Here is a 114262-nt window from a genome sequence, read left to right on the forward strand (position 1 = left end):
TTTCTTCTTGTCTTTTTAGTTGCTCCCCAAATTGAGGCGACGGTAGGGCCGGTGTCTGGAAAATGAATCCAACAGGAGGAGGCTCGCCCGGTATATTCCATACCAATCGATATCCTGCACGGAAACGCGGCGCTGCATGCGCCGGTGACGACGGGTGAGCGGCGTGTGCTCACCGCCTAACCGGCATCTTCTTGAACTTCACGCTTTTGCCATCCGCCTGCCGCGTCGCGATGTAGCCGGCTTCCAGGCAGGCTTCGCGCTGCGGCATTCTCTCCTGCGGGCTCCGCAACGTCTCCCACCATGACGCGCGCTGCGCGGCACGCGGCAGCGCGGCGTCGATGATCTCCTCAATCTGTTCGAAACTCAGCACGAATTCGGTGCGCTTCTGCGCCTTCAGATAGTCCCGCAGCGGGTCGTAAACGTTCACGCGTGTCCTCTCGAGCGAATTGCACAAAACCGTCGACGCCGGCAACCGAATGTTAACTGTCTACCATATCGCCGTCGCCGCTTAAGACCGCAACAATTTATCCGGCGCATACCGGAAGGCTTGGAGCGGATGATGCTATTCGAGCGGCAAAGCGACTTAGCCAGAAAGGGTTGGTTCAGGAAAGACTCCGGCCGCCGCCCCTGGCGATTGTCGGTAAAGCTGTTGATCGCATCGTCGGTTGCGGCGGTGATCGGCTTCTCCGCGATCTGCACCAGCGTCATGTTTGACATGCGCCGCGGCGAGGAAGAGCTGGCGCGTCAAACGCTTGAAAATCTTGCCTCGAGCATCGACTCCGATATCAGCCGCAATATCGAACTCTACGATCTGTCGCTGCGTAGCGTCGCCACCAATCTGGTGATGCCGGAGATCGAAAAGGTCAGCAAGGAGATTCGCCATCTGATTCTGTTCGATCATGCCGCGACTGCCAGGCATTTCGGCGCGATCCAGGTGTTCGACGCGCAGGGCAAGCTGATCATCGACGCGGCAAGTCTCGATCCCGTGCCGGAGGATCGCAGCGATGAGGAATACTTCTTCGTCCATCGCGACAAGCCCGACATTGGCTTGTACATGAGCCGTCCGATGCTGCATCGCAGCGCCTATTCGATCGTGCTCAGCCGACGCGTTACCGACGCCGATGGTGGTTTTCTCGGTGTGGTCGCGGGCTCGATCCGATTCAGTTATTTCCACGATTTGTTCGGACGGCTGACCCTCGATCCCGCCGATACGATCACGGTATTGCGCCGTGACCGGACGATCATCATGCGCAAACCATTCGACCTCGACATCGTCGGCAAAAATCTGGCAGAGCGAAGAAACTGGAATCCGGGAAATCTGAAGCAAGGCGGGTCCTACGCCGGGGTCGGACCGGTGGACCCGACACCGCGGCTTTACGTTCGAAGCGCCAATACGAGCCTGTTCTTTGTCGTCGTCGGAAAACCGCTGGCGAGCATCCTGAGCCTTTGGCACCGGGAGGTGATCCGGATCGGAGCGGTCATGGTGGCCCTGATCCTGTTCGTGCTCGGCACCACATTGTTCCTCGCGCGCGAGATCGGCCGCCGCGCCGAGGCCGAGGAAAAGCTGGAAGAGCTGGCGACCACCGACGCGCTCACCGGCCTGAAGAACCGGCGCAAGTTCGATACAGAAATCGATGCCGAATGGCGACGGGCGGCGCGCAACAAGACCCCCATCGCGGTGCTGATGATCGATGCCGATCATTTCAAATCGTACAATGACACGTTCGGACATCAGGCCGGCGACCAGGTGCTGGTCGGCATTGCGATCTGCATCTCAGACTCGGTGCGGCGGGCCGGCGATTGTCCGGCGCGATACGGCGGCGAGGAGTTCGCAGTCCTTCTGCCTGGCCTCTCGGCGGCGGAAGCGCTCACCGTCGCCGAAACCATCCGCCTGAAAGTCGAACAATGGGCCGAAGATCCCGGCGTGACGACGGTGAGTATCGGCGTGGCGAGCATGACGCCCACGGCAGCGATCAATTGGTCCTATCTGATCGAAGCGGCCGATAAGGCGCTCTACGTGGCCAAGGCCAATGGCCGCAACCAGTCGGTGGTCGCCACCATCCCGCAGCTTGCGCTGGTGGCTTAGGGCACAGTCTCGTCATGCCCGCGAAGGCGGACATCCAGTACGCCGCGCCGCTTCGGATCAATCACTAATGCCGCGGAGTACTGGACCATCCGCTTTCGCGGATGATGACAGGGGAAGGCGCCCCTCATTTCTCCAGGTACTTCTTCATCTCCGCGCGCAGGCCATCGCGCAGCTCGGCGCGTGCCATGCCGTAGGCGATGTTGGCGCGCAGGAAGCCTGGCTTGGAGCCGCAATCATGGCGCTCGCCCTCGAACTCGACGCCGTAGAACTTTTGCGTCTTGGCGAGAGCTTTCATCGCATCGGTGAGCTGGATCTCGTTGCCTGCACCACGCTCCTGGGTTTCGAGGATCTTGAAGATTTCCGGCTGCAGGATGTAACGCCCGGTGATGGAGAGGTTTGACGGCGCGGTGCCCTTTGGCGGTTTTTCCACCATGCCGTCGACCTCGAACATGTTCTTGGCGAGGCGTTTGCCGACGCCGCAGATGCCGTATTGGTGCGTGAGATCGTCGGGCACCGCCTCCACCGCGAGCAGATTGGATTTAGCGCCGAGTTTGGCGGCGGCCTCGATCATCTGCTTCAGGCAACCGGGACTGTTTAGCACCAGTTCGTCCGGCAGCACCACGGCGAACGGCTCATCGCCGACGATGTCGCGCGCGCACCAGACTGCATGGCCGAGACCGAGCGGCGCCTGCTGGCGGGTAAAACTCATGGCGCCGGCCTCGGGCTGGTCGCGCGCCAGGATGTCCTGCTCGGCCTTCTTGCCGCGCTGAGCCAGCGTGGCATCGAGCTCGAACATCCGGTCGAAATGGTCCTCGATCACACCCTTGTTGCGCCCGGTGACGAAAACGAAATGCTCGATGCCGGCCTCCTTGGCCTCGTCGACCACATATTGAATCAGCGGCTTGTCGACGATAGTCAGCATTTCCTTCGGCATCGCCTTGGTGGCGGGCAGGACGCGGGTGCCGAGGCCGGCGACCGGGAAGACGGCTTTACGGATTTTCATGGGATGTCGGGCGCCTTGATATCGAGAAACTTGGAAATGCGGAAAGTCGCTTTGATTGCACGTTGATAGCCGGTTTGCACCCCTGAACAAAGGCGGATGTATGGTGGCCTTCCCGCCTCCCTTGCATCTCCCCTTGCGCTCGCCGGCTGCGACAACAAAATGGCCTCTGTTAAGCTATTGGAAACCGTGGCAGGGCCTTCTGGCACGGGGTTGTTACAACGGACGGCACGGCATGATGGAACGAACGATGAGCAATCGAATCGGCGCGGTCTTAATCGCGGCCGCGCTGTTATGTTCCTCTGGCCAATCGCATGCCCAATCCTCCGGCAACGGGATTTCGAACTTCCTCGGCAACATCTTCCAAGGCCAGCAGTCCAGCGAGCCGCCGCAAGCCGCGCCCGGCCCCAATGGCGGTCCGCCGCCCTGGAGCGGTGAGGACGGCGCCTCCGGCCATCCGCTGATGACCGCGTCCGCGATCCGGCAAGCGGCCGCCAATTTTCAAAACTGCGTCGCCTCGATGTGGCCGGATGCTGCGCGCCGCAATATCACCCAGCAAAATTTCGAGCGCTTCACCGCCGGCCTCGAGCCTGATTTGCGCATCATGGACCTGATGGACTCGCAGCCCGAATTCACCAAGGCGATCTGGGACTATCTCGACATCCTCGTGAACGACAACCGCCTTGCCAAGGGCCGCGAGATCCTCGCCCAATACAGGCCGCAATTCGACGCGGTGGAGAAAGCCTATGGCGTCGACCGCTACATCATCGCGTCGATCTGGGGCATCGAATCGAACTACTCGACGCAAGTGGGTGACCGCAACGTAGTGCGATCGACCGCGACACTGGCCTGCATCGGCCGCCGCCAAGCCTATTTCAGGGATGAATTCCTCACCGCGATCGAGATCCTCAACCGCGGCGATCTGCGACCCGAACAGATGCGCGGCTCCTGGGCCGGCGCGTTCGGACCGACGCAGTTCATGCCGACCGCCTTCAAGCGCTATGCCGTCGACGCCGACGGTGACGGCCGCCGCGACGTCGTCGACAACGTCGCCGATCTGATCGCCTCCACCGCCAATAACCTCAAGAAAGACGGCTGGCAGACCGGCCGGAGCTGGGGTTACGAGGTGGTGCTGCCGGAGGGTTTTAATTTCATGCTGGCGGACAGGTCCAAGGCGATGACGATTGCGCAGTGGCAGAGCCAAGGGCTGAAGCGGGCCGATGGCAAGCCTTTCCCCGATTCGACCGAGAAAGCCTATCTGCTGGCGCCGGCCGGCATGCAGGGGCCCGGCTTCCTGATGCTGCAGAATTTCCGGGTGATCATGAAGTACAATCCGGCCGAGGCCTATGCGCTGGCGATCGGCCACTTTGCCGACCGGCTGCGCGGCGGGCCGCCGTTCGTGCAACCCTGGCCGCGGCAGGAACGGGTGCTGTCGCGGGCGGAGCGACTGGAACTGCAGCAGCTGCTGGCGCAGCGCGGCTTCTACAAGGGCACGCCGGATGGCCAGTTCGGTGGCCATACCCGGGAGGCGCTCCGCAGCTTCCAGGCCTCGATCGGAGCGCCGGCGGACGGATTTGCCTCTTCCGACGTGCTGGATCGGCTGCGCGGCCGTTAAGACGTGCTTTCAGCGCTTAAAGTGCCCCTGAAAACCACGATTCGGCGGGAGCCTTGACGCTGGGCCTGGAACCCCGGTTTATGGGGTGTGAAATCTGCCCGCTTGCGGCCCGATTCCGCTGCTATATTTAACTGCTTCACGATCCATTTGCGACCGAGCCCGGATGCAAAAGCCAACGTCCTTCTTGCGCGTGTTTACCGAGACCGGGCCGCTGGTGGCGCTGGCGGTTGCGATCGCGCTTCTGATCGGGATCGTGGGACCCGCGTCGGCGCAGTTTTTCAACTTCGGCGGCTTCGGCGGCCCACCGCGGCAAGCGCCACAACGTGGCGGCGGCTGGTTCGGCGGCGATTTCTTTTCGCCATTCCAGCAGCAGGCGCCGCAGGCGCCGCGCCAGGATTTCTCCCGCGCGCCCGCGCCCGCCAAGCGCGATACGGTGCCGGAACGTAACGTGCTGGTGCTCGGCGACGCCATGGCCGACTGGCTCGCCTATGGCTTGGAAGACGCCTATTCCGAGCAGCCCGACATGGGCGTGATCCGCAAGCACAAGACCGTCTCCGGCCTGATCAAGTATCAGCCGCGCGGCGAGCCCGCCGATTGGGCTGCGGCCGCCAAGGGCATCCTCGCCACCGAAAAGCCCGATGCCATCGTCGTTATGCTCGGCCTCCACGACCGCCAGGCCATCCGCGAGGCGGTCACCGAGAAGAAGACCGACAAGAAGGAAGACAAGAAGGACGCGCGCGCCAAGACAGATAGCAAGCCGGCGGACGCAAAGAAGCCGGAAGGCTCGACTGACACGGCAAAGCGCGACGACAAGCCGGCCGATGCCGAATTGTCGCCTGACGATGCAGCCGATAACGACACACAAATCGCCGCACCCGCGCGATCAGGCGGCGGGCTTTACGAGTTCCGCGACGAGCGCTGGGTCGAACTCTACACCAAGAAGATCGAAGAGCTGATCGGCGTGCTGAAATCCAAGGGCGTCCCGGTGTTGTGGGTCGGCCTGCCAGCGATCCGCGGGCAAAGGGGAACGACCGACATGCTGTTCCTCGACGCGCTGTATCGCGACGGCGCCGGCAAGGCCGGCATCACCTATGTCGATATCTGGGATGGCTTTGTCGATGAAGCCGGCCGCTTCCTGCAGAAAGGTCCCGATTTCGAAGGCCAGATCCGCCAGCTCCGCACGGCCGATGGCGTCTTCTTCACCAAACCCGGCGCGCGCAAGCTTGCGCATTATGTCGAGCGCGAGGTGACGCGCTTGCTGGCCGCCCGCTCCGGGCCGATCGCCGTACCGATCGAACCGACAACGCCGGAGGCCAATGTAGCGCCCGGCCAGCCGGCGCCGCGTCCGCTGGCCGGACCGGTCATGCCGCTGGTGGCCTCGTCCGTCGGCACCGATCAGTTGCTGGGCGGTCCCGGCTCGCGTCCGGCAGCGGTCGATGCGCTCGCCGCGCGCACGCTGGTGAAGGGTGAAGCCCTGGCCGCGCCGGCCGGCCGCGCCGACGACTACGTATGGCCTCGTCGCGAAATCGGCCGCGAGCCGGCGAAGGGCGAAACGCCGGTAGCAGCAGCCACCTCGCCGGGCGGAACCGCGGCAGCCGCCCCCGCACAGAAGCAGCTCTTGCTTCCGCCGCCGCAGCAAACGTTGCAGCAACAGAAGAGACAGCCGCCGCCGATGCAGCTCCGCCCGGCGCAAAACAACGGGCCATCACTGCGTGACTTCTTCGGCGGCTTCGGTGCGGCACCACGACCACCCGCACCGCCCGCGGCTGCACCGCCGCGCGGACCCGTTGCTCCGGGCGCGCCACGCCCGCCGGGCAATGTCGGGCGCTCGGCAGAGGTGCCGCCGGGCAATTTCACGCGATAGGAGCTGTCAGTCCGGGGCGATGCGCCAGCATCGAACTACGACGTGCAATTGCAGATCGGAGAATATCCAGAAGTTTGGGATCGAGATGCGCCGCAGGCGCGGCGCGAGATTCCGGGTTCGCGCCGACGCGCGCCCTCAGATACGCAGTTGCGCACCAGAAATGACTGATACGGCTCAGCCGTGGTAGCGCCAGCGCGACGGCGGACGGCGCGGCGGGCGCGTCATCAACAGCGCCAGCGCAAAGCCAATGCCAGCTGCGACCAACAGCGCGCCGAGCGGATTTTCCTGCACGGTTTTCGCCACCGCCTGCTGGCCGGTGCGAACTGTCTGCCCGCTGCTCTCATAAGCATCCTTGGCATAGCTGACCGCGGAGTCGGTGGCGTCGCGGGCGGCATCCTTGGCCTGGCCGTAGAGATCTTGCACTGTGCCGGCCGCTTCGCGCACGCGACCCTCGGCCTGCGTCTTCGCATCGCCAGCCATGTCGCCGGCGGTGCTTTCGACCTTACCCGCAAAATCCTTCGCCGAGCCAGCAATCCGATCCTTATCCATCGCGGTCCCTCCTGTTTCAGAAGATTTAACCGACCAGACGCGCCCAGGTTCCTACCGCGCTCGAAACGCCCGTGCCGGGCTCACAGGATCAGCCCGCCATCGACCACGATGGTCTGGCCGATGATGTAGGATGATAGCGGCGAGGCCAGGAACAGCGCGGCACCAGCCATGTCGGCCGGCGTGCCGAGTCGCTTCAGCGGGATCCGCTCGAGCGCGCCTTCGAGCCGTTTCGGATTGGCTGTCGTCGCCTTGGTCATCTTGGTGTCGACCAGCCCGGGCGCGATGCCGTTGACGCGGATGCCGTCCCCGGCCCATGCCTCGCCGAGCGTACGCGTCAGCCCGACCGCGCCGGTCTTCGAGGCGTTGTAGGCCGGATTGCCCATCGTGGAGTGATAGGCGGCGGTCGAACTGACGATGATGAGCGAGCCTTTGCTGGCGCTCAGCATCGCATGAAACTTGGTTGCACAGGCCATCAGGCTCATCAGGTTGACTTCCACGACCTTGCGAAAGCCATCCATCTCGAATTCGCCGCGCCGATAGATTACCGCGCCTTGCGCCAGCACCAGCACGTCCAGCTTTGCGAACGATGGCTGGAAGGATTCGATGGCCTGCGCGTTGCTGACGTCGAGCTGGAAATAATCGAGTCCGTCAAGATGCGAGCCTTCGTCGGGCGAATAGTCGGCTGCGCTTTCGCGGGTGCCGCAGACCGCGACACGCGCGCCCTTGGCGCGGAAGGCCTGCGCGATGCCATTGCCGATCCCGCTGGAGCCGCCGACCACCAGCACCTGCCTACCGCTGAAATCCAGTTCGTTCATCGCTCGCCATCCTCCTTGGTGCTCTAGTTCAATCCTTCGTCGAGGAATTTGACCATCAGAACCTGATCGTAATATCGCCCGTCATACTTGAGGCCCTTCTTTTCATAGCCGTAGTCGACGAAACCCGCGGCGCTGTAAACCCGGCGCGCGCCCTCATTCTCACTCACCACGGTCAATTGAACCATCTCCACGCGTCCGCGCGCATGGTCGAGTACCGCCGCAACGAGCTTCTTCCCGAGCCCTATGTTTCTCGCGGTGTCTCGAACATACATGCCCCAGAGTGTCGCCCTATGCGCTTGCTTCGCACCTTCCTGCGCAGCATAGGCCGCGACGCCTCCGAGCGTCTCCTCGATGAATGCGCCGAAGATGGCGGTACGGCCAAGGATGGCTTCGAACCACGACAGCGGTAGCGCGCTTTCCTTCTCAAACGTGCTGCCGAAGGCTTCCGGATTTCGCTGGAGGCCTTCCAGCCGAATATCCCTGTACAGCGCAGCGTCCGAAGGCTCCAGGCGGCGGATCTGCAGGCCGCGAATATTCGTCACGTTTGCACCTCGCTCGGCTCGTTTGACCTGTCTGCGGATCGGTGCCAGCCTTGTCAATCCTGCAACGTGCCCAGCCTTCGTCGTCCGGATCCGTCATGTCAGATTTCAAGCAGCTCAGCCGTTCGGTCAAAGGTCTGACCGTTCTCGTCACCGGTGCTGCCAGCGGCATGGGGCGCGCCACCGCGCTCGTGTTCGCGGCCGAGGGCGCCAATGTGGCCGTCACCGATCTCAATGCCGAGGCGACGCAGGCCGTCGCCGGCGAGATTGCTGCAATCGGCGGTTCGGCCAAGGCATGGCCGCTCGACGTCGCCAAACCCGATGACATCATCAAGGTGGTCAACGACGTTGCCTCACATTTCGATGGACTCGACATCGTCATCAACAATGCCGGCATCTCCGTGCGCGTGGCGATCGACGAGGAAGGTTATGAAGCCGCCTGGGCCAGGGCAATGGATGTGATGCTGACCGCGCATCCACGTATTATCCGGGCCGCGTTGCCGCATTTGCGCCGATCGAAATGCCCGCGGATTGTCAACATCGCCTCCACCGAAGCGCTCGGCGCGACCGCGCTGCACAGTCCCTATTCGGCGGCGAAAGGCGGCGTCACCGGGTTGACGCGCTCGCTGGCCGTCGAACTCGGCCGCGAGGGCATCACCGTGAACTGCATCTGCCCGGGCCCGATCCGCACCGCGATCACCGAGCGGATTTCCGAAGAGCACAAGACGATCTATGCCAAGCGCCGCACCGCACTCGGCCGCTACGGCGAGCCTGAGGAAGTGGCGCACATGACGCTGAGCCTGTGCCTGCCGGCGGCTTCGTTCCTGACCGGCGCGGTGATCCCGGTTGACGGCGGGCTGATGGCGCGGAATGCGTAGCGGGCATGCGTCCGCAGCGTTGACTTGGATACATCAGGGAGTAATTTTTCTCACAAGAGAGCGGGGCACACCGCCCGCCGTTTTTGGGAGAGACGCCATGGCGATCGCGATCCGGCAGTTGCATCCGCATTTTGTCGGCGAAGTTTCCGGGCTTGATTTGCGCAAGCCGCTGACGAAGCAGGAAGCGATCGAGGTCGAGGCGGCGATGGACAAATACGCCGTGCTTGTCTTCCGCAACCAGGATATCACCGACGAGCAGCAATTGGCGTTTGCGCTGAATTTCGGCGAGCGCGAAGACGCTCGCGGCGGCAACATCGTCAAGCCTCAGGATTCGCGCCTGTCAACCGGCCTCAACGATGTCTCCAACCTCGGCAAGGACGGCAAGCCATTGCCGCGCGACAGCCGCGCGCATCTGTTCAACCTCGGCAATTGCCTGTGGCATTCCGACAGCTCGTTCCGCCCGATCCCGGCGAAGTTCTCGCTCTTGTCGGCGCGGGTGGTGAACCCGAAGGGCGGCAACACCGAATTCGCCGACATGCGCGCGGCCTATGACGCGCTCGATGACGAGACCAAGGCAGAGATCGAGGACCTGATCTGCGAACATTCGCTGATGTATTCGCGCGGCTCGCTCGGCTTCCTGCACTATACCGACGAAGAAAAGGAGATGTTCAAACCGGTGCTGCAGCGGCTGGTGCGGACCCATCCGGTGCATCGCCGCAAGTCGCTGTACCTGTCATCGCACGCGGGCGCGATTCTGGGCATGAGCATGCCCGAGGCGCGGTTATTGCTGCGCGACCTGACCGAGCACGCCACGCAGAAGGAATTCGTCTACATCCATAAATGGGCCGTGCATGACCTTGTGATGTGGGACAATCGCCAGACCATGCACCGGGTGCGGCGCTACGACCAGTCGCAGCCCCGCGACATGCGCCGTGCGACGGTGGCCGGCACCGAGCCGACGGTGCGGCAACAGGCGGCGGAGTAATCCTCCGCTGTTATCGCCAGCCAAGGCGGGCGATCCAGTAAACGCCGTTTTCTGAAATTGGGAAGGTTGGTGGTTACTGGATGCCCCGCCTTCGCGGGGCATGACGATCGGACCTACGCGTGGCCGGCCTCGTTCGACAGCATGCCGGGATCGATGCCGATCTTGCGCAATGCGCGCTGATATTTTTCGTCGACGTCGTCGCCGAAGATCAGATCAGGGTCGGCGTCGCAATGCAGCCAGCCATTGTGCTGGATCTCGTTCTCGAGTTGCCCGGGCGCCCAGCCGGCATAACCGAGCGCCAGGATCGCGTGCTTCGGCCCGGTGCCTTTGGCGATCGCCTTAAGGATGTCGACCGTCGCGGTCAGGCAGATGCCGTCGTCGATATTCAGCGTCGCGTCCTTGATGAAGAAATCGCTCGAGTGCAGCACGAAGCCGCGGCCGGTATCGACCGGACCGCCCTTCAGCACCTGCATGGTTTCGGCATTTTCCGGCAGCGTGATCTGGTCGGCCTTCTCGATGATGTCGAGTTGCACCAGCAGTCCTGGAAAGTCGATGCTGCCGGCCGGACGGTTGACGATGATGCCCATCGCTCCTTCCGACGAGTGCGCGCACATGTAGATAACGGAGCGCTCGAAGCGCGGATCGCCCATGACCGGCATGGCGATCAGCAGCCGGCCGTCCAGATAGCCCTCGCCGGACGAATGATCGCCAAAACCAGCGGTTTTGGGGCGGACAGGCTTCGATGTCTTGCCTTCAGGGCTCATCCGCAAAGGCCTTTCTCTTGCAGGTTCATATCCTGATATCGGGTGCGGTTTCTGTCAATCAAGCTTCCGGCATCATTCGGCTGCGATCACACGCAATTCAATGGTTTGCCTCGAAACTTGCCTGTAAAGACGTGCCATGAGCGTCCTAGTTCCCCTGCGCGCCGCACTCGGCGTCGCCGCCTTGTGTGTCGCGTGTGCGGCGTCGGAAGTTCGCGCCCAGGATGCCTCGCCGTGGCAACGCGACGCCCATTCCGCGGTCCGGTTGCTGGCGGGATCACGCAGCGGCGCGGTGCTGCTCGGCGGTGTAGCCATCCAGTTGCAGCCGGGGTGGAAGACCTATTGGCGGACGCCCGGGGATTCTGGCGTGCCGCCCCGTTTCGACTTCTCCAAATCCGACAATGTCGAAGCCGTGACGGTGCTGTGGCCGGCACCGATGAAATTCGACGACGGCGCGGGCGGCACCGCGCTGGGATACAAGCAACAGGTCGTGCTGCCGTTGCGGATCGTCGCCAAGAATGCCGACAAGCCGGTGACGCTGCGCACCCACATCAGCTACGCGGTCTGCGAGAAGATCTGCATTCCCGTCGAAGCCCATGCCGAGCTTGCCTTTGCCAGCGTAGCAAGCACCGAGGACGGCACGCTGTCCGATGCCCTCAATGCGGTGCCGAAGCCTGCCAATATCGGCGACCCCAATCCGCTGACCATCCGCGACGTCAGGCGCGAGGGAAAGAACGTGCTGGTCGACGTGACCGCGCCCGAGGCCAAGGAGGTCAGCCTGTTCGTCGAGGGACCGACGCCCGACTGGGCGCTGCCGGTTCCCAGGCTCGTGGAGCAAAGCCCGCCCGCCGTCAAACGCTTTGCCTTCGAACTCGACGGCCTGCCGCCCGGCGCCAGTCCGGAAGGCGCCGCACTCAAACTGACGCTGGTCGGCGGCGACCGGGCCTACGAGTTCAACGTCAGCTTGAATTGACGCGACCTGCTGTCCCTCTGAGTGCAGCGACGCTTTCTGGTCCGAGGAGAGCCGGCGCTTGGCAGCTCTCCTCTTCAGCAACGTGTACTCCTAGCGTTTCTGCCCGCTCATTTGCTGAGCGCGCATATAGCTCTTGCAAGCACTGCGCATGTCGCCCTTTGCCAAGGCGGCATTCGCCGCACCCATCTCTTTCATTATCGCGAATTTGCCGGGACTATCAGGCATAGCGTCGCTGGACGTCATGAGCTTGGCCAAGTTTTCGCTTGTGCAAGCCGTCTTCTGGGCAGAAGCTGGGCTGACTGCCAGTGCGGTGGTGATCGTGACAGCGGTGATAAGCAGTTTCATATTTTTCCTCCCCGGCCGCACAATGCGGCCGAAGCTCAAAATTACAAGAAGCCGGAAAGGTTCCCTAGAGCACCGCGAGCCCACAGGCGTAGGTCACCGGCTGAAAGCCGCACCGAGGCCGCACCCTTGCCTACGCGGGCTGGGCAGGTACGCGCCACGCGGAAGGTACTCAGCCGCTTCGCGCTGTTTCGCCAAACCAACGATACAAAGCAATAAGCTACGAAACCGGGGATAGCTGCACGGCTGGCGGTGCCGGACGGGTCGGTATGGGATCGGGTGTCATGATGAGATAGAGCGCGCCAGCCACCAGCATGATGGCAGCCATCGCCAATCCCAACATGGCCAGAACCAGATCGTTCGGGTCATCCATCTCGCGGCCCGGACACACGGGCTATTCGGGTGGGGCAGCCATCGCCTTTTACCCGCGCGAGCGCCTGCAATGAATAACGGCGGGTCCGAAGACCTTTGGCTATCCGCGACATGCGCCGTTGTGAACGGCGGGCGATGGCTCCGCGGCAACAAACGACGGCTCCGCCGTTTTGTTCCTTGGGTTGTTCGGCGCCGCGACCAAGGGGCGGCAACTCAGGCGCGAGCCATACAAGAGCGATCAGCGGGCCGGGCCGGCAAGACTCTACAGTTGCGCTTATCCATTCGGCATCGGCTTGGTATCGAACAAAAAATTCCGCTAGCCCCTTGAACCCGATTCTTTCGCCCCCTAGATCGCTCTCCGCGCCGGAGGCGCCTTCCCGCCGCGGACGGTGCGCTTCTGAATACGCAGCCTGACGGCGACACGTTCGTCAAACGAGGAAAGGATACATCGGCAAACCACGGGAGCTTGAGATGAGCACATCTGTTCAGCGAAGACCGCACAAGAGCGGGCGGCTTGTTCTGGACTGGCTCATGGTCGCAACGAGCTTCGCAACGATCGCCTGGATTAGTTTTCGAACGATAGGAGGATGATATGATCACTGATCACACCATTGTCTCCGCTCGGGCGGAGCAACCCAAAAAGACCGTTGAAGATCGCCGCCTCACCCGGCGATTGATCGCAGCTTCCATTGGCGCGGCATTGGCCATGCCGGCGCTGGCAGCCTGGGGAATGGACAGTCCGCATACCCACCAGCCTTCCGATCGGGGCGTGACTCCGATCACCTTGCCGCCAATTCCCTATATCGATTCCATACCCTGGATGAAGTGGGACGCGAACGTCAACGCGTTCAAGACCGACCTCCTGACATCGCCGACATTGCGGTGGGGGATCGGACCGACACCGGAGCCGCGGGATAACCAGAAACTGTCAGCTAATTGAACCAAATCTGCCCGGATGCGATTTGCGGTCGCTCGCGCAGATCGCATCCGTCCATCTGCAGCGGCTCGGTACTAGCTATCTCGGTAGGCCATTTGACTGCGAACTGCCCGCAGAACATCGTCAATCGGCCCTAAAGCCCCCTCATATCGCCCCCACACGAGCGACGTATTACGGCCCCACCCAACTGAATCTTAACGAATGGTTGATACATCCGACCATCGCCGCCGCCTCGCGGCACGTTTCGGGGATGTACCGTTGTGGCCGTGCTGGATACCCAATCCGCAACTGCTCCGCCTGCCGGCGTGAGCGCGCGCCTGCGTGCGCTGCTGGGCGGCTCGAGTGAAGCCTCCGTCACAAAGCGGCTGGCCGGCACGATCTTCGTCATCCGCGTCTTCAGCGCGGCGCTGGCCTACTTCTCGCAGATCCTGCTGGCGCGCTGGATGGGCGGCTCCGATTACGGCATCTATGTCTATGTCTGGACCTGGGTGCTGCTGCTCGGCAGCATGATGGATTTCGGCATCTCGGCATCCGCGCAGAAGATCATTCCGGAATACCGCACCCGCGGCGAACACGCGCTGCTGCGAGGTTTCCTTTCCGGCAGCCGATGGATGACGTTCGCAGTCTCCTCCATCGTCTCGCTGCTGCTGGCGGGCGCGGTGAAGGGATTGTCGCCGTGGATCGACGGCAACGCGATCGTTCCCCTCTATATTGGTTGCCTGACACTGCCGGCGTTCGTCGTCGCCAACACTCAGGACGGCATCGCCCGCTCGCATGACTGGATGCGGCTTGGCCTTGTGCCGCAGTTCATCGCGCGCCAGTCGCTGATCATTGGGCTGACCGCCGGCGCCTTCGTGCTCGGCTTCAATCTCGGCGCCACCGCCGCGATGTGGGCAAGCGCCGCGGCTGTATGGATCGCGATGATCGGCCAGATGATCGTGCTCAATCGCAAGCTCGGCGGCCATATCGAATCCGGCCCCAGGGCCTACGATTTCCGCGGCTGGCTCGCGGTCTCGCTGCCGATCCTGATGGTGGAGAGTTTTTATCTGCTGTTGTCCTACACCGACGTATTGGTACTGCAGCAATTCCGCTCCTCGGAAGAGGTTGGCGTCTACTTTGCCGTGGTGAAGACGCTGGCGCTGGTCTCCTTCATTCACTACGCGATGGCGGCCACAACGGCGCATCGCTTTGCCGAGTACAACGCGCAAGGCGACAAGGCGCGGCTGTCGGCCTATGTGGCGCACGCAATCCAGTGGACGTTCTGGCCGTCGCTGGCCGCGACCATTCTGCTGCTGGCGTTGGGCAAGCCGCTATTGTGGCTGTTCGGACCGCAATTCGTCGTCGGCTACGATATCATGTTCATTGCCGCGATCGGGCTTTTGGTGCGCGCGGCAATCGGCCCGGTCGAGCGGCTCCTGAACATGCTCGGCCATCAGCACATCTGCGCGCTGGCCTATGCGCTGGCCTTCCTCATGAACCTTGTGCTGTGCGTGATCCTGGTGCCGCGCTTCGGTGGCCACGGCGCGGCGGCGGCGACCTCGATCGCGCTGGCGTTCGAGACGGTGCTGCTGTTCTGGATCGTGCGCCGGCGGCTTGGCCTGCACGTCTTGGCGTTCGGCAAGCGCTGATGCCGGGCGCCCATCGACCCTGATGCGCGGACGCAGCCAGCCTGCTCATCTCTTCAAAGAACGATCTTCGGGGCGCGTTGGCGGCTGCTTCAGTGACCGCTACCGCCTTTCGGTGGCCTCGCTTCAGCCGCAGGACGTCGCTATCGCTGTGCACCGGCAAATTGGGGAAAATAACCACGGGGGTTCGATGCACGTATGAAATATTCTTATTTCGCCCGATCGCCCGCCATCGATAGGACGTTTATTCCTTGCCTTGATATATACTTGCACATGCGAAATGGAACTTGCCCCCGGAAATGATTGATCCACTTTACGTTGCCTCGGGCTTCGGCGTTGGCGTGCTGGTCGGGATGACGGGCGTCGGCGGCGGCTCGCTGATGACGCCGTTGCTGATCCTGCTATTTGGCGTCCACCCGTCGACTGCCGTCGGCACCGACCTTCTCTACGCCGCGGCGACCAAGACGGGCGGCAGCCTGGTGCATGGCTTTGCACGCAGCATTCACTGGCCGGCAGTGATATGTCTCGCCAGCGGCAGCATCCCGGCAAGCATCGTTACCTTGCTCTTGCTGTGGCAACTCGACCTCAACAGCGATTCCGGGCGCAGCCTGATCAATCTGGTGCTATGCTTTGCACTCCTCCTTACGGCGACGTCGTTGATCTTTCGCAAGGCGATCATGGAGCGCTATCGCCGGCGCATGGAGGGGTTCGATGCCGCGACCACCGACCGCGCGACTGTGATGGTCGGCGTGGCGCTCGGTGTGCTGGTCTCGATCTCATCCGTCGGCGCCGGCGCAGTCGGCGTCACCGCGCTCCTGCTGCTCTATCCGCGCCTGCCGATGGCGAGCATCGTCGGCTCCGACATCGCACATGCGGTGCCGCTGACGCTGGTAGCCGGCATCGGGCACTGGGCGCTGGGGTCGGTCGATTGGGCGCTGATGGGCGTGCTGTTGATCGGATCCTTGCCCGGCATCGTGATCGGCAGCTACTGCGCGGTTCGCGTGCCAGAGACGGTGCTGAGAGTGGTGCTGGCTTCAGTTCTGGTTCTGGTCGCCAGCAAGCTCGGCTTCAATGAGCTGCATTTTTCGCAGGAGAGTATCGCAGCCGTCACCGGGAGCACCGCCCATTAGAGCGTTTTCCAGCGAAGTGGACACCGGTTCGCGTCAAGAAAACGCGTCAAAGCAAAAGTCTAGAGCCCGGTTCTGATTCAATCAGAACCGGGCTCTAGGCGCGCTTCCCGGGCTGTTCGCAATTGCTATGCCGCGGTCCAACCGCCGTCGATCGACAAATTGGCGCCGGTGATCTGGGCAGCATCGTCGCTGCACAGGAACAGCGCCAGCGCCGCGACCTGCTCCGACGTCACGAACTCCTTGGTCGGCTGCGCCTGCAGCAGCACGTCGTTGATGACCTGCTCTTTGGTAAGGTTGCGCGCCTTCATGGTCTCGGGAATCTGCTTTTCCACCAGCGGCGTCCAGACATAACCGGGGCTGATGCAGTTGCAGGTGATCTTGAACGTCGCAAGCTCCAGCGCCACCGTCTTGGTGAGCCCGGCAATGCCGTGCTTGGCCGAGACATAGGCCGCCTTGAACGGCGACGCCACCAGCGAATGCGCGGAAGCCGTGTTGATGATACGGCCCCAGCCGCGCTTCTTCATGCCGGGAACTGCGGCACGGATGCCGTAAAATGCCGACGACAGGTTGATGGCGATAATGGCTTCCCACTTCTCGGGCGGAAACTCCTCGATCGGCGAGACGAACTGGATGCCGGCATTGTTGACGAGGATATCGACCGAACCAAACGTCTTCTCGCCAAGCGCAATCATTTCGGCAATCTCGGCGGGCTTGGTCATGTCGGCGGGCGAGTGCACCGCGCGGACCCTGAAGTCGGTTTCGATGCCGGAACGCTCGCGCTCGATATCGGCCGGCACGCCCATGCCGTTGAGCACAACGTTAGCGCCGGCGGCGGCAAAAGCGCGTGCGTAAGCCAATCCGATGCCGCTTGTCGAGCCGGTCACGACAGCGGTCTTGCCTTTTAACGTACCCATTCCATTCACTCCTGCTTGCCTGCGGCGGTCTTCCAAACATCCCTCGTCATATCGTAGGCCGTCATGGTCTGGCCGGATTGCGGACGCTCCAGCACATCCTTGTGACGCATCGACAGATGAACGTCGCGGACGCCTGCGTTCCAGTGTTCGACCATGGCGACGTGCGAAAAGTCGTAATCCTTGGATGAAGTTTCGTAGTTCTTGCTCTTGTAAATCAGATGCACGACGGTGACGGTGTTTTCCTTGGCCGCGTTGCAGAGAACTGCCACCGACGGATCGTTCTTGAGATCATCGGGCAATTTTCCAAGCAATTCGCGCAGCGCCTTCCGCGCATTGTGCACCTGCTTGTTCTTATCGGTAGCCATGCGGGTGCGGCTGGAATAGCGGATATCTTTTTCGCGCTCAGCAGCTTCCAGCAACGACGTCGGCAATTCGCCGCGCGCGCTGAACAGATCGACCTGGAAGATCAGGAGATCGCGGTTGGTTTCTGCGCCCAGCACGTAATCGAGCGGCGTGTTGGAAGCGATGCCGCCGTCCCAATAGTGCTCGCCGTCGATCTCGATGGAAGGAAAACCGGGCGGCAGCGCGCCGGAGGCCATGATGTGCTCCGGGCCCATCTTTTTGCCGAGCTTCCTGAGCTCGAAGTTGTCGAAATATTTCAGGTTGCCCGAAGTTACGCCGACCGCGCCGACGCTGAGCCGTGTCTTCAGATCGTTGATGCGGTCGAAGTCGACCAGCCGCTCCAGCGTTTTCTTCAGCGGCGCGGTGTCGTAATAGCTCTGCGATTGCGGGGTACCCGGCGGCCACAAAGGGGCAGGCGGAATGCGCGGTGTGAAGAAGCCCGGTACGCCGAAGGTCGCAATCAGCGCGGCGCTGGTCTCGTTGAACAGCGAGCGCGCGCGGTCGCCTGGCGCGACAGGCTTCCATGGCACCGGAGATGACACCATCTCCCAAAATTCTTTCAGCCGATCGACGCGCTTTTCGCCTTCGTTGCCGGCAATGATCGCGGCATTGACGGAGCCGATCGAAATGCCCGCGATCCATTCAGGTTCGAACCCCGAGCGGCACAGCGCCTGAAAGGCACCCGCTTGGTAGGAGCCGAGCGCGCCGCCGCCTTGCAGGACCAGCACACGCTGCGCCATCGCGGGCGTGGTTGCTGGCGCGGAATTGGAATAATCCATCGTGACCGTCAATCAGAGGGCGAATATGCCGGCACCGTGGCGGCACTTCGCAGCCGCGTCAATCGGCGAGATCAAAGCAAGGATCACGCCGAGTTTATCGCCTTGTGAAGTGCCACTCCGATATCAGGCGTCGGCGTCAGGTCGACGCCAGAATGAGCGTCCAGAACACCTTATATTTAGTGTTTGGAGCATAAACCGCCGCGATGCCCAATTTTGTGACACCGTTCTTGAGCATATTGGCCTTGTGCGGCGGCGAGTCGCGCCAGCCAGAAAAGGCTTCCGCCATCGTGTGATAGCCGGCCGAGATATTCTCGACCGCAAGCTTCGCCGGATAGCCTGAAGCCCCCAGCCGCTTCTCCAGCGGGCCCTTCACATTGTGATCCATCTTGTTGCGGGCCGCCATCGCCTGCGACTGCTGCTCGGCGAGCTTGATCAGCTCGGGATCGACTACGACGACGCCGAGGCCGTTGTTCTGGCGATATTGCGAGATCAGGATCGCCGCCGCCACAGGGTCGAGCGTGGCGCCGGGTTGGGCCATGTCGAGATACATGGCCGGCTGTTCCGGAATCTTGACGTCTGCCGAGCAGCCGGCAAGCAGCAATAGGCCGATAATGGCGGTGGTCGCCCGTTTCACTGAAAGAATCCCCCAAGAGTCCCTAAGCCTGGATGGCCGCTTGTTGCATACCAACAGTGGCTGAATGGTGAACGGGAAGCGATTAGGAGACAGACCGGCCGCGGAAATCGTGGTTCGTAGCCCGGATGGAGCGGAGCGCAATCCGGGAAGGTCCGTCCGCGTGGAAGGAGCCCCCGGGTTGCGCTGCGCTTCACCCGGGCTACACGAAATCACTCTTGGGCGGCAAAGATCCGGTAGCGGCGGGGTTGCAGGCTGATGATTTCGCCGGCCTGGAGTTCCCGGTCCCGGGGCGCGTCGATCTCGATCACGGTCTTGCCCTCGCCGCCCGTCAAGGCGATCTCCGCCCGCTGGATCGGGCCGAACGAGCGGACATGGCGCACCGCCCCCTCCAGCGAGCCGGTTCCGGCGGGGCCGATCTGCATGTCGTGGCGGCGGACGAACAGCTTTGAGGCGCCGGAGGCGGCACCATAGGCGGCGATATTGAGCGGCCGGCCGCCGAGCCGCACCGAGCCGCCCGAGACCTCCACCGGCAGCACGATCGACTCGCCGATGAAACCGTGGACGAAAGCCGTTGCGGGATTGTCATAGACATCGCCGGGCGTGCCGATCTGTTCGATGCGGCCCTTGTCCATCACCACCACGCGGTTGGCGACTTCCAGCGCCTCCTCCTGGTCATGGGTGACGAAGATCGAGGTGACGTGGATTTCGGAATGCAGCGAACGCAGCCATTGCCGCAGTTCTTTCCGCACCTTTGCATCGAGCGCGCCGAACGGTTCGTCGAGCAAGAGGATGCGCGGCTCGATCGCTAGCGCGCGGGCGAGCGCAATGCGCTGCCGTTGGCCGCCCGACAACTGGCTGGGATAGCGGTTCGCCAGCCAGTCGAGTTGCACCAGGTCGAGCAATTCCTTGACGCGGGCGCGGATCGTGGCCTCGTCCTTGCGGATGGCGCGCGGCTGCACGCGCAGACCAAAGGCGACGTTCTCGAACACGGTCATGTGGCGGAACAGCGCGTAATGCTGAAACACGAATCCGACATGGCGCTCGCTTGCGCCGTGACCGAGTGCATCCTCGCCATCGATCCTCACCTCGCCGGCGTCGGGCCAGTCTAGGCCTGCAATGATGCGCAACAGCGTCGTCTTGCCCGAACCGGACGGGCCGAGCAGCGCCAGCAATTCGCCCTTGCCGACTTTCAGATCGACATTGTCGAGGGCTGCGAATGCGCCGAACTTCTTGACGATATTTTTGACTTCAATGGTCACTTGAATCGTCCCTTGGGGTTTGTCCTTCGTCCAGGCGCTGTTCGAGAACCGTTTTCACGACCAGCGTGATCAGGGCCAGCATCGCCAGCAACGAGGCAATCGCAAACGAGGCTACGAATTGATACTCGTTGTAGAGGATCTCGACCAGTAGCGGCATGGTATTGGTCTCGCCGCGGATATGGCCCGACACCACCGATACCGCGCCGAACTCGCCCATGGCGCGCGCATTGCACAGCAGTACGCCATACAACAGGCCCCATTTGATATTGGGCAGAGTGACGCGGAAGAAGGTCTGCAGGCCTGACGCTCCCAGCGAGATCGCGGCTTCCTCCTCCTGCGTGCCCTGCTCCTGCATCAGCGGGATCAGCGAGCGGGCCACAAATGGAAATGTCACGAAGATTGTCGCGAGCGCAATGCCCGGCACGGCGAACAGAATATGGACGTTGTGCGCCTGCAGCCAGGTGCCCCAATAGCCCTGCGCGCCGAACAGCAGCACAAAGACGAGGCCCGAAATGACCGGACTAACCGAGAACGGCAGGTCGATCAGCGTGACCAGGAAGGTTTTGCCGCGGAAATCGAACTTTGCAATCGCCCAGGCCGCGATCACCCCGAACAGCAGATTGAGACCAACCGAAATTGCCGCCACCAGCAGGGTCAGCCGGATTGCCGACAGCGCCTCCGGCTCGGCCAGTGCGGCGAAATAGGTGCCGAAACCTTTCGACAAGGCCGATGCGAACACCACGACCAAAGGCAGCACGACAAAGATAGTGAGGAAGCTGACGGCAAGCGCGATGATGATAAAGCGGACCGGTCCGGGCTCGCTCCGCAAATCCTTGGGCGAAGCAATCGCCCGCGGACGTTCGCGCGCCTCGTGGCGCGACGGCGGGGAAATGGCAACGCCCGCCGTTGACGCGTAGGCCTTCAGCGGCGTCGCCGGAGTCACAACGTTCGTTTGCATCGACATCGATCGGCTCTCAATGCGCGGGGATGCGGGTTTGTGCCCAGCGTTGCAGGCGATTGACGGCGAAGATGATCACGAACGAAGCCAGCAGCATGACGACGGCAATCGCTGTCGCATCGGCGTAACGGAATTCGGACAACCGGATCACGATCAGCAGTGGCGCGATCTCCGACACATTCGGCAGGTTGCCGGCGATGAAGATCACCGAGCCATACTCGCCGACCGCGCGCGCGAACGCCAGCGCAAACCCGGTCAGCAGCGCCGGAATCAGGCTCGGCAAAATCACTCGGAAAACCGTGTGCCAGCGGTTGGCGCCGAGGCTTGCGGCCGCTTCCTCGATTTCCGGATCGAGATCGATCAGGACGGGCTGGACCGTTCGCACCACGAAGGGAATGCCGATGAAGACCATCGCGATGAATATGCCGATCGGCGTGAACGCCACTTTGATGCCGAGCTCAGCCAGCGGCGCCCCGAGCCATCCCTTCTGTGCGAACAATTGCGTCAGCGCCACACCCGCCACCGCGGTCGGCAGCGCAAAAGGTATGTCAACGATCGCGTCGAACAGCCGTCGGCCCGGAAAGCGGTAGCGCACCAGCGCCCATACGATGATGGTGCCCATCACCAGGTTGACGCAGGCCGCGGCAAAGGAGAGGCCGAACGAAATCTTCAGCGCATTCAGCGTGCGGCGGCTGGTGAGAATTTCCCAGAACTGCGCGGGCGAAAGCTCGAGCGTCTTGAGGAACAGGCCGGCGAGGGGAATGAGGATGATGACGGAGAGCCACGTCAGGGTCAGGCCCATGGTCAAACCGAACCCGGGCAAGCTCGTGCGCCGTGCGACCGCTGTGCTCACAAATCCCCCTGCTTCTGCTACGGCTGGCCGTTGGCCAGATCAATTCTTGTAAATCTGGTCGAAGATGCCGCCTTCGCCGAAGTGATCTTTCTGCGCCTTGGTCCAACCACCGAAAACGTCGTCGATCGTGAAAAGTTCGACCTTGGCGAAAGATTTTTCGTATTCCTTGGCGATTTCGGAATCGCGCGCACGATAGGAATTGCGCGCGGCTATTTCCTGACCTTGCTTGGTGTACCAATATTTCAGGTAGGCCTCGGCGACGGCGCGGGTGCCTTTTTTGTCGGCAACCTTATCGATGACCGCCACCGGCGGCTCGGCGAGGATCGACAGCGGCGGCGCGACGATCTCGAACTTGTCCTTGCCGAATTCGCGCTGCGCCAGGAACGCCTCGTTCTCCCACGCCAGCAACACGTCGCCGACGCCGCGCTCGACAAAAGTTACCGTCGAGCCGCGCGCGCCGGTATCGAGCACCGGCACGTTCTTGAAGAGATCGGCAACGAATTTCTTCGCTTTGTCGGCGGAACCGAACTTCTTTTCGGCAAAACCCCAAGCCGCCAGGTAATTCCATCGCGCGCCGCCCGAGGTCTTCGGGTTCGGCGTAATCACCTGCACGCCGGGCTTGACCAGATCGTCCCAATCCTTGATCGCCTTGGGATTGCCCTTGCGCACAAGGAATACAATCGTCGAGGTGTAGGGTGAGGCATTGAGCGACAGCCGCTTCTGCCAGTCCGGCGCCACCAGCCCCTTCGCAGCGATGGCGTCGATGTCATAGGCCAGCGCCAGCGTGACGACGTCCGCCTGTAGCCCGTCGATTACCGCGCGCGCCTGCGAGCCCGAGCCACCATGCGACTGCTTGATCTCGACACTCTTGCCGTTCTCTTTCTGGTAGGCCGCCGCGAACGCCTTGTTGAAATCGGCGTACAGCTCGCGCGTCGGATCGTAGGACACGTTGAGCAGGGTGTAATCGGCAGCGAAGGCCGAACTCGCCCAGAGCAATCCGGCAACAAGCGGCAGAATGCGACGGATCATCGTTGATCTCCATTCGGCTTGACGAAACATTATCATCAACCACGAACGCATAAGTCGCGACGAAAGGCCGCTTAGTCAACGAAACCGCATTTCATTGTTTGCGGTTCCGCAGCTTCGTTGTCCTACGAAGTCCAGACTCTACGAAGTCTTCGTCGTGTGGATGCCGCATTCCGTCTTGGGTCTGCCGCGCCAGCGGCCGGCCCGGGCGTCCTCGTCCGGCGCCGTCCGGCTCGAACACGGCATGCACCCGACCGACAGGTAGCCCGAGGCGACCAGCGGATGCGGCGGCAATTTGGCGAGCTTGTAGATCGCCTCGATCTCTTCGCGCGACACGTTGGCGAACGGATTGAACTTCAGCCTCGCTCCGTCTTCCTCGACGACGGGGATCTCGGCGCGGGCGCCGCCCTGAAACCGCTTGCGCCCGTTGATCCAGGCCGAAAACGGTTTGAGCGCTCGCGCCAGCGGCTCCACTTTACGGATACGGCAGCAGGCGTCCGGATCGGAAAACCATAATTCGCGATCGGGATCCTGGCGCGAGAGCGCTTCTTCCAAGGGCTTGATTGAGCGAACGTCGCGAAGGCCTAGCGTCGCGATCAGCGTATCGCGATAAGCGAGCGTCTCCTCAAACAGCCAACCGGTATCGAGGAAGATCACGGGAATCGCGGCATCGACATCGGCCATCACCTTGAGCAACGCTGCCGATTCCGTGCCGAACGACGACACCAGCGCAAGCTGCTCGCGGCCGACGGTCTTCAGCGCGGTCTCAATGACATGCGACGGCGAGGCGTCGCGCAAGGTACGGTCGAGCGTCTGCGCCGAATGAAGGATCGCCGCGTCCACGGCGACGGCATGCTGTGAGATCATGGTCACTGGCCGGCACTCTCCGAATGACGCAACTGCATCCGCCGGTTCAGCGCGGTGACGCGGCCATCGCCGGTCGGCTGGTAGAACACCGAATAGCGCTTCATGGTCTCGGCAAAGGCGTCGGCGTCGGCATCCTTCTTCACCTCGAACGCGTCGAAGCCGGCGCGCGACATGAACACGAACTGGTCGCGCAGCACCTGGCCGGTGGCGCGCAGCTCGCCGTCATAGCCATGCCGCTCGCGCAACAGGCGCGCCTGGCTGTAGGCGCGGCCGTCGCGGAACGTCGGGAACACCAGTGCGACGGCAGCCAGGCGATCGAGATGGGGCACCAGGTCGTCGACGGCGCGACTGTTCGGCCAGATCACGCCGGTTTTGCCGGCGCGCTTGAGAATGGCTTCCGGATCTTCAAGGAACCGCGCCGCCGAAATGAGGACCGCTCCGTCGCCCGGCAATTCGGCGCCGTCGGCAACATGGACGAACATATCCGTGGTGATTCTTCCGTTCTTAACGAGTGGCATAGACCCGCTCCTTGAATGGCTCGACGCCGAGGCGCTTGACTGTATCCACGAACAATTCCTCGGGACGGTCGCGCAGCGCGAGATAGGCTTCGACAATGTCTTCGATCACGTCGGCAACCTCCGCATAGGGGACGGCCGGACCGATCAGCACGCCCATCTGCGCGTTCTCGTCGGCGCGGCCGCCGATCGTGATCTGGTAAAATTCCTCGCCGTTCTTCTCGACGCCGAGAATGCCGATATGGCCGACGTGGTGATGGCCGCATGCGTTGATGCAGCCGGAGATGTTGATGTGTAGCCGGCCGATCATGTCGGCAGTGTCGTGGTTGGCAAAACGGCGCGTCAATTCCTGTGCGATCGGAATCGAGCGCGCATTGGCCAGCGAGCAGTAGTCGAGTCCGGGGCAGGCGATGATGTCGGTGACCAGATTGACGTTCGGCGTGGCGAGCCCGAGACGGTCGAGCGCCTTCCACAATTGCGGCAGGTCGCGCTTGGCAACATGCGGCAGCGCCAGGTTCTGCTCGTGGCCGACGCGGATTTCGCCGAATGAATATTTGTCGGCGAGATCGGCGATCGCGTCCATCTGGTCGGCGGTGGCATCACCGGGCGGGCCGCCCACCGGCTTCAGTGACAGCGTCACGATCGAGTAGCCCTGCACCTTGTGCGGGGCCACCGAGTTCTTGCGCCAGCGCTCGAACAGCGGATCATGCGCGGCCTGCTTCAGCTCGTCCGGCATGTGCGGCAGCTTCTCGTAAGCCGGATAGGAGAAGCGCGAACGCACCTCCTCGATGACGGAATGGTCGAGCGTCAGGGCGCTGTGACCCATCTGCCTCCATTCCTCGTCGACCTCACGCGCGAACTTCTCGATGCCGAGCTCATGCACCAGGATCTTGATGCGCGCCTTGTAGATATTGTCGCGGCGGCCGTACTGGTTGTAGACGCGCAGGATCGCCTCGACATAGCTGAGAATGTCGCGGCCGTGGACGAACGGCTTGATGGTCTTGGCGATGAACGGCGTACGGCCGAGGCCGCCGCCGACCAGCACCTCGAAACCGGTCTCGCCGTCGGCGTTCTTGTGCAGGCGCAGGCCGATGTCGTGGATCTTGATCGCGGCGCGGTCGTGCTCGGACGCGGTGATCGCGATCTTGAACTTGCGCGGCAGGAACGAGAATTCCGGATGCAGCGTGGTGTGCTGGCGCAGGATCTCCGACCAGATGCGGGGATCCTCGACCTCGCCGGGCGCCACGCCCGCCCACTGGTCCGAGGTGACGTTGCGCATATTGTTGCCGGAGGTCTGCATCGCGTGGATACCGACCTCGGCGAGTTCGGCCAACGCATCGGGCAGTTCGGCGAGCTTGATCCAGTTGAACTGGATGTTCTGCCGCGTGGTGAAATGGCCGTAGCCGCGGTCGTAGCGGCGGGCAACATGGGCGAGCCGCCGCAACTGCTTCGATGATAGCGTGCCGTAGGGAATCGCGACGCGGAACATATAGGCGTGCAGTTGCAAATACACGCCGTTCTGCAGCCGCAGCATCTTGAATTCGTCCTCGGTGAGTTCGCCGGAGAGGCGGCGCTTCACCTGATCGCGGAATTCAGACACGCGCTCGTTAATCAGCGTGCGATCGAGTTCGTCATATGCGTACATGATGGATCAGCCTCAGGCCGGAAGAAGGTCGATGGTGAGGCCCTTCGACCGGATGTGTTCGCGGAGATTGCCGGGCTTGACCACCCCGCCGTTGAGCTCGACCGGCGCGATATAGGCACCGACCGCGCCGACGTCATCGGCCGCGCTTTCGGCGAGCAACGCACGCGCATCATCCGAAGTGCTCACGATCGCAGCGTCGGACAGAGCGGTCGACCAACCCTGTTGTGCGGTCCGGTAGACCACGACGCCATCCCAGGTGCGATTGGCGGTCACCACCGAGGGCCCCGTGATTCTGATTTTCTTTTGTTCGAGCGGAGAGGTCATTCGGCAGCATCCAATAGTTTCGAGATGACTTGATTGACGTTGGACTGGCGCCACGGCGCGGAATGCGCGACCACGTCGCCGATGATGAGGATGGCGGGGCCGCTATCGATTTTTTCGACCAGCGCGGGAAGATTTCCGAGCGTCCCGACCACGGCCTGCGCATCCGGCCGCGTCACCCGCGCGAACACGCCGACGGGCGTTTGCGGCAACCGGCCGGCAGCCAACAGGCCTGCGCGGACTGACGGTGCGGCGGTCATGCCCATATAGACCACGATGGTCATCTTCTTGTCTGTCAGCACCGACCAGTCGACGGCTTCGGCATCCTTTGCCTTGTGCGCGGTCAGGAAAGTGATGCGCAGCGCCTCACGCCTGAAGGTCAGCGGCGCTTCGAATTGCGCGGCAGCGCCGAGGCCTGCGGTGATGCCCGGCACCACCGAATAGGTAACGCCTGCGGCGCGCAGCACTTCGATCTCCTCGCCGCCGCGGCCGAAGATGAAGGGATCGCCGCCCTTCAGCCGCACCGCGCGCTGTCCAGCCTTGGCAGCCTTGATAAGCAGCTTGTTGATCGCATCCTGGCCGATGCCGGGCTTGCCGACGCGGCGGCCGACCGGAACGCGCGAAGCATCGCGGCGCACGCGATCGAGAATTTCCGGCGACACCAGCTCGTCGTAGAAAACCACGTCGGCATCCTGCAGCGCGCGCAGCGCCTTGATGGTGAGCAGATCCGGATCGCCCGGCCCCGCGCCGACCAGCGTCACCCTGCCCTCGGCCTTGCCGTTCTTGCTCGCGCCGGCAAACGCGGAGGGATCAGTGATTTCGTTCAGCGCTTTTTCAGCCTCGCTCTTGCGCCCGGCCAGCACGAGCGCACCGATCGGGCCGTCGATCACGCGCTCCCAGAAGCGGCGGCGCAACGCGAATTCGGGAATGCGCGCGTGCATCGATTTGCGAAAGCTGCCGATGAAGGACGCGAGATCGCCGATGCGCGCCGGCAGCACCGCTTCGATGCGCTCACGCACGCGGCGTGCCACCACCGGCGATGCACCGCCGGTGCCGACGGCGACGACGACGTCGCCGCGATCAACAATCGCGGGAAAGATGAACGTGGAATGGGCGAGATCGTCCATCACGTTGACGGGCAGACCGACCGCTTTCGCGCGCACTGACATCGCAACGCCGATATCACCGGCGCCGGCGCAGAGCACCGCGATGACGCCCGCAAGATCAGCCGTGAGCGGATCGCCTGTTGCGCGTTCGATCCGCGCGGCAGCGGTCGCATCGAGCCCCGAAACGTCATGGCTGCCGTCGGTCGCATACCAGCGAATGTTTGCGCCGGCCGATGCCAAGAGGCGCAGCTTCGCGCGCACAAGGTCGCCGGCTCCGACGAGCAGCACCACGCCGCTTTGCAGATCGAGAAACACGGGCAGAAATCGCATGCGAAACTCGCTTCCCCCACTTCAGGGTTGACTGGAATTATTTTCTATATATGTCTCGTTCAGCGCCCGCAAAGAGAAAATTATTTCTTCTCTATTGCGTCGCAACTATAGAATTTTCGCCCAGCAAGGCCAAGGCCCAGAGATGCATCTTCTCAACTCCGACCCTGACAAGGACCGTCTGCGTGGCGCTGATCGCCCGAACGGCTCCGCCGTCGAAAAAATTCTCGCTGACGCACGGCTGCCGCCGCCTTCGATGGATCATCTCGACGAGCTCGAGGCGCAGAGCATCTACATTCTGCGCGAGGCGTTTGCGCGGTTGAAAAAACTCGCGCTGCTGTGGTCGCTCGGGAAAGATTCCAACGTGATGATCTGGCTGGCGCGCAAGGCCTTCTTCGGCCGCGTGCCGTTTCCGGCATTGCATGTCGATACCGGCAAGAAATTTCCGGAGATGTATGCATTCCGCGACCGCTTCGGAAAAGAGTGGGATCTGGATCTGAAGATCGAGCCCTGCCCGCCGATCGACGCGGTCGATCCAACCTTGCCGCCGGCCGCGCGTTCTGCCGCCCGCAAGACTGAAGGACTGAAGTGGGCGCTAACCAAATATGGTTTTGACGGATTGATCGCCGGCATTCGCCGCGATGAAGAGGCGACGCGCGCCAAGGAGCGCGTGTTCTCGCCGCGCGGGCTCGAAGGCGGCTGGGATGTGCGCGACCAGCCCCCGGAGTTCTGGGATCAGTTCAACGCATCAGTGCCGCAAGGCGCACATTTGCGCGTTCACCCGATCCTGCATTGGACCGAGGCCGACATCTGGGCCTACACCAAGCGCGAAAATATTCCGATCATCCCGCTGTATCTTTCGAAGGATGGCAAGCGCTATCGCTCGCTGGGCGATCAGGACATCACCAATCCGGTGGCGTCGACCGCCTCCAACATCGACGAGATCCTCGCCGAGCTCGACGGCACAAAGGTGCCGGAGCGCGCCGGCCGTGCGCTCGATCACGAAACCGAAGATGCGTTCGAGCGGCTGCGCGTCGCCGGCTATCTCTAACGGACATTTGCTGTGAGCGTTGCGATGAACATGATCCTGCCTGCCAGCGTTTCGGCAACACCGAACGGCACCACCCGCCCGCAAGTCCGCATCGTCATCGTCGGCCACGTCGATCACGGCAAATCCACGCTGGTCGGCCGCCTGCTGCACGAGACCGGCAGCCTGCCCGAGGGCAAGCTAGAGATGCTCAAAGCCGTCAGCGCGCGGCGCGGCATGCCATTCGAATGGTCGTTCCTGCTCGATGCGCTGCAGACGGAGCGCGACCAGGGCATCACCATCGACACCACGCAAATCCGCTTCCGCACCCGCTCGCGCGACGTCGTGCTGATCGACGCGCCCGGCCATGCCGAGTTCCTGCGCAACATGATCACCGGCGCCTCGCAGGCCGACGGTGCGGTGCTGATCATCGACGCGCTGGAAGGCGTGCGCGATCAGACCCGGCGTCACGGCTATCTCTTGCATCTGTTGGGCATCAAGCAGGTCGCGATCGTCGTCAATAAGATGGACCGCGTCGACTTCAGCGCGGATCGCTTCAAGGAGATCAGCGACGAGATTTCGGCGCATCTGATTGGCCTTGGCGTGACGCCTTCGGCTGTGATTCCGATTTCCGCGCGCGACGGTGACGGCGTTGCGGAGCAGACCCCACGGATCGGCTGGTATCAGGGACCAACCGTCGTCGAAGCGCTCGACGCGCTCGAGCCGGCGCGGCCGTTGGAGCAACTGGCGCTGCGGCTGCCGGTGCAGGCGATCTACAAATTCGACGACCGCCGCATTGTTGCGGGCCGCATCGAGTCCGGGCAGCTGAGTGCCGGCGATGAAATCGTCATCATGCCCGCCGGCAAGATCGCGAAGATCAAGACGGTGGAGAGCTGGCCGCTGACGCCATTGAAGGGCAGCCACGGCGCCGGCCGCTCGGTCGGCATCACGCTCGACCGTGAATTGTTCATTGAGCGCGGCGACGTCATCGCCCATGCCGGCGCAACGCCGCGCGACACGCGGCGCGTTCGCGCGCGGATTTTCTGGCTGCACGACAAGCCGCTGTCGAAAGGCGACCAGATCCTGATCCGCCTCGGCACACGGGAAACCCGCGCCAGCGTGGTGGCGATCGAGAAGGCGGTCGATCCCGGTGAGCTCTCCAACGAGGAGACCACGGCGATCGCGCGCAATCATGTCGGCGAAATCGACATCTCGCTGGCGCAGCCGATCGCGGCCGATCCCTATCAGGAAAATTCGCGCACCGGTCGACTGGTAATCGAGATCAATGGCCGCATCGCCGGCGGCGGCCTCGTGCTGTCGGTCGACGCCGGACAGCGCGCCATTCCGATCGACATCGTGCCGGTGGAATCCGCATTGCGTCCCGAAGAGCGCTCGGCGCGCTACCGCCACAACGGCGCGGTGATCTGGCTGACCGGCTTGCCGGGTTCGGGTAAATCGACACTGGCGCGCGCACTCGAGCGACGGCTGTTTTCGCGCGGCGGTTCGCCCATCCTGCTCGATGGCGACACGCTGCGCGCCGGCCTCAACGGCGATCTCGGCTTCTCCGCACAGGACCGCACCGAAAACATCCGCCGGCTGGCGGAAGTTGCGACTCATCTGGCGCGCAACGGCCACATCGCTGTCGTCGCCGCGGTCTCGCCATCGGTGGACGATCGCGCCGCTGCGCGTCGCATCGCTGACACCTCGTTCCGCGAGATCTATGTCGCGACGCCGGCGGAAGTCTGCGAGAGCCGCGACCCCAAGGGCCATTACGCCAAGGCGCGCGCCGGCACGTTGCAGGCCTTCACCGGCATCGGCAACGACTACCAGCCGCCGGCCCAGGCGGAGCTGCGCATCGACACTTCTGCGCGAACGGTTTCGGACGCAACCGACGAGATCGAGCGAATGCTGGCGGAGACCGGCATCCTGTTCGACGAACTGGTCGATCTCGCCGCCAATATCTAGGCTTTTTGGGGCCTTCTCATCGACCCGGCTTTAGGGCTAAAAGGGCGGCCAACGCTGCCCTTTTTTGGCGCGCTTTTTGCTGTTTTCACTCCGAAAACTGCGTTTGAACGCCAATTTCTATCGAGAAAGCCCATCATGAATCGTGTCGATGCCCACGGATTGAAGATCGCCCCCGTCCTGTTCGACTTCATCGCCAAGGAGGCGACTCCTAAGACCGGGGTTTCGCCCGATGCATTCTGGGCCGGCGTCGCCGCCATCGTCAAAAAGCTCGGGCCGAAAAATCGTGAGCTGCTCGCCTTCCGCGACGCGCTGCAGGCCAAGATCGACGGCTGGCATCGCGCCAATAAGGGCAAGGCTTTCAACATGAACGCCTATACGGTGTTCCTGAAGGAGATCGGTTATCTCCTGCCCGAGCCGGCCACGAAGCAGGTTGAGACATCAGATGTCGACGAGGAGATCGGCAAGATCTGCGGGCCGCAGCTCGTCGTTCCCCTGACCAATGCCCGCTACGCGCTGAACGCGGCGAATGCGCGCTGGGGCTCACTGTACGACGCCTTTTACGGCACCGACGCGATTCCGCACGATCCGAGCGAAAGCGGCAAGGGCTACAACAAGGCGCGCGGCGACAAGGTGATCGCCAAGGCCAAGACCTTCCTCGATGCCGCGGTGCCGCTGGCGACTGGCAGCCACACCGACGTGACCTCGTATAGTGTGATTGCCAGCCAGCTCGCGGTGAAGCTCAAGAGCGGCAATGCCACCGCGCTAAAATCTGCCTCGCAGTTCGCCGGATACCAGGGCGATGCCGCCCAGCCTTCCGCCGTCCTGCTGGTCAACAACGGCATGCATGTCGAAGTGAAGATCGATCGCAACCACGCGATCGGCAAGGACGATCCGGCCGGCGTCGCCGACATGATCCTGGAATCGGCGGTCTCGACCATTCTCGACATGGAAGACTCGGTTGCCGCCGTCGACGCCGAGGACAAAGTGCTGGTCTATCGTAACACGCTCGGTTTGATGAACGGCACACTCTCGGCCGATTTCGAAAAGGGCGGCAAGACGGTGAAGCGTTCGCTCAATCCCGACCGCGTCTACAAGACGCCCGACGGCAAGGAGCTGACGCTGCACGGCCGCAGCCTGCTGCTGATGCGCAATGTCGGCCATCACATGTTCACCGATGCGGTGCTCGATGAAAAGGGCGAGGAGATTCCGGAAGGGCTGCTGGATGCTGCGGTCGCCGGCCTGCTCGCGATCCACGATCTCAAGGGCAATTCGAAAGTCAGGAATAGCCGCACCGGTTCGGTCTATATCGTCAAGCCGAAGATGCACGGCCCCGTTGAAGTCGCGCTGACCTGTGAATTGTTCGGCGAAGTGGAAAAGCTGCTCGGACTGCCCGAGAACACCATGAAGGTCGGCATCATGGACGAGGAGCGCCGCACCACGGTCAACCTCAAGGCCTGCATCCAGAACGCATCGAAGCGCATCTGCTTCATCAACACCGGCTTCCTCGACCGCACCGGCGACGAGATTCACACCTCGATGGAAGCGGGTCCGATGATCCGCAAGAACGACATGAAGGCGCAGCCCTGGATCAAGGCCTATGAGGACTGGAATGTCGACATGGGCCTGATCGACGGCTTGCCCGGCCATGCCCAGATCGGCAAGGGCATGTGGGCGGCGCCCGACAAGATGGCTGACATGCTCAGCCAGAAGCTCGGCCATCCGCAGGCCGGCGCGACCACGGCATGGGTGCCCTCGCCGACGGCTGCCACGCTGCACGCGCTGCATTATCACCAGATCAATGTGATCGCGCGACAGGAAGAGCTCGCCAAGGGCGGCCCGCGCGCAAAACTCTCCGATATCCTCACCATTCCGGTATCGCAGTCGAACTGGGCGCCTGATGACGTCAAGCAGGAGATCGACAACAATTGCCAAGGCATTCTCGGCTATGTCGTGCGCTGGATCGATCAGGGCGTCGGCTGCTCCAAGGTGCCCGACATCCATGACGTCGGCCTGATGGAAGACCGTGCGACGTTGCGGATTTCCAGCCAGCATCTGGCGAACTGGCTAGCGCATGGCGTCGTCAGCAAGGACCAGGTGATGGAGTCGCTAAAGCGCATGGCGGTCGTGGTCGACAAGCAGAATGCCGGCGATCCGCTCTACAAGCCGATGGCGCCTTCGTTTGACGGCGTTGCCTTCCAGGCCGCCTGCGATCTCGTCTTCAAGGGCCGCGAGCAGCCGAACGGCTACACCGAATACATCCTCACCGCGCGGCGCCGCGAGGCAAAGGCGGCGGGCTGAGCCATGTCATGATGCCGCGGTTCCGGCCGGAACGTCCGGCGCGGCTCGCCGTTGATCGTCATCTCAATAGAGGAGGAGATGACGATGGATTGGAACAGGGTTGAAGGCAACTGGAAGCAGTTCAAGGGCGCGGCCAAGCAGAAGTGGGGCAAGCTCACCGATGACGATCTCAACGTGATCGAGGGAAGCCGAGAACAACTCGAAGGCAAGCTGCAGGAGCGCTACGGCTTCGCCAAGGACCAGATCCGCAAGGACGTGGACGACTGGTTCAAGACCTTGAAGTAGGAAGGGAGGAACACGCTCCCGAGCAAAAGAGCCCCGGCCTGCGCCGGGGCCTTTTCGTTGCTGGCTGCGGCTATATCACCGCGATGTATCTCAACAGCGAGATCACGCCCAGAATGATCACCACGACGCGAGCGATCTGCTTGGCGCGGCCGTCGAGCGGCAGCAGGTTGATGAGATAGAGGACGAGGATAACGACCAGGAACGTGATGAGTACACTGACAAGCATGCGGAGCCCCCTTCGGCGTTGGCCGGAAAATGTGCTGGTAGTGTTTTGTTAACGTGAACAAGCGCGCCGGGTTCCGCGCCACGGAACCGAGCTCGCTTGGAAAATCGCAGTCGGCGCGAAGGCCGACGCCTACGCGGCAGCGGCCGTCGCCGAGGGCGTCAAGCAGGCTTCCCAGATGCTGGAGACGCAATAGGTCACCGCGTTCTCGGCAAGATCCGCGCAGCGTAAAGACTCGTCGTGCCCGGGCTTGACCCGGGCATCCATCGCCCTTCGCACGAATCTTCTGAAGATGGATGGATGACCGGGTCAAGCCCGGCCATGACGGAATTAGGCACCCACAATCCTCAATCCCGCGCCACCACGGGCACGCGCCCATACTTGGCGCGGACCTTTTCTGATGCGGGTGAGAAGTTCAGTTCTGCGCCGCGCTTGTCGCCGCTGCGGCCCGCGACCAGGAGGCCGTTCTCGCCGGCGACGATGTCGCCCTTGCGCAGCGTCGGGTCGTCCTCGATCTTGACCTGCGCCAGCCCGACCGGGTCCTTGCCGTTGCAGGTGCAGCCGCTGACGAGTTCGTTGCGATAGCGGAACGCGTTCGGCAATTCCGAGTACGCCTTGCCATTTTCGGCCGCGGCCTCGTCGATGCTGCTGCCGTAGAACAACTTGGTCTCGCTCGCCGGGCATAGCTTGTTGCAGGAGGCCGCCCGGTTTGCGTTGTCGGACGCTGTGAGCGGGAAATAGCGCCCGTCGCAGGTGCGCACGCAATACGCCTGAGCGCCGCCGGCATAGCGCCGACGCCCCTCCCCCCGCGGCGCGTACACCTGACCGTCGTCATTTGCGAAGGGCATCTGGACGTAGGGCTGGTGGCGCGGGCGGGCGAATCCGCCGAATAGTTGCGAGAAGAAGTCCTGCGCCTGCGCGGCAGGCGCCAGTGCCGACGTGCAGGCCAGCGCGGCTGCGCCCCATGCCGCCAGTTTTCCCGATCGCATCAACGCTCTCCTCTCACGCAATACCAGGCATCGATTCAGTTGAGCTCCGGCGGCGTCAGATTCATCGCCTGGCGGCCCGACGGAGCAATTGCGACCGGGCGCGGATGCGCGGCGGCCGGACGAGCCGTGATGCCGGTCCTGGAATCCCCGCCGCGCGCCATGACCGGCGCGCTCTTCGGCAGCACCACGACCTTGGTGCCGACATCGGCCCGGTTGAACAGGTCGATAACGTCCTCATTGGTCAGGCGGATGCAGCCGGACGAGACGAATTTCCCGATCGTCGAGGGATCGTTGGTGCCGTGAATGCGGTACTGGCTGGTGCCGAGATACATCGCCCGCGCGCCGAGCGGATTGCCGGGACCACCGGCCATGAAGCGCGGCAGATAGGGCTGGCGCGCGATCATCTCGGCCGGCGGATGCCAATCCGGCCATTCCGCCTTGCGGCTGATGGTCTGCACCCCGGCCCAGGTAAAGCCTTCGCGGCCAACGCCGACGCCGTACCTGATGGCCCGGCCCTGCCCGAGCACGTAATAGAGCGTGGTGTTGCCGGTATCGATGACGATGGTACCCGGCGCCTCCGTCGTACCGAAGGGGACGACGGCGCGGCGAAGCCGTTCGGGCGTCGCGCCCTCGTCGGACGCGATCACCTCATCGGCGGGATAAGCATTCGGCTGGGTGGACGCGTAGCCGAGCGTCTGCGCGTTCGCAACATTCGAGAGCGCCGACGGTATCAGCAAAACGGCGGCGACGAGGACAAACGCGCGCGCCACGCACGACGAAAGCCGGCGATCGAAGCACTGTGTCATGAGACTGCCCCGTGGGATGTGTGCATCATTGGATGCTCTGCACCAACAAACGCGGCCACAAGCCGGCGGTTCCGAACCGCCGATGTCGCGTCGCATCACGTCAAGTGCGACGCCGCTCACGCCTGCGCGATTGGAACTCGCACCTTAGCGTCACGTTATGATCGCAGTCCGGTTCGCGACGTCGCTTTTGCCGTGTCACCGCCGCTTCGGGCGAGGGGAAACCATTGTGAGCGTCATTCCCACCAAGCCTTCGCCCGCCAAGCCTTTGGCCGCCAAATCCCCGCCGACAAAGCCGTTGCCCGGTGAACGCCAGGTTCCCCACGAGCAGGAAGGCACGCCGGTCCCCGAGAGCAAACTCGATTTGCCGCCGGTCATCCGCCGCACCGAAGTAGTGGCGATCGCGCTCGTCGGCTTGCTGATTATCTGCGTCATCGCCAGCCTCTATCTTGCCAAGGCGTTTCTTCTGCCGATCACGATGGCCTTTATCGTCGGGACTATGCTTTCCCCGGCCGCCAGCCTCCTGGAGCGCTACCGCATTCCGCGCGCGGTCGCCGCGGTGCTGATCGTGGCTGCCACCAGCGCCGCCGCCGCTTTCACGGTCGGCCTGATCGCCTCGCCCGCGATCGAATGGAGCGGCAAGCTTCCGGAGCTGGGAGCGCTTTTGAGGGACAAGCTGCATGTGTTCGACCGGCCGCTCGCGCTCTGGCAGGAGTTGCAGAGCATGCTCGGCGGGCCTGGTACGCTCACGACATTGCATCTGCCGAAGGTCGACTGGGTGCAGCCGACATTGGAATTCCTGTCGCCGACCTTTGCCGAATTCCTGCTGTTCATCGCGACGTTGCTCCTGTTCATCGCGAGCTGGCGGGACCTGCGCCGGGCCCTGATCCTGAATTTCGGCGAGCGGGCGTGGCGGCTGCGGACGCTGCGGATCCTCAACGAGATCGAGGAGCATCTCGGCAACTATCTGTTGCTGGTGACCATGATCAATGTCGGCGTCGGCATCGCCACCGGCCTGATCTGCGCGGTCACGGGCATGCCCAACCCGGCCAGTCTCGGCGCACTGGCGGCGATCCTGAATTTCATTCCGATCATCGGCCCGGTGGCAATGTTTGCCGTGCTGGTCGTGGTCGGCATTGTCGCGCTCCCGACCATCAGCGCCGGGCTGCTGGCGCCGGCCATGTTCGCCGTGATGACTTTCCTGGAAGGCCATTTCCTGACGCCGACGATCGTCGGCCGTCGGCTGGCACTGAACGCGCTTGCGGTATTCCTGGCGGTGGCGTTCTGGACTTGGCTGTGGGGCCCGATGGGCGCGTTCCTGTCGTCGCCGCTTCTGATCGTCGCGCTGATCGTGAAGGAGCACTTGATGCCGCCGGACTCGCCGCAACTGCCGGACGACTAACGAGTTTCGGATCGGGAACTTCCGAATGGACTGGGCGTTTGTTCCGCGGATGAACTCAGTACCCGGGAGCTTTCGATGTCTGACGCCGCCATGAAAAATCTGACGGACAAAGCGACCTACGAGCGCCTGCAGAAGGATATGACCGCTGTAAAAAACGATATCGCAGCCCTGACCGAGCAGATCACCGACGCGCTGAGCAGTTTTGCCGGCACCGCCGGCAAGCAGGCGCGATATGGCTTCAGGCAGGCGCGCGCCAATGCGGAACAGGTGGCCGACGACGTGTCCGAGCGCGGCAGCGCGATGCTGGACGCCGCCCAGGACGCCGCATCTTCGATCGAGGAGACGCTGGAAGACGCCATCACGCAGCGTCCGCTGGCAACCGTCGCCCTGGCGCTGGGGATCGGCTTTCTGATCGGTGTGGCGTGGCGTAGGTAGGTTTGGCGACGGATCGCGTGGCTGGACAGCCATGCCTTGCATCGTCTCTTGCATTCCCGTGGCGATGGAGCGCTACGGCGTGTTTTGTTGACGCGGTTCTCAGATCGAGGCGTGGCCATGTTTCAGCGACTGATCGACGATTTCAAGGAATCGACCGGCACCGCGTTGCGGCTGACTTCGCTGGCGGCAGCGGCAGCGATGGCATTGCTGGTCACGGCCGCCTTTCTCTGCGCAGCGGCCTTCGTGTTCGTGCTGGAGCGATACGGTCCCGTGCAGGCTTGCCTCACCGGTGCCGCCATCTTCTTCGTGGTCGCGCTCATCGCGGCCGGCTTCTACATGGTGCGCAAGAAAGAGATCGAGGCGCGCGCCAAACAGGCGGCGAAGGCGAAATCCACCGCGCAGACCGTGCTGTCCGATCCGATGCTGGTCGCGACCGGCATCCAGGTGATCCGCGCCGTCGGCGTCAAGAGGCTGATCCCGATTCTCGCGATCGGCGGACTGGCGCTCGGATTTCTCGCGAGCCGCGCCAACGCAAGCAGCGGCGAGGCGCCGGCGGAGTAGGTGAACTCGCCCGTCGTGAGATAACGAAGTTGTCGTCGGTCCGCGCGCATGCGTATCCAGCACGCAACAGCCCATCCAGATCATTGCGAGCCAACGGGTCGCAATAACGACGAGTGCCGAAGCACCACAAGCTGTCATCCCCCGCGAAAACGGGGGATCCAGTACGCTGCGGCCTATCGGTTCAATCACTGCTGTCTCTGGAATACTGGGTCACCCGCCTTCGCGTGTGACGATAACGAAATATGAGGCGGCCTTCTCGCGGCGCATTGCGCCCGAGTTTTGCCTAGAAAACCTCCCGCCCGCTTGTTCAGAGGGCGCAGGGAAGACCGGGTGCGCGCCGCACCCGCGGTCTCGTGTGCTATTGCGCAAAAGAACACGCACACGAGCATACAGGTACAGCGGGAGCATCCCGGCCTTCCCTGCGCAATGGCTTTACGGCTTACTTCGTGCTCTTCCCGGTGAACGGCTTTCTTGCCACCGTCGCCTCCGAGAAGCTTCGCTTCTCTGGGACTTAACGCCAGCACCGCGGCGCCAGAACCACACGACTTCGCCGTACGCGTCAGGCGCGTACGTCTAGCGCACCTCTCGCGTCCATCGCATCTCACCGCACGTTCGTGACGATCGCGAGCCGCCCCTCCATCGGGTGAGACGGGCGGAGTTATGCAAATGATTTGCGTGACAGGGGAAGCGGAATATTTTTGATTCCCGGGCTTGACGCGATTTCGTAAAATCAGAATTGATTTGCCCGTCGTGCCAATTGGCTTCGGCGCGAGCAAATCAGCTCTCGGTTTGTAGGGTGGGCAAAGCGCAAGCGTGCCCACCATCACTTGCACCGAACGGTTCGAATGGTGGGCACGGCGCTGTCGCGCCTTTGCCCACCCTACAGATCTCGCTTGGCGGATTGCCTCACGCCGCGGATCAGGTGACGCAGCGGCCGGGCTGAAGCAGTTTTGCGACTTCGGTCAACACGCTGACCGGCGGTTCGCAGGCGATCACCGTCTTCGATTTGTCAGGCTTGTTGTCTGGCTTGGCGGGTGGCGCCGGGCGGTTCCGCGCCTCCTCTTGAACCACGGGAACACGTACCACTACGGATGTGTCGTCGAGGCCGACGGTCCGGATCGTTATCGTCTCGGTCTGGCCCGCCGCGGCTTTGACGGCCGCCCGGTCGGCCTTGGCGGCGCGGTTGATGTCTGCTCCGCGGCTGATGTCTGTTCCGGGTGAGGTCGCGGCGAGCTTCAGCCGGCTGGCCAGATCGTGACCGGAAGCGAGCTGAACGGCGCCAAACGTAGCGAAGACGGCAAGAAGGGCAAAAATTGCTTTGAAAATCTGTGACATGGCTCGGTGTCCCTCGCCCCATGGCGATCACGAACACAACCCGAACCGAGTAGCCGTAGGTCCGATGCTTATCGATCACTTAACCGTGTATGAAAAAGATTCCCAAAAATATTTGTCGGAGGCTGGAACGACTTTGGGGGGCTCGGAGTCATCCTGGCAGCCGGTTATTCCCCCTGCCCCATTGACCGGCGACGTAGGGCGCGACCGTGGTGATGCCGGTCGCGCCCTGCTTTTTTTCAAGCCTGCCTGCTTCTATCGCCCCGCCGCCTTCATCTCCTCACTCGGCTTCACATCTTGCGATCTGCTGTAGATCGCAACCGCCACGATCAGCACCAGCGTCAGCGTGCCGAACAACGCGCGATAGGCTTCTTCCGTGCGCGCGCCGTTCGCGAGCGGCTCGAAGGCGCCGATGATGATGCCGGAGAGCGTCTGCATGCAGGCGACGCCGAGCATCACCGACGTGTTCATCGTCGAGATGCCGCGGCCGATCAGCCGATCCGGGAAGATGCCGCGGCCGTGGGTCATTACCATGGTGCTGGAGGCGGAGAAGAAGCCCATGGCGACGATGACGCCGATCGGTAGCCAGGCGGGCGGGTGGGAGAACAGCGCCAGAATCGCGAGCAGCAAAATGATCGCCGAGGTACCGCCAATGGCGATCCATTTGCGGGTGTCGAGCCGGCGGTCGAGCGGGCCGAAGGCAAGCATGCCGACCTGGTAGGCGACCACTGCGCAGAGCAGGACGTTGCCGGCCGCGATCGGGCTGAGGCCATGCACCTCGCGCAGGAACGCGCCGCCCCACAGGCCCTGCACGGTGAAGGTGCAGGCGTAGTTGCAGAAGTTCAGCGCCATGATCGGTTTCAGGCGCGGGTTACGCAGCACCTCGACCAGGCCTTTGAGCATCTCGCCGGGCGGCTCCACCTTGCGGCTCAGGAACGGGTGACCGGGCGGCGCGTCGCGCACCACCAGAAAGATCGCGATCGTGGCGAGCGCGGTGAAGACGACGACGGCGCCGAACACCGGACGCCAGCCGACCGCCTGCGACGCCCAGGCGAGCGGCGTGGTGGCGGCGAGGTTGCCGAGCAGGCCGATCGACAGCACGATCGCGGTTAGCGTGGAAAAACGATCCGGCGGAAACCAGCGCGAGATCACCACCATGCTGCCGATCAGCATCACGCCGCAGCCGGCCCCCATCAGCACGCGGCCGGTGAGCAGCACCGGCCAGCTCGGCGCCAGCGTGAACATTGCGCCACCAATGCAGGCCACGATCAGCATGCCGACCACGGTATAGCGGGGCCCGAAACGGTCGAAAAAGAAGCCGCACGGGATCTGCATCGCGGCGAAGCCGAAGAAGAACGCGCCGGTCAGCGCCCCCAGCGCTTCCGGCCCGATGGCGAGATCGCGCATCAGGTCGAGACCGATGGTGACGTTGGAGGCTCGAAAAAAATGGCTCGCGACATAGGCGGTCGCCAAGGTCGCAACGATAATCAGGCCCCGGCGGAGGGGGAAAGGCCGCTCGGCGGGCTGCATCGGCGAAGGGACGTTTCCGTTTGTTTTCTCGTTGCAACGAGCCTATGCGGGCGCGGCACACAGTTCAACAAGCAATCGAACCGATTGGAAGCCTCCGTGTCAGTGCGTGCATGGCCCCTTGCCCGAAAAAATCCGGCGCGCAGGTGGCGCGCCGGATAGTCCGACCAGCTTTCACGTCGAAGCTGGTGGCCCGAGCCAGGGGGAGGTGCCTGGCCGAGAACTCGGTAACGCCGGCGACCCCGGTCCCAACGTGCGGAATTCCGGGATCGGCGGCGTATCAGCAGAAGCAATCATACCGCCGGCTTCACAAGCCGGAGGTGAACTGCTTCACAGACCGCGGCACAAAAAGACAGGCGTGCGGCGGCCGCGCGGGATCCATTCCAACTCTACGCAACAACAATTCGGGTCAGTCCGCAGCCCGCGGTTCAATCGACCAATCAGAAATCATCCCGCAATGCCACCGCCATTGATCGCTCCGCGCGTCGCGAACGGCGGCAATTGCTGGCGGATTTCGCGTAGTCCCGGCCGCTCGGACGGATCGCGCCCGAGCGTTGCTTTCAATTCCGCAAGGTCGAGAAAAGCGTCGGCCTGACGCCGCAGTTCGTCAGCCACCATCGGAGGCTGGCTGGTCAGGGTCGAGACGACAGTAACGTGCACGCCGCGGCGCTGCACCGCCTCCAGCAGCGGGCGGAAATCCCCATCGCCGGAGAACAGAAACATCCTGTCGATGCGCCCGGCGAGCTCCATCGCATTGACGGCAAGCTCGACATGCATGCTGCCCTTCACCTTGCGGCGGCCGCTGGCGTCGACGAATTCCTTGGTGAGCTTGGTGACGACGGTGTAGCCGTTATAATCGAGCCAATCGATCAGGGGACGAATGGATGTATATTCCTGATCCTCAATAACGGTCGTGTAGTAGAACGCGCGCAACAACGCGCCACGGCCCTGGAACTCCTTGAGCAGACGCCGGTAATCGATATCGAAACCGAGTGTCCTGGCGGTCGCGTATAGATTGGCGCCATCGATAAAGACCGCGATTCTATCGGACGGTGTCATCAGACACTGGCCTCTCATTTAAGGGGACGCCGATCGTGCGAGCATTCGCTAAAGGCTTGCCCGCACGCTGCTAGGTACCATAGCTGACCGAGGTGACGAGGCAGGTGGCGCCGACGACCGGGAGGAACAATCGTGCGCTGCGCCGGTAGTTCAATCGATATGCATCCTGCCTCGACGCGCCAACGTTAAAGTGCGCGCGCGCCGAGCTCAATTGTACCGAGGTAAGCCGCCGGTATCGAAACGGATGGACCGACTATACGAAGGTTTATGAGCCGCAGTGACGCCGCGGGGCGCGATCTCAGCCGAACTGTGACGTAGGCTGCGTCAGCCGCGCCTGGCGCCCGCGACGTAGCCGGCTGTAACATCGCCCTTGTGGGCGAAGGCTGCCAGGGCTTTCATGCGGACGCTTGGCTCGCTGAACCAGCTTGGTATCGTCCGGCGCCGAGGGGCCGGAAGCCCGCATCGCTGCATCGGCGCTGCCACGAGCAAGCCGATCAGCCTGCCTTGTAATCAACCAAAAGGCGAATATGATCCGGCGCGTTGAAAATTGCAGAGTCTTCTATGTTGCGCCGAATCAGCCTGATTGCCCTGCTTACTACGATCGCCATGCCTGCTTTTGCGCAGTCCGAAACGATCAAGGAATGGCACAAGGAGATCATTGCCCGGTTGGATAACAGCAAGCGTTTTCCAGCGGCAGCGTCGGACCACCGCGGTACCGCCAAGGTCGGCTTCGTCCTGGACCGCAATGGCGGACTGGTTTCTCGCTGGCTCGAGGAAAGTACCGGCAATCGCGCGCTCGACGAAGAAAGCCTGGCGATTATCGAACGTGCCCAACCGTTTCCGATACCTCCGCCGAACCTGAACGAAGATCATCTGAGATTGGCAATCCCATTTATATTCGCGAACCGGCCCGGCTTCGCGAACCAGCCCGGCCCGTCGTGGGAACAGGAAGAAGCGAGGCTGAGGTCCAAGGTGAACAGCATCTGCCGCGGCTGTTGAGCCACACGGCTTCGATCGCGCCCTCCGCAACGCCAGCGTCACGCCGCCAGCACCATCCGCCACGACTTCACGCGCGCCGAGTGGTTTGCCCAGAATGAGCGCCGCTTCGACACGCACTACCTGGCCTACCGGCCTCCTTGCAGAACAGCTTTCACGGCTTTCCACGCCGGCGCGACGACAAACCCGACGACCGGAATCGATGCGGCGCCGATCAGCAATCCGATGACACCGGAGATGGCGGCCTCGACCACCCATTCGACAATAGCGGCGACGGGCGGCACCGCGTGCGCCGCAGCCTCGGCCGCCGCCTTGACGGCGTGTTCGATCGCGGGCGGGCCGAAGACCTCGAGGCCATGCAGGATGATGCCGCCGCCCACCCAGATCATGGCGGCGGTGCCGATCACACTGAGGAGTTTCAGAAGCAGGGGCATGCTGCGAACGATGCCGCGTCCGAGCACGCGGCCTAGAGCCGAGGCGCGGTCGCTCCGCGCCAGAGCCACGCCGACATCGTCGGCCTTCACGATCAGCGCGACCACGCCATACACGGCGACGGTGATTCCGATCGCCACGACCGCCAACACGAGCGCCTGCTTCCAAATGCTCCCCGCTGGGAGCGCCGCCAACGTGATCGCCATGATCTCGGCTGAAAGGATGAAGTCGGTCTTGATCGCGCTTGCGACCTTCTCGTCTTCGACTGACTGAGCGTTCAACGACACCGAGCCGAGCTGGGCCTCATGCTGGTGCGCCTGATGGGGCATGACCGCTTCGAGCACTTTCTCGACCCCTTCATAGCAAAGATAGACGCCGCCCAGCATCAGCAGCGGCGTGATCGTCCAGGGGAGGAAGTAGCTCAGCACCAAGGCGGCCGGCAACAGAATCAACAGCTTGTTGCGCAGCGATCCTGCGGCGATCCTACCCACAATGGGAAGCTCGCGCTTCGGCTCGAACCCGATCACGTAACCGGGCGTGACCGCGGTATCGTCGATCACGACGCCTGCGGCTTTTGCGCCCGCCCTGGCGGCCTGGCTAGCGACATCATCGAGGGAGGCTGCAGCTACCTTCGCGATACCAGCGACATCGTCGAGAAGGCCGATCAGCCCGATACTCATCGAATTCTACCCCCACACCATTCGCAGATTCATCGCAGACAAGCTGCGGCATGTACACGACGAGAAAAATCCGGCGCGCTAGTCGAGCGCGCCGGATGCATTCCTACTCACTCAACGAGGCCTAGATCAACCGGTGGCCGCACGCGGGGTCCGATTGCGCGAGTTGCGCTGGAAGAACAGCGCCTGGCTCGCGACCGCCGAAACCATCGCGGGCTGGAACGGTTTTGAGATCAGGAACGCAGGCTCGGGGCGTTCACCAGTCAGGAAGCGCTCGGGGTAAGCGGTGATGAACACCACCGGCACCTCGAACGCGCGCAGCAATTCGTTGACGGCATCGAGGCCCGACGAGCCGTCGGCGAGCTGGATGTCGGCGAGGATCAGGCCGGGCTTTTTGTTCTTGGCGAGCGCGACCGCGTCGGCATGGGTGCGGGCGACGCCGATGACGTTGTGACCGAGGTTCTTCACGAGGCTCTCGAGATCCATCGCGATGAAGGTCTCGTCCTCGATGATCAGGACGTCGGTGGCGATTTCCGCCGCCATCTCGCGGCCGGCGGTATCCGTCAGTTGCCGGGTCTCGGCGATGTCGGTATTGAGAATGAACGCCACCTCCTCCTCGGAGAAGCCTTCGAGCGACAGCAAGAGGAAAGCCTGCCGTGGCAGCGGTGTGATGTTCGACAGCCGCCGCTCCGGTGGCAGCGCCAGCGTCGCGACATCAGGATTGTCGTTGAGCGAGACCGAATTCCAGATCTGGGTGAACAGCTTGAACAGCCCGGCGCGCGGGCCGTACCGTTCATCCAGCAGCGAGCCATCCTGCAATAGGGCCTCCAGCATGGCGGCCACATAGGCATCGCCCGAGGCCTGGTTTCCGGTGAGCGCACGGGCATAGCGCCGCAACAGCGGCAGATGTTCAGCAACGAGCTGTGATCGGGACATCCCCATTCCATCCTTGTCTTGGGCCGTATCCTTGGCCGTTACTTAGGGTCGCATCTGGGCGGACGTAACCTGGAGCGCCGCGTCCGGCGCCAATTTAAAGGTTTCTTAAGCTCGATTCGGGGGGACCCGGTTCCCCTGTCACCCCGACTACTCGCGGAAGGCAAAAAAGTTCCAGAAAAAGTTCCCAGATTTCGGAACCATCCGCAGATATTCGCATTAGCCTCTGACCTATAACGCGGCGGCTAGGCCCAATTTCGAGGTAACCTCTTGAAACCACAGAGAATTAACTCTCGGGGAAGCGTGGATCAGACCATGAAGGAAGCAAAAAAGCAGGGCGGGCTCAATGCCGAGATTCAATCGAGGATCGGCCACCAGCTCCGTGCCATGTACGACGATGTGGTCCGACAGGGCGTGCCGGACCGCTTTGCGGAGCTGATCCGGAAGCTCGACGGGCCGGAGGCGGCGGCGGCCCAGATCGACGAAACAGCAAAAAATGACGGGAGGGACTAATGCCTCTCACGGACTCTCTTCGCGACGACATTTTGGCGTCGGTACCAAGCCTGCGCGCGTTCGCGATCTCACTTTCGGGCAATGGTGACCGTGCGGACGACCTTGTGCAGGAAACGTTGCTGCGCGCCATTGCCAACATTGACTCGTTCCAGCCCGGCTCGAACCTGCCGGCCTGGTTGTTCACCATCCTGCGCAATCTGTTTCGCTCGGACTATCGCAAGCGGCGGCGCGAGGTGGAGGACGCCGAGGGCAATTACGCGAAAACTTTGAAGACCCAGCCGTCGCAAAACGCGCATCTGGAGTTCGAGGAGTTTCGCACAGCGCTCGACAAGCTGCCGCAGGACCAGCGCGAAGCGTTAATCCTGGTCGGTGCCTCCGGCTTCTCCTACGAGGACGCCGCCGCCATCTGCGGCTGCGCGGTCGGCACCATCAAGAGCCGCGTCAACCGCGCGCGCTCGAAACTCTCAGCGTTGCTCTACGTCGAGGGCGCCGAGGATTTCGGACCCGATGAGACGGTGCGCGCCGTGATCGGCGGCAATGGCGGCTGACGACGCGATCGAGACGACATGGAAAAGGCGGCCCGAGCGGGCCGCCTTTTTTGTTTGACGTGATGTGAGATTTCGTAGCCCGGGTGGAGCGCAGCGCAACCCGGGAATCAAACCGCGAGAGTGGCCCCGAGTGTCGCGGAGCCTGTCATCGGGCGCGCGTTCGCGCGACCCGTTGGCTCATCCGGCTGCAAACCATGCGGGGACGGAGTGTGACCTACTTTACCGGCCGTACCGGCGCGGAAATCTCGCCCGTGCGGTCGCGCTCGGTCATGTCGACCACCGTGACCATCGGCGCGGTGAGTTCGTAGACATAGCTGACATCGGTGAAGTAGCGTTTTGCCGTGCCGCCGAGCGCTTCGGGCGCGACGCGGTCGAGCAGGATGAGGCCGAAATCCGAGTCTTCGCGCCGCGTCGCTGCGCTGGTGTTGAACTCTTCCCAGCGGAAATGGAAGATCGTGTCGGGCTCCTCGCCCGAGACTTCCCAGTTCGCGACGATATGCGGATGCTTGCCGACCAGCGACAGGCCCTCGTCTGAGTGCGAGGCCAGCTCGAAGAACAACAGCGAGAGCGACTGGGCGGCACGCGCGCTGACGGCGATATCCGGGCCGTTGACGACGATACGGTCGGCATGCGGGATCGCGCGCGACTCAAACAGGCCCTTGAGCTTGACGCCCTGCCACTGGCTTTCGCTGAGCAGCGTCACCACGTTCGACATCGCATGGATGCGGCCGATCAATAGCTCGCGCGACACATCCATGTCGGAGCCGTGGCGCAGCGTGCGCGTCACGATCGACTGGATCACGGCGAGGATGTTCTTGACCCGGTGGTTGAGCTCGTCGATGACGGCGGTCAAGCGCCGCTCGAAACCGATCCGCACCTCGATCTCGCGGCTAAGCCGCAGATTGTTGTAGGCGACATAGCCGAACAGCCCGCAGACGATGCCGGTGAGCGCCAGCCCAATGGCCGCGACGACGATCGCGGTCTGCTGCGCACGCTGCGCGGCGTTGTTCTTGGCGTAGTAGCCGAGCGACCAGTCGCGGCCGCCGAACGTTACCGTCCGCACCACCGACGGCAGCGGATCGCCCTGCCTCACCGCCCGCAGCGTGACGACGCCCTGCTCGTTGGCGACATATTCGTCATTGGCGTCATCAGGGTCCTTCAACACCACCGAAAACAGCGAGCGGTCGTCATCGGTCAGCATCAGCGGCGCCAGCTCGTAGGAAAAGGTGACGAAGCCGGCCGGCTCCGAACTGCCCTCCAGCAGAATTGGAGACGCCAGCACGAGGCCGATCGGCCCGTTCTGGCGCAACAGCGGGATCGGGTCCGAGGCCAGCGGCTTGCCGTTTGCCGCCGCCTGCGCCAGCATCGGACCGATCACCGAGTGGCGGTCGTAGGCGCGCCCGGGAAAGCCGAGCGTATCCGGACTGCGCGGCTCGAGATCCATCAGCACGTCGATCGGCTTGTTGATGGTCCGGAGATCCAGCGGCTTGTCGTCGAAATCCCTGATCGTCGGGTTGGTGAAGCCGGCCCCCTTCAACTCCGCCTGCGCCGCGGCCAGATCGCCCGGCTTCAGCCGCGCGATCCAGAACGCGCTCACGAAATCGGTCTTGAAGGCATAGATCGCCGAGCGCAGCGGCTGCAGCATGTTGGCCTTTACTACCGAAGGTGAGCGGAACAATCCGGATGCAACGCGCGCGAGCAATTCGCGCTCGGTCAGCCGGTCCTGCACCAGGCTGGCATGAACGTCGATAGCGCGCGACAGCGCGATGCCGTCGATTGCCAGTTCCTGCTCGTGAACGCGATAGGCTGCGAGACCGGAGAGCAAAACTCCGATCAGCGCGATGAAGCCGATAATGAAGCCCAGCCGAACCACTCGCTTACTCAGGAATGACGTGTTGGCGAAGACGTATTGGAAGCATTTCGAGGTCTGCCGGGGCAGAGACACATGGCAATAGCGCGAAGGCCAAGCGCGGCGAATATGACGGAGCGATCATCAGCACGCAACTGACAGCTTGGCAGCGGGCAAACAACACGGCAGCCGTTAACGCTGATTTGGCGGCGCCAGAAGTTGATAATCTGACAGCGTCGATTTGGTTCCGGCGCGGACGGACAAATCCGACGGCTGCGGCGGCGGACCGAGCATTAATGTTAACGCGCCGCTCACCTGCCGCTGGCCTGACCGCTTGTTCGGCCGCCTGTTCGCTGGGCCGGCTATCCCGCGCTCGCTGTGGTCCCTCTCCCCGTTCTTCACGGGGCGAGGGAGGTCTGGGCCCTACCGGGCCTTCGCGGCCGGGCGCAGGCCGCCCTTGGTCTCGATGAAGCCGATGATGCGATCGAGCCCCTCGCTCTTCTTCAAATTGGTCATCACGAACGGCCGCTCGCCGCGCATACGCTTGGCGTCAGTCTCCATCTTCTCCAGCGACGCGCCGACGTAAGGCGCCAGGTCGATCTTGTTGATGACGAGGAGGTCCGAGCGGGTGATGCCAGGCCCGCCCTTGGAGGGGATCTTGTCGCCGGCGGCGACATCGATCACGTAGATCGTGAGATCGGCGAGTTCGGGGGAAAACGTCGCGGCAAGATTGTCGCCGCCGGATTCGATCAGCACCAGATCGAGATCGGGAAATTTCGCGCGCATGTCGGCGACCGCCGCGAGATTCATCGAGGCGTCCTCGCGGATCGCGGTGTGCGGACAGCCGCCGGTCTCGACGCCGGCGATGCGGTCCGGCGTCAGCGAGCCCGAGCGGACCAGAAACTCCGCGTCCCATTTGGTGTAGATGTCGTTGGTGATGGCGGCGATGTCGTAGCGCTCGCGCATCGATTTGCAGAGCAGGTCCATCAGCGCGGTCTTGCCGGAGCCGACAGGACCGCCGACGCCGATACGGAGCGGGCCGTGAGATTTTGACATTTGCGATGCTCTTCTAGTTTCGCTTGGACGATCGTAGCCCGTATGGAGCGCAGCGCAATCCGGGATCAGTTGATCCGAACGTGAGGCGCCCCCGGATTACGCTTCGCTCCATCCAGGCTACAGCTTGCTGCGGCCTCATGACCTAAACAGCCGCGTATACTGCGTCTCGTGGCGAAGGCTGGCGAGATCGGCGCGGAAAGTGGCGCTGCCGAGATCGTCAAGGGAAGCTGCGAGCGCGCGGCGGGCGGTGGCGGCGACATCGGTTTCGAGGCCGGCGAGAATGCGCTGGCTGTCCGTTTGCCCGAGCGGCACTAGCCGCGCGCCGGCGGAAATCCAGTTCGACACCACGGCATGCAGGAAGGCATGGATCGCCGGCGCAAGCGGAACGGCATGGGCGGCGCTGACGACGCCAACCGCGACGGGATAGACGACCACGCCGCCGCACGCGGCAACCATGCCGTCGAGCCCGTCGCAGGCCCAGGCTGCGCGCGCGATATCGATGAAGGCGCGGCCCTGCGTTGTCGTCTCGAGCTGACGCTCCCGCGAGGGCACGAAGGCAGCGGCGAGTTCGGCGATGTCGCGCAACGCCGTGGCGTCCTGCGCGGACGCAGCGCGATGCGCCTGCGCCAGAAATACGGCGTCACAGAAACCGGAACCGTCAACCAGCATCGCAGCTAGCCAGTCGCGCAGCGAGGCGGCGTCGGTAATGTCACCGGCCTCAACCGCCCATTCGATGCCGCTGGAATAGGAGAATGCGCCGACCGGGAAGGACGGCGACAGCCAGGTCATCAGCCGGTACAGCGCCGCTGACTCCTCCGCACTCATTCCGCTGCTCGCGTCGGCGGGCGCAGGCTCACTTGTGGTCATGAGCATGGGAATGATCGTGGTGGTGATGATCGTGGTCGCAATGTTCATCGTGATGAGGATGGTCGTGATGATGGTGCGCGTGATTGTCATGATGGCGATGATGGTCATGACCGTGGCCATGATCATGCGTAGCATGATCATGTGCCTGGCTCGCCGCATACGCCCCGCCTTCGGGATCGAACGGCGCCTCGATTTCGATGATGCGCGCACCCAGCCCCTTCACCATCGCCTCGATGACATGATCGCGGCGAATACGCAGGCCCTTCGGCATGATCTGGGTCGGCAGATGGCGGTTGCCGAGATGCCAGGCGATGCGGACCAGATGCAGGGGATCGACGCCGCGGATCTCGATCAAGGGCTCGGCGGCCGCGACCACCTCGATCAGCCGGCCGTCCTCCAGCACCAGCGCGTCACCGCCGCGCAGCGCCACCGCGTTCTCCAGGTCGAGCAGGAATTCGAGTCCGCGCGTGCCCGTCATCGCCATCCGCCGCCGGTGCCGGTCGTCGAAATCGAGCACGATGGTGTCGGCGGCTGATTGCGTCCAGCGATGCTGGCCCAAAACTTTGGTCGCGCGGATCATGTGGAAATACCTGAAGCGCATTCGGGCATCTGGGCTTCATCCTTCAAGACGGCGCTCTGCGCCTCCTCAGGATGAGGTCTAAGACCCTCATGGTGAGGAGCGCGGCAACGCCGCGCGTCTCGAACCAAGAGGCCACTGAATGCGCAGCAATACGCGAACACTAAAACTTCTCCACCTTGCCGTCGCTGATGATCTCGATCACCGTCGGCGCGGTCTTCATCTGCGAGGAGTATTCCCGCCACACCTTCATGTGAGGCGCACGGCCATGTGCATTGAGGTCGTCGCGGGTCTCCCAACGCTCCACCACCACATACAGGTTTGGATCGTTCACGCTGACATGGCCTTCATAGGAGATGCAGCCTTTCTCTTTCAGAGTTTCGGCGATACAGGCCTTGTGCCCCTTGATGAAGTCGTCCTTGTTTTCCGGCTTCATCGGCGTGGTGGCGATGACGTAGATCATGAGTTTCTATCCCTTGTTTTTCTTGATTAGCGGATGTCGACCTTTTCGGGGGTAATGACTTCGATCTTCGGCGGCGCCGACATGCATTTCACGGCGACGCGGCCGAACGTCTTCATGTGCTCGGCGCCACGATGCGGCACCAGCGCCTCGGCATTTTCCCACTGCTCGACGAACACCATTTTTGAGGGATCGGTGACGCTCTCATGCAGGTCATAGGCGATGTTGCCGGGTTCTTTCCGGGTTTCCTTGATGCAGGCGGTGGCGGCCGCGATGAAATCGGCGCGCGTTTCGGGCTTGATGGTCAGCGTGGCAACGACGTAGATCACTCGATCCTCCCGGACTTTTTGTTCTGGTTCCGGGAAGGACCTTACCCCAGAAGCGCGATCGAACGCAAAACCGGTGCCCACCCACGGATCAAGTCCGAGGGCATGCTTTTGCTGATCGCTTTAGAACATGAAATACTTCTGCGCCATGGGCAGAACCTCGGCCGGGGCGCATGTCAAAAGCTCGCCGTCTGCGCGCACCTCATAGGTTTCGGCATCGACCTCAATCTTTGGAGTGGCGCTGTTGTGGATCATGCTCTTCTTGGAGATGCCGCCGCGGGTGTTTTTCACCGGATAGAGCGTCTTGCTGATGCCGAGCTTGCGCGCGAGGCCGCCAGTTATCGCGGCCTTGGAGGTGAACACCACCGAGGACGCCGTCAGCGACTTGCCGAAGGCGGCGAACATCGGCTGGTAATGCACCGGCTGCGGCGTCGGGATCGAGGCGTTGGGATCGCCCATCGGCGCCGCCACGATCGAGCCGCCCTTGATGATGCAATCGGGTTTCACGCCGAAGAACGCCGGCGACCATAGCACGAGATCGGCGAGCTTGCCTTTCTCCACCGAGCCGATCAGTTTCGACACGCCATGCGCGATCGCGGGGTTGATGGTGTATTTGGCGATGTAGCGCTTGACGCGGAAATTGTCGTTGTCGTTGCCCTTGTCCTCGGGCAGCGCGCCGCGCTGCTTCTTCATCTTGTCGGCGGTCTGCCAGGTACGGATGATGACTTCGCCGAGCCGGCCCATCGCCTGCGAGTCCGATGACATCATCGAGAGCGCGCCGAGATCGTGCAGGATGTCTTCGGCCGCGATCGTCTCCTTGCGGATACGGCTTTCGGCGAAGGCGAGGTCTTCCGCAATCGAGGGATCGAGATGGTGGCACACCATCAGCATGTCCAGATGCTCGTCGATGGTGTTGCGGGTGAAGGGGCGCGTCGGATTGGTCGAGGACGGCAGCACGTTTTTCAACCCGGCGATCTTGATGATATCAGGCGCGTGCCCGCCGCCGGCGCCTTCGGTATGGAAAGCATGGATGGTGCGGCCCTTGAAGGCTTTTACCGTGTCCTCGACGAAGCCGGATTCGTTCAGCGTGTCCGAATGCAACATCACCTGGACGTCGTAGTCATCGGCGACCGCGAGGCAGTTATCGATCGCAGCCGGCGTGGTGCCCCAATCCTCATGCAGCTTCAGCGCGCAGGCGCCGGCCTTGATCATTTCGACCAGCGCGGCGGGTCGCGCCGCGTTGCCCTTGCCGGAAATGCCGAGGTTGACCGGGAAGGCGTCGAACGACTGGATCATCCGGCCCATATGCCAGGGACCGGGCGTGCAGGTGGTCGCAAAGGTGCCGTGCGACGGGCCGGTGCCGCCGCCCAGCATCGAGGTGACACCAGACATCAGCGCGTGCTCGATCTGCTGCGGGCAGATGAAATGGATGTGGCTGTCGAAACCGCCCGCGGTGAGGATTTTTCCTTCGCCGGCGATGACGTCGGTGCCGGGACCAATCACGATGGTGACGCCGGGCTGGATGTCGGGATTACCGGCCTTGCCTATGGCGGCGATCATGCCTTCCTTGATCGCAACGTCGGCTTTCACGATGCCCCAGTGATCGACGATCAGCGCATTGGTGATGACGGTATCGGCCGCGCCCTGCCGGTTCGTGACCTGCGACTGCCCCATGCCGTCGCGGATCACCTTGCCGCCGCCGAACTTCACCTCCTCGCCGTAGGTGGTGAAATCCTTTTCCACCTCGATGATGAGATCGGTATCGGCCAGCCGCACCTTGTCGCCGGTGGTCGGCCCGAACATGTCGGCATAGACGCTACGTTTGATTTTTACGGACATATCAGGCTCCAGCGTTCAGATCTGAATTTCGTGCCAATTGCCGGCAGGGCGACTCGCGGCCACCCCTCTCCCCAACCCTCCCCCGCAAGGGGGGAGGGAGTCTGACGAGTGTGCGCACCTCACCTTGCATCGCGGCTGCTGCGGGAGATGGCATTACAGCTCCCGGACGTCGTTAGCGTGCTTGGGGGATGCATCGGCTTGTGTCAGGGACGCATCGGCGGAAGGGTTCCCTCCCCTCTTGCGGGGGAGGGCTAGGGAGAGGGGTGCCGCTTGCTCCGCTGCTAGACCAATGGCGAGCACGACACCTTCGAGGTTCTTCAAGACCTCGTCATTGGTGAAGCGCAGTACGCGATAGCCGCGAACCTCAAACCATCGGTCACGCCGTTCATCGTGACGGAGGCGTTCCACAAAGTCGTGGCTCTCGCCGTCAAGTTCAACGACCAGCTTGCAAGAGTGAGCAGCAAAATCGGCTATGTAACTGCCCATCGGAACTTGTCGGCGAAAGCCAAAACCCGCGAGCCGTTTCGCCTTGAGATGGCGCCAAAGCAACGTCTCCGCACGCGTCATCTCGCGCCGTAAACGCTTGGCGCGATCTCGCTGAGTCTTGCTGACCTCGTCGTGTGGCATACCCCTCCCCCCAACCCTCCCCCGCAAAGGGGGAGGGAGCGGCACCAGTGTGCTCACCTCACATTGCATCATGGCGACCGCTGATGTGATTGGCACGAGTCAGGGACGCACCGGCGGACGGGTTCCCTCTCCCCTTGCGGGAGAGGGTTAGGGAGAGGGGTGCCGCTTGCTCCGATGCTTGACGAATCGCGGCAGCGAGACTGTCGAGCGCATTTCGAGTTTGGTTCGCACCGCGACGACTCTCTCCGGACGGAGTCCGGGGCATACCCCTCTCCCCAACCCTTCCCCGCAAGGGGGGAGGGAGCCCAGCCAGTGTGCTCACCTCACTGCAACTCATCACAGCGCGTTCCCGCAAATCACAGCTTGCCCATCACGTCGCCGCGGAAGCCGTAGATGGTGCGCTTGCCGGCGAGCGCGACGAGTTGCACGTCGCGGGTCTGGCCGGGCTCGAACCGGACCGCGGTGCCGGCGGCGATGTCGAGGCGCATGCCGCGCGCTTTTTTGCGGTCGAATTTCAGTGCGGGATTGGTTTCGAAGAAGTGGTAGTGCGAGCCGACCTGGATCGGGCGATCGCCGGTATTGGCGACGGTGAGTGTCACCGTCTTGCGGCCGGCGTTGAGTTCGATCTCGCCGTCCTTGATGAAGCGTTCGCCGGGGATCATCTATGCTACCTCACAAACTTTGCTGCGTCATGGCCGGGCTTGTCCCGGCCATCCACGTCTTACTATCTGATTCAAGAAAGACGTGGATGCCCGGGACAAACCCGGGCATGACGACGTCGATATGTCCGCGCGCCTCATCGTATCGGCTCATGCACGGTGACGAGTTTGGTCCCATCCGGAAACGTCGCTTCGACCTGGATGTCGTGGATCATCTCGGGGATGCCCTCCATCACCTGCGCGCGGGTAAGCACCTGGGCGCCGGCCTGCATCAGCTCGGCGACGGTGCGGCCGTCGCGGGCGCCCTCGACGATGAAGTCGGAGATGATGGCGACCGCCTCGGGGTGGTTGAGCTTGACGCCGCGCTCCAGCCTGCGGCGTGCCACCATGGCCGCCATCGAGATCAAGAGCTTGTCCTTTTCGCGGGGGGAAAGATTCATGCGAGCACTCTGGTGATTGTCTCTAGTTGAGCCGCAGCGGTTAATTGAGCCAAAGTCTTGGAAGCGCCACGCCGCTGGCGCGGCCGAGCACCGTCATCATATCGGCGCGCAGCCGGGCCGCATCTTGGGCACAGAAGCGCGCCATTGCAAATCCATTCCAGCAGGAGATGCCGACCTCGCCGCCAAACGTTTCCGAGGCTTCGCGGATCTGCTCCACGATTGCCTCATCGCCGGGCACAATCAGCGCGGTGCCGATGGCGACGCCGCCTTTCGCAACGGCCGGCCGCGCCAGTTTAGCGCCGATGTCGCCGTCGAGCCGGATGGTCTCCGCAAACACCAGCTTGCCGCCGCGGCGCAGTCGCCAGCGGTCGACGAACTCGCCGTGCCGCATCGTTTCGCCCATCGCCGCGCGGCCGAACACCACGATTTCGCAGAGCAGAAGCGAGGCGTCGTCGGCCAGATCGATGTCGATGCGGCGGATGATCCGGGCACGATCAAACAGGATGGTTTCTTGCGGCAGCCAGGCAAGATGCGCGCCCGCTTCCGCCTTCAGGGCGATGGCGAGTTGCGCGGCAGGACCGGGGGCGCGATAGACCTTTTCGGCCGCTGCCGTCGTCAGCGTCAGCCGCGTCCCCTCACCGGCCCCGATGTCGATGTCGAAACGGTCGCCGCCGGCAATGCCGCCGGCCGTGTTGACGAACACGCCGGACAACCCTTCTGCTTCGGGCGAGGGAAAACGTACGCGGAGCGAGCCGGATTCATGCAGGTCGCCGCGGCGGGTGACACCATCCTGCAGATGCACGCCGAACCGCACCGCACCCTGGGCCCGGTTGGCCGCGAACGTTGCCGAAGCCGCGCGCGTGATATCGGTCCGCATCCGTCCCCCAAACGGTGTGTGCCGCGCTCGAAAACGTTACAGCGCCATCTGGCGGCTGATCTCCGCGGGATCGAGATTGGCGCGGTCGCAGGCATATTTCACCGCGCCCCGATCCATGACCGCAAAATTGTCGCCGAGCTCACAGGCAAAGTCGAGATATTGTTCGACCAGCACGATGGCGATGTTGCCGAGGCTGCGCAGGTAAGAGATGGCGCGGCCGATGTCCTTGATGATCGAGGGCTGGATGCCTTCGGTTGGCTCGTCCAATAACAACAGTTTCGGCCGCATCACCAGCGCACGGCCGATCGCGAGTTGCTGCTGTTGCCCACCCGAGAGATCGCCGCCGCGCCGGCCCAGCATCGTATTCAGCACCGGAAACAGCGAGAACACGTCGTCGGGGATATAACGGTCCTCGCGCTTGAGTGGTCCGAAGCCGGTCTTCAAGTTTTCTTCCACCGTCAACAGTGGGAAGATCTCGCGTCCCTGTGGTACGAAGCCGATGCCGCGCCTCGCGCGCTCGTAGGGCTTCAGCCCGGTGATGTCGTTGCCTTCAAGCGTAATCGAGCCACTCGCGATCGGATACTGGCCGACCATCGCGCGGAGCAGCGAGGTCTTGCCGACGCCGTTGCGGCCCAGCACGCAAGTTACCTTGCCCGGTTCAGCCGACAGCGAGACGCCGCGCAAGGCTTGCGCTGCACCGTAGTAGAGATTGATGTTGTCGACCTTCAGCATACAAGCGGCCTCCACATCTCGTATCCCGCGCGCGGTGCAGCACGCAGTGATGCACCGCAGATGCGGGATCCAGAGTGGGTCCCGGTTCTACAGCGCATCATTTCGCTGCGCTCATGCTGCGCTGTGCCCGGGACACGAAACTGCATATCTGCTTCCACGCCTATCTTCCCAGATACACTTCAATCACGCGCTCGTTCGCCGAGACCTGATCGATAGTCCCCTCCGCCAGCACGGTGCCTTCGTGCAGGCAGGTCACCTTGACGCCGAGTTCGCGCACAAAGGTCATGTCGTGCTCGACGACCATGACGGTCTTTTCCTTGTTGATTTCCTTCAACAGCTCGGCGGTCTGATGCGTTTCGACGTCGGTCATGCCCGCGACCGGTTCGTCGACCAGGAGTAGCTTTGGGTCCTGCGCCAGCAGCATGCCGATCTCCAGCCACTGCTTCTGGCCGTGTGACAGGCTTCCTGCCAGACGATTGCGCGCATCGGTCAGGCGGATGGTTTCGAGCACGCGGTCGATCCGCTCGGATTCATCGTTGCTGCCGCGCCAGAACAGCGTGCCCTTGACGCTGTGGTCGACATTGAGCGCCAACAACAGATTGTCCTCGATGGTCTGGCTCTCGAACACCGTCGGCTTCTGGAATTTGCGGCCGATGCCGAGTTCGGCGATATGGGTCTCATCCAGCCGCGTCAGGTCGATCATGCCGTCGAACAGCACTGTGCCTTCGTCCGGCTTGGTCTTGCCGGTGATGATGTCCATCATCGTGGTCTTGCCGGCGCCGTTCGGACCGATGATGGCGCGCATCTCGCCTGGCTCGAGAGTAAGCGAGAGATTGTTGATGGCGTGAAAGCCGTCGAACGAGACGTGCACGCCGTCGAGATAAAGCAGCGCCGAAGTGGTCCTTCCCTCCATGACACTCATGCGCTCACTCCGCCGGCTTCGGTTCGCCGACGCCGTCTTCGAGCGCGGCGCTTTCGGCATTGGCCACCTGCGTTTCCTTCCGCGAATCCCGCCAGGCGTTGAAGGTGCCGACGATACCCTTCGGCAGCAGCAGCGTCACCAGAATGAACAGCGCGCCCAGCATAAACAGCCAGTACGGCGCCAGCGGGCCCGAGGTGAAGTAGGTCTTTGCGTAATTGACGACGACAGCGCCGAGCGCGGCACCCACCAGCGTGCCGCGGCCGCCGACGGCGACCCAGATCACCGCCTCGATGGAATTGCCCGGCGCGAATTCGCTTGGATTGATAATGCCGACCTGCGGCACGTAGAGCGCGCCGGCAACGCCGGCCATGCAGGCCGACAGCGTGAATACGAACAGCTTGTAGGATTCGACGCGGTAGCCGAGGAAGCGGGTGCGCGACTCGGCATCGCGGATTGCAATCAGGACCTTGCCGAGTTTCGAGGTTACCACCGCCCGGCAGATCAGGAAGGCCATGATCAGCGCGAGGCAACTCAGCGCGAACAGAGCGGCGCGGGTGCCGTCGGCCTGCACGTTGAAGCCGAGGATGTCCTTGAAATCGGTCAGGCCGTTGTTGCCGCCGAAACCGAAATCGTTGCGGAAGAACGCCAGCAGCAGCGCGTAAGTCATAGCCTGCGTGATGATCGAGAGATAGACGCCGGTGACGCGGGATCGGAACGCCAGCCAGCCGAAGCAGAACGCGAGCAGGCCCGGAACAAGAATGACCATCAGCGCCGCAAACCAGAACATATCAAAGCCGTGCCAATACCAGGGCAGCGCCGGATAGTTCAGGAACACCATGAAGTCGGGCAGAATCGGATTGCCGTAGACGCCGCGGCTGCCGATCTGGCGCATCAGGTACATGCCCATCGCGTAGCCGCCGAGCGCGAAGAACGCGCCGTGGCCGAGTGAGAGAATGCCGCAATAGCCCCAGATCAAATCGATCGAGAGCGCGAGAATGGCGTAGCAGGCGTATTTGCCGAACAGCGCGACTAGGTAGGTCGGCACCTGCAGCGCGGAGCCCGCCGGCAGCAGCAGGTTGGACAACGGGATCAGCACGCCGACGCCGGCGACGACGACGAGGAAGATCGTGGCGCTGCGATCGAGCGAGCGTGTGAGGATATGCGGTGTCATTGGCGGCACGCTCCCTCTCCCGCTTGCGGGGGAGGGCTGGGGTGGGGGCCTCTCCACGAGCGCCAGCGCCCGGTGCAGGCACCCCCACCCGCCGCGCTCTGGCGAGCGCGTCGACCTAAGAGCGAGCTTCGCTCGTCTCGACCCCCGCAAGCGGGAGAGGTAAGCGGGCATCGCCCAGGATAGCCATTCATTACGAAAACCGGAATCATGCTTCCACCGCCCGGCCTTTGAGCGCGAACAGGCCGCGCGGACGTTTCTGGATGAACAGGATGATCAGCACCAGGATGGCGATCTTGCCGAGCACGGCGCCCGCCACCGGCTCCAGGAACTTGTTGGCAATGCCGAGCGTGAAGGCGCCGACCAGGGTGCCCCAGAGATTACCGACGCCGCCGAATACGACGACCATGAAGCTGTCGATGATGTAGCTCTGGCCGAGATTGGGGCTGACATTGTCGATCTGCGACAGCGCCACGCCGGCAATCCCGGCGATCCCCGAGCCAAGACCGAAAGTCAGCGCATCGACGCGCGAGGTGGCGATGCCCATCGAAGCCGCCATGCGCCGGTTCTGCGTCACCGCGCGCATCTCGAGCCCGAGCGCGGTGTAGCGCAGCATGGCGAGCAGGATGACGAACACCGCGAGCGTGAAGCAGAGGATCCAGAGCCGGTTATAGGTGATGGTGATCTGCCCGAGCTCGAACGCGCCGCTCATCCAGGAGGGATTGCCGACTTCGCGGTTGGTGGGGCCGAACGCCGTGCGCACGGCCTGCTGCAGCACCAGCGACAGGCCCCAGGTCGCGAGCAGCGTTTCCAGCGGGCGACCATAGAGGAAGCGGATGATGCCGCGCTCGATCGCTACACCGACTGCGCCAGCAACGAGGAACGCCAGCGGCACCGCGATCAGGAGCGAATAATCGAACAGGCCAGGATAGCTGGTGCGGATGACTTCCTGCACCACGAAGGTGGTGTAGGCGCCCAGCATCACCATTTCGCCGTGGGCCATGTTGATGACGCCCATGACGCCGAAGGTGATGGCGAGCCCGATCGCGGCAAGCAGCAGTACCGACCCGAGCGACAGGCCGTACCAGGCGTTTTGCACCATCGACCACATCTGCAGATTGCCCTGGATCGAGGCGATCGCGCTTGCTACGGCACGCGCGACATTGGGCGGCAGGTCACTGCCCAAGCCGGTCAGCAGCGCCATCGCCTCCTGATCGCCGCGCGCCTTAACGAGGGCGACCGCTTCGAGCTTCTCGATCTCGGTCGCGTCAGACTTGTAGAGCAGGATGGCGGCGCGGGCTTCCGCGAAGGCGGCCTTGACGGCTTTGTTGGTCTCCTTCGCCAGGGCGCCGTCGATTACGGGCAGCGCGCTCTCCTCATGGCTCTTGAAGACCGATTGCGCGGCCGCGATCCGCTTGGCCGGATCGGGCGACAGCAGCGTCAGGCCGCCGAGTGCGGCTTCCACGGCGCGACGCAGGCGGTTGTTGAGGCGAACCGCCGCCGCACTGTCCGGCAGCTTGTCCACGGCGGCACCGGTCGCAGCATCGATGATCTTGCCGTCGCTCCCGGTGACGAAAACCTTCTTGGTATCCGGATCGGCCGACAGGCGGCCTTCCTGCAGCGCGCTGATGATGGGAAAGGCCAGCGGATTGCCTGATGTCGCAACCGCGCCGATCGCCTCATCGGCGTCGGAAAAATCGTCGTTGGCGAACTTGGTGACGGCGTCTTCGAACGGACCCGCTAGCGCCGGCGCTGCAAAGGCTACGGCGAGAGAAATCGCGAGCAAAAGCGCGCGAAGACGATCAAGGAAATTGGCAGACACAATACGACCCCGGCAGGAGTATGGGGAGAAGGCGGCGGCAGCGCCGCCTTCTCCAGTCGTTCTCTTCGAAGAACTCTTGGAAGTTCTTTATTGCAACTCAGTCGGATCATGATCCTGTCGGATCAGATCGACATCAGGAGCCCTGACCGCCGCACTTGTTGGTCTTGGTGTTGTAGTTGCCGCACTTCTTGCCGACCCAGTCGCCGATCAGGTCCTTGGAGCCCTCGAGCTCCTTCGACCAGGCGTCGCCCGCGACAAGACCCGGGGTCTTCCACACCACGTCGAACTGGCCGTTGGCTTTGATTTCGCCAATGAACACCGGCTTGGTGATGTGATGGTTGGGCAGCATCTTGGAGGTGCCGCCGGTCAGGTTCTTGGCTTCGATGCCGGGGAGCGCATCGATCACCTTGTCCGGATCGGTCGACTTCACCTTCTCGACCGCCTTCACCCACATCTCGAAGCCGATGACGTGCGCTTCCATCGGATCGTTGGTCACGCGCTTCGGATTCTTGGTGTAGGCCTGCCAGGCCTTGATGAACTTCTCGTTCTCGGGCGACTTGATCGACTGGAAATAGTTCCAGGCGGCGAGATGGCCGAGCAGCGGCTTGGTGTCGATGCCGGCGAGTTCTTCTTCACCGACCGAGAACGCGACCACTGGAATGTCGGTCGCCTTGATGCCCTGGTTGCCGAGCTCCTTGTAGAAGGGAACGTTGGCGTCGCCGTTGATGGTGGAGACCACGGCGGTCTTCTTGCCGGCCGAGCCGAACTTCTTGATGTCGGCCACGATCGTCTGCCAGTCACTATGACCAAACGGCGTGTAGTTGATCATGATGTCTTCCTGCTTGACGCCCTTCGACTTCAAGTAGGCTTCGAGGATCTTGTTGGTGGTGCGCGGATAGACGTAGTCGGTGCCGGCCAGCACCCAGCGCTTCACCTTCTCGTCTTTCATCAGGTAGTCCACGGCCGGGATCGCCTGCTGGTTCGGCGCAGCACCGGTGTAGAACACATTGCGCTCGCTCTCCTCGCCTTCGTACTGCACGGGGTAGAACAGGATCGAGTTCAGCTCCTTGAACACCGGCAGCACGGACTTGCGCGACACCGAGGTCCAGCAGCCGAACACCACCGAGACCTTGTCCTTGGTGATCAGCTCACGGGCCTTTTCGGCAAACAGCGGCCAGTTCGAGGCGGGGTCGACGACGACGGCCTCGAGCTTCTTGCCGAGCACGCCGCCCTTCTTGTTCTGCTCGTCGATCAGGAAGAGAATGGTGTCCTTCAGCGTGGTTTCGCTGATGGCCATGGTGCCGGAAAGCGAATGCAGGACGCCGACCTTGATGGTCTCCTGCGCTTTGGCGTTCGAGAACGCAGCCAGACCCAAAACCAGGCCGGCAGTGGCCGCCAGCCAGCGGCGGCGACTCAGCGTCGCTATATCGTGAGTCAATTTTGTAAGCATGAAATGTCATCTCCCTGACGCAGGCGTTGAACGCTGCGAAACGGCCCCACGGCCGCCTGCGTTAAAGGAATCGCAAGAACCATGCCATCGCTCGATGGTCGGATAAGCTGCTATAATCGCTTGGAAATCGCGGCTACGCGAAAGTCGCGGGCGGGAAATCTGCCTATTTATTACGCGGTAGAAATGTATGCTTTGGTGGCAAACTATCCATTTTTTGTGCAAATGTCGCAATTTGGCTAAATTTCTTGCACGAAATTTGGTCGTTTGGGTTGGCCAAGCGGCACGGCGCGATCTGACCGACCGGTTCCTTTTAACCGCGCTGGCGTGGCGCGCCGAATTTACCTTGAAAGCGGCGCGCAGGTGCTCCATATGACTGTCGTGACCTAGAGAATCATCAGGTCCTTGCGAGCCGCGTGTTCTGATCCCGTTTTGCGGTTTCTGGCTTGCCCCCTTCAGCTAGCAAAACCGACGCCCCAAACACGCGGGTGTCTCTGACACACTCGCGCGCTCCTGGCCGACATCGCCGGGCGCCTGCCTCTTTTAATGGAAAGAACCACCCTTTTGACCTCCTTTCAGGATTTCGGCCTCGCCGATCCCATCTCGCGTGCGCTCAAGGAAGAAAATTACCACACGCCCACGCCCATCCAGGCCCAGACCATCCCCCTCGCATTGACCGGCCGTGACGTCGTCGGCATCGCCCAGACCGGCACCGGCAAGACCGCAGCCTTCGCGCTGCCGATCCTGCACCGGATCCTGGAGAACCGCATCCGGCCGCAGCCGAAGAGCTGCCGCGTGCTGGTGCTGTCGCCGACCCGCGAGCTGTCAGGCCAGATCCTCGACAGTTTCAACGCCTATGGCCGCCACATCCGCCTGACCTCGGCCTTGGCGATCGGCGGCGTGCCGATGGGCCGCCAGGTCCGCTCGGTCATGCAGGGCGTCGAAGTGATGGTGGCGACCCCCGGCCGCCTGCTCGATCTCGTTCAAAGCAACGGGCTGAAGCTGAACCAGGTCGAGTTCCTGGTGCTCGACGAAGCCGACCGCATGCTCGACATGGGCTTCATCAACGACATCCGCAAAGTCGTCGCCAAGCTGCCGATCAAGCGGCAGACGCTGTTCTTCTCGGCCACCATGCCGAAGGACATCGCGGAACTCGCCGAAGCCATGCTGCGCGACCCCGCCCGCGTGGCGGTGACGCCGGTGGCGTCGACTGTCGAGCGTATCACCCAGCGCATCATCCAGGTCGATTTCTCAGCCAAATCGGGCGTGCTGGCGCAGCTTCTGAAGCAGGAACCGGTTGACCGCGCGCTGATCTTCACCCGCACCAAGCACGGCGCCGACAAGGTCGTGAAGACGCTGGAGAAGGCCGGCATCTCGGCCAACGCCATTCACGGCAACAAGTCACAGAACCACCGCGAGCGCGTGCTGGCGGCGTTCCGCACCGGCGAGATCCGCACCTTGGTCGCCACCGACATTGCCGCGCGCGGCATCGATGTTGACGGCATCAGCCATGTCGTGAATTTCGACCTGCCCAACGTTCCCGAAACCTATGTCCACCGCATCGGCCGCACCGCGCGTGCCGGCGCCGAAGGCGTGGCGATCTCGCTGATCGCTGGCGCCGAGGAAATGGGCTATCTGCGCGACATCGAGCGGCTAATTCGCATCGCGCTGCCGCGGGAAGACCGCCGCACGCCGGGCAGAAGCGACGCCGCGCCTGCCGCGCCTGCCCAACACCGGGGTGGACGCTCGGCGCCACGTGCCCACACCGTGAGGTCCAATGACGCGGGCCAGCCTTCAAAAGGCCCTCGCCGACGCCGCCGCGGTGGTGGTAATAATGCGCCGCAGCCGAACCGGCATGAAGGGCCGCGTCCGGCGCAGCAGGGCGGCAAGAGCCAGGCCGGCCACAGCGAAAGCATTCAAGGCGTCGCCTTCTTGCATCGCGAGAGCCGTCCGAATAATCAACCGAACCGTAGCCACCGACCGCAGCGCTAGCCTCGATCGACCTGGAGACCACCATGGCTAAAGAAGAGCTGATCCAGTTCGAAGGACTGGTGACCGAAATCCTCCCCGACGCGCGCTATCGCGTGCAGCTCGATGCCGGACACGAGATTGTTGCCTATACCGCGGGCAAGATGAAGAAGAACCGGATCAAGACGCTGGCCGGCGATCGCGTGACGATCGAGATGTCGCCATACGATCTGGAGAAGGGTCGCCTGATCTTCCGACATAAGGACGAGCGACCGTCGACGGGCGCCCCGCGTGGCGCGCCGCCGCGCGGCGGCCAGTTCCGCCGCCGGTAAACGCATCGTAAACACCCTCGAAATCGCGCCCGACGCGACCGCGTCGCGCGCGATCGAGGGCGGCTGGCCGGCCGAATCAAAAAATCGCACGTCAGGATTGTTTTGGACCCTACTATCGAATAATATTAGGTATCGATTTTCGGCCGGACGACATTAGCTATCCACCGGTACAGCCGGTTTAGACGCTGACGACCCTTCCAAAAATTCGATCTCACCAGCCCATCGAAAGGTGGGCTACGACTTGTCTATCTGAGAAGGGACTACCCCAGTGAGCATGGGAACCGTGAAGTGGTTTAACGCTACCAAGGGCTATGGCTTCATCCAGCCGGATGACGGCGGCAATGACGTGTTCGTGCACATCAGCGCTGTCGAGCGTGCCGGCCTCGGAACGTTGCGTGAAGGCCAGAAGATCTCCTACGAAATCGTGGCAGATCGCCGCTCTGGCAAATCTTCGGCCGACAATCTGCGCGCCGCCGGATAAGCGATTTTCCGGGGCATGCGCGTTCCGGAGACCGCTCCTGAATAAATCAAAAGGCCGCGCCCATGGCGCGGCCTTTTTCTTTTGTGATGATTTTCGAAGCACTCATCCGATCGGGCGCGACCGCCTCACTTCTTGGTGCAGTCCAACGGCTTGTATTTTACGCAAAGCCCCTGGCGCGGACGGGTGTAGGAGACGTCGCTCAGCGTGATGCCACTCACCTTGTTGATGAACCAGGCGACACTGGGCACGTATTTGTACTTGACCTCGCTGTAGATCAGATAGGTGTCGCCTATCTTCAGCGCATCCGGGATCTCGATGATGTTGCCGTCCGAATGCGGTTCGGCGCCCTTGCTCCACTGCACCCGCGCCTTCAGCGTGTCTGGATTGATATACAGTTCGCTGATCGTCGCCTGCACCGGGGTCGACGAATAAGGCGTCATGATCACCTTGCCGGCATTGAAGAAGTTGGTCAATTTCGTGTCGTCGACTTCGGTGTTCTGCGACGTCAGGTCCGAGAGCGTACGCGCCATGATCGTCACCTTGCGATCGATGGCAACGCCCGCGGAAAACTCGTAAGTTCCAAGGAAAAGCATAGCCATGAGCGGGATGATCATGGCGAATTCGACCGCCGCGAGACCGCTGTTGTTCTTGCGCAGAGCGGCGACGTGGCGCCGCAGGCGCAACAGCCAAATCGACGACGGCATTTTCGTTTTCATGGAAACGCTCATGAGCAGGTAGCACCGGGGGTCGGAAACGGCTCGTTCTGGAATGCAGCGGTGGCAGTCAGAAGACGCTTGCCGTTGGCAAGGTTCTTCAGATCGAAGCCGAGCCCGGTGACGAACACCGGCCATGGATAGAACAGCCGCACCACGACGACATCGTCCGCCTTGCCGGGGCAGTATTTCGTGTCGTCGATAAAGACCTTCGCAGAATCGATCGGTTCGGCGATGTTCACACCGGCAAACGCCGGATAGCTCCGCACATCGATCGAGACACCGTTCGCGCAATCGAACATCGTGACCAGCCTGGCGCAAACGATGTCCTTGAACTGCTCCTTGGTGTATTTGGCGTTCTGCGCCTGGCCGGTCATGACCAGACGCGCCGAGTCCTGTGTCACGGTTTCGAGGATCTGGCTGGCAAAGAACACCAGCGCCAGTTCGATGATCGCGAACAGAACGGCTAAGAATATCGGCGCAACCAGTGCAAACTCGACAGCGGCCGAGCCCCTTCGATTGCGACCAAACCTGCGCAGGATGTTTGTCTTGGAAGCTGTGGAAGGCGGCATCGAAGAGACCTCAGAACGCGAGGGGAATTGCCGCGAAAACCTATCCGAAACTGATTGTTGAATTGTTTCGTCCGATCCAGACAGAGCGGCCTGCGCCGTTAAGCGGATATTAACCGCGCCGGAAGACCAGCGCCGACGCGCCCGCCGAACGGGACGGCGAGCCCTGCGCAATCGGTTCAGTTCACTTGCTGCCCGCAGACCCGGCGGCCTGGCTGGAGAGCGAGCCGGCCTGATCAATGGCGGTCTTGAAGTAGCCGTCGCCATCACCAAGGGTGACCCGGCGCTGGCAGATCGGCATGCAGCTATAGGATTCGCGTTCGACGCCGCGGTAGACGGTGACGAGTTGATCGGTCGGGCCTTCGACCTGGATCTGGCGGTCCACCAGCACCTCGCCGTTGCGGTCCATGGCGATGAAATTGGTCGCGCCGTAGCCCTTGCCGGTGACGACGACGATGCCGCCGCTCTGCAGCGTAACGTCTGCAATCAGCGGGTTTCCGACCACGATGGTGGAGACCTTGGCGGGAAGCTTCACAAGCTTCGCCTGATCGACATAGACGGCTATTCGGTCGGGATCGGGCGAGGCCAAACCGAGGGCCGGCCACAACAGCATTCCTGCAGCGAGGAAACGCAATCCAAAACGCGCGCGTGCGCGAATACGCGGGAACTTGAACGACATACTTTACCCCGGGGCATCAACAAGCCGGCGATGGCGATACGCAGCGGAACCGGCGCCCGACAAGGTGAATCTGACGACAATTCATGAACAAACGGCAAATAGGCCCCGCCGTACGGCAAGAAATCCGCCGCCGGCCTATTTGCGGAATGGGTAAGCCAGTTGCCCAATGATTTCGCGCGGGAACGAGGACTGATCGTCCACGCCATACTGCTCCGGCAGGCGATCCGGCGGCATTCGGAAGGTCCCGAACAGGATGTCCCAGAGCGGAAAGGTGCCGGCGAAGTTGGTGTCCCCGCCCTCCTCGCGCGAGGTGTGATGCCAACGGTGAAACACCGGCGTCGCCACGACGTATTTGAAAGGCCCCAGCGTCCAGTTGAGGTTGGCGTGAACGAACGCCGAATGGAAGATGTTGAACGGCCCGAGCCACAGCATCACGCCCGGCGAAATGCCGGCTATCAGCAGCGCGACGTCGACCCCGATGGTACCTAACAGCAGGTTAACGGGGTGAAAGCGTGCCGCCGAGATCCAGTCCACATCTTCCGACGAATGATGAATGGCGTGGTATTTCCAGAATCCGCCGCCGTGGAACATGCGGTGCAGCCAGTACATCATGAAGTCGGCCGCGACCAGAAACAGAACCGCCTGCAGCCACAACGGCATCCTCGACAATGGACCGTGGCCGTTGTCGTAGAAGGCGATCAGCTCGTCGGCGTCGTGAATTCCAAACAGCAAAGCGGCGCCCAGCACCAATAGTCCGATGCGGAATACGCGCGCGAATAGCGGCATTAGGAACCAGTAGCAGACGTCGGTGACGAGTTCGCGCTTGCGCCACCACGGCTTGCCGGGATTGCAGGCCCAGAAATGCGAAAGCAGCGAGAACACGAGCGCCAGCGCAATCGTGACCGGCACCACCTTGGCCATGGTCTGGCCCAGCATTTCCACGACTTCGATCGGCAGGTTCATCCGGCCCGCGTACCAGAATCCCGGCTCGCCCGCCAGTTCGCCCGCTGCAAATCGAAGCTGATCCAGGTCAGTTGGTGCGAACGTGCAGCACCGCGTTCTCGTCGGCGTAGGCGCGCCGCCAGCCGCTGATATTGTCGAGCAGGCTGACCGCCGGGGTGTGTGGCGTCAGCAGTACGGCGTCGATGTCCCATCTCTTGAGAATGTCGAGAAACTGGTTGACGTCCTTGAGCTGCATCGCGCGGTAGTAAGCCACATCAAAGGCTTCGCCATAGAGCTCGGCGCGCCCGTCGACGAATACGGGAATCTGCCGCCAGATCAGATAGCCGCCGAACGGAAGATCGTTGAGAACCCGCTTCGGATGATGCGCCTTCAGCGCATCGACGGCCGCGGAAGGCGACTGGCTTTCCGGCGGTGCAAACGTGGTGTTGGCCCCGAGCAGCCATGTCCAGCCGCCGAGCAGAACCATCACTGCTGCCATCACAGACATCGGAGCGCCGGTGCGGGCGGGCCAGGCCGGCCGCAACGCGAACTGCGATGCCACCGGTGCAAGCACCACGATCGGCAGCAACAACGCGAAGATCTCGACGTTCCGGACGTGCGACAGCGCCATGTGCAACAGGCCGAGCACCAGCGCGATCCGTGGCGGCGTGAGCTTGACGCCGCCGTAAAGCGCGCCGGCGATCAGCGTGAGGATAGCCATCTCGAACGCGCCGAATTTGCTGAAGTCCGCCGGCATCCATTCATAGATCAGATGCAGGAGTTCGCCGAGATCAAGAATCTTGCGTGCGGCAAGGATCGATCCCCAGCCGTATGGCGTGGCGCAGCAGGCCACCAGCGCGCCAAGACCGAACACCGCCCAGCGCAGCGCCAGCGACCTTTGCTGCGCGCGATCGGCGTTCCACAGCGCATCGAGCGCGAACGCGCCGACCAGCACCAGGCCGAACACGAATCCGCCGTGCAGGTTCGCCCACAACGCGATCAACGGCAAAAGCCATGGCGACGGCGCCTGGCCGCGCTCGCTCGCCGACATCAGCCCGTACGCCCACGCCAGCATGATCGGCAGCACCAACACATGCGGGCGCGCCAGAAAATGCCCCATCGAGAGCACCAGCGCCGCGATCGCAACCGCGACCGCATAGGCCGCGGGGATGCGGCGACCGAGAATATGGGCGAACAACGCAAAGGTTACGGCGATAGAGGCCGCGGCGAGAACCACCGGTCCGGTCCAGCCCGCCAGATTGTAGCTCACCGCATACAGCACCTGCGACAGCCAGGACGATGATGTCCACGGCTCTCCCGCTCTGGTGAAGGAATAGATGTCGACGCGCGGCAAAGCGTGGTGGTCGAGGATCCACTGGCCCACCGCGATCTGCCAGTAGGTATCGGAATCGTTCAGAAGTGCCCGCCCGCCGATCAGTACCAGCGCGTAGACGCCAATTCCGAGCCAGAGCCATGCCGGGACATCGCCAAGGCTGAAGGCTTTGGCCCGCTGGATCGTCCCGGCTTCAGTGCTCATGCGAAATGACCGGCCGGATTATTGACGGAATGGATAGGCCAATTGCCCGCCGATCTCGGCAGGGATCTGCTGATCGTCCACGCCGTAAGTTTCCGGCAGCCGGTTCTCCGGCATGCGGAACGTTCCGAACAGAATGTCCCAGACCGGGAAGGTGCCCGCGAAATTGGTATTGCCGCCTTCCTCGAGCGAGGTGTGATGCCAGCGATGAAAGACCGGCGTGGCAAGCACATACTTCAACGGTCCGAGCGTCCAGTTCAGGTTGGCGTGAACGAAGGCGGAGTGGAAGGTCGTGAACGGCCCGACCCAGAGCATGATGTTGGGAGAAATGCCCGCTATCAGCAGGATGACGTCGACCAGGATCGTTCCGATGAACAGGTTGACGGGGTGAAATCGCGCTGCCGAGATCCACTCGAGATCCTCAGAGGAATGATGGATGGCATGATACTTCCAGAACCCGCCGCCGTGAAACATGCGGTGCAGCCAGTACAGCATGAAGTCGGATGCAACGAGGAATAACAGCGCCTGCACCCAGAGCGGAAGCTGCGACAGCGGTCCATGGCCATTGTCGTAGAATGCAATCAGTTCGTCGACCTCGTGAATGTTGAAGACGACCGCGGCGCCGAGCACCAATAGTCCGATGCGGAAGATGCGCGCGAACACCGGCACGAGAAACCAATAGCAGATGTCGGTGATGAGCTCGCGCTTGCGCCACCAGGGCTTGCCCGGATTGCAGGCCCAGAAATGCGAGAGTACCGTGAACACAAGGGCGAGCGCGATCGTGACAGGAACGACCTTCGCTATCGTCTGGCCCACTACCTCGATGACTTCCATTGGCAAACCGGACATGACGACCTCGTTCAATCGGACACCGCAAGGGGTATCTGCTCGCGCTTAAGGAGCCGTGAATCAAAGGCGTCGGTCGACGCGGCGCGCCGCTAGCAGCCGTGCAACGAAGCCGCGCTTGCATTTTATTGGATCCCTTAATGCAGCATTTACTGTGCTCAAGAACTGCAAGTTCCAAGCATTTTTGCACGGTCGAATTAACTGCGCCGAAATTGTCGCACCCTAGGGTGACGCCATGGTCACGGTGCTGAGAACGCCGGCAAGACCAAACTTAAGTTCGACCAGCCACGTGTGTACACAGGAGTTATCATGAAGAATCTCGTTTCGCGTTTCGTGAAGGATGAGTCCGGCGCCACCGCCATCGAGTACGGTCTGATTGCCGCCGGCATCGCGATCGCGATCATCACCGCCGTCAACGGCCTCGGCACCAAGCTGTCGACCAACTTCGTTACGATCTCGACCTCGCTGAAGTAAGCGACGGTTGCGAGTTAGCTTCAAAGGCCCCGGCATGCCGGGGCCTTTGTTGTTTTCGCAAAGTCGGCGCGCCGGACTCAGAAAGCCGCCGCGGATGCGCACGACCTGCGATCTCCGGCGTTTCCCGATTGTTCATTTCTCGTGGCTAGGCTCAGCCGGAGCCTGGACCTCGGGTCAACCGCCAGCAAGCGTGAATTCATGATCCTCGATACCGCCCGCCTCCTGCTGTTTCCGGCCCTCATGGCGTTCGCAGCCGCGAGCGACCTTTTCACCATGACGATCTCGAACCGGGTGTCGCTGGCCCTGATCGCGGGATTCGTTGTGCTTGCGGTGTTCGGCGGCATGGGTCTGCACGACATGCTCCTGCATTTCGGCGCCGGCGCTGCAGTTCTCGTCGTAGCCTTTGCCTGCTTCGCGATGGGATGGGTCGGCGGCGGCGACGCCAAGGTCGCGGCCAGCGTGGCGCTCTGGTTCGGCTTCGACCACCTCCTCAATTATCTGGTTTACGTCTCGCTGCTCGGCGGCGCGCTGACGGTCCTGCTGATTCAGTTCCGGCAATGGCCGCTACCGTCGCTGCTCACAGGACAAGCCTGGCTGAACCGGCTGCACGACAAGCAGAGCGGAATCCCCTATGGCATCGCGCTCGCGCTCGGCGCGCTGATCGTCTATCCGGAAACCGAATGGATCAAGGCGGTTGACCTCACTCACCTCGCGATGCGCTGATCCAACGTCGCTAACTTTCCGTTAAGGCAATTTACACACGCCTCATTAACCATGCTTTGACGAATAGCTGGTCAACTCCCATCACAGCGGCGGAACCGTCGCAGCGTAATGTGGAAAGTGAGCGCGTATGAATACCGCACGCATTGTGGTCCTGGCCATCGCGATCGGCGCCGGCGGCATTGCCGCATATCTCGCCAGCGGGTCCGACGACAAGTCTGCCCCGGCGCAGCCGGTCGTGCAGATGCAGACCGTCGATATTCTCGTCGCGAAGTCGGATATCGGCCTCGGCCAGTCGGTCAAGCCGGACGATCTGCAATGGCAGACCTGGCCGGCCGCGACCGCCAGCAGCAATTTCATCAGCCGCGCCAGCAAGGCCGACGCCGTCAAGGAGATCACCGGCTCGATCGCCCGCGCGCCGTTCATCGCGGGCGAGCCGATTCGCGAGCAGAAGCTGGTGAAGGCCGACGGCTCCGGTTTCATGGCGGCGATCCTGCCCGCAGGCTACCGGGCCATTTCCACCGAAATTTCGCCGGAAACCGGCGCCGGCGGCTTCATCCTGCCGAACGACCGCGTCGACGTGATTCTTACCAAGCGCGAGAAAAATCCGGACGAGAAGAGCCCGGATATCTCCAGTTCGGAGATCATTCTCACCAATGTTCGCGTTCTCGCGATCGACCAGGCGCCGAAGGAAAAAGAAGGCGCCAGCTCGCTGGTCGGCAGGACGGTCACCCTCGAGCTGAAGCCCGAGCAGGCCGAAACGCTGGCGCGGTCGCGCCAGAGCGGCTCGCTGACGCTGGCGCTGCGCAGCATTGCCGATATCAACGCGGTCGAAAAGCCGGACGAACAACTCAACAAGCGCGGCGAAGCCCTCAACGTCATTCGTTACGGCGTTGCCAGCCAGCAGACTATGCAGAAGTGACCGAAAGGACGCACGATATGAAGTGCAGGGAAATTCAGCCGATGATGCGAACGTTCATCGTCCGCGCCCTGTCGTTTTCGGCCGTGGCTGCTCTCACGCTCAATCCGGCGCTGACGCCGGTGCTGGCGAGCGATTATCGCGTCGCGCCGGTGTCCGCCGACGGACAGATGAACGCGCGCTTCGTTTCGCTCGGGATCGGCAAATCCATCGTGATCGACCTGCCGCGCGAGATCAAGGACGTGCTGGTTGCCGATCCGAAGATCGCGAACGCCGTGGTGCGTTCGACCCAGCGTGCCTATGTCATCGGCGCCGCGGTCGGCCAGACCAATATCGTTTTCTTCGATTCCACCGGCGCGCAGATCGCGGCCTACGACATCGCGGTCAAGCGCGACCTCAACGGCGTGCGCGCCGCGCTGAAGCAGTCGTTGCCGAATTCGGACATCCAGATCGAAGGCGTCGGTGACGGCGTGCTATTGAGCGGCAGCGCGGCGAACCCGGTCGAGGCGCAACAGGCCGCCGAAATCGCCGCCCGCTTGGTGGGCGGCGCCGAAAAAGTCGTCAATTCGATCGCAATTCGCGGCCGTGACCAGGTGATGTTGAAGGTCACGCTCGCTGAAGTCCAGCGCTCGATCATCAAGCAGATGGGCATTGATCTCAGCGCCAACCTGACCTACGGCACATCCGTTGTCAGGTTCGCCAACAACAACCCGTTCACCGCGAACAATGCGCCGCTCGTCGCCGGCAATGGCCTTCAAGCGGCTTTCGGCGCGACGCCATCTGTGCAGGCGACGCTGCGCGCGATGGAAAGCGCCGGCGTGGTGCGGACCCTTGCTGAGCCCAACCTCACAGCCATTTCCGGCGAGTCCGCAACCTTTATCTCCGGCGGTGAATTTCCGATTCCTACCGGCGTGACCTGCCAAACAACGGCGACTGGTGGCATCGGACAATGCGTCCAGACAGTCAGCTTCAAGAAATTCGGCATCTCGCTCAACTTTACGCCGGTCGTGCTGACGGAGGGACGGATCAGCCTTCGGGTGATGACCGAAGTGTCGGAAGTCTCGACCGAAAACTCTCTGACTGGCGGCCAGAATGGAACGACCATTCCCTCGATCAAGACCCGCCGCGCCGAGACGACGCTGGAAATTCCGTCCGGCGGCGCGATGGCGATGGCCGGGCTGATCCAGGACCAGACCAAGCAGGCCATCAACGGCTTTCCGGGCCTGGCGCAACTGCCGGTTCTCGGCTCGCTGTTCCGCAGCCGCGACTTCGTCAACAACCAGACCGAACTGATGGTTCTGGTCACGCCCTATGTGGTGCGCGCGGTGGCGCAGAAGGACCTGTCGCGCCCCGATGACGGCTTTGCCAGCGCCTCGGACCCGCAGGCCGACCTGCTCGGCAGCATCAATCGCATCTACGGCGTTCCGGGCCGCGTCGAGAAGGCTCGGAATTATCGCGGCACCTACGGCTTTATTACGGACTGAGGCGGGACGATGACACCACAGAGCACATCCGCAAGACCCGCCGATCGCAGGCGCGCGCTGCGCCTAACCGCAGCGCTGATCGGTGTTTCCGTGGCGCTCGGCGCCTGCAAACATACCGTCGTCGATCCCGTGACGACGGCCGGTGTGCCCGACGATTACCGCCTGCGCCATCCGATCGCAGTCCAGGAAGCCGACCGCTCGATCGTGGTTTTCGTCGGTCGCGGACGCGGCGGCTTGTCCGCCTCTCAGCGCGCCGACGTCATGGGGCTGGCCCAGGACTGGCTTCGCGAAGGTACCGGCGTCATCAGCGTCGACGTGCCCGTCAATACACCGAATGCGCGAGCGGCCGAGGATTCATTGCGCGAGATCCGGGCGGCATTTGCCGCTGCGGGCGTGCCGCCGCGCGCGATCAATGTCCGTCAGTATCATCCCGAAGATCCCCGGCACATGGCCGCGATCCGCCTCAACTATCCGAAGATCTCGGCGGTGGCCGGCCCATGCGGGCTGTGGCCGGAGGACCTCGGACCGTCGATCCACAACAAGGGCTATTTCGACAACAAGCAGTATTATAATTTCGGCTGCTCCAACCAGCGCAATCTGGCGGCGATGGTCGACAACCCATCCGACCTCGCGCAGCCGCGTCCCGAAACCCCAGCCTATGCGCCGCGCCGTGGCACAGCCTTCGAAAAGTATCGCAAGGGTACGTCCACCGCGACCACCTATCCCGAGAGCGACAAGGCCAAACTCAGCGATACCGGCAAATGATCACTTACTCGCGCCAGAATGCAGCATCGCAGCCGGACATCACGGCGCCGTCGACCGAGGACCACATCGCGCCGGCGCCGCGGGTGTCGGTGCAGGCGTTCTGCGAGACGGTGGAAACCGCGGCCGCCGTGCAGTCGGCGGGCGAAGACCGCCGCCTCGGCAAGGCTCATCTCAAGATCCAGATGGGCGGCATGGCCGCGGCCATCGAGGCCTACCGCTCGGCCCCGACCCCGAACGTCATCATCCTGGAGACCGAGGGCCGCAACGACATTCTCGCTGGCCTGGACCAGCTCGCCACCGTCTGCGACGCCGGAACCCGCGTGATCGTGATCGGGCGCGTCAATGACGTCATGCTCTATCGCGAACTGGTTCGCCGTGGCGTCAGCGATTACGTCATCGCCCCGGTCAGCGCGATCGACGTCGTGCGCTCGGTCTGCAACCTGTTCTCCTCGCCGGAAGCCAAGGCCGTCGGCCGCATCATCGCCGTCGTCGGCGCCAAGGGCGGTGTCGGTGCGTCGACCGTCGCCCACAACGTCGCTTGGGCGATCGCGCGCGATCTGGCGCTGGATTCCGTGGTCGCCGATCTCGACCTCGCTTTCGGCACCGCCGGTCTCGACTACAACCAGGATCCGCCGCAGGGCATTGCGGATGCTGTGTTCTCGCCTGACCGGGTCGATACCGCGTTTCTCGATCGCCTGCTGTCGAAATGCACCGATCATCTCAGCCTGCTGGCGGCGCCGGCCACGCTCGACCGGGTCTACGATTTCGGCGCGGAAGCGTTCGATTCGATCTTCGATACGCTTCGCACCACGATGCCCTGCATCGTGCTCGACGTTCCCCATCAATGGTCGGGATGGACCAAGCGCGCCTTGATCGCGGCCGACGACATCCTGATTGTCGCCGCGCCCGATCTCGCCAACCTGCGCAACACCAAGAATATCTACGACCTCCTCAAGGCATCGCGGCCGAACGATCGTGCGCCGCTCTACTGCCTCAATCAGGTCGGCATCCCGAAGCGGCCGGAGATCCCCGCTGCCGAGTTCGCCAAGGCGATCGAAAACCACCCGATCGCCACGATTCCATTCGAGCCGCAAATCTTCGGCTCGGCCGCCAACAACGGCCAGATGATCGCGGAGATCTCCGCAACTCATCGCACCACTGAGATGTTCCTGCAGATTGCGCAACGGCTGACCGGCCGCGGCGAGACCAAGAAGCCGAAGAGTTCGTTGCTATCGCCCTTGATCGAGAAGTTGCGGGCCAAGAAGTAAGCAGCCCGCGTGGAGTGCCATCGTGTTCGGTAAGCGTAGCGGAAATGATAGTGATACGCGGGTACTCAAGCCCGCCATTCAGGCGCCGGAGCCGGCCTCCAGCGCCGTAGCCGTGCCGCGCGAGATCGCGGCGCCGACGGTGGCTTCGCCGCCGCTCGCCCCCGCAAAGCAGCAGCCCGCGGCTACCATGGAGGCGCGGCGCTCCGACAATTATTACCAGGTCAAGGCGACCATCTTCGGCGCGCTGATCGAGGCGATCGACCTTGCCCAACTCGCCAAGCTCGACGGCGAGTCCGCGCGCGAGGAAATCCGCGACATCGTCAACGAGATCATCGCGATCAAGAACATCGTGATGTCGATCGCCGAGCAGGAAGAGCTGCTCGACGACATCTGCAACGACGTGCTCGGCTACGGCCCGCTCGAGCCGCTATTGTCGCGCGACGACATCGCCGACATCATGGTCAACGGCGCCGGCACGGTGTTCATCGAAGTCGCCGGCAAGATACAGAAGACCGGCATCCGCTTCCGCGACAACCAGCAGCTCCTCAACATCTGCCAGCGCATCGTCAGCCAGGTCGGCCGGCGCGTCGACGAATCCTCGCCGATCTGCGACGCCCGCCTCGCCGACGGCTCCCGCGTCAACGCCATCGTTCCACCGCTGGCGATCGACGGGCCCGCGCTCACCATTCGTAAGTTCAAGAAGGACAAGCTGACGCTCGAGCAGTTGGTCAAGTTCGGCGCGATTTCGCCGGAGGGCGCGCAGATCCTGCAGATCATCGGCCGCGTCCGCTGCAACGTGCTGATCTCGGGCGGCACCGGCTCCGGCAAGACCACGCTGTTGAACTGCTTGACCCAGTTCATCGAGGAGGACGAGCGCGTCATCACTTGCGAAGACGCCGCCGAACTTCAGTTGCAGCAGCCGCATGTGGTGCGGTTGGAAACCCGCCCGCCCAATATCGAGGGCGAAGGCCAGGTCACGATGCGCGAACTGGTCCGCAACTGCCTGCGTATGCGCCCCGAGCGCATTATCGTCGGCGAAGTCCGCGGACCCGAAGCATTCGACCTGTTGCAGGCCATGAACACCGGCCATGACGGCTCGATGGGAACGCTGCACGCTAACAACCCGCGCGAAGCCCTGTCGCGCTGCGAATCGATGATCACGATGGGCGGCTTCTCGCTGCCTTCGCGCACCATCCGCGAGATGATCTGCGCCTCGATCGACGTCATCGTGCAAGCCGCGCGCCTGCGCGACGGCTCGCGCCGCATCACCCACATCACGGAGGTGATGGGTATGGAAGGCGAAACCATCATCACCCAGGACCTGTTCCTGTACGACATTGTCGGCGAAGACGCGAACGGCAAGATCATCGGGCGGCACCGCTCGACCGGTATCGGCCGGCCGCGGTTCTGGGAACGGGCGCGATATTACGGCGAAGAGAAGCGGCTTGCCGCCGCGCTCGATGCCGCCGAAGTCTCCGACAAGGCTTGAGGGGACAATGACAATGCAGACACTCGCACTGGCCTTCCTCGCCGCTACCGCCATCGGCGGCCTGGCTTGGGTATTCATCTATCCGTCGCTGTCGGGCGAGAGGAAGGCCGAATCGCGCCGCGCCTCGATCGCCCGTTCCGATGCGCCGGCGCGCCAGGCCGAGAAAAGCCAGCGCTCGCGCCGCGAGCAGGTCGAGGGATCGCTCAAGGAACTCGACGCACGGCGCAAGAAGGACAAGTCCGTTCCGCTCTCGACCCGCCTCACCCAGGCCGGCTTGGGATCCTGGACGCCTCAGAAATTCTGGATTGCTTCCGGCATCCTCGCCGCAGCGGGCTTCGTGCTAGCATTCATCGCTGGCGGCTCGCTATTGGGCGCCGCCGTGATGGCGTTTGGTGCAGGCCTCGGCCTGCCGCGCTGGCTCTTGAGCTATCTCAAGAAGCGGCGCGAGAAGGCGTTTCTGAAAGCACTTCCCGACGCCGTCGACGTCATCGTGCGCGGCATCAAGGCCGGTCTGCCGCTGTTCGAATCGATCAAGGTGGTCGCAGCCGATGCGCCGGAACCGCTCAAGAGCGAGTTCAACGCCATCATCGAAACCCAGACCATCGGCATGCCGCTCGGCGAGGCCTGCGTACGGCTGTACGAGCGGATGCCGGTGCCGGAGGCGAACTTCTTCGGCATCGTGATCGCGATCCAGCAGAAGTCCGGCGGCAACCTGTCGGAGGCGCTCGGCAACCTCTCCAAGGTGCTGCGCGACCGCAAGAAGATGGCGGAGAAAATTCAGGCGATGTCGACGGAAGCCAAGGCCTCCGCGGGCATCATCGGCTCGTTGCCGCCGGCCGTGATGATAATGGTATGGATCTCGACGCCCGACTATATCTCGCTGCTTTGGACCACCCATCTCGGCCAGTTCATGCTGCTATGCTGCGTCGGCTGGATGACGATCGGCATCCTGGTGATGAAGAAAATGATCAATTTCGACTTCTGATGGTGCGGCCATGATTGATTTTCTGATCACCAAGATGCACGACGCGCGGTTCATGACCATGCTGCTTGCCGCCATCGCGGCGAGTGCGACCGCCTATACGCTGATCATGCCGCTGTTTGCCGGCGAAGGACTCGCCAAGCGCATGAAGGCGGTCGCCAACGAGCGCGAACGGCTTCGTCAGCGCGAGCGCGACCGCCTCAACAAATCGGAGAAAGTGTCGCTGCGCCAGACTCCGAAGCAACTTGTTTCCAAGGTTGTGGAAGACCTGAACCTGACCAAATGGCTGGCGCAGGAGGCCGCGCGTGACAAGCTGATCATGGCCGGCTACCGCGGCCACGCGCCGTACGTCACTTTCCTGTTTGCCCGCGCGGTGACGCCGGTCGTGCTGTTTCTCGGCGCGGCCTTCTACGTGTTCGTGATCACCAACATGGACAAGTCATTGACGGTCAAGCTCGGCATCTGCATCGGCGCCGCCTATCTCGGGCTGCAGGCGCCGATGCTGTTCCTGAAGAACGCCATCAGCAAGCGCCAACTCTCCATCAAGCGCGCCTTTCCCGATGCGCTCGACCTCCTGCTGATCTGCATCGAATCCGGCATGTCGGTCGAAGTCGCCTTCCGCAAGGTCTCCACCGAGATCGCCTCGCAATCGATCGCGCTGTCGGAGGAATTCGCCCTGACCACGGCGGAATTGTCCTACCTGCAGGATCGCAAGGTGGCCTACGAGAACCTCGCCAAGCGCACCGGCCTCGAGGGCGTGAAATCGGTTTGTCTGGCGCTGATGCAGTCGGAACGCTACGGCACGCCGCTCGGCCAGAGCCTGCGCGTGATGGCGCAGGAAAACCGCGACATGCGGATGACCGAGGCCGAGAAGAAGGCGGCGGCGCTGCCGCCGAAATTGACCGTGCCGATGATCCTGTTCTTCCTGCCCTGCCTGTTCATCGTCATTCTCGGACCGACCTACATCAAGATCCAGGCGTTGCCGTGAGGCCGCGGCGCGGCGCCATTCGGCCGTCGTCGGTCGTGCGGCCGGCCCGCCCGGCGAACTCTTCGCAAGCCGAAAGCAGGCGAGGCATCACGCCGACGCCTGCTCGATGACGGTTAGCTTCGGAACGTCAGATCGGGCTTCGCGCGTTGAACTCCGGCGGAACAAGTCACCCGCATTGGCAGCGACGATGGCGGCGATGCTCAGTCCGGCCGGTTGAGGGCGGCGACCGGGACGGTCGCCTTGTTGCCGGCAGGGCGCGAATGGTCCTTGTCCTTGCGGCTCAGCATTTCCCGCAAGTAAGCCACGTTGGCAGCCGCCTCGTCGGCGGGCAGATCGCCCTTGGCGATGGTCTCGGCTTCGGCGAAACGGCCCTGCAAGCCGACGACGAGCGCGAGGTTCTGCCGCACCCTTGCGTCGGCACGCGGATTGGAATAGGCGCGCCGCAGCGTTTCCTCGGCTTGCGGCAGCTCCCGCGTCAGCATGTAGGAGAGGCCGAAATTGGACAGCACCGACGGCTCTTCCGGCACGATCTTCAGCGCACTCGCGTAATAGCGGCGGGCCTCTTCGTGCTTGCCCATCTTGTCGAGCGTGGTGCCCTGCACCGAGAGGATGCGCCAGTCGGGATTGGCGGGCGTATGGGCGCGGCTGAGCACGTCGAAGGCAGCCTGCGAATTGCCGTTGTCGGCGAGCGCGCGGCCGTAAGCAGCGAGCAGCGTCTTGTTGCCGGGATGGGCGATGGTGGCCTGTTCGAGCACGGCAGCGGCCTGCGCTCGCTGGCCGGTGGCGCGGAGCGCCTGGCCATATCCCAGCGCCGCCTCGGCATCCTTGGGATTGGCGCGGTAGCGCTCGCCATAGACCTCGGCCGCGCGGCGCGGATCTTCGGGGGCGGCTTGGGCCTTGGTTGAGGACGAATCCAGTGATCCCGTGATATCGGACATGGTCTTGCAGCCGCCGAGGCCCGCGGCCAAAACCGCGGTTACCGCGGCTGAGGTCAGGAACCGGGCGATAGACCCGGCGTGGCTGGACGATCGACGCATAGCACTTCAACTCATGGGAATGGCGGGACAAATAGAGCCGAACGAGTCAGCAATAGACTGTTAACCCTAACGGCCGGTTAATCGGCCGTGCTATGCCTGCCAGACACGCCCATCCCCTCACGAGACAAGCATGCAATCGCCGTTCGAGACCGCACCTATCGCCCCCGCCATTCCGATTACCTTCGCCACTAAAACGACCTGGAGCGCGATCGCCAAAGACCTTCCCGAACCGGCCCGGCAGTTTGCGCTCGCCAATGATTTTACCGCCAAGCCCGGCAAGTGCCTGACGCTGCCCGCCCCCGACGGGAAGATTGCGCAGGTCGTGTTCGGGCTTGATGAAGAGACCGCCAGGTCGCGCGACCTGTTCCGGCCCGGCGCGCTGCCTGGCCTGCTGCCGCCGGGCGTCTATCGCTTCGCCAACGCGTCGCACGATCTGCGGCTTGCGACGCTCGCCTTTGCGCTGGGGAGCTACCGCTTCCGCCGCTACCGCAAAGCCGAAAAAGCCAAGGTCCGGCTGGTGCCGCCCGACGGCGTGGATATCATCGACATCGCGCGGATGGCGGAAGCGGCGGCGCTGGCGCGCGACCTGATCAATACGCCGTCGAACGACATGGGGCCGGAGCAATTGGCGGAAGCCGCGAAAGCATTGGCGGCGCGTTTCGGCGCCAGCTTCGACTGCACCGTAGGCGACGAACTCGTGAAGCAGAATTTTCCGCTGATCCACGCGGTCGGCATGGCCTCGGCGCGCGCCCCGCGCCTGATCGACTTGAGCTGGGGCGATCCCTCCCATCCCAAAGTGACGCTGGTCGGCAAGGGCGTCTGCTTCGACACCGGCGGGCTCGACATAAAATCATCCAGCGGCATGCTGATCATGAAAAAGGACATGGGCGGCGCCGCCAACGTGTTGGCGCTGGCGCAGATGGTGATGGACGCGAAACTCAAAGTGCGGCTGCGCGTCCTGATCCCCGCGGTCGAGAATGCGGTCGCCGGCAACGCCTTCCGTCCGCTCGACATCTTCAAGTCGCGCAAGGGACTTAACGTGGAGATCGGCAATACCGACGCCGAGGGACGGCTGGTGCTGGCGGATGCGCTGGCCTTGGCGGACGAAGACAAGCCGGATCTGTTGATTGATCTGGGCACACTGACCGGCGCGGCGCGGGTGGCGCTGGGACCGGATTTACCGCCCTTTTACACCCATGACGAGACGCTCGCCGAAAGCGTCGCAGAACATGCAAAGCGGGAGAACGATCCGTTGTGGCGAATGCCGCTGTGGCCGCCCTATGATTCGTGGTTGGATTCGAAGGTCGCCGACATCAACAACGCGCCGTCGGGCGGCTTTGCCGGCTCGATCACCTGCGCATTGTTCCTGCAGCGCTTCGTCACCGATGCCAAGAGCTGGCTGCATGTCGATATCTACGGCTGGACGCCTTCGGCAAAACCCGCGCGTCCCGAAGGCGGCGAATGCCAGGCCGCACGCGCGATCTACAAACTGTTGAGCGAACGCTATGGATGATCCGCGCCTGACGCCGGCACGACCCGACCTCGCCGCGAAATATCTCGAAGGCAAGGTGAAGGCCGCGCGCTATGTCTCCGGCGACGAATTTTGCGTGTCTGAGGCCATCGCGCCGCTGTGGGAGCGACCGGCTGCGGGCGCCATGATGCTGACGCAGGCGCTGAAGGGCGAACGCGTCACGATCTACGACCGCAATGGCGAAGGGTTTGCGTGGGGCCAACTCGCGAGCGACGGCTATGTCGGCTGGATTCCGGATGCAGCGCTGGCAAAACCTGCGGCCGCACCGACGCACAAGGTCACGGCGCTGCGGACGTTCGCGTTTCCGGGTCCCTCGATCAAGCTGCCGCCGGTCGAGACGCTGGCGACGGGAGCAAGAATGACGGTCATACGCGAAGACGGCGCGTTCGCCATTACAAGCGACGGCTGGTATCTGCCGCGCCACCATGTCGGCAGCCTCGATGCCGTGGAAAAGGATTTCGTCGCGGTTGCCGAACGCTTCATCGGTACGCCCTATCTCTGGGGCGGCAAGAGTTCGCTCGGCATCGATTGCTCCGGCCTTGTCCAGGTATCGCTGAGCGCCGCCGGCATCGGCTGTCCGCGCGACAGCGACATGCAAGAGGCAAGCCTCGGCCGGACGTTGAGTCCTGCCGAGATGACAAAACTGCAGCGCGGCGATCTGATCTTCTGGAAGGGCCACGTCGCGATCGTTCGCGACGCCGACAGCGTCGTGCATGCCAACGCGCACCACATGGCAACGGTGATCGAGAACACGCAGGAGGCCATTGCGCGGATCAAAGCCGTCGGCAGCGAGGTTACGGCGATCAAGCGGCTATAGCCGAGAGTTCCGCCGTCATCACCCGCGAAAGCGGGTGATCCAGTGCTCCGAGACCGTTGTGAGTGAATCGAGAGGCCGCGGCGTACTGGATGCCCCGCCGGAGCCTGTCATCGGCGCGCATTCGCGCGACCCGTTGGCGGGGCATGACAGGCTATAGGTCCGGAACCGCCTCGATCCGGAACGCCGCAGCGAACAGCGCGCGCGTGTAGTCGCTCTTCGGATTCTTGAACAGCTCCGCGGCGGGCCCCTCCTCCACCACCTTGCCGTGACGCATCACGATCAGATGGCTCGCCAGCGAGGCCACGACGCGCAGATCGTGCGAGATGAACATGTAGGTGAGATCGCGCTTGCGCTGCAGTTCGCGCAGGAGATCGACCATCTGCGCCTGGAACAGCATGTCGAGCGCGCTCGTCGGCTCGTCCAGCACAACGAAATTCGGCTCCAGCACCGCCGCGCGCGCGATCGAGATGCGCTGGCGCTGACCGCCGGAAAATTCATGCGGATAGCGGAAGCGCGTCGCTGGATCGAGGCCGACGTCCTGGAGCGCCTTGACGACACGCGCCTCGCGCTCTTCATACGACAGGGAACGCTGATGCACGCTCAAGCCTTCGGCGACGATGTCGCCGACCGACATGCGCGGGCTCAGCGCGCCGAACGGATCCTGAAACACGATCTGCATGTCGCGTCGGAACGGCAGCATGGCCTTGAAGCGCAGGCCCTGGATGTTGTTGCCGAGGAACACGATTGGGCCGTCGGAGGAAATCAGCCGGAGCAGCGCGAGACCCAGTGTTGTCTTGCCCGAGCCGGATTCGCCAACGACGCCGAGCGTCTCGCCCTTGCGGACCGCGACGCTGACGCCGTCGACCGCCTTGATGTAGCCGACGGTCGAGCGCAACAGCCCTCGCTTGATCGGAAACCAGACCTTGAGATTGTCGGCCGACATCACCACCGGCTCGTTGGGCCGCGGCGGCGCCGGATCGGGCTTGGGCTCGGCCGCGAGCAGCGCGCGGGTATAGGCATGTTTCGGCGCGGTGAATACCTCCTCGACCGGGCCCTGCTCGACGATCTTGCCCGAGTTCATCACGCAGACCACGTCGGCAATGCGGCGGACGATGCCGAGGTCGTGGGTGATGAACAACATGCTCATGCCGAGGCGGGACCTGATCTCGGCGAGCAGCGCCAAGATCTGGGCCTGCACCGTGACGTCGAGCGCAGTGGTCGGCTCGTCCGCGATCAGAAGGTCCGGCTCGTTGGCGAGCGCCATCGCGATCATGACGCGCTGGCGCTGGCCGCCGGACAATTGATGCGGATAGCTTTGCAGCCTCGTTTCCGGATCGGGAATGCCGACCTGCGTCAACAGTTCGAGCGTCCGCGCCCGCGCCATCGATCCGCTGATACCTCTATGCAGCGAGAGGATTTCGCCAATCTGCGCCTCGATGGTGTGGAGCGGATTGAGCGAGGTCATCGGCTCCTGAAAAATGATCGAGATGTCGTTGCCGCGGATTTCGCGCATCTCGCGTTCCGAGGCATTGAGCAGCTCGCGACTCTTGAAATGGATGGTGCCGGAGGGGTGCGACGCGGTCGGATAGGGCAGCAGTCTTAGCACCGACAGCGCGCTGACCGATTTGCCGGAACCGGACTCGCCGACCAGGGCCACGCACTCGCCGCGCTTGATGGAAAACGAGACGCGGTCGACCGCAATCGTGGCGCCGCTCGGCTGGTGAAACGCCACCGAGAGATCGCGCACATCGAGCAAAGGCTGGTTGACGGCGTCCATCATGCTCTACCGGAACGTCTTGCGCGGATCGAAGGCGTCGCGCACGCCCTCGCCGATGAAGATCAAAAGCGACAGCATGATCGCGACCGAGAAGAAGCCGGTGAAGCCGAGCCACGGCGCCTGCACGTTGGACTTGCCCTGCGACAGCAGCTCGCCGAGCGAGGGCGAACCCGGCGGCAGGCCGAAGCCGAGGAAGTCGAGCGCGGTCAGCGTCATCACCGAGGACGACACGATGAACGGCAGGAAGGTCATGGTCGCTACCATCGCGTTCGGCAGCAGATGCCGGAACATGATCACGCCATTGGAGACGCCGAGCGCACGCGCCGCCTGGATGTATTCGAAATTGCGCCCACGCAAGAATTCCGCGCGAACCAGGCCAACCAGCGAGGTCCAGGAGAACAGCAGGAGAATGCCGAGCAGTACGAAGAAGCCGGGCACCAGCACCGATGACAGGATCAGCAGCAGATAGAGCGAGGGAATCGCGCTCCAGATTTCGATGATGCGCTGGAAGATCAGATCGGTCCAGCCGCCGAAATAGCCCTGCACGCCGCCGGCGATGACGCCGATGATCGAGGACAGGATGGTCAGCGTCAGGCCGAACAGCACCGAGATGCGAAAACCGTAGATCAGTCGCGCCACCACGTCGCGGCCCTGGTCGTCGGTACCGAGCCAGTTGTATTCGAGGTCGCTGCAGCTCTTCAGGCCCTTCTTCTCCACCACGGGCTTGCACTGCTCTTCCGTCAGCATCCACGTCGGCTTCGACGGCGCCGGCGTCGGCAAATCGAGATTGTGGGTGGAGTAGGAATAGCGGATCAAAGGCCAGATGATGGTGCCGCCCTTTTCGGCGATCAGCTTTTGCAAATAGGGATCGCGGTAGTCGGCCGCGGTTTCGAAATCGCCGCCGAAAGTGGTCTCGGAATAGCTGACAAACGCCGGCCAATACAGCTTTCCGTCATACTTGATAAGGAACGGCCGATCGTTGGCGATCAGCTCGGCAAACAGCGAGATCACAAACAGCGCAAGGAATATCCAGAGCGACCAGTAGCCGCGGCGGTTCGCCTTGAAGTTCTGCCAGCGCCGGCGGTTCAGCGGCGATGGCGCGAACGCGTGCTGCGTGGCCGGAACGACGTCGCCAAGCGGCGACCGCGCGGTGGTTTCGACCGGTTGTGGAGCGAGCAGCGCCATCAGACTTCCCTCGCCTCAAAATCGATCCGGGGATCGATCCACATGTAGGCGAGGTCGGAGATCAGACCCACCACAAGGCCCACGAGGGAGAAGATGAACAGCGTGCCGAACACGACCGGATAGTCGCGGTTGAGCACGCTCTCGAAGCCGAGCAGCCCGAGCCCGTCGAGCGAGAAGATGGTCTCGATCAGCAGCGAGCCGGAGAAGAAGGCGCCAATGAACGCACCGGGAAAGCCTGCGACCACGATCAGCATGGCATTGCGGAAGATGTGGCCGTAAAGCACCTGCCGCTCGCTGCAGCCCTTTGCGCGCGCGGTCATCACGTATTGCTTGCGGATCTCGTCAAGGAACGAGTTCTTGGTCAGTAGCGTCATGGTGGCGAAGGCACCGAGACCCATCGCGATCAAAGGCAGCGTGAGGTGCCAGAAGTAGTCGATGATCTTCCAGTACCAGGGGAATTGCGACCAGCCGTCCGAGGTCAATCCGCGCAGCGGGAACCAATTGAAGAATGAACCGCCGGCAAACAGGATGATCAGCAGGATCGCGAACAGGAAACCGGGGATCGCAAAGCCGACGATGATAGCGGCAGAAGTCCAGGTATCAAATCGCGTTCCGTCCGCCACCGCCTTGCGGATGCCGAGCGGGATCGAGATCAAATAGGTCAGCAGCGTCAACCAGAGGCCGAGCGATATCGAGACCGGCAGCTTCTCCTTGATCAGCTGCAACACGGTGGTGTCGCGAAAGTAGCTCTTGCCGAAATCGAAGCGGGCGAAATTCCATACCATCAGCGCAAAGCGCTCATGCGCCGGCTTGTCGAAGCCGAACTGCTTTTCCAGGTTCTTGATGAAATCCGGATCGAGCCCCTGTGCGCCGCGGTACTTCGAATTGACAGCATCGGCGGAGGCGCCCGCCTGGGGCGTACGGCCGGCGAAGTCACCGGTGGAAGAGCCTGAGATGCGGGAGGAGCCGCCGGTATCGGCGCCGGAAAGCTGCGCGATCACGCGTTCGACCGGGCCGCCCGGCGCGAACTGCACGACCACGAAGGAGATGAAGAGGATGCCGAGCAACGTCGGAAACATCAACAGGATGCGGCGGGCGATATAGGCGGTCATTATTGCTTCGCCTGCTCGAGTTTGCCGGCCTTGGCGGCGTCATACCACCAGATAACGCGCTCGCCGGACCCCGATGCATCGATCTGATAACGCGGCAGGTTCTTCGGACGATCGAACACGTCCCAGTAAGCCAGCCGATGCGTCTTGTTGTACCACTGCGGCACCCAGTAGCGCCCGGCGCGGAAAACGCGGTCGAAGGCATGGCAGGCAATCGTCAGCTCGGCGCGGTTATCCGCCGCAATGATCTTTTCGATCAGCGCGTCGATGGCAGGGCTCTCAATACCCGCGAGATTGTACGAGCCCTTGGTCTTGGCGGCGTGCGAGGAGAAGAAGGCGCGCATTGCGTCGCCCGGCGTCGTCGATATCGAGAAGCGCGTGATCGTCATGTCGAAATCGAAATCTTCCACCCTCGCGCGGTACTGCACGGCATCGACCATGCGCGGGCTCGCCTCGATGCCGAGCGTTCCCAAATTTTTGATATAGGGCGCATGATGCGGATTCAGCGAGGGCTCATCGTACAGGAATTCGATGCGAAACACTTCGCCACTCGGCGTCATCCGCTTGCCGTCCTTGATGACGAAGCCGGCTTCATTGAGCAATTGCTGCGCCTTGCGCAGCATGTTGCGGTCTTGCCCCGAGCCGTCCGAAACTGGGGGCACGTAGGGCTGGCCGAACACTTCGTCGGGCACCTGCCCGCGGAATGGCTCGAGCAGCTTCAGCTCGTCCGGCGAGGGCGGCCCCTTCGCCATCATGTCCGAATTCTGGAACGGCGAATGCGTCCGCGCATAAGCGTCGTACATGATGGTCTTGTTGGTCCACTCGAAATCGAAGGCGTTGATCAGCGCCTCGCGTACGCGGGGATCCCTGAACTTGTCGCGGCGGGTATTGATGAACCAACCCTGCGCGCCGGACGGCCTTTCGTCCGGTACCTGCTCGCGCTTGACGCGGCCGTCCTTGATGGCGGGGAAGTCGTAACGCGTCGCCCAGATGCGCGCGGTGAACTCTTCGCGGAACAGATAATTTTTGCCGGTAAAGCCTTCGAAGGCAACGTCGCGGTCGCGATAGAATTCGTAGCGGACCACATCGTAATTGTAATAACCGCGGCAGACCGGGAGATTCGCACCCCACCAGTCCTTGACGCGCTCGTATTCGATGTAGCGGTTGACCTCGAACTTGCCGACCTTGTAGGGCCCCGAGCCCAGCGGCGTGTCCAGTGTCGATTCGTCGAAGGGCCGCGTCTCATAGTATTTCTTCGAGAAGATCGGCAGGCCCGCGACGTAGAGCGGCACGTCGCGCGCCCGCTTCTCGGCGAAGGTGACGATCACGGTCGCATCGTCGAGCGCCTCGGCGCCCTTGACGTCACGCATCTGGACCTGAATTAGCGGATGGCCCTTGGCCTTCAGCGTGTTGATGGACCAGGCGACGTCATGCGCCGTGATTCTCGAGCCGTCATGAAACTTGGCCTCGGGGCGCAGCGTGAAATGGTAGATCAGCTTGTCCGGCGAAATTCGCACCGACTTGGCGACGAGCCCGTACATCGCATCCGGCTCGTCGCCGGCCCGCACCATCAGCGCTGAGAAGGTCAGGTCCATGCCCTGCGCGCCCTCGCCCTTGAGGATGTAGGCGTTGAGCGAATTGAAGGTGTGGTAGGACTGATTGTAGGAGCGCGTCGAGGGAATGGTCGAAAACACACCGCCCTTGGGCGCTGCGACATTCACATAGTCGAAATTCTTGAAGTCGGCGGGATACTTGAGATCACCGAATGCCGAGATGCCGTGCACCTCGGCGCCATTCTCTTCGGCGGCGCGGGCGGGCCCGAGCACGAGCACACTTAGCGCGCCTGCACCAAGGCCGAGGACGTGCCGGCGGGAAAATGGCGCCATGCGCGAAAAATCCTTCAAGAGCGCTTGCCGATCTTGGCTGCTTTATCGGCATCGTACCACCACAGCGATGGGAAGCCCGACTGACCGTATTTCGGCAATTCGGACGGCCTGCCGAAGCGATCCCACCGCGCGGTACGGACCTTGGGATAGTTCCACTGCGGCACGACGTAGTGATTCCAAAGCAGCACGCGGTCGAGCGCCCTGGTCGCGGCAACAAGGTCATCCCGGCCCTTCGCATAGATCAGCCGCTCGATCAATTTGTCGACCGCGGGATTCTTGATGCCGATGATGTTGCGCGAGCCGGCCATGTCTGCCGCCTGCGAGCCCCAATATTCACGCTGCTCATTTCCGGGCGACAACGATTCCGGCCACGACGAGACCACCACATCGAAATCCCAGCTACGAAGCCGGTTTTCATACTGCGTCGGATCGATCGTGCGCACGCTGACAGCAATACCTAGCCGCTCCAGAGAAGGTTTGAAAAACAGCATGACGCGTTCGAAGGTCGGGTCTGCGCCGAGCAATTCGAGCGTAAATTGCGCGCCCGTCTTGCTATCCACCAGCTTGCGCTCGCGCACCTCATAGCCGGCTTCCTTCAGCAAGCGCAGCGCCTCACGAAGGTTTTCACGAACCGCTTCAGGACTGCCGCCGACGGGATTGATATAGGGCTTCGTGAATACCTCGGGCGGCACTTCCGCGCGGACGGCTTCGAGTATTTCCAGCTCCCTGCCTTCAGGCAGGCCGCTTGAAGCCAGTTCAGTGCCATCGAAATAGCTGCTGATGCGCTTGTACTGACCGAAGAAGATCTGCTTGTTCATTTCCTCGAAGTCGAATGCATAATTCAGCGCACGTCGAACCCGCGGATCCCTAAACTGGTCACGCCGGATATTCAGCGCAAACGCCTGCATAATTCCGGAGCTGCGGTTTGGAAATTCCTCAAGCAGCACGCGCTTGTCATGGACGGCCGGAAAGTCGTAGGCCGTGGCCCAGTTCTTGGCGCTGTTTTCGGTACGCCAATCGACCTGGTCGCCCTTGAACGCCTCAAGCGCGACCGTAGAGTCCCGGAAATATTCCAGGCGCAGTTCGTCGAAATTATTGCGGCCGACATTCGTGCTGGAATCGCGTCCCCAATGGTCCTTCACCCGCTCCAGCGTTATCGTCCTTCCCGGTACGAACTCCTTGATGCGGTAGGGGCCTGAGCCCAGCGGCTTCTCCAGCGTTGTCGCAGCGATATCGCGCTTGCGACCCTCGCTGTCGGTGCCCTCCCACCAATGCTTCGGCAAAATCGTGAGTTGTCCGACAATCTGCGGGAGCTCTCGATTGCCTGGCGCATCGAAGCTGAACTTTATGTCGCGATCACCGACCTTTTCAGCTTTCACCACATGGCGGTAGTAAGCCGAGTACTGCGGATGATGTTGCTTGAACGCATTGAGCGAGAAGATAACGTCGTCAGGCGTGACAGGCTTTCCGTCATGCCATTTCGCCTCTCTTCTGAGACGATAGGTGACCCAGGAGAAATCCTCGGGATGGCTGACGGCTTCGGCTAGCTCGCCGTACTCGGTCGAAACCTCATCCAGCGACTGCGTCATGAGCGATTCGTAAATCAGCTGAACGCCGCCTGCGAGCGCCCCTTTGACGCCGGCAACCACAAGATTGAAGTTGTCAAACGTCCCGATCTGGATCTGACGTACGGTGCCGCCCTTCGGGGCCTCTGGATTGACGTAGTCGAAGTGCTTGAAGCCGGCAGGGTATTTGATTTCGCCGAACAGCGACAGGCCATGCCGAAAGACCGGTTCGCCCGCGCCCGATTGTGCGTGAGCCGGCGAAATTTCAGGGATGCCTAGCCCCAATGCGGGTGCCATAGCGGCGACTGCGCTGCCCTGGAGAAGATGTCGTCGGGTAATGGCCAAATGCAGAATTCCTGTTGCTGACGCCAGTATCCGTTGTTTCGAAGTCCGCCGCCCCTGCCACGAACGACGCAAACAACAAGGCCGAGCTAGTGAGGACCCAATATAAGGCAAGGGTTCGACGAATTACGTTGCTTTTTCCTCATGATAGCAGCTTGGGAACACCGCCGCTGCGGCGAAAAGTCCCGGTAACAACTCCGATCACGACAATGCGATCCCTCATATGCAAACGGCCAGGCAATGCCTGGCCGTGATGTCGTGGCGAAGTCCCTGCAGGACTGACGAAATATTAATTCGCCGCCGTCGGAAGCGGAGCCGGGTTGTCCGAGAGGCTGCGTAGATAGGCGATCACGTCGGCGCGCTCGCTGTCCTTCGGGATACCGGCAAAGCCCATCGCCGTGCCTGGAACGAAGGCCTTGGGGTTAGCGAGGAACTTGTTGAGGTCGTCATAGGTCCAGGTGCCACCCTTGGCCTTCAAGGCGGCCGAGAAGTTGAACCCCCCGCGGCCCTGACCCTTCGGCTCGTTCAAGACACCGTACAAATTGGGGCCGACGCGGTTGGGGCCGCCCTTCTCAAACGTGTGGCAGGCGACGCATTTCTTGGCGGCGGCTGTGCCCTTCTCGACCGAAGCGGTCTGCAACAGCTTCTCGATCGGCTCGGACGGCGCGGCGGCTTCCTTGGCTCCACCAGCCTGCGTGTCTTCCTTCACGGCAATCTCGAGGCCCGGCTTTTCCGGCTTCACGGGCGCGAAAATCGCCTCCGCAGCAAAGTTGGTCACCAGGAGAAGAAGGCAGGTACCGAGGACGGCGCCGAGAATTTTGTTAAGTTCGAAGGAGTCCATAACGGGATCAGGCTCCAGGCCGGAAAGGTCGACTGAAGGCCGGCAAAACGGCCGCGGGTGGCGTGAGGAATCAGCCTTTCGCGCCGCACCCTCAGCAGGGCCTGAGATATCGGTTTGCCCGGGCTCTGGCAACCCGTATAAACGCGCCGAATTTCGTCCCATCCCCATCAAAACCAGCTATCCCGCCGGGCCTTCAGACGATGACCGATTCCCGTATTTTGGTGCTGATTCCCGCCCGGATGGCGGCGACCCGGCTACCGGGCAAGCCGCTGCTGGATATCGCCGGCCTGCCCATGATCGTGCACGTGCTGCGGCGGGCGGAAGAAGCCAAAATCGGCCGAGTGGCAGTCGCCACCGACACGCCGGAGATCGCCGACGCGGTGAGGGCCGCCGGCGGCGAGGCGGTGATGACCCGTGCCTCCCATCCCTCCGGCTCCGACCGGATTCACGAGGCCATGCAGACGCTGGATCCGTCCGGCCGGGCCGAGATCGTGGTCAATTTGCAGGGCGATTTCCCGACGATCGCGCCAGACACCATCCGCGCCGCGCTGCCGCCGCTCGACGACCCCGCGGTCGACATCGCGACGCTGGCCTCGCAGATCCACACCGAGGAGGAAGACCGGGCGCCGAGCGTGGTGAAGGCGGTCGGCTCACCGATCGGTCCAAACCGGCTGCGCGCGCTCTATTTCACCCGCGCCACCGCGCCTCACGGTGACGGACCGCGCTACCACCATATCGGCCTTTATGCCTACCGCCGCGCCGCGCTGGAGCGGTTCGTGACCCTACCCCCCTCGCCGCTGGAGCAGCAGGAAAAACTCGAACAGCTACGCGCGCTGGAATCCGGGATGCGGATCGACATCACCATCGTCGATAGCGTGCCGCGCGGCGTCGATACCCCGGCCGACCTCGAAACCGCCCGCCGCATACTGGCAAATAGCTGAACGGCTGCTAAAAGGCCCGCCAGAGAAACGAGACATGACCAAAAAGCTCAAAATCGCATTCCAGGGCGAGCCTGGCGCCAATTCCCATATCGCCATCGTCGAAGCCTATCCGGAAGCCGAGCCGTTGCCCTGCGCGACCTTCGAGGACGCGCTGTCGGCGATCGCCTCGGGCGAGGCTGATCTCGGCATGATCCCGATCGAGAATTCGGTGGCGGGGCGCGTCGCCGACATCCATCATTTGCTGCCGGCGTCCGGCCTGTTCATCGTCGGGGAATGGTTCTTGCCGGTCCGCCATCAATTGATGGCGCCGAAGGGGACAAAACTCTCCGACATCAAGACGGTGGAGAGCCACGTTCACGCGCTCGGCCAGTGCCGGCGCATCATCCGCAAGCTCGGCATCAAGCCGATCGTCGCCGCCGATACCGCCGGCAGCGCGCGCGACGTTTCCGAACGCAAGGACAAGAGCGTCGCCGCCATCGCGTCACGGCTGGCGGCGCAGATCTACGGGCTCGATATTCTTGCCGAGGACGTCGAGGACGAGGCCCACAACACCACCCGCTTCGTGGTGCTGGCACGCGAGGCCGACTGGGCGAGACAAGGCTCGGGCCCGCTGGTCACCACTTTTGTTTTCCGGGTGCGCAACCTGCCCGCCGCGCTTTACAAGGCGCTCGGCGGCTTTGCCACCAACGGCGTCAACATGACCAAGCTCGAAAGCTACATGATCGACGGCAATTTCTTTGCCACGCAATTCTATGCCGACGTCGACGGCCATCCCGACGATAAGGGCCTCGCCTTTGCGCTCGAGGAACTGAAATTCTTCTCGCGCGAATTCCGCATCGTCGGCGTCTATCCGGCGCATCCGTTCCGCGCGACGTTCAGCGAGAAGCTGGATTAGTCTCTCGCGTCCCGGACGCGGTGCAGCGCTTGGCGCTGCTCCGCAGAGCCGGGACCTATCTCACCGCGGATACTGGGCCCCGGCTCTGCAGCGCACCACGCCGCAAGCGCGGCGCGCTGCGCTGCGTCCGGGGAACGGAGAGCGGTTAGGCCGCCACTTTCTTGTTCGGCCCAAGGAGCGGAGCAGCCAGATCGGCTAAAGCTCTAAGCGGATACGGATATTATGAAAGCGGTACTCGCGGCGTTATCAGCCGGCGTACGGCCCCTCTCCGATCACCACCGGCCGTTCCAGCCCCACCCTGGACGCGGACCCCACACGGGGCGCGGACCCCACCCTGGCCGCGGGCCCCAAACTGGCCCGCCCCAAGCATAGGCGCCGCGCCATCCCGGACGCCACACCGGGCGCGGGCCCCAACCGCCATAGACGCCCCATCTCGGACCAGGACGCCACCAGCAGCGACCCCAAGCGTTGCAGACCCAGCGGACCTGCTCGACATCAGTGGCTTGGCGCGAGATCTGGTCGGCATGCGGAAGCCCGTTCGGCATCGCGGCGGAAGCTGAGCCGACGGCGAGCATAACGCCGCCGAGGGCGGCCAATCCGACAACTGCAGATTTCAGTTCCATGGTTTGTCTCCCTTGGCTGGAGACTTCAACAATTTCTCTGACAACGCTTGGTTGCTTCTGAGGCTCGAACAAACGCAGGTATGCAGATCAGGAATGCTCAAAGAATGAGATATAGATTCGCAGAAAAGTCATCACGATCTAGGCGGCGACTTTCTTGCTCAGCCCGAACGCATCGGCCAAGAGACCATATGACTTCTTGCGTGCATCGTGATCGTAGACGGCGGTGATGATCATCAACTCGTCCGGCTGGCTGGCCGTAATCATCGGCTGCAGCTTCGCCATGATGGTCGCCGGGCTGCCGACGAACAGCCGTGAGCGGTTACGCATGACCGAGGCGCGCTCGGCGTCGGAGTAGTCATAGGCCAGCGCTTCCTCGACGCTGGGCAGCGGCAAATATTGGCCGCGGTCGCGGCGCAGCCGGTTGAGGTCCATGGACGAAGCGAGCCTTTCGGCTTCCGTATCGGTTTCGGCGGCGACCGCTGCGACGGCGAGAATGCCGTGCGGGGTCTCCCGCCAGCCGGACGGCTTGAAGTGGCTGCGGTAGTTCGTCATCGCCGCGATCGCGTCATAGGACGCGAAATGATGGGCGAATGCGAAGCCCATGCCGACCTGCGCCGCCAATTCCGAACTGTAGTCGGAGGAGCCGAGCAGCCAGATCGGCGGCAGCGGCGTATCGTCCGGCATCGCCACGACGCTGTTGTAGGGATGGCCGGCGGGAAAGCCGCGGGTCTCCCACAACACCAGTTCGCTCAGCCGTTCGAGAAAATCGTCGCCCTCGCGCCGATCGAGCCGGCTGCGCAGCGCATGCGCGGTCGCGCCATCGGTGCCGGGCGCGCGGCCGAGGCCGAGATCGATGCGGCCGGGAAACAGCGCCTCCAACATCTTGAAGCGCTCGGCCACAACCAGCGGCGCATGGTTGGGCAGCATCACGCCACCGGAGCCGACGCGGATGTTTTTGGTCACCGCGGCGATCTGCCCGATCATCAAATCAGGCGCGGGGCTCGCCACCGACGCCAGATTGTGGTGCTCAGCGAGCCAGTAGCGGACATAGCCGAGCCCATCGACGTGGCGCGCCAGGTCGATGCTGTTCTGCAGCGCCGCGGCGGGTTTTGTGCCGGTGGTGACGACGGAGAGGTCGAGGACGGAAAGCGGGATCATGGCGCTAAACTAGTGCGGCAACCGGAGGCGACAAAGGCCTGGCCGGCGCAGAGCAGGCCCGCGCTTGTGGGGAAAGAGCGCCACATCCCAGCGCTGGAGTGGGACGAAATGTGACAAATTCGCTATTGTTTACCGTTGCCCACCAGTAAATATATCCGCAGGAGATAATCATTTTCCAGACTTATTGTATTTACTGGGTAAATTTCCGCCAACGCAGCCCAACTACACCTTCAGCTAAGGCATAGTTTCATATATCTTGCAAAGATTGGGCTATTTCCCATCTCGAATGGGCTGTTTGGTCAGCCCTGTTTCGCTTATTTTAGCTCCTCGTCGCTACGGCTGACGTCCGCCCATAGTTTCGGAGCTTTGTGAAGTGCCATGACCGAGGTTACGCCCCCCGTTTTGGACGGCCATCGCGCGCTGCATTCGCCAAAGATCTCCTTTGAGTTCTTTCCGCCCAAGACCGAAGAGATGGAGCGGAGCTTGTGGGAGACCATCAACCGGCTGGCGCCGCTCGCGCCCAATTTCGTCTCGGTGACCTATGGCGCCGGCGGATCGACCCGCGAGCGGACCCATTCGACCATTGCCCGCATCCTGAAAGAGACGCGCCTAACGCCTGCCGCGCACCTGACCTGCGTCGGCGCGCCGAAGGGCGAGATCGACGACGTGGTGGCGCGCTATCACGAGATCGGCGTCCGCCACATCGTAGCGCTGCGCGGCGATCCAACCACCGGCATCGGCACTGCCTATCACGCGCATCCGGACGGCTATCAAAGTTCGCCCGACCTGATCGCAGGCATCAAGAAGCGCTTTCCCGATATCGAAATCTCGGTGTCCGCCTATCCGGAGAAACATCCGGAGAGCCCGACGATCGACGCCGATATCGATACACTAAAGGCAAAGGTCGACGCCGGCGCGGCGCGGGCCATCACCCAGGTGTTCTTCGATAACGACCTCTACTTCCGCTATCTCGACCGCGTCCGCGCCCGCGGCATCGACATCCCGGTCGTCCCCGGCATCATGCCCATGCACAATTTCAAGCAGGCGCGCAGCTTTGTGACCCGCGCCGGCACGACCGTGCCGGACTGGCTGGCGGACAAGTTCGAGGGACTCGACGACGACGCCGAGACGCGCAAGCTGGTGGCCGCCACCGTCGCCGCCGGCCAGGTGCACAAGCTCGCCAAGCACGGCGTCGACACCTTTCACTTCTACACCATGAACCGCGCGGACCTCGTGTTCGCGATCAGCCATTTGCTGGGCATTCGCCCCAATGGCGCACAGAAAGCCGCCTGATCCGATGATTTCTTCGATTTCGCCGAAGCGAACCGCTCTGCTCGCCGCCGCCCGCGAGCGCATCCTGGTGCTCGACGGCGCCATGGGCACCATGATCCAGGGCCTGCAGTTCGACGAAGCCGCATTTCGCGGCGAGCGTTTCAAGCACTTCCATCGCGATATCAGGGGCAACAACGACCTCCTGATACTGACGCAGCCGAAGGCGATCGAAGACATCCACGCCGCCTATCTGCGCGCCGGCGCCGACATCGTCGCGACCAACACGTTTTCGTCCACCTCGATTGCGCAGGCCGACTACGACATGTCGGACGTCGCCTATGAACTAAACCGCGATGGCGCCAGGCTTGCCCGCGCCGCCGCCGAGCGCGTCTCGGCCGAGGACGGCAAACAGCGCTTCGTTGCCGGCGCGCTGGGCCCGACCAACCGCACCGCCTCGATCTCGCCCGACGTTTCCAATCCCGGCTACCGCGCCGTCACCTTCGACGATCTGCGCAAGGCCTATGGCGAACAGGTCAACGGCCTGCTCGACGGCGGCGCTGACCTGCTGCTGGTCGAAACCATTTTTGACACGCTGAACGCCAAGGCAGCGCTCTATGCGATTTCGGAGATCACGGAAGGACGCGGCATCGACGTGCCCGTGATGATCTCCGGGACCATCACCGACAAATCCGGCCGCCTACTCTCCGGGCAATTACCGGAAGCGTTCTGGAATTCGATCCGCCACGCCAAGCCGATCACCGTCGGCTTCAACTGCGCGCTCGGCGCGGAAGACCTGCGTGCCCATATCGCCGACATCGGCCGTGTCGCCGACACGCTGGTGTGCGCCTATCCGAATGCCGGCCTGCCCAACGAGTTCGGCCAGTACGACGAGACGCCGGATTACATGGCGCGGCTGATCGGCGAGTTCGCCGAAGCGGGCCTCGTCAACATCGTCGGCGGCTGCTGCGGCACCACGCCCGACCATATCGCCGCGATAGCTGCCGCGGTCGCCCCGCACAAGCCGCGTATCGTGCCCGTGATCGAGCCGCGGCTGCGGCTCTCGGGGCTCGAGCCGTTCGAACTGACTCCGGCGATCCCCTTTGTGAACGTCGGCGAGCGCACCAACGTCACCGGCTCGGCGAAATTCCGCAAGCTGATCACCGCGGGCGATTACACTGCGGCCCTGCAAGTGGCGCGCGACCAGGTCGAGAACGGCGCGCAGATCATCGACGTCAACATGGACGAGGGCCTGCTCGATTCCGAGGCCGCGATGGTGACGTTCCTCAACCTCGTCGCCGCCGAACCCGACATCGCGCGTGTGCCGGTGATGGTCGACTCCTCGAAATTCAACGTGATCGAGGCAGGCCTGAAATGCGTTCAGGGCAAGCCGGTCGTGAACTCGATCTCGATGAAGGAAGGCGTGGAGAAATTCATCCACGAAGCCCGCATCGCGCGCCGCCACGGCGCAGCCGTCGTGGTGATGGCATTCGACGAGATCGGCCAGGCCGATACGTTTGCGCGCAAGACCGATATCTGCAAGCGCGCCTACGACATCCTCGTCAACGAGGTCGGCTTTCCCCCAGAGGATATCATCTTCGACCCGAATATTTTCGCGATCGCGACGGGTCTTGAAGAGCACAACAATTACGGCGTCGACTTCATCGAGGCGGCGCGATGGATCCGTCAGAACCTGCCGGGCGCGCATATTTCCGGCGGCGTCTCCAACCTCTCGTTCTCGTTCCGTGGCAACGAGCCGGTGCGCGAGGCGATGCACTCGGTGTTTCTGTATCACGCCATCCATGCCGGCATGGACATGGGCATCGTCAATGCTGGCCAGATGATCGTTTATGACGACATCGATGCCGAGCTGCGGCAGGTGTGCGAAGACGTCATTCTCAACCGTGACCCCGGCGCGTCCGAGCGGCTGCTGGCGCTCGCCGAAAAATTCCGCGGCAAGGAGAAGCAGAGCAAGGAGCAGGATCTCGCCTGGCGCGAATGGCCCGTCGAAAAGCGGCTGAGCCACGCGCTGGTGCACGGCATCACCGAGTTCATCGAGGAAGACACCGAGGCCGCTCGGCTGACAGTGGAGCGGCCGCTGAACGTGATCGAAGGGCCGCTGATGGCGGGCATGAATATCGTCGGCGATCTCTTCGGCGACGGCAAGATGTTCCTGCCGCAGGTGGTGAAATCGGCGCGCGTGATGAAGCAGGCGGTCGCCTATCTGATGCCGTTCATGGAAGAGGAGAAGGCGCGCAACCTCGCCAATGGCGTCACCGGCGACGGCCGCAACGCCGCCGGCAAGATCGTGCTGGCGACCGTCAAGGGCGACGTCCACGACATCGGCAAGAACATCGTCGGCATCGTGCTGCAATGTAACAATTTCGAGGTGATCGACCTCGGCGTCATGGTTCCCGCCAACAAGATCATCGAGACGGCGAAAGCCGAAGGCGCTGATATCATCGGGCTATCGGGCCTGATCACGCCCTCGCTCGACGAGATGAGTTTTCTGGCCGGCGAAATGGAGCGGCAGGGCATGAAGATGCCGCTGTTGATCGGCGGCGCCACCACGAGCCGCGTCCATACGGCCGTGAAGATCGACCCGAACTACAAGGGTGGTCCGGTGGTGCATGTCAACGACGCCAGCCGCGCGGTGGGCGTCGCGTCGTCGCTGCTCTCGCCGGACAGGCGCGAGGCCTATGCGGCCGACATTCGCGCCGAGTACGCCAAGATCTCCGCGGCGCATTTCCGGGCGCAGGCCGACAAGAAGCGGCTGAAGCTTGCGGACGCGCGCGCCAATGCGGTCAAGATTGACTTCGCCAAGGCACCGCCGAAGAAACCGGCGTTCCTCGGCATCAAGAGCTTTGACGCCTACAACCTTGCGGAGCTCGCCGAATACATCGATTGGACGCCGTTCTTCCAGACCTGGGAATTGACCGGGCGCTTCCCCGCCATCCTCGACGATCCCAAGATCGGCGAAGTCGCGCGCTCGCTCTATGACGACGCGCGCAAGATGCTCAACCGCATCATCAAGGAGAAATGGTTCAAGGCCCGCGCCACCATCGGCTTCTGGCCGGCCAATGCTGATGGCGACGATATCGCTGTCTATGCCGACGATGCGCGCGCCAAGAAGATCGCGACCTTCCACACGCTGCGCCAGCAACTGGAGAAGCGCGAGGGCCGCTTCAACGCCGCGCTGTCGGATTTCATCGCGCCGGTGTCCTCGGGCTTGCCTGATTATATCGGCGCCTTCGTGGTCACGGCGGGGATCGGCGAGGACGCGGTGGCCGACCGCTTCAAGAACGCCAATGACGATTACTCCTCGATTCTGTGCAAGGCGCTGGCCGATCGCCTCGCAGAAGCTTTTGCCGAGCGGATGCATCAGCGCGTCCGCAAGGAATTCTGGGGTTACGCGCCGGACGAGGCGCTAACCTCTGATCAGCTCATCCTCGAGCAGTATGCCGGCATTCGCCCGGCCCCCGGCTATCCCGCGCAGCCCGACCACACCGAGAAGGCGACGCTATTCCGCCTGCTCGATGCGGAGAAGACAGCCGGTGTGAAGTTGACCGAGAGCTTTGCGATGTGGCCCGGCTCGTCGGTGTCAGGACTTTATTTCTCCCATCCCGAAAGCTTCTATTTCGGTGTCGGCAAGATCGAGCGCGATCAGGTCGAGGACTATGCCGCGCGCAAGGGCATGAGCGTGGCCGAGACCGAGCGCTGGTTGGCGCCGGTGCTGAATTATATTCCCTCGCAGGAACAGGCGGCGAAAGAACCAGCGTCGATCGCGGCCGTTCCCGCCAACGACATGACCTCCAACGATTTGGCCTCGCACCCGCCCGGCTGCGCCTGCGCGGTGCATCTGGCCTGGCGGAAGAAGGCGGTGGGGGCGTAGAACCGCTTTCTTCCCTTCTCCCCTTGTGGGAGAAGGTGGCGCGAAGCGCCGGATGAGGGGTTCTATCCGCGGAGAGAACCCCTCACCCGTCTCGAATGAGCTTCGCTCATTCGATCCGCCCTCTCCCACAAGGGGAGAGGGGAAGAAGTACAGGAACAACTTCGTCATCGCCGGGCTTGACCCGGTGATCCATCTTAAAGACTCTTACGAAGGTGATGGATGCCCGGGTCAAGCCCGGGCATGACACAGTGCCTGAGGCTCCTCCCATGAAGTTCTTCTCCTTCTGGCGATCGCTGGCGAGCTTTCGCGTTCGAATCGCGCTCAATCTGAAAAACGTGCCGGCTGAAGTGATCTTCGTCGACATCGATGCCAACGCGCATCGCGATCCCGAATATCGCCGGATCAACCCGCAGATGGCGCTGCCGGCGCTGGTCGAAGATGACGGCACCGCGCTGTTCCAGTCGCTCGCCATCCTCGAATATCTCGACGAGAAATATCCCTCCCCGCCGCTGCTGCCCACTGATCTCGCCGGCCGCGCCCGCGTGCGCGCATTGGCGCTGATGGTCGCCTGCGAGGGCCACCCGCTGCTAACGCCGCGGGTGCGGCGCTATCTCGACCACGAGCTGAATCTGCGCGACACCCAGCAGGCGGCATGGCGGCGGCACTGGATCGCCGAGACGCTGGCGGCGCTGGAGGGACATCTCGCCGACCACGAGGACACCGGCGAATTCTGCCATGGCGATACGCCCACGCTGGCCGACATCTGCATGGTCGGCCATGTCACCGTCGCGCTGAACCAGCAGGTCAATATGACGACCTATCCGACCGTGAAGCGCACCTTCGAGACCGCGATGGCGCTGCCGGAATTTGCGAAAGCCCATCCGCTGGTGCAGCCGGATACGCCCGAGGCGATGCGGCCTAGGGTGTGAAAGCGAGGCCGGCCGGCCGGCGGCGCGACTCCCCGGACGCGCCGCAGCCGGCCTGAAAAAATCGCGAAAACGACCCCATGCAAAGTAGGATTGGGCTGGCTCCGCGGCTGTGGCCGGGCGCGGCCCCGTCCAGCTCAATCACCCTTTCGGCGGGGCCAGCGGCTGCACGATTTCCTTAAACGGCGGCAGCGCCTCGCAAGTGGCAGAATGCGCTTTCAGCGCCCGATAGCTGGCGTCGAACAGCTCGGGATGTGCCTCGCCGACAAAGCGCAGCACGCAGGCGACCGCGATATCGGCGTGGCCGGCGCGCTCGCCGAACCAGTACGGCGTCTTCACCGCCGCGCGCTCTTTCTCCAGCACCTCCAGCACGCCCGCGATCTGCGCCTTGCAGCGCTCGACCCAGAGATCGAGCTGCTCCTTGCGCAGCACGCGCTCGTACAACAGGCTGACGCCCTTGTCGCCAAGCCCCATCGCCAGCGCGCAAATCCGCAAATGCCGCCAGCGCGCCTCGCCGCTCTTCGCAATCATCGCCTTCTCGGGCCCGACGCGATCGTCGAGATAATCCAGGATCATCGCGCTCTCGATCAGCGCCTCGCCACTGTCCAGCACCAACGTCGGCACCCGCCGCAGCGGATTATAGGCCGCAATCTTGTCGGCATCGCCGAAGGTCGACCACGGCTTGTGCTCGAAGTCGATGCCATAGAGCCGCGTGGCGATGGCGACGCGGCGGACGAAGGGGGAGTCGTATTGGCCGATCAGGATCATGGTTTCTCTCTGCTCGTCATGGCCGGGCTTGACCCGGCCATCCATCCTCGTTGGAAAGATTCCTCCGAAGAGTGATGGATGCCCGGGTCAAGCCGGGGCATGACGAGGTTTGCTTTGGGGTTGCGCTGCACACTATCCTAAGTACGTCGGTTAGTAATGCAACGGGGGAAGCAGGAGGTGTTTTAGGGGAATGCTCTGACGAACCCCACCCACAAGTCGTCATACTCCGCGAAAGCGGAGTATCCAGTACGCCGCAGCGTCTCGGTTCTGTCGTAACGTCTCTGGAATACTGGATCCCCGCTTTCGCGGGGATGACGGCTGAGGATGAGGACGCTTTGGCGCTTCACTCAATCACCGGCACATGCCGCGCCACCTCGCGCGGCGCGGTGCCGTCGAGGCGGGGATCATCGCTCACCTCAACCTCCCGCCGGAAGGCACGAAAACCCGAGCGCTGATAGAACGCCAGCGCGGCTGGATGATCGAAGGTGCAGGTGTGCAGCCAGAGGCGTGTGATCGGCCGCGACCACGCGATTTCCAGCGCGCGGTTCATCAGCCAGCGGCCGGCGCCAGTGCCGACCAGTTTTGCGGTGACGCCGAACATGCCGATCTCGCATTGGCCGGCCTCGCGAAAATCCAGCTCTAACAGGCCCTCGTCGCGGCCGTTGTCGACCAGCGCGTAGACTTCGAGCTGCGGCGAATGGAGCCGCGCCGCGAGTTCGGCGTCGGGCATCTGTATTCGCGAGAACCACAGCCATTCCTCGCCGACGCGACGATAGAGATCGCGAAACCAATCGAGCGGCGGCATCTCCACCCGGCGCAGCGACCATGCGCCGGCGGGATCGGAACGCGGCGCGGGCCGTTCAGTCATCTCCAGATGCGTAACGATAGCGGCGATCTTGCCGGCGGGAACGTCCGAATAGCCGTCGGGCACTATCAACTGACGTCACTCCCCTTCATCGCTCGCGAGCACGCCCTTCACCGCCCTCGCCCATCCCGCCAGCTTCCGCTCCCGCGTCGCCGCGCTCATCGCCGGCTTGAAGCGGTGCTCCAGCCGCCAGTTGTCGGCGAACTTGCCGGGCTCGGGATAGACGCCGGCGTTCAGCCCGGCGAGATAGGCGGCGCCGAGCGCTGTGGTCTCCTGGATCATGGGGCGATCGACCGGCGCGTCGAGCAGATCGGCTAGGCGCTGCATGGTCCAATCAGACGCGGTCATGCCGCCGTCGACGCGGAGCACGATGTTAGCGGCGGTTGCGTCCGGCCAATCGGCGCGCATCGCGGCCCAGAGGTCGAAGGTCTGATAGCAGACGCTCTCCAGCGCGGCATGCGCGAGTTCGGCCGGGCCGGTATTGCGGGTCAGGCCGAACAGCGCGCCGCGCACGCGGGGATTCCAGTAGGGCGCGCCGAGGCCAACGAAGGCCGGCACCAGATAGACGCTCTGCAGTGAGTCGGACTTGTCCGCGAGCGGACCGGTTTCGGACGCCTGCTTGATAATGCCGAGGCCGTCGCGCAGCCATTGCACCGCCGAACCTGCGACGAAGATCGAGCCTTCCAGTGCATAGGTGCGTTTGCCGTTCAGTTGATAAGCGATGGTGGTGAGCAACTTGTTCTTCGAGGCGACCGGCGTGGTGCCGGTGTTGAGCAGCGCGAAGCAGCCGGTGCCGTAAGTCGATTTGATCATGCCGGGTGTGAAACAGGCCTGACCGATGGTCGCGGCCTGCTGGTCGCCGGCGATGCCGGAGATCGGGATGGAGCCGCCGAATAGTTCAGCGACGCAGTCGCCGAACTTGGTGGAGGAGTCCTTGACCTCCGGCAGCATCGAGCGCGGCACGCGCAACAGCTTCAAGAGCTCGTCGTCCCAGTCGCCGGTGTGAATGTTGAACAGCAGCGTGCGCGAGGCGTTGGTGGCGTCGGTGGCGTGCACGTTACCGCCAGTGAGTCGCCACAGCAGATAGCAATCGACGGTGCCGAACATCAATTCGCCGCGGCCGGCGCGTTCGCGCGCACCCGGCACGTGGTCGAGTATCCAGGCGACCTTGGTGCCAGAGAAATAGGGATCGATGATCAGGCCGGTCTTGGCCGAGATCGCACGCTCGTGGCCTTCATTTTTGAGCTTGGCGCACATGTCAGCGGTGCGGCGGTCCTGCCAAACGATGGCGCGGTGCACGGCCTGCCCCGTGGCGCGGTCCCAGACCACCGTGGTCTCGCGCTGGTTGGTAATGCCGATCGCCGCAATGTCTTTTGCTTTCAGGCCGGCCTTTTCCAGCGCCTCGCGGCAGACCGTCACCGTCGACGTCCAGATGTCCTCCGGCTCGTGCTCGACCCAGCCGGACGCCGGAAAATGCTGCGGGAACTCCTGCTGCGCCGTCGCGGCGATGGAGATGTCGCTGCGGAACACCATGGCGCGCGAAGACGTGGTGCCCTGATCGATGGCCAGCACAAAGGACATGACGTTGCTTCCCCGGGGAGGTTTTGATTGCTGAGAGGCAATCCGATTGAGGGAGGTTCGTCAATATCCCGTCGCGCGCCCCGGATGCAGCGCAGCGTCCTCGGGATCGCGCTTCGCGCGACTCCGGCGGTGCGCTGCTAAGCCGGGGCCAATGATTGGGGTACGAAGCATCGATCCCGGCTCTGCGGAGCAGCGTGAAGAACGCTGCACCGCGTCCGGGACACGAGACCGGCTACACGGAGGCCGTCGTCACGCCGCCATCCACCACAATGGTCTGGCCGGTCATGAAGGTGGAGGCATCGGAGGCCAGATAGGCTACGGCGCCAGCGATTTCGTCGGGCTCGCCGATCCGGCGCAGCGGCGTGGTGGCGGTGCGACGCTTGAGGAGGTCGGCGTCTTCCCACAGCGCACGGGCGAAATCGATTTTGACGAGACCCGGCGCGACGCAATTGACGCGCACGCCCTTTGGGCCCCATTCGCCGGCGAGGCTGCGGCACAGCGCGAAGTCTGCCGCTTTCGAAATGCCGTAGGCGCCTATCACGGTAGAGCCGCGCAATCCCCCGATGGAGGAGATAATCACCACCGAGCCGTTGCCGCGCTCCGCCATCTGCGGGATCGCCAGCGCGCAGAGCCAGATGTTGCTCTTGACGTTACTGCCCATGATCTTGTCGAAGGCCTCGTCCTTGATGTCGAGCAGCGGACCGTAATACGGATTCACTGCGGCGTTGCAGACGAGGATGTCGACCTTGCCGTAGTGCTTGGTGGTACCTGCGATCAGCGCCTCGACTTCCTCGCGGCGCGAGATGTTGCAGGGAATGACATGGGCGTCGCCGCCGACCTTCTTGATGCCTTCCGCGACCTCGTGGCAGGCGTCGGCCTTGCGGCTGGAGATCACGACCTTGGCGCCGAGTTTGGCGAGCAGCTCAGCGGAGGAGCGGCCGATGCCGCGGCTGGAGCCGGTGATGACGGCGATCTTGCCGGTGAGATCGAACGGGGTGTTTTTCATTGTTGGTTGTTCCCTGAATCCTTCCTCGTCGTTGCGAGGAGCGAAGCGACGAAGCAATCCATGCCCGACCTTGCGGCACTATGGATTGCTTCGCTACGCTCGCAATGACGGGGCAACATCAGTGCCCCGCAACGACACGTGGCTTACACCAGCCCGCCTTCCGCGACGCGGCGGAGGTGGTAGTCGGTGTCGCCAAAGGTGTTCTCGATCATGGTCAGCCGCTTGAAGTAGTGGCCGATCTTGGCTTCCTGGGTCATGCCGATGCCGCCGTGAAGCTGGATCGATTGCTGGCCGATGAATTTTCCGGACTTCCCGATCTGCACCTTGGCAGCGGCCACCGCGGTCGCGCGCTCCTTGGCGTCGTCGAAATCGGCCGCCATCGTCGCGAACATTGACATGCTGCGGGCCTGTTCGAGGGCGACGAACATGTCGGCGGCGCGATGTTGCAAGGTCTGGAAGCTGCCGATCGGAACACCGAACTGCTTTCGCGTTTTGAGATACTCGACGGTCGTCTTCAGCGATTCATCCATCGCGCCGACCGCTTCCGCGCACATTGCGGTGCGGGCTTCATCGACTACGCGCTCGATCAGTGGCAGGCCGTTCTCGGGATCGCCGATCGCAGCGTCGCTACCCACCTCGACGCCGGTGAAGGTGATATCGGCGGCATGCAGCCCGTCCTGGGTCGGATAGCCCTTGCGGGTGACTCCCTTGGCATTCGCCGGAACGAGGAACACGCCGACGCCGGTCTTGTCGCGCCGGCTGCCCTTGGTACGCGCGGTCACGATCAGGGTGTCGGCATTCTCGCCGTTGAGCACGACGAATTTTTCGCCGTCGATGACCCAACCGTCGCCCTTCTTCTTGGCCGTAGTGGAGACATCGGCGAGATCGTAACGCGAGTTCTTCTCGAGCTGGGCGAAGGCAAAAGTCTTGCTGCCGTCGATGATGCCGGGGATGTGCGCGGCCTTCTGCTCGGCCGAGCCGCCATGGCGCAGGAAGCCGCCGCCTATCACGACCGTGGCGAGATACGGCTCCAGTACCAGCGCCTTGCCGAGCGCTTCCATCACGATCATGGTTTCGACCGCACCCGCGCCAAAGCCGCCATCGGCTTCCGCAAACGGCAGACCGAGCAGGCCCTGCTCGGCAAGCTTGCCCCAGACGGCCTTGCTCCAGCCGCCCTTCTCCTTCTGGTACTTCTTGCGCGCATCGAAATCGTAGGAGTCGGTCAGCAGACCGTCGATGCTTTCCTTGAGAAGGCGCTGCTCCTCGGACAAATCAAAATCCATGTTGTTTACTCTCTCCAGAATTCAATGCGGGCACGCCGTTGCCCCACTCTCGATCGTCATCCCCGCGGAGGCGGGGATCCAGTAACCACAGCCGCCTGCCGTAATCACGATCGCCGCGGCGTACTGGGTCCCCCGCCTTCGCGGGGGACGACAGGTGTTGTTGTGGCGGGACTAGAGCCCCAGCACCGCCTTGGTGATGATGTTGCGCTGGATCTCGTTGGAGCCGCCGTAGATCGAGACCTTGCGGTTGTTGAAGTAGCTCGGCGCGATCTGGGCGGTCCAATCCATGGTTTCGTTGGAGGCGTCGTCGCCGTGCTCGTCGTAGGGAGCTGCGAACGGGCCGATCACTTCCATCAGCAGTTCAGTGGTGGTCTGCTGGATTTCCGAGCCCTTGATCTTCAACACCGAAGACGCCGGGTTGGGCTTGCCCTTGCCGTGCTTGCCTTCGTCGGCGACGACGCGGAGCTGCGTCAGCTCGAGCGCCTTCAGCTCGATCTCGCAGGCAGCCAGCTTCTCGCGGAAGCCCTGGTCCTCGATCACTGGCTTGCCGTTCGATTCGACCTTGGAGGCGAGTTCCTTGATGCGGCGCAGCCGTTCCTTGGAGACGCCGACGCGGGCGATGCCGGTGCGCTCGTTGCCAAGCAGGAATTTTGCGTAGTCCCAGCCCTTGTTCTCCTGGCCGATCAGGTTTTCGACCGGCACCTCGACGTCGTCGAAGAACACTTCATTGACCTCGTGGCCACCGTCGATGGTCTCGATCGGGCGCACGGTGACGCCCTTCGACTTCATGCTGAACACGATGAAGGAGATGCCCATCTGCTTCTTCGCTGACGTGTCGGTACGGCACAGGCAGAAGATCATGTCAGCGTACTGGGCCAGCGTGGTCCAGGTCTTCTGGCCGTTGATGATGTACTTGTCGCCCTTGCGCTCGGCCTTGGTCTTCAGCGAGGCGAGGTCCGATCCCGAGCCCGGCTCCGAGAAGCCCTGGCACCACCAGTCGTCGACATTGGCGATGCGCGGCAGATAGTACTGCTTCTGCTTCTCGTTGCCGAAGGTGTAGATGACCGGCCCGACCATGCTGACGCCGAAGGCGAGCGGCGCCGGCGCCGGATGCATCTGCAGCTCTTCGTTGAAAATGTACTGCTGCACCGAGCTCCAGCCGGTGCCGCCATATTCCTTGGGCCAGTGCGAGACGCCCCAGCCCTTCTTGTTCAGGATGCGCCACCAGGCGATCATCTCGTCCTTGGAGAGATGGCGGCCCTCGACCATCTTGCGCCGCGTTTCCGGCGGTACGTTGTCGCGGAAGAAGGCTCTCACTTCTTCACGAAACGCGATTTCTTCCTTGCTGAAAGCGAGATCCATCGGATCCTCCTTGTGAGCGAATGAATTACATTCGTTGTGACGCGAACTCTTTGTTTCGTCGTCCCTGCGAACGCAGGGACCCATAACCACCGGCTTCTACGATTGACAAAGCCGTCTCCCCATGTGCCCGAAGCAAGGCCGCGGCGTATGGGTCCCGGCTCAAGGCCGGGACGACGGCGGAGTTTAGGAACGACCTCCTGATGCGGCTTGCTGTTTCGGCGATGCGACTTGCGATTGCTGCATGCGCAGTTCGTGGCGCGACAGTTTTCCGACCGGCGTGCGCGGCAGTTCGCTGACGAACTCGACCGCCGCGGGCAGCTCGTGCTTGCCGAGCTTGCCGGTAAGGAAGGCGCGCAGCTCATCCAGCGTGAACGGCTTTGCATCCGCGCGCAGCTTGATGAACGCCTTTGCCGCCTCGCCGCGGTAATCATCGGGAATGCCGATCACGATCACTTCCTGCACGGCAGGATGCGCATAGATCGCCTGCTCGATCATCTGCGGATAGACGTTGAAGCCGCCGGAGATGATCATGTCCTTCTTGCGATCGACCAGGTAGAAATAGCCGTCGGCATCCATATAGCCGATATCACCGGTGAGGAAGCGGTCGCCGACAAAGGCTTCGGCGGTTTCCTTCGGCCGGTTCCAGTAGCCCTTGGTGACGTTCGGGCCGCGGATGCGGATTTCCCCGGTTTCGCCCACCGGCATCAGTTTGGTCGGATCCTCCAGCGACACCACGTCCATCTCGATGCCGGGCAGCATCAGGCCGATCGAGCCGGGTTTGTCCGGCCCTTCCTTCGGATGTGCGGTGCCGGGCGAGCAGGTTTCGGTCATGCCCCAACCGCTCTTCAGCTTCATGCCGACCCTGCGCTCCAGGATCCGTGCGACTTCAACCGGCAGCGGTGCGCCGCCCGAGCCAACGCTGACCAGCGAGGACAGATCGCGCTTGTCGAGGTCCGGCAGAGCTGCGATCGCGATCCACATCGTCGGCACGCCGGGAAAAACGGTAGCACGCTTGACCTCAATATCGCGCATCACGGCCTCGACGTCGAAACGCTGATGCAGTGAGATCAGATTACCGCGCCGGATCGACGACAGCAGCACCACCGTCAGCGCATAGATATGGAACAGCGGCAGCACGCAGATCACGCGCTCGATCGCATTGCGCTCGGCGCGCGCCGGCCTGCCCCAGACATCGTAGATCGATACCGCCGAAGTCAGATTGCCGTGGCTGAGCATCGCGCCCTTCGGCAGGCCGGTGGTGCCGCCGGTATATTGCAGCAGCGCGACATCGTCGGCCGAGATCGCGGGCCATTGCGCCGGCTTTGCCGCGCCGCCGGTGAATTGCTGGTAGGTGACGATCTTCGGATTAGCCGGTAGCGCGGTTTGGGGGGTCCCGACCTTGCCCCAATGATCGTCCTCGCAAACGATCAGGCGATCGATCAGTCCCTTGTCGAGGAATTTCAGCGCGGTCGGCAACAGCGCTGATAGATTGCTGGTGACCAGCACGCGCGCGCCGGAGTCCGTTAGCTTGTGCGACAGCGCGATCTCGCCGTCGAGCGGCGACAGATGCACGACACGTGCGCCGGCCTTCAGCGCGCCGAAGAAATTGACGGGGTGATCGGGCGAATTGCCGAGGAACAGCGCGACCGAACTGTTCTTGCCGTAGCCCGCTCGGAGGAAGGCGCTAGCGGCGGTCTCCACCAACGCTTCGAGTTCGCTGTAGCTGATTGGCCGGTCGCGGAATTCGATGGCCGGCCGTGCGGCGAACTCGGCGGCCGCGTCCGACAACAGGTCCGGCAGCGTGCCGCATGCGATCGGTTCGTCCCAGCGGACGCCTTGCGGAAAGAACTGCTCGCCGGGATGGGTCATAAGCACTTTGACGACCGTGAGGTGAGCACAACTGCGCGGGCTCCCTTCCCCCTTGAGGGGTCCGAGGCGAGCGAAGCCCGCTCTCGAGGTTGGGGAACGTGGTTCACACGGGCAGTCCCGATGCGGCCACCCCTCTCCCGGACCCTCCCCCGCAAGGGGGGAGGGAACGGAGAGACTGTGCCTACAGTCAGCATCAAGCCGCCTTCGACTGCTGGGCCAGCGACGCAAACGTCTTGCCTTCAGCGGCGAGGCGCTTGAGCAATGGTGCCGGTTCGAGCGAGGGATCATTGGTCTCCTTCGCATAGTACGACAGCCGGTCCGCGATGTGCTTCAGCCCGACCTGGTCGGCATAGTACATCGGGCCGCCGCGATAGATCGGCCAGCCATAGCCATAGAGCCAGATCACGTCGATGTCGCTCGGCCGCGCCGCGATGCCCTCTTCGAGGATGCGCGCTCCCTCGTTGATCATCGGGTACATCATGCGCTCCAAGATCTCGTCGTCGCTGACGACGCGCTTCTTGCGGCCCATGCGCTGCAGCGTCTCGTCGATCAGCTTCTCGACTTCGGGATCGGGCAGCGGCGCGCGCGAGCCGCCCTCATATTTGTAGTAGCCTTTGCCGGTCTTCTGGCCGAAACGTCCCGCCTCGCACAGCGCGTCGGCGATTTCCGACTTGATGCCGCGGTCCTTGCGCGAACGCCAGCCGATATCGAGACCGGCGAGATCGCTCATCGCGAACGGGCCCATCGGCATGCCGAACTTCGTCACCACAGCGTCGACCTGCTGCGGCAACGCGCCTTCGAACAACAGCTTTTCCGACTGCTTGCCGCGCTGGGCCAGCATGCGATTGCCGACAAAGCCGTCGCAGACGCCGACCACGGCCGGCACTTTTGCAATCTTGCGCGCGATCGACACCGCGGTCGTCAGTGCATCCGGCGCGGTCTTGTCGGCACGCACGATCTCGCACAACTTCATCACGTTGGCCGGCGAGAAGAAGTGCATGCCGAGCACGTCCTGCGGACGCTTTGTGACTTTCGCGATCTCGTCGATGTTGAGATAGGAAGTGTTGGAAGCCAGCACCGCGCCGGGCTTGGCGTATTTGTCGAGCGCCTCGAACACTTCCTTCTTGACCGCCATGGTTTCGAACACGGCCTCGATCACAAGGTCAGCGTCCTTGACGTGCTCGAGACCGACCTTGCCGTCGATCAGGCCCATGCGCTTGGCGGGGGCATCGGCGGGAATACCGCCGCGCGCCGCGGTCGCCTCGTAATTCTTCTGCATCACGCCCATGCCGCGCTTGAGCTGTTCTTCGCCGGTCTCGATCAGCGTCACCGGGATACCGGCATTGGCAAAGGACATGGCGATGCCGCCGCCCATGGTGCCGGCGCCGATGATAGCGACGCGTTCGACTGGGCGCGGTTTTGTTCCATCGGGCACGCCGGCGATCTTGGCGGCTTCGCGCTCGGCGAAGAAGGCGTAACGTTGCGCCTTGGACTGGTCGCTGGAGACCAGCTTGAGGAAACCTTCACGCTCCTTCTTCAACCCTTCGTCGAACGGCAACTCGATCGCGGCGCGTACCGCATCGGCTGCGGCGAACGGCGCTTCCAGCCCGCGCGCCTTCTTGGTCAATGCGGCGACTGCGTTGGTAAAGATCGAGATGTCGGCCTTGGCGGCAGCGAGCTTGCTGTCATCGTCGCGCAGCTTGCGCAGCGGGCGCTTCTCCGCCAGCACCTTGCGCGCGAAAGCTTCACCGCCCGACGCCGGCCCCTCGACGATTTCCTCGATCAGGCCGTTCTTGAGCGCCTCCGCCGCGCCGATCGGGTCACCGCTGACGATCATCTTGACCGCGAGTTCGGGGCCGACTGCGCGCGGCAGGCGCTGGGTGCCGCCAGCGCCCGGCAACAGGCCGAGCTTCACCTCGGGCAGGCCGAGCTTCGCTTCTTTGACCGCGACGCGATAGTGGCATGCCAGCGCGACTTCGAGACCGCCGCCGAGCGCCGTGCCGTGAATGGCCGCGATGATCGGCTTCGGCGAGTTCTCCATGAGATCAAGCACCTCGGCGAGGCCCGGAGGCTTCGGCGGTTTGCCGAATTCGGTAATGTCGGCGCCGGCGATGAAGGTACGGCCTGCGCAGGTCAGCACGATCGCCTTCACTTCCGAATCCGCGATCGCGCTCTTCATGCATTCGAAGATACCGCCGCGCACCGCGGCGCTCAGCGCGTTAACGGGAGGACTGTTGACCGTGACGATGGCGATAACGTCATGACGCTCGAGTTTTACGACTTCGTTCACGGGACTCTCCCTGGATCGTTTGTTCTTGGATTGCCGCTCGACTTGCGTTGAGTGGCTACGGTCGTCATTTTCGCAATTTCGCACTGCGAAATTTAATTCCACACCTTGACAGCGAGGGTTATTTTGAAGCACGTCCCTTGTCAACGAGCTCATCAGCAGCGGCAGGGAATGAAGCGTCCAGGGAAGAAAGTGGCGAGTGATCGCAGCTTCGTCGTCGCGCTTTCGCGCGGACTCGATGTGTTGCGCGCATTCCAACCCAATGACGGGCTTCTTGGCAATCAAGAACTTGCCGCCCGTACCAAACTGCCGAAGCCAACCATTTCCCGGCTGACCTACACCCTGACCAAACTCGGCTATCTTACACCCGTTCCGCGTTTCGAGAAGTATCAGCTCGCGCCATCAGCCATGGCGCTGGGGTATGCCGCCCTTGCCAATCTCGGCGTTCGGCATTTGTCCGAGCCTTATCGCGAGGCCCTGATGCGCGAAACCGGCGGCGCCGTCGCGGTCGGCGGACGCGACCGCCACAGCATGATCTATTTCGGCCAGAGCCGCACCGGGCTGCTTGGTGTGCAGCTTGACGTCGGCTCACGCGTTCCGATCGCGACCACCGCGATGGGGCGAGCCTACATCTGGGCACTGCCCGACGACGAACGTGCCTCCTTGTTGCGCGAACTACGCGACCACTACGGCAACCGCTGGCCCAAAATGCGTGACGGCATCGAGCGTGCGGGCGAAATGCTCGCGCGTCACGGATTCACTATCTCTGCCGGCGAATGGCAGGACGATGTGCACGCCGTAGGTGTGCCGTTGAAGCTGAGCGACGGAACCGGACCATACGCATTCAATTGCGGCGCGCCCGCTTTCCGCTTCACGGAAGATCGTTTGATCAACGACATTGGACCTCGTCTTGTCACGATGGTAAGGAACATCGAAGCAGCGCTGGGCGGCGCAGCACCGCAATCAAAAAAATCAGAGAACAAGAAGTCGAAAGCAGGAGGAAGAGTTGCACGTTTGGCCGAGGGGATCAGATAGCCTTCACCGTGACCGGCAAAAACAGTTGCACGGTCATTCCCGCTCCGTGATCAGGGCGGGCGGGACGCGATGACGCAGGCACAGCTCGCGCAGGGCAATGCTCCCCTGCTCGCGGTCCGCGACGTCAGCGTCGTGTTCGGCGGCATCATCGCGCTCAACGGTGTGTCCTTTGACATGCACAAGGGCGCAATCCTCGGTCTGATCGGGCCAAACGGCGCCGGCAAGACGACGCTGTTCAATTGCCTCTCCAGACTCTATCAGCCGTCTTCCGGCGATATCCTGATGGAAGGCGTGAGCATCCTGACGCGGCCGCCGCACCGGATCGCCGAGATCGGCATCGGCCGCACCTTCCAGAACGTCGCGCTGTTTCCCAATCTTTCGGTGCTCGACAACGTTCGCGTCGGGACCCATTCCCGTTCCAACAGCGACATCATCAGCGACTCCTTGCGACTGGGCTGGGTGCGTCGTGGCGAGGCCGAGCTCAACAGGCACGTCCACGAGATCGTCACCTATCTCGGCCTCGATGACGTCGCCCACACCATCGTCTCGGGCCTGCCGTTCGGTACCCAAAAACGAGTCGAGCTGGCGCGCGCACTTGCTGCCGATCCCAAGATCCTGCTGCTCGATGAGCCTGCTGGCGGTCTCAATCACGAAGAAGTCCACGTGCTTGGCGATCTGATCAAGCGCATTCGCGACGAGCGCCACATGACCGTACTGCTGGTCGAACATCACATGGGTTTGGTGATGTCGATCGCCGACCACGTCGTCGCACTCAACTTCGGCCGCAAGCTCGCCGAGGGAACACCGGCCCAGGTCCAGGCCGACCCAGATGTCATCAAAGCCTATCTGGGGAGCAAAGACCAATGACCGCGATGCTCAACGTCAAGGATCTGCGCGCCTATTACGGCCAGGTCCAGGCGCTCCACGGCCTGAGCTTTTCGCTCAACGAGGGCAGCCTGACCACGCTGCTCGGCGCCAACGGCGCCGGCAAGACCACCACCTTGCGGGCGATCTGCAGCATGGTGCGCTCCACCGGCGCGATCGAGTTCGAGGGCAAGCCGCTCTCCGGCAAATCGACCGAGAATGTCGTCCGTCTCGGCATTGCGCATGTGCCGCAGGGCCGCGGCACCTTCACCACCATGACGGTGGAGGAAAACCTGCAGTTAGGGGCCATCACCCGCAACGACAGGAAAGGCGTGGTGGCCGACATCGAGCGCATGTACGAGCACTTCCCGGTGCTGAAGGAACGGCACACCCAGCAGGCCGGCACACTTTCGGGCGGCGAGCAGCAGATGCTCGCGGTCGCCCGCGCGCTGATGCTGCGTCCGCGGCTGATGCTGCTGGACGAACCCTCGTTCGGACTGGCGCCGCTGATCGTGCGTGAACTGTTCAAGATCCTCGGCAAGATCAACCGCGAGGACAAGGTCACCATTCTGGTAGTGGAGCAGAACGCGCAGCTTGCGCTGGAGCTCGCCGACAAGGCCTACGTAATTGAAACCGGACGCATCG

At 62.9% G+C, this 114262-nt stretch carries 108 protein-coding genes (1 of these 108 only partly in view); 41 read left to right on the forward strand and 67 right to left on the reverse strand.

Annotated elements, in window-relative coordinates:
• Positions 1–169 precede the first annotated feature (169 nt).
• Positions 170–427 carry a hypothetical protein gene (locus IVA95_RS13905; RefSeq protein ID WP_247510994.1) on the reverse strand — a complete coding sequence of 86 codons (258 nt, stop codon included), beginning with the start codon at positions 425–427 and terminating at the stop codon, positions 170–172.
• Positions 428–559: 132 nt separating this feature from the next.
• Here IVA95_RS13905 and IVA95_RS13910 point away from each other — a divergent pair, with 132 nt between their 5' ends.
• On the forward strand, positions 560–2086 hold the full coding sequence (locus tag IVA95_RS13910; protein ID WP_247510995.1) for a sensor domain-containing diguanylate cyclase: 1527 nt from the start codon (positions 560–562) through the stop codon (positions 2084–2086).
• A 124-nt stretch (positions 2087–2210) separates the two neighbouring features.
• On the opposite strand, the gene galU is transcribed toward IVA95_RS13910, so the two are convergent.
• Positions 2211–3089 (reverse strand): UTP--glucose-1-phosphate uridylyltransferase GalU, encoded by an 879-nt coding sequence (galU, locus tag IVA95_RS13915; protein ID WP_247510996.1) that lies wholly within the window; start codon positions 3087–3089, stop codon positions 2211–2213.
• A 247-nt stretch (positions 3090–3336) separates the two neighbouring features.
• On the opposite strand from galU, the gene IVA95_RS13920 reads away from it, so the two are divergent.
• Positions 3337–4701 (forward strand): lytic murein transglycosylase, encoded by a 1365-nt coding sequence (locus IVA95_RS13920; RefSeq protein WP_247510997.1) that lies wholly within the window; start codon positions 3337–3339, stop codon positions 4699–4701.
• A gap of 163 nt (positions 4702–4864) precedes the next feature.
• Positions 4865–6565 carry an SGNH family hydrolase gene (locus IVA95_RS13925; RefSeq protein ID WP_247510998.1) on the forward strand — a complete coding sequence of 567 codons (1701 nt, stop codon included), beginning with the start codon at positions 4865–4867 and terminating at the stop codon, positions 6563–6565.
• A gap of 174 nt (positions 6566–6739) precedes the next feature.
• Here IVA95_RS13925 and IVA95_RS13930 read toward each other — a convergent pair whose 3' ends face one another.
• The 3 genes from IVA95_RS13930 to IVA95_RS13940 all read right to left on the reverse strand — a co-directional run bounded on the left by IVA95_RS13930 (position 6740) and on the right by IVA95_RS13940 (position 8471).
• On the reverse strand, positions 6740–7114 hold the full coding sequence (locus IVA95_RS13930; protein ID WP_247510999.1) for a CsbD family protein: 375 nt from the start codon (positions 7112–7114) through the stop codon (positions 6740–6742).
• An 80-nt stretch (positions 7115–7194) separates the two neighbouring features.
• The gene (locus IVA95_RS13935) at positions 7195–7929 is read right to left on the reverse strand and encodes an SDR family oxidoreductase (RefSeq protein ID WP_247511000.1); all 735 of its coding nucleotides are present in this window, start codon (positions 7927–7929) and stop codon (positions 7195–7197) included.
• Positions 7930–7952: 23 nt separating this feature from the next.
• A complete protein-coding gene (locus tag IVA95_RS13940; protein WP_247511001.1) occupies positions 7953–8471 on the reverse strand; it encodes a GNAT family N-acetyltransferase in 519 nt (172 codons plus the stop codon).
• 95 nt (positions 8472–8566) lie between these two features.
• On the opposite strand from IVA95_RS13940, the gene IVA95_RS13945 reads away from it, so the two are divergent.
• Positions 8567–9346 carry an SDR family NAD(P)-dependent oxidoreductase gene (locus IVA95_RS13945; protein WP_247511002.1) on the forward strand — a complete coding sequence of 260 codons (780 nt, stop codon included), beginning with the start codon at positions 8567–8569 and terminating at the stop codon, positions 9344–9346.
• 97 nt (positions 9347–9443) lie between these two features.
• The gene (locus tag IVA95_RS13950) at positions 9444–10331 is read left to right on the forward strand and encodes a TauD/TfdA family dioxygenase (RefSeq protein WP_247511003.1); all 888 of its coding nucleotides are present in this window, start codon (positions 9444–9446) and stop codon (positions 10329–10331) included.
• 113 nt (positions 10332–10444) lie between these two features.
• Here the strand turns inward: IVA95_RS13950 and IVA95_RS13955 are convergent, their stop codons facing one another.
• Positions 10445–11095, reverse strand: coding sequence for a YqgE/AlgH family protein (locus IVA95_RS13955; RefSeq protein WP_213248426.1), 651 nt, complete (start codon positions 11093–11095; stop codon positions 10445–10447).
• A 136-nt stretch (positions 11096–11231) separates the two neighbouring features.
• On the opposite strand from IVA95_RS13955, the gene IVA95_RS13960 reads away from it, so the two are divergent.
• Positions 11232–12065 (forward strand): protein-disulfide reductase DsbD domain-containing protein, encoded by an 834-nt coding sequence (locus IVA95_RS13960; protein WP_247511004.1) that lies wholly within the window; start codon positions 11232–11234, stop codon positions 12063–12065.
• Positions 12066–12155: 90 nt separating this feature from the next.
• Here IVA95_RS13960 and IVA95_RS13965 read toward each other — a convergent pair whose 3' ends face one another.
• Together IVA95_RS13965 and IVA95_RS13970 are read right to left on the reverse strand one after the other, a co-directional pair.
• A complete protein-coding gene (locus IVA95_RS13965) occupies positions 12156–12410 on the reverse strand; it encodes a hypothetical protein (protein ID WP_247511005.1) in 255 nt (84 codons plus the stop codon).
• A gap of 217 nt (positions 12411–12627) precedes the next feature.
• Positions 12628–12780, reverse strand: a complete 153-nt coding sequence (locus IVA95_RS13970; RefSeq protein ID WP_247511006.1) for a hypothetical protein — start codon at positions 12778–12780, stop codon at positions 12628–12630.
• Between the two features lie 591 nt (positions 12781–13371).
• On the opposite strand from IVA95_RS13970, the gene IVA95_RS13975 reads away from it, so the two are divergent.
• From IVA95_RS13975 to IVA95_RS13985, 3 genes are all read left to right on the forward strand, one after another.
• Positions 13372–13719: a hypothetical protein gene (locus IVA95_RS13975; protein ID WP_247511007.1), complete on the forward strand. Its 348-nt coding sequence runs from the start codon at positions 13372–13374 to the stop codon at positions 13717–13719.
• A gap of 257 nt (positions 13720–13976) precedes the next feature.
• Complete coding sequence (locus IVA95_RS13980; protein ID WP_247511008.1) at positions 13977–15344, forward strand: polysaccharide biosynthesis C-terminal domain-containing protein; 1368 nt, start codon at positions 13977–13979, stop codon at positions 15342–15344.
• A gap of 296 nt (positions 15345–15640) precedes the next feature.
• Complete coding sequence (locus IVA95_RS13985) at positions 15641–16471, forward strand: sulfite exporter TauE/SafE family protein (RefSeq protein ID WP_247511009.1); 831 nt, start codon at positions 15641–15643, stop codon at positions 16469–16471.
• A gap of 125 nt (positions 16472–16596) precedes the next feature.
• Here IVA95_RS13985 and IVA95_RS13990 read toward each other — a convergent pair whose 3' ends face one another.
• The 12 genes from IVA95_RS13990 to cysG form a co-directional block, all read right to left on the reverse strand.
• Positions 16597–17385, reverse strand: a complete 789-nt coding sequence (locus IVA95_RS13990) for a 3-hydroxybutyrate dehydrogenase (RefSeq protein ID WP_247511010.1) — start codon at positions 17383–17385, stop codon at positions 16597–16599.
• A gap of 5 nt (positions 17386–17390) precedes the next feature.
• Positions 17391–18566: a patatin-like phospholipase family protein gene (locus IVA95_RS13995; RefSeq protein WP_247511011.1), complete on the reverse strand. Its 1176-nt coding sequence runs from the start codon at positions 18564–18566 to the stop codon at positions 17391–17393.
• A 136-nt stretch (positions 18567–18702) separates the two neighbouring features.
• A complete protein-coding gene (locus tag IVA95_RS14000) occupies positions 18703–19200 on the reverse strand; it encodes a CAP domain-containing protein (protein ID WP_247511012.1) in 498 nt (165 codons plus the stop codon).
• A gap of 209 nt (positions 19201–19409) precedes the next feature.
• Entirely contained in the window at positions 19410–20459 is a 1050-nt protein-coding gene (locus tag IVA95_RS14005) for a sulfate ABC transporter ATP-binding protein (protein WP_247511013.1), read from the reverse strand.
• Positions 20449–21417: a sulfate ABC transporter permease subunit CysW gene (gene cysW / locus IVA95_RS14010; RefSeq protein ID WP_247511084.1), complete on the reverse strand. Its 969-nt coding sequence runs from the start codon at positions 21415–21417 to the stop codon at positions 20449–20451. Before cysW ends, IVA95_RS14005 begins: the two co-directional genes overlap by 11 nt.
• Before the next feature lie 16 nt (positions 21418–21433).
• Positions 21434–22240 (reverse strand): sulfate ABC transporter permease subunit CysT, encoded by an 807-nt coding sequence (cysT, locus tag IVA95_RS14015; RefSeq protein WP_256470202.1) that lies wholly within the window; start codon positions 22238–22240, stop codon positions 21434–21436.
• A gap of 69 nt (positions 22241–22309) precedes the next feature.
• Positions 22310–23299 carry a sulfate ABC transporter substrate-binding protein gene (locus tag IVA95_RS14020; protein WP_247511014.1) on the reverse strand — a complete coding sequence of 330 codons (990 nt, stop codon included), beginning with the start codon at positions 23297–23299 and terminating at the stop codon, positions 22310–22312.
• Positions 23300–23437: 138 nt separating this feature from the next.
• Entirely contained in the window at positions 23438–24163 is a 726-nt protein-coding gene (locus IVA95_RS14025; RefSeq protein WP_247511085.1) for a phosphoadenylyl-sulfate reductase, read from the reverse strand.
• Positions 24164–24165: 2 nt separating this feature from the next.
• The gene (locus IVA95_RS14030; RefSeq protein WP_247511015.1) at positions 24166–24681 is read right to left on the reverse strand and encodes a DUF934 domain-containing protein; all 516 of its coding nucleotides are present in this window, start codon (positions 24679–24681) and stop codon (positions 24166–24168) included.
• Positions 24668–26323 (reverse strand): nitrite/sulfite reductase, encoded by a 1656-nt coding sequence (locus IVA95_RS14035; RefSeq protein ID WP_065726706.1) that lies wholly within the window; start codon positions 26321–26323, stop codon positions 24668–24670. The genes IVA95_RS14030 and IVA95_RS14035 overlap by 14 nt, the downstream gene beginning before the upstream one ends.
• A 12-nt stretch (positions 26324–26335) precedes the next feature.
• Positions 26336–26647, reverse strand: a complete 312-nt coding sequence (locus tag IVA95_RS14040) for a DUF2849 domain-containing protein (protein ID WP_247511016.1) — start codon at positions 26645–26647, stop codon at positions 26336–26338.
• Positions 26644–28080 carry a siroheme synthase CysG gene (gene cysG, locus IVA95_RS14045; RefSeq protein ID WP_247511017.1) on the reverse strand — a complete coding sequence of 479 codons (1437 nt, stop codon included), beginning with the start codon at positions 28078–28080 and terminating at the stop codon, positions 26644–26646. The genes IVA95_RS14040 and cysG overlap by 4 nt, the downstream gene beginning before the upstream one ends.
• Positions 28081–28333: 253 nt before the next feature.
• Here cysG and cysD point away from each other — a divergent pair, with 253 nt between their 5' ends.
• The 4 genes from cysD (at position 28334) to IVA95_RS14065 (ending at position 33652) form a co-directional block, all read left to right on the forward strand.
• Positions 28334–29128 carry a sulfate adenylyltransferase subunit CysD gene (gene cysD / locus IVA95_RS14050; RefSeq protein WP_247511086.1) on the forward strand — a complete coding sequence of 265 codons (795 nt, stop codon included), beginning with the start codon at positions 28334–28336 and terminating at the stop codon, positions 29126–29128.
• 24 nt (positions 29129–29152) lie between these two features.
• Entirely contained in the window at positions 29153–31069 is a 1917-nt protein-coding gene (gene cysC, locus IVA95_RS14055; RefSeq protein ID WP_247511018.1) for an adenylyl-sulfate kinase, read from the forward strand.
• Between the two features lie 135 nt (positions 31070–31204).
• On the forward strand, positions 31205–33367 hold the full coding sequence (locus IVA95_RS14060) for a malate synthase G (RefSeq protein ID WP_247511019.1): 2163 nt from the start codon (positions 31205–31207) through the stop codon (positions 33365–33367).
• 84 nt (positions 33368–33451) lie between these two features.
• Positions 33452–33652 (forward strand): CsbD family protein, encoded by a 201-nt coding sequence (locus tag IVA95_RS14065; protein ID WP_247511020.1) that lies wholly within the window; start codon positions 33452–33454, stop codon positions 33650–33652.
• 70 nt (positions 33653–33722) lie between these two features.
• On the opposite strand, the gene IVA95_RS14070 is transcribed toward IVA95_RS14065, so the two are convergent.
• From IVA95_RS14070 to IVA95_RS14080, 3 genes are all read right to left on the reverse strand, one after another.
• On the reverse strand, positions 33723–33878 hold the full coding sequence (locus IVA95_RS14070; RefSeq protein ID WP_214489201.1) for a Thivi_2564 family membrane protein: 156 nt from the start codon (positions 33876–33878) through the stop codon (positions 33723–33725).
• Positions 33879–34222: 344 nt separating this feature from the next.
• Positions 34223–34864 (reverse strand): DUF2865 domain-containing protein, encoded by a 642-nt coding sequence (locus IVA95_RS14075; RefSeq protein WP_247511021.1) that lies wholly within the window; start codon positions 34862–34864, stop codon positions 34223–34225.
• Between the two features lie 35 nt (positions 34865–34899).
• Positions 34900–35670, reverse strand: a complete 771-nt coding sequence (locus IVA95_RS14080) for a L,D-transpeptidase (protein WP_247511022.1) — start codon at positions 35668–35670, stop codon at positions 34900–34902.
• Positions 35671–35965: 295 nt separating this feature from the next.
• On the opposite strand from IVA95_RS14080, the gene IVA95_RS14085 reads away from it, so the two are divergent.
• From IVA95_RS14085 to IVA95_RS14095, 3 genes are all read left to right on the forward strand, one after another.
• A complete protein-coding gene (locus IVA95_RS14085) occupies positions 35966–37069 on the forward strand; it encodes an AI-2E family transporter (protein ID WP_247511087.1) in 1104 nt (367 codons plus the stop codon).
• Between the two features lie 75 nt (positions 37070–37144).
• Positions 37145–37504, forward strand: coding sequence for a DUF883 family protein (locus tag IVA95_RS14090; protein WP_247511023.1), 360 nt, complete (start codon positions 37145–37147; stop codon positions 37502–37504).
• Positions 37505–37621: 117 nt separating this feature from the next.
• Positions 37622–38065, forward strand: coding sequence for a hypothetical protein (locus IVA95_RS14095; RefSeq protein ID WP_247511024.1), 444 nt, complete (start codon positions 37622–37624; stop codon positions 38063–38065).
• Between the two features lie 918 nt (positions 38066–38983).
• Here the strand turns inward: IVA95_RS14095 and IVA95_RS14100 are convergent.
• From IVA95_RS14100 to IVA95_RS14110, 3 genes are all read right to left on the reverse strand, one after another.
• The gene (locus IVA95_RS14100; protein WP_213248479.1) at positions 38984–39400 is read right to left on the reverse strand and encodes a hypothetical protein; all 417 of its coding nucleotides are present in this window, start codon (positions 39398–39400) and stop codon (positions 38984–38986) included.
• 252 nt (positions 39401–39652) lie between these two features.
• On the reverse strand, positions 39653–40927 hold the full coding sequence (locus IVA95_RS14105) for an MFS transporter (protein WP_247511025.1): 1275 nt from the start codon (positions 40925–40927) through the stop codon (positions 39653–39655).
• 444 nt (positions 40928–41371) lie between these two features.
• Complete coding sequence (locus tag IVA95_RS14110; protein WP_213248483.1) at positions 41372–41983, reverse strand: NYN domain-containing protein; 612 nt, start codon at positions 41981–41983, stop codon at positions 41372–41374.
• A 561-nt stretch (positions 41984–42544) separates the two neighbouring features.
• Between IVA95_RS14110 and IVA95_RS14115 the strand changes: the two genes are divergently transcribed.
• Positions 42545–42982, forward strand: a complete 438-nt coding sequence (locus tag IVA95_RS14115) for a TonB family protein (protein WP_247511026.1) — start codon at positions 42545–42547, stop codon at positions 42980–42982.
• A 125-nt stretch (positions 42983–43107) separates the two neighbouring features.
• On the opposite strand, the gene IVA95_RS14120 is transcribed toward IVA95_RS14115, so the two are convergent.
• Together IVA95_RS14120 and IVA95_RS14125 are read right to left on the reverse strand one after the other, a co-directional pair.
• The gene (locus IVA95_RS14120) at positions 43108–44091 is read right to left on the reverse strand and encodes a DUF808 domain-containing protein (RefSeq protein WP_247511027.1); all 984 of its coding nucleotides are present in this window, start codon (positions 44089–44091) and stop codon (positions 43108–43110) included.
• Positions 44092–44217: 126 nt separating this feature from the next.
• Positions 44218–45024, reverse strand: coding sequence for a response regulator (locus IVA95_RS14125; protein ID WP_247511028.1), 807 nt, complete (start codon positions 45022–45024; stop codon positions 44218–44220).
• A gap of 312 nt (positions 45025–45336) precedes the next feature.
• Between IVA95_RS14125 and IVA95_RS14130 the strand changes: the two genes are divergently transcribed.
• Entirely contained in the window at positions 45337–45534 is a 198-nt protein-coding gene (locus tag IVA95_RS14130) for a NepR family anti-sigma factor (protein ID WP_057841045.1), read from the forward strand.
• Positions 45534–46082 carry a sigma-70 family RNA polymerase sigma factor gene (locus IVA95_RS14135; RefSeq protein WP_028349310.1) on the forward strand — a complete coding sequence of 183 codons (549 nt, stop codon included), beginning with the start codon at positions 45534–45536 and terminating at the stop codon, positions 46080–46082. Before IVA95_RS14130 ends, IVA95_RS14135 begins: the two co-directional genes overlap by 1 nt.
• A 214-nt stretch (positions 46083–46296) precedes the next feature.
• On the opposite strand, the gene IVA95_RS14140 is transcribed toward IVA95_RS14135, so the two are convergent.
• The 16 genes from IVA95_RS14140 to urtA form a co-directional block, all read right to left on the reverse strand.
• The gene (locus IVA95_RS14140) at positions 46297–47955 is read right to left on the reverse strand and encodes an HWE histidine kinase domain-containing protein (protein ID WP_247511029.1); all 1659 of its coding nucleotides are present in this window, start codon (positions 47953–47955) and stop codon (positions 46297–46299) included.
• Positions 47956–48354: 399 nt separating this feature from the next.
• On the reverse strand, positions 48355–48987 hold the full coding sequence (ureG, locus tag IVA95_RS14145) for an urease accessory protein UreG (protein WP_213248494.1): 633 nt from the start codon (positions 48985–48987) through the stop codon (positions 48355–48357).
• A gap of 135 nt (positions 48988–49122) precedes the next feature.
• Positions 49123–49860, reverse strand: coding sequence for an urease accessory protein UreF (locus IVA95_RS14150; protein ID WP_247511088.1), 738 nt, complete (start codon positions 49858–49860; stop codon positions 49123–49125).
• Positions 49841–50434 carry an urease accessory protein UreE gene (locus IVA95_RS14155; RefSeq protein WP_247511089.1) on the reverse strand — a complete coding sequence of 198 codons (594 nt, stop codon included), beginning with the start codon at positions 50432–50434 and terminating at the stop codon, positions 49841–49843. Before IVA95_RS14155 ends, IVA95_RS14150 begins: the two co-directional genes overlap by 20 nt.
• A 160-nt stretch (positions 50435–50594) precedes the next feature.
• Positions 50595–50894 carry a putative quinol monooxygenase gene (locus tag IVA95_RS14160; protein ID WP_213248496.1) on the reverse strand — a complete coding sequence of 100 codons (300 nt, stop codon included), beginning with the start codon at positions 50892–50894 and terminating at the stop codon, positions 50595–50597.
• Positions 50895–50920: 26 nt separating this feature from the next.
• Positions 50921–51220: a putative quinol monooxygenase gene (locus tag IVA95_RS14165; RefSeq protein ID WP_247511030.1), complete on the reverse strand. Its 300-nt coding sequence runs from the start codon at positions 51218–51220 to the stop codon at positions 50921–50923.
• Between the two features lie 120 nt (positions 51221–51340).
• On the reverse strand, positions 51341–53056 hold the full coding sequence (ureC, locus tag IVA95_RS14170) for an urease subunit alpha (protein ID WP_247511031.1): 1716 nt from the start codon (positions 53054–53056) through the stop codon (positions 51341–51343).
• Positions 53057–53209: 153 nt separating this feature from the next.
• Complete coding sequence (locus IVA95_RS14175) at positions 53210–53683, reverse strand: DUF559 domain-containing protein (RefSeq protein ID WP_247511032.1); 474 nt, start codon at positions 53681–53683, stop codon at positions 53210–53212.
• A 356-nt stretch (positions 53684–54039) separates the two neighbouring features.
• Positions 54040–54345 (reverse strand): urease subunit beta, encoded by a 306-nt coding sequence (locus tag IVA95_RS14180; protein WP_247511033.1) that lies wholly within the window; start codon positions 54343–54345, stop codon positions 54040–54042.
• Positions 54346–54479: 134 nt separating this feature from the next.
• Positions 54480–54782: an urease subunit gamma gene (locus IVA95_RS14185; protein ID WP_171709680.1), complete on the reverse strand. Its 303-nt coding sequence runs from the start codon at positions 54780–54782 to the stop codon at positions 54480–54482.
• 40 nt (positions 54783–54822) lie between these two features.
• Positions 54823–55659, reverse strand: a complete 837-nt coding sequence (locus tag IVA95_RS14190) for an urease accessory protein UreD (protein ID WP_247511034.1) — start codon at positions 55657–55659, stop codon at positions 54823–54825.
• A 36-nt stretch (positions 55660–55695) separates the two neighbouring features.
• On the reverse strand, positions 55696–56391 hold the full coding sequence (gene urtE, locus IVA95_RS14195) for an urea ABC transporter ATP-binding subunit UrtE (RefSeq protein WP_247511035.1): 696 nt from the start codon (positions 56389–56391) through the stop codon (positions 55696–55698).
• A 160-nt stretch (positions 56392–56551) separates the two neighbouring features.
• On the reverse strand, positions 56552–57313 hold the full coding sequence (urtD, locus tag IVA95_RS14200; protein WP_247511036.1) for an urea ABC transporter ATP-binding protein UrtD: 762 nt from the start codon (positions 57311–57313) through the stop codon (positions 56552–56554).
• A 4-nt stretch (positions 57314–57317) separates the two neighbouring features.
• On the reverse strand, positions 57318–58484 hold the full coding sequence (gene urtC, locus IVA95_RS14205; protein ID WP_247511037.1) for an urea ABC transporter permease subunit UrtC: 1167 nt from the start codon (positions 58482–58484) through the stop codon (positions 57318–57320).
• A gap of 205 nt (positions 58485–58689) precedes the next feature.
• On the reverse strand, positions 58690–60303 hold the full coding sequence (urtB, locus tag IVA95_RS14210; RefSeq protein WP_247511038.1) for an urea ABC transporter permease subunit UrtB: 1614 nt from the start codon (positions 60301–60303) through the stop codon (positions 58690–58692).
• 133 nt (positions 60304–60436) lie between these two features.
• The gene (gene urtA, locus IVA95_RS14215) at positions 60437–61753 is read right to left on the reverse strand and encodes an urea ABC transporter substrate-binding protein (RefSeq protein ID WP_247511039.1); all 1317 of its coding nucleotides are present in this window, start codon (positions 61751–61753) and stop codon (positions 60437–60439) included.
• A gap of 561 nt (positions 61754–62314) precedes the next feature.
• On the opposite strand from urtA, the gene IVA95_RS14220 reads away from it, so the two are divergent.
• From IVA95_RS14220 to IVA95_RS14230, 3 genes are all read left to right on the forward strand, one after another.
• Positions 62315–63742 (forward strand): DEAD/DEAH box helicase, encoded by a 1428-nt coding sequence (locus IVA95_RS14220; RefSeq protein WP_247511040.1) that lies wholly within the window; start codon positions 62315–62317, stop codon positions 63740–63742.
• 23 nt (positions 63743–63765) lie between these two features.
• Complete coding sequence (infA, locus tag IVA95_RS14225; RefSeq protein ID WP_025588295.1) at positions 63766–64050, forward strand: translation initiation factor IF-1; 285 nt, start codon at positions 63766–63768, stop codon at positions 64048–64050.
• Positions 64051–64318: 268 nt separating this feature from the next.
• Entirely contained in the window at positions 64319–64531 is a 213-nt protein-coding gene (locus IVA95_RS14230; protein ID WP_002714433.1) for a cold-shock protein, read from the forward strand.
• A 125-nt stretch (positions 64532–64656) separates the two neighbouring features.
• Here the strand turns inward: IVA95_RS14230 and IVA95_RS14235 are convergent, their stop codons facing one another.
• The 6 genes from IVA95_RS14235 to IVA95_RS14260 all read right to left on the reverse strand — a co-directional run bounded on the left by IVA95_RS14235 (position 64657) and on the right by IVA95_RS14260 (position 69817).
• A complete protein-coding gene (locus IVA95_RS14235) occupies positions 64657–65247 on the reverse strand; it encodes a TadE/TadG family type IV pilus assembly protein (protein ID WP_247511041.1) in 591 nt (196 codons plus the stop codon).
• An 8-nt stretch (positions 65248–65255) separates the two neighbouring features.
• On the reverse strand, positions 65256–65816 hold the full coding sequence (locus IVA95_RS14240; protein WP_213248521.1) for a TadE/TadG family type IV pilus assembly protein: 561 nt from the start codon (positions 65814–65816) through the stop codon (positions 65256–65258).
• 181 nt (positions 65817–65997) lie between these two features.
• On the reverse strand, positions 65998–66426 hold the full coding sequence (locus IVA95_RS14245; RefSeq protein WP_213248842.1) for a pilus assembly protein N-terminal domain-containing protein: 429 nt from the start codon (positions 66424–66426) through the stop codon (positions 65998–66000).
• 201 nt (positions 66427–66627) lie between these two features.
• Positions 66628–67455 carry a sterol desaturase family protein gene (locus IVA95_RS14250; RefSeq protein WP_247511042.1) on the reverse strand — a complete coding sequence of 276 codons (828 nt, stop codon included), beginning with the start codon at positions 67453–67455 and terminating at the stop codon, positions 66628–66630.
• Positions 67456–67522: 67 nt separating this feature from the next.
• A complete protein-coding gene (locus tag IVA95_RS14255; RefSeq protein ID WP_247511043.1) occupies positions 67523–68971 on the reverse strand; it encodes a hypothetical protein in 1449 nt (482 codons plus the stop codon).
• Between the two features lie 18 nt (positions 68972–68989).
• On the reverse strand, positions 68990–69817 hold the full coding sequence (locus IVA95_RS14260) for a sterol desaturase family protein (RefSeq protein ID WP_247511044.1): 828 nt from the start codon (positions 69815–69817) through the stop codon (positions 68990–68992).
• A 306-nt stretch (positions 69818–70123) separates the two neighbouring features.
• On the opposite strand from IVA95_RS14260, the gene IVA95_RS14265 reads away from it, so the two are divergent.
• From IVA95_RS14265 to IVA95_RS14305, 9 genes are all read left to right on the forward strand, one after another.
• Complete coding sequence (locus tag IVA95_RS14265) at positions 70124–70288, forward strand: Flp family type IVb pilin (protein ID WP_213248529.1); 165 nt, start codon at positions 70124–70126, stop codon at positions 70286–70288.
• A 198-nt stretch (positions 70289–70486) separates the two neighbouring features.
• On the forward strand, positions 70487–71011 hold the full coding sequence (locus IVA95_RS14270) for a prepilin peptidase (protein WP_247511045.1): 525 nt from the start codon (positions 70487–70489) through the stop codon (positions 71009–71011).
• A gap of 127 nt (positions 71012–71138) precedes the next feature.
• The gene (gene cpaB, locus IVA95_RS14275; RefSeq protein ID WP_247511046.1) at positions 71139–71930 is read left to right on the forward strand and encodes a Flp pilus assembly protein CpaB; all 792 of its coding nucleotides are present in this window, start codon (positions 71139–71141) and stop codon (positions 71928–71930) included.
• 17 nt (positions 71931–71947) lie between these two features.
• Positions 71948–73411: a type II and III secretion system protein family protein gene (locus IVA95_RS14280; RefSeq protein WP_247511047.1), complete on the forward strand. Its 1464-nt coding sequence runs from the start codon at positions 71948–71950 to the stop codon at positions 73409–73411.
• 9 nt (positions 73412–73420) lie between these two features.
• Positions 73421–74176, forward strand: coding sequence for a CpaD family pilus assembly protein (locus IVA95_RS14285; RefSeq protein ID WP_247511048.1), 756 nt, complete (start codon positions 73421–73423; stop codon positions 74174–74176).
• Positions 74173–75444: an AAA family ATPase gene (locus tag IVA95_RS14290; protein ID WP_247511049.1), complete on the forward strand. Its 1272-nt coding sequence runs from the start codon at positions 74173–74175 to the stop codon at positions 75442–75444. The genes IVA95_RS14285 and IVA95_RS14290 overlap by 4 nt, the downstream gene beginning before the upstream one ends.
• Before the next feature lie 22 nt (positions 75445–75466).
• Complete coding sequence (locus IVA95_RS14295; protein WP_213248537.1) at positions 75467–76933, forward strand: CpaF family protein; 1467 nt, start codon at positions 75467–75469, stop codon at positions 76931–76933.
• Positions 76934–76940: 7 nt separating this feature from the next.
• Positions 76941–77918 (forward strand): type II secretion system F family protein, encoded by a 978-nt coding sequence (locus IVA95_RS14300; RefSeq protein WP_213248538.1) that lies wholly within the window; start codon positions 76941–76943, stop codon positions 77916–77918.
• 10 nt (positions 77919–77928) lie between these two features.
• The gene (locus tag IVA95_RS14305) at positions 77929–78903 is read left to right on the forward strand and encodes a type II secretion system F family protein (RefSeq protein ID WP_247511050.1); all 975 of its coding nucleotides are present in this window, start codon (positions 77929–77931) and stop codon (positions 78901–78903) included.
• Positions 78904–79103: 200 nt separating this feature from the next.
• Here the strand turns inward: IVA95_RS14305 and IVA95_RS14310 are convergent, their stop codons facing one another.
• Positions 79104–79940, reverse strand: a complete 837-nt coding sequence (locus tag IVA95_RS14310; RefSeq protein WP_247511051.1) for a tetratricopeptide repeat protein — start codon at positions 79938–79940, stop codon at positions 79104–79106.
• A gap of 130 nt (positions 79941–80070) precedes the next feature.
• On the opposite strand from IVA95_RS14310, the gene IVA95_RS14315 reads away from it, so the two are divergent.
• Both IVA95_RS14315 and IVA95_RS14320 read left to right on the forward strand, forming a co-directional pair.
• The gene (locus tag IVA95_RS14315; RefSeq protein WP_247511052.1) at positions 80071–81453 is read left to right on the forward strand and encodes a leucyl aminopeptidase family protein; all 1383 of its coding nucleotides are present in this window, start codon (positions 80071–80073) and stop codon (positions 81451–81453) included.
• Positions 81446–82288 carry an NlpC/P60 family protein gene (locus IVA95_RS14320; protein WP_247511053.1) on the forward strand — a complete coding sequence of 281 codons (843 nt, stop codon included), beginning with the start codon at positions 81446–81448 and terminating at the stop codon, positions 82286–82288. Before IVA95_RS14315 ends, IVA95_RS14320 begins: the two co-directional genes overlap by 8 nt.
• 151 nt (positions 82289–82439) lie before the next feature.
• Here the strand turns inward: IVA95_RS14320 and IVA95_RS14325 are convergent, their stop codons facing one another.
• From IVA95_RS14325 to IVA95_RS14350, 6 genes are all read right to left on the reverse strand, one after another.
• The gene (locus tag IVA95_RS14325; protein ID WP_247511054.1) at positions 82440–84065 is read right to left on the reverse strand and encodes an ABC transporter ATP-binding protein; all 1626 of its coding nucleotides are present in this window, start codon (positions 84063–84065) and stop codon (positions 82440–82442) included.
• A gap of 6 nt (positions 84066–84071) precedes the next feature.
• Positions 84072–85250 (reverse strand): ABC transporter permease, encoded by a 1179-nt coding sequence (locus tag IVA95_RS14330; protein ID WP_213248550.1) that lies wholly within the window; start codon positions 85248–85250, stop codon positions 84072–84074.
• Complete coding sequence (locus tag IVA95_RS14335; protein WP_213248552.1) at positions 85250–86362, reverse strand: microcin C ABC transporter permease YejB; 1113 nt, start codon at positions 86360–86362, stop codon at positions 85250–85252. Before IVA95_RS14335 ends, IVA95_RS14330 begins: the two co-directional genes overlap by 1 nt.
• Positions 86362–88245, reverse strand: a complete 1884-nt coding sequence (locus tag IVA95_RS14340) for an extracellular solute-binding protein (protein ID WP_247511055.1) — start codon at positions 88243–88245, stop codon at positions 86362–86364. The genes IVA95_RS14335 and IVA95_RS14340 overlap by 1 nt, the downstream gene beginning before the upstream one ends.
• Positions 88246–88259: 14 nt before the next feature.
• Positions 88260–90155, reverse strand: coding sequence for an extracellular solute-binding protein (locus tag IVA95_RS14345; protein ID WP_247511056.1), 1896 nt, complete (start codon positions 90153–90155; stop codon positions 88260–88262).
• 286 nt (positions 90156–90441) lie between these two features.
• A complete protein-coding gene (locus IVA95_RS14350; protein WP_247511057.1) occupies positions 90442–90993 on the reverse strand; it encodes a cytochrome c family protein in 552 nt (183 codons plus the stop codon).
• Positions 90994–91193: 200 nt separating this feature from the next.
• Here IVA95_RS14350 and IVA95_RS14355 point away from each other — a divergent pair, with 200 nt between their 5' ends.
• On the forward strand, positions 91194–91934 hold the full coding sequence (locus tag IVA95_RS14355; RefSeq protein ID WP_213248560.1) for a 3-deoxy-manno-octulosonate cytidylyltransferase: 741 nt from the start codon (positions 91194–91196) through the stop codon (positions 91932–91934).
• A gap of 34 nt (positions 91935–91968) precedes the next feature.
• Positions 91969–92829: a prephenate dehydratase gene (locus tag IVA95_RS14360; RefSeq protein ID WP_247511058.1), complete on the forward strand. Its 861-nt coding sequence runs from the start codon at positions 91969–91971 to the stop codon at positions 92827–92829.
• Between the two features lie 272 nt (positions 92830–93101).
• Here IVA95_RS14360 and IVA95_RS14365 read toward each other — a convergent pair whose 3' ends face one another.
• Positions 93102–93452, reverse strand: coding sequence for a hypothetical protein (locus IVA95_RS14365; RefSeq protein ID WP_247511059.1), 351 nt, complete (start codon positions 93450–93452; stop codon positions 93102–93104).
• Positions 93453–93590: 138 nt separating this feature from the next.
• Complete coding sequence (locus tag IVA95_RS14370) at positions 93591–94610, reverse strand: LLM class flavin-dependent oxidoreductase (RefSeq protein WP_247511060.1); 1020 nt, start codon at positions 94608–94610, stop codon at positions 93591–93593.
• 378 nt (positions 94611–94988) lie between these two features.
• On the opposite strand from IVA95_RS14370, the gene metF reads away from it, so the two are divergent.
• The 3 genes from metF to maiA all read left to right on the forward strand — a co-directional run bounded on the left by metF (position 94989) and on the right by maiA (position 100700).
• Positions 94989–95903 (forward strand): methylenetetrahydrofolate reductase [NAD(P)H], encoded by a 915-nt coding sequence (gene metF / locus IVA95_RS14375; protein WP_247511061.1) that lies wholly within the window; start codon positions 94989–94991, stop codon positions 95901–95903.
• A gap of 4 nt (positions 95904–95907) precedes the next feature.
• Entirely contained in the window at positions 95908–99771 is a 3864-nt protein-coding gene (gene metH, locus IVA95_RS14380) for a methionine synthase (protein ID WP_247511090.1), read from the forward strand.
• A gap of 266 nt (positions 99772–100037) precedes the next feature.
• Positions 100038–100700: a maleylacetoacetate isomerase gene (gene maiA / locus IVA95_RS14385; RefSeq protein ID WP_247511062.1), complete on the forward strand. Its 663-nt coding sequence runs from the start codon at positions 100038–100040 to the stop codon at positions 100698–100700.
• A 138-nt stretch (positions 100701–100838) separates the two neighbouring features.
• Here maiA and IVA95_RS14390 read toward each other — a convergent pair whose 3' ends face one another.
• From IVA95_RS14390 to IVA95_RS14425, 8 genes are all read right to left on the reverse strand, one after another.
• Positions 100839–101465: a glutathione S-transferase family protein gene (locus IVA95_RS14390; RefSeq protein ID WP_247511091.1), complete on the reverse strand. Its 627-nt coding sequence runs from the start codon at positions 101463–101465 to the stop codon at positions 100839–100841.
• A 343-nt stretch (positions 101466–101808) separates the two neighbouring features.
• Positions 101809–102402: a GNAT family N-acetyltransferase gene (locus IVA95_RS14395; RefSeq protein ID WP_247511063.1), complete on the reverse strand. Its 594-nt coding sequence runs from the start codon at positions 102400–102402 to the stop codon at positions 101809–101811.
• A gap of 6 nt (positions 102403–102408) precedes the next feature.
• Positions 102409–103911, reverse strand: coding sequence for a glycerol kinase GlpK (gene glpK / locus IVA95_RS14400; protein ID WP_247511064.1), 1503 nt, complete (start codon positions 103909–103911; stop codon positions 102409–102411).
• Positions 103912–104143: 232 nt separating this feature from the next.
• The gene (locus tag IVA95_RS14405; protein ID WP_247511065.1) at positions 104144–104917 is read right to left on the reverse strand and encodes an SDR family oxidoreductase; all 774 of its coding nucleotides are present in this window, start codon (positions 104915–104917) and stop codon (positions 104144–104146) included.
• A 143-nt stretch (positions 104918–105060) separates the two neighbouring features.
• A complete protein-coding gene (pimD, locus tag IVA95_RS14410; RefSeq protein WP_247511066.1) occupies positions 105061–106200 on the reverse strand; it encodes a pimeloyl-CoA dehydrogenase small subunit in 1140 nt (379 codons plus the stop codon).
• A gap of 171 nt (positions 106201–106371) precedes the next feature.
• Positions 106372–107562 carry a pimeloyl-CoA dehydrogenase large subunit gene (pimC, locus tag IVA95_RS14415; protein WP_247511067.1) on the reverse strand — a complete coding sequence of 397 codons (1191 nt, stop codon included), beginning with the start codon at positions 107560–107562 and terminating at the stop codon, positions 106372–106374.
• Between the two features lie 183 nt (positions 107563–107745).
• Positions 107746–109431: a dicarboxylate--CoA ligase PimA gene (gene pimA / locus IVA95_RS14420; protein ID WP_247511068.1), complete on the reverse strand. Its 1686-nt coding sequence runs from the start codon at positions 109429–109431 to the stop codon at positions 107746–107748.
• Between the two features lie 193 nt (positions 109432–109624).
• On the reverse strand, positions 109625–111721 hold the full coding sequence (locus tag IVA95_RS14425) for a 3-hydroxyacyl-CoA dehydrogenase NAD-binding domain-containing protein (RefSeq protein WP_247511069.1): 2097 nt from the start codon (positions 111719–111721) through the stop codon (positions 109625–109627).
• 168 nt (positions 111722–111889) lie between these two features.
• Between IVA95_RS14425 and IVA95_RS14430 the strand changes: the two genes are divergently transcribed.
• From IVA95_RS14430 to IVA95_RS14440, 3 genes are all read left to right on the forward strand, one after another.
• Positions 111890–112753: an IclR family transcriptional regulator gene (locus IVA95_RS14430; RefSeq protein WP_247511070.1), complete on the forward strand. Its 864-nt coding sequence runs from the start codon at positions 111890–111892 to the stop codon at positions 112751–112753.
• Between the two features lie 69 nt (positions 112754–112822).
• Positions 112823–113620 carry an ABC transporter ATP-binding protein gene (locus IVA95_RS14435; protein ID WP_247511071.1) on the forward strand — a complete coding sequence of 266 codons (798 nt, stop codon included), beginning with the start codon at positions 112823–112825 and terminating at the stop codon, positions 113618–113620.
• Positions 113617–114262, forward strand: partial view of an ABC transporter ATP-binding protein gene (locus IVA95_RS14440; RefSeq protein WP_247511072.1) — the 5' portion only. 68 nt of this gene lie beyond the right edge of the window; the window shows 646 of its 714 coding nt (coding positions 1–646); the start codon lies at positions 113617–113619; the stop codon falls past the right edge of the window. The genes IVA95_RS14435 and IVA95_RS14440 overlap by 4 nt, the downstream gene beginning before the upstream one ends.

The sequence above is a fragment of the Bradyrhizobium sp. 157 genome (assembly GCF_023073815.1).
Taxonomy (GTDB): Bacteria; Pseudomonadota; Alphaproteobacteria; order Rhizobiales; family Xanthobacteraceae; genus Bradyrhizobium.

Coding starts and splice junctions, on each gene's coding strand:
- pimC (WP_247511067.1), bottom strand. CDS start 107,562: ATGGATCTCGCTTTCAGCAAGGAAGAAATCGCGTTTCGTGAAGAAGTG.
- IVA95_RS14260 (WP_247511044.1), bottom strand. CDS start 69,817: ATGTCCGGTTTGCCAATGGAAGTCATCGAGGTAGTGGGCCAGACGATA.
- IVA95_RS14315 (WP_247511052.1), top strand. CDS start 80,071: ATGCAATCGCCGTTCGAGACCGCACCTATCGCCCCCGCCATTCCGATT.
- IVA95_RS14330 (WP_213248550.1), bottom strand. CDS start 85,250: ATGGCGCTGCTCGCTCCACAACCGGTCGAAACCACCGCGCGGTCGCCG.
- ureG (WP_213248494.1), bottom strand. CDS start 48,987: ATGTCAAAATCTCACGGCCCGCTCCGTATCGGCGTCGGCGGTCCTGTC.
- IVA95_RS13910 (WP_247510995.1), top strand. CDS start 560: ATGCTATTCGAGCGGCAAAGCGACTTAGCCAGAAAGGGTTGGTTCAGG.
- IVA95_RS13965 (WP_247511005.1), bottom strand. CDS start 12,410: ATGAAACTGCTTATCACCGCTGTCACGATCACCACCGCACTGGCAGTC.
- IVA95_RS14335 (WP_213248552.1), bottom strand. CDS start 86,362: ATGACCGCCTATATCGCCCGCCGCATCCTGTTGATGTTTCCGACGTTG.
- IVA95_RS14355 (WP_213248560.1), top strand. CDS start 91,194: ATGACCGATTCCCGTATTTTGGTGCTGATTCCCGCCCGGATGGCGGCG.
- IVA95_RS14080 (WP_247511022.1), bottom strand. CDS start 35,670: ATGACACAGTGCTTCGATCGCCGGCTTTCGTCGTGCGTGGCGCGCGCG.
- IVA95_RS14350 (WP_247511057.1), bottom strand. CDS start 90,993: ATGGACTCCTTCGAACTTAACAAAATTCTCGGCGCCGTCCTCGGTACC.
- IVA95_RS14160 (WP_213248496.1), bottom strand. CDS start 50,894: ATGATCTACGTCATCGCCACCACGCCGATGAAGCCGGAAAACAAGGAC.
- IVA95_RS14290 (WP_247511049.1), top strand. CDS start 74,173: ATGATCACTTACTCGCGCCAGAATGCAGCATCGCAGCCGGACATCACG.
- cysC (WP_247511018.1), top strand. CDS start 29,153: ATGAACATGATCCTGCCTGCCAGCGTTTCGGCAACACCGAACGGCACC.
- IVA95_RS14130 (WP_057841045.1), top strand. CDS start 45,337: ATGAAGGAAGCAAAAAAGCAGGGCGGGCTCAATGCCGAGATTCAATCG.
- IVA95_RS13935 (WP_247511000.1), bottom strand. CDS start 7,929: ATGAACGAACTGGATTTCAGCGGTAGGCAGGTGCTGGTGGTCGGCGGC.
- IVA95_RS14285 (WP_247511048.1), top strand. CDS start 73,421: ATGACACCACAGAGCACATCCGCAAGACCCGCCGATCGCAGGCGCGCG.
- IVA95_RS14365 (WP_247511059.1), bottom strand. CDS start 93,452: ATGGAACTGAAATCTGCAGTTGTCGGATTGGCCGCCCTCGGCGGCGTT.
- IVA95_RS14070 (WP_214489201.1), bottom strand. CDS start 33,878: ATGCTTGTCAGTGTACTCATCACGTTCCTGGTCGTTATCCTCGTCCTC.
- IVA95_RS14305 (WP_247511050.1), top strand. CDS start 77,929: ATGATTGATTTTCTGATCACCAAGATGCACGACGCGCGGTTCATGACC.
- IVA95_RS14090 (WP_247511023.1), top strand. CDS start 37,145: ATGTCTGACGCCGCCATGAAAAATCTGACGGACAAAGCGACCTACGAG.
- IVA95_RS13975 (WP_247511007.1), top strand. CDS start 13,372: ATGATCACTGATCACACCATTGTCTCCGCTCGGGCGGAGCAACCCAAA.
- IVA95_RS13920 (WP_247510997.1), top strand. CDS start 3,337: ATGAGCAATCGAATCGGCGCGGTCTTAATCGCGGCCGCGCTGTTATGT.
- IVA95_RS14100 (WP_213248479.1), bottom strand. CDS start 39,400: ATGTCACAGATTTTCAAAGCAATTTTTGCCCTTCTTGCCGTCTTCGCT.
- cysW (WP_247511084.1), bottom strand. CDS start 21,417: ATGCAAACGAACGTTGTGACTCCGGCGACGCCGCTGAAGGCCTACGCG.
- IVA95_RS14300 (WP_213248538.1), top strand. CDS start 76,941: ATGACAATGCAGACACTCGCACTGGCCTTCCTCGCCGCTACCGCCATC.
- cysG (WP_247511017.1), bottom strand. CDS start 28,080: ATGCGATTTCTGCCCGTGTTTCTCGATCTGCAAAGCGGCGTGGTGCTG.
- IVA95_RS14390 (WP_247511091.1), bottom strand. CDS start 101,465: ATGATCCTGATCGGCCAATACGACTCCCCCTTCGTCCGCCGCGTCGCC.
- IVA95_RS14370 (WP_247511060.1), bottom strand. CDS start 94,610: ATGATCCCGCTTTCCGTCCTCGACCTCTCCGTCGTCACCACCGGCACA.
- IVA95_RS14035 (WP_065726706.1), bottom strand. CDS start 26,323: ATGTACGCATATGACGAACTCGATCGCACGCTGATTAACGAGCGCGTG.
- IVA95_RS13930 (WP_247510999.1), bottom strand. CDS start 7,114: ATGGATAAGGATCGGATTGCTGGCTCGGCGAAGGATTTTGCGGGTAAG.
- IVA95_RS14250 (WP_247511042.1), bottom strand. CDS start 67,455: ATGAACCTGCCGATCGAAGTCGTGGAAATGCTGGGCCAGACCATGGCC.
- IVA95_RS14030 (WP_247511015.1), bottom strand. CDS start 24,681: ATGCCACTCGTTAAGAACGGAAGAATCACCACGGATATGTTCGTCCAT.
- IVA95_RS13925 (WP_247510998.1), top strand. CDS start 4,865: ATGCAAAAGCCAACGTCCTTCTTGCGCGTGTTTACCGAGACCGGGCCG.
- IVA95_RS13945 (WP_247511002.1), top strand. CDS start 8,567: ATGTCAGATTTCAAGCAGCTCAGCCGTTCGGTCAAAGGTCTGACCGTT.
- IVA95_RS14185 (WP_171709680.1), bottom strand. CDS start 54,782: ATGAATCTTTCCCCCCGCGAAAAGGACAAGCTCTTGATCTCGATGGCG.
- IVA95_RS14265 (WP_213248529.1), top strand. CDS start 70,124: ATGAAGAATCTCGTTTCGCGTTTCGTGAAGGATGAGTCCGGCGCCACC.
- glpK (WP_247511064.1), bottom strand. CDS start 103,911: ATGTCCTTTGTGCTGGCCATCGATCAGGGCACCACGTCTTCGCGCGCC.
- IVA95_RS13955 (WP_213248426.1), bottom strand. CDS start 11,095: ATGAGCCCTGAAGGCAAGACATCGAAGCCTGTCCGCCCCAAAACCGCT.
- pimA (WP_247511068.1), bottom strand. CDS start 109,431: ATGACCCATCCCGGCGAGCAGTTCTTTCCGCAAGGCGTCCGCTGGGAC.
- cpaB (WP_247511046.1), top strand. CDS start 71,139: ATGAATACCGCACGCATTGTGGTCCTGGCCATCGCGATCGGCGCCGGC.
- pimD (WP_247511066.1), bottom strand. CDS start 106,200: ATGGATTTTGATTTGTCCGAGGAGCAGCGCCTTCTCAAGGAAAGCATC.
- IVA95_RS14245 (WP_213248842.1), bottom strand. CDS start 66,426: ATGCTGTTGTGGCCGGCCCTCGGTTTGGCCTCGCCCGATCCCGACCGA.
- IVA95_RS14280 (WP_247511047.1), top strand. CDS start 71,948: ATGAAGTGCAGGGAAATTCAGCCGATGATGCGAACGTTCATCGTCCGC.
- urtE (WP_247511035.1), bottom strand. CDS start 56,391: ATGCTGAAGGTCGACAACATCAATCTCTACTACGGTGCAGCGCAAGCC.
- IVA95_RS14135 (WP_028349310.1), top strand. CDS start 45,534: ATGCCTCTCACGGACTCTCTTCGCGACGACATTTTGGCGTCGGTACCA.
- IVA95_RS14190 (WP_247511034.1), bottom strand. CDS start 55,659: ATGCGGACCGATATCACGCGCGCGGCTTCGGCAACGTTCGCGGCCAAC.
- metH (WP_247511090.1), top strand. CDS start 95,908: ATGATTTCTTCGATTTCGCCGAAGCGAACCGCTCTGCTCGCCGCCGCC.
- IVA95_RS13950 (WP_247511003.1), top strand. CDS start 9,444: ATGGCGATCGCGATCCGGCAGTTGCATCCGCATTTTGTCGGCGAAGTT.
- IVA95_RS14430 (WP_247511070.1), top strand. CDS start 111,890: ATGAAGCGTCCAGGGAAGAAAGTGGCGAGTGATCGCAGCTTCGTCGTC.
- IVA95_RS14150 (WP_247511088.1), bottom strand. CDS start 49,860: ATGCTCATGACCACAAGTGAGCCTGCGCCCGCCGACGCGAGCAGCGGA.
- IVA95_RS14175 (WP_247511032.1), bottom strand. CDS start 53,683: ATGCCACACGACGAGGTCAGCAAGACTCAGCGAGATCGCGCCAAGCGT.
- IVA95_RS13985 (WP_247511009.1), top strand. CDS start 15,641: ATGATTGATCCACTTTACGTTGCCTCGGGCTTCGGCGTTGGCGTGCTG.
- urtD (WP_247511036.1), bottom strand. CDS start 57,313: ATGAGTGTCATGGAGGGAAGGACCACTTCGGCGCTGCTTTATCTCGAC.
- metF (WP_247511061.1), top strand. CDS start 94,989: ATGACCGAGGTTACGCCCCCCGTTTTGGACGGCCATCGCGCGCTGCAT.
- IVA95_RS14110 (WP_213248483.1), bottom strand. CDS start 41,983: ATGACACCGTCCGATAGAATCGCGGTCTTTATCGATGGCGCCAATCTA.
- IVA95_RS14105 (WP_247511025.1), bottom strand. CDS start 40,927: ATGCAGCCCGCCGAGCGGCCTTTCCCCCTCCGCCGGGGCCTGATTATC.
- IVA95_RS14325 (WP_247511054.1), bottom strand. CDS start 84,065: ATGGACGCCGTCAACCAGCCTTTGCTCGATGTGCGCGATCTCTCGGTG.
- IVA95_RS14040 (WP_247511016.1), bottom strand. CDS start 26,647: ATGACCTCTCCGCTCGAACAAAAGAAAATCAGAATCACGGGGCCCTCG.
- urtA (WP_247511039.1), bottom strand. CDS start 61,753: ATGCTTACAAAATTGACTCACGATATAGCGACGCTGAGTCGCCGCCGC.
- IVA95_RS14180 (WP_247511033.1), bottom strand. CDS start 54,345: ATGATCCCCGGCGAACGCTTCATCAAGGACGGCGAGATCGAACTCAAC.
- IVA95_RS14270 (WP_247511045.1), top strand. CDS start 70,487: ATGATCCTCGATACCGCCCGCCTCCTGCTGTTTCCGGCCCTCATGGCG.
- IVA95_RS14155 (WP_247511089.1), bottom strand. CDS start 50,434: ATGATCCGCGCGACCAAAGTTTTGGGCCAGCATCGCTGGACGCAATCA.
- IVA95_RS14310 (WP_247511051.1), bottom strand. CDS start 79,940: ATGCGTCGATCGTCCAGCCACGCCGGGTCTATCGCCCGGTTCCTGACC.
- IVA95_RS14095 (WP_247511024.1), top strand. CDS start 37,622: ATGTTTCAGCGACTGATCGACGATTTCAAGGAATCGACCGGCACCGCG.
- IVA95_RS14340 (WP_247511055.1), bottom strand. CDS start 88,245: ATGGCGCCATTTTCCCGCCGGCACGTCCTCGGCCTTGGTGCAGGCGCG.
- IVA95_RS14060 (WP_247511019.1), top strand. CDS start 31,205: ATGAATCGTGTCGATGCCCACGGATTGAAGATCGCCCCCGTCCTGTTC.
- IVA95_RS14405 (WP_247511065.1), bottom strand. CDS start 104,917: ATGAAAAACACCCCGTTCGATCTCACCGGCAAGATCGCCGTCATCACC.
- IVA95_RS14320 (WP_247511053.1), top strand. CDS start 81,446: ATGGATGATCCGCGCCTGACGCCGGCACGACCCGACCTCGCCGCGAAA.
- IVA95_RS14120 (WP_247511027.1), bottom strand. CDS start 44,091: ATGAGTATCGGGCTGATCGGCCTTCTCGACGATGTCGCTGGTATCGCG.
- IVA95_RS13990 (WP_247511010.1), bottom strand. CDS start 17,385: ATGGGTACGTTAAAAGGCAAGACCGCTGTCGTGACCGGCTCGACAAGC.
- IVA95_RS13970 (WP_247511006.1), bottom strand. CDS start 12,780: ATGGATGACCCGAACGATCTGGTTCTGGCCATGTTGGGATTGGCGATG.
- IVA95_RS14360 (WP_247511058.1), top strand. CDS start 91,969: ATGACCAAAAAGCTCAAAATCGCATTCCAGGGCGAGCCTGGCGCCAAT.
- IVA95_RS14435 (WP_247511071.1), top strand. CDS start 112,823: ATGACGCAGGCACAGCTCGCGCAGGGCAATGCTCCCCTGCTCGCGGTC.
- galU (WP_247510996.1), bottom strand. CDS start 3,089: ATGAAAATCCGTAAAGCCGTCTTCCCGGTCGCCGGCCTCGGCACCCGC.
- IVA95_RS14025 (WP_247511085.1), bottom strand. CDS start 24,163: ATGATCTCACAGCATGCCGTCGCCGTGGACGCGGCGATCCTTCATTCG.
- IVA95_RS13995 (WP_247511011.1), bottom strand. CDS start 18,566: ATGGATTATTCCAATTCCGCGCCAGCAACCACGCCCGCGATGGCGCAG.
- IVA95_RS13960 (WP_247511004.1), top strand. CDS start 11,232: ATGAGCGTCCTAGTTCCCCTGCGCGCCGCACTCGGCGTCGCCGCCTTG.
- cysD (WP_247511086.1), top strand. CDS start 28,334: ATGGATCATCTCGACGAGCTCGAGGCGCAGAGCATCTACATTCTGCGC.
- IVA95_RS14125 (WP_247511028.1), bottom strand. CDS start 45,024: ATGTCCCGATCACAGCTCGTTGCTGAACATCTGCCGCTGTTGCGGCGC.
- IVA95_RS14240 (WP_213248521.1), bottom strand. CDS start 65,816: ATGCCGCCTTCCACAGCTTCCAAGACAAACATCCTGCGCAGGTTTGGT.
- IVA95_RS14075 (WP_247511021.1), bottom strand. CDS start 34,864: ATGCGATCGGGAAAACTGGCGGCATGGGGCGCAGCCGCGCTGGCCTGC.
- IVA95_RS14020 (WP_247511014.1), bottom strand. CDS start 23,299: ATGATCCGTCGCATTCTGCCGCTTGTTGCCGGATTGCTCTGGGCGAGT.
- maiA (WP_247511062.1), top strand. CDS start 100,038: ATGAAGTTCTTCTCCTTCTGGCGATCGCTGGCGAGCTTTCGCGTTCGA.
- ureC (WP_247511031.1), bottom strand. CDS start 53,056: ATGTCCGTAAAAATCAAACGTAGCGTCTATGCCGACATGTTCGGGCCG.
- IVA95_RS14115 (WP_247511026.1), top strand. CDS start 42,545: ATGTTGCGCCGAATCAGCCTGATTGCCCTGCTTACTACGATCGCCATG.
- infA (WP_025588295.1), top strand. CDS start 63,766: ATGGCTAAAGAAGAGCTGATCCAGTTCGAAGGACTGGTGACCGAAATC.
- IVA95_RS14065 (WP_247511020.1), top strand. CDS start 33,452: ATGGATTGGAACAGGGTTGAAGGCAACTGGAAGCAGTTCAAGGGCGCG.
- IVA95_RS14255 (WP_247511043.1), bottom strand. CDS start 68,971: ATGAGCACTGAAGCCGGGACGATCCAGCGGGCCAAAGCCTTCAGCCTT.
- urtC (WP_247511037.1), bottom strand. CDS start 58,484: ATGACACCGCATATCCTCACACGCTCGCTCGATCGCAGCGCCACGATC.
- IVA95_RS14235 (WP_247511041.1), bottom strand. CDS start 65,247: ATGAAAACGAAAATGCCGTCGTCGATTTGGCTGTTGCGCCTGCGGCGC.